At 73.8% G+C, this 110,122-nt stretch carries 105 protein-coding genes, 1 tRNA gene, 1 other RNA gene, 2 pseudogenes and 4 riboswitches (1 of these 113 cut by a window edge); of the genes and pseudogenes, 53 read left to right on the plus strand and 56 right to left on the minus strand.

Translation table 11 applies throughout. The features are described 5' to 3' along the window. Positions 1 to 40 precede the first annotated feature (40 nt). From ACWCOM_RS08475 to ACWCOM_RS08485, 3 genes are all read right to left on the minus strand, one after another. Entirely contained in the window at positions 41 to 781 is a 741-nt protein-coding gene (locus ACWCOM_RS08475; RefSeq protein ID WP_454548303.1) for a trimeric intracellular cation channel family protein, read from the minus strand. Between the two features lie 69 nt (positions 782 to 850). After that, a complete protein-coding gene (locus tag ACWCOM_RS08480; RefSeq protein ID WP_454548304.1) occupies positions 851 to 2,101 on the minus strand; it encodes a phospholipase D-like domain-containing protein in 1,251 nt (416 codons plus the stop codon). A gap of 122 nt (positions 2,102 to 2,223) precedes the next feature. Continuing rightward, positions 2,224 to 3,144, minus strand: a complete 921-nt coding sequence (locus ACWCOM_RS08485) for a methylenetetrahydrofolate reductase (protein ID WP_454548305.1) — start codon at positions 3,142 to 3,144, stop codon at positions 2,224 to 2,226. A 68-nt stretch (positions 3,145 to 3,212) separates the two neighbouring features. Then, positions 3,213 to 3,315: riboswitch (SAM riboswitch) on the minus strand. A 221-nt stretch (positions 3,316 to 3,536) separates the two neighbouring features. On the opposite strand from ACWCOM_RS08485, the gene ACWCOM_RS08490 reads away from it, so the two are divergent. The 5 genes and pseudogenes from ACWCOM_RS08490 (at position 3,537) to ACWCOM_RS08510 (ending at position 7,246) form a co-directional block, all read left to right on the plus strand. Beyond that, positions 3,537 to 4,529 carry a glycosyltransferase gene (locus ACWCOM_RS08490; RefSeq protein ID WP_454548306.1) on the plus strand — a complete coding sequence of 331 codons (993 nt, stop codon included), beginning with the start codon at positions 3,537 to 3,539 and terminating at the stop codon, positions 4,527 to 4,529. Then, a complete protein-coding gene (locus tag ACWCOM_RS08495) occupies positions 4,517 to 5,923 on the plus strand; it encodes a hypothetical protein (RefSeq protein WP_454548307.1) in 1,407 nt (468 codons plus the stop codon). Before ACWCOM_RS08490 ends, ACWCOM_RS08495 begins: the two co-directional genes overlap by 13 nt. 46 nt (positions 5,924 to 5,969) lie before the next feature. Further along, a pseudogene (locus tag ACWCOM_RS08500) lies at positions 5,970 to 6,323 on the plus strand (ArsR/SmtB family transcription factor); the annotation flags it as partial. A gap of 84 nt (positions 6,324 to 6,407) precedes the next feature. After that, positions 6,408 to 6,827 (plus strand): annotated as a pseudogene (locus tag ACWCOM_RS08505) (SRPBCC domain-containing protein); the annotation flags it as partial. A 2-nt stretch (positions 6,828 to 6,829) separates the two neighbouring features. Next, a complete protein-coding gene (locus ACWCOM_RS08510) occupies positions 6,830 to 7,246 on the plus strand; it encodes a VOC family protein (RefSeq protein ID WP_454548308.1) in 417 nt (138 codons plus the stop codon). A 66-nt stretch (positions 7,247 to 7,312) separates the two neighbouring features. Here ACWCOM_RS08510 and ACWCOM_RS08515 read toward each other — a convergent pair whose 3' ends face one another. Next, positions 7,313 to 8,734 (minus strand): amino acid permease, encoded by a 1,422-nt coding sequence (locus ACWCOM_RS08515; protein WP_454548309.1) that lies wholly within the window; start codon positions 8,732 to 8,734, stop codon positions 7,313 to 7,315. Between the two features lie 236 nt (positions 8,735 to 8,970). Between ACWCOM_RS08515 and ACWCOM_RS08520 the strand changes: the two genes are divergently transcribed. Continuing rightward, positions 8,971 to 10,257 carry an adenylosuccinate synthase gene (locus ACWCOM_RS08520; protein ID WP_454548310.1) on the plus strand — a complete coding sequence of 429 codons (1,287 nt, stop codon included), beginning with the start codon at positions 8,971 to 8,973 and terminating at the stop codon, positions 10,255 to 10,257. 30 nt (positions 10,258 to 10,287) lie between these two features. Here the strand turns inward: ACWCOM_RS08520 and ACWCOM_RS08525 are convergent, their stop codons facing one another. Then, positions 10,288 to 10,647: a DUF202 domain-containing protein gene (locus tag ACWCOM_RS08525; RefSeq protein ID WP_454548311.1), complete on the minus strand. Its 360-nt coding sequence runs from the start codon at positions 10,645 to 10,647 to the stop codon at positions 10,288 to 10,290. A 1-nt stretch (position 10,648) separates the two neighbouring features. Next, positions 10,649 to 11,035: a YidH family protein gene (locus tag ACWCOM_RS08530; RefSeq protein ID WP_454548312.1), complete on the minus strand. Its 387-nt coding sequence runs from the start codon at positions 11,033 to 11,035 to the stop codon at positions 10,649 to 10,651. Positions 11,036 to 11,283: 248 nt separating this feature from the next. On the opposite strand from ACWCOM_RS08530, the gene ACWCOM_RS08535 reads away from it, so the two are divergent. The 3 genes from ACWCOM_RS08535 to ACWCOM_RS08545 all read left to right on the plus strand — a co-directional run bounded on the left by ACWCOM_RS08535 (position 11,284) and on the right by ACWCOM_RS08545 (position 14,120). Continuing rightward, positions 11,284 to 12,090 (plus strand): carbon-nitrogen hydrolase family protein, encoded by an 807-nt coding sequence (locus ACWCOM_RS08535; protein WP_454548313.1) that lies wholly within the window; start codon positions 11,284 to 11,286, stop codon positions 12,088 to 12,090. After that, positions 12,083 to 13,630: a DUF2142 domain-containing protein gene (locus ACWCOM_RS08540; RefSeq protein WP_454548314.1), complete on the plus strand. Its 1,548-nt coding sequence runs from the start codon at positions 12,083 to 12,085 to the stop codon at positions 13,628 to 13,630. Before ACWCOM_RS08535 ends, ACWCOM_RS08540 begins: the two co-directional genes overlap by 8 nt. Positions 13,631 to 13,712: 82 nt before the next feature. Beyond that, positions 13,713 to 14,120: a DUF4190 domain-containing protein gene (locus tag ACWCOM_RS08545; protein ID WP_454548315.1), complete on the plus strand. Its 408-nt coding sequence runs from the start codon at positions 13,713 to 13,715 to the stop codon at positions 14,118 to 14,120. A gap of 12 nt (positions 14,121 to 14,132) precedes the next feature. On the opposite strand, the gene ACWCOM_RS08550 is transcribed toward ACWCOM_RS08545, so the two are convergent. From ACWCOM_RS08550 to paaA, 7 genes are all read right to left on the minus strand, one after another. Next, on the minus strand, positions 14,133 to 16,115 hold the full coding sequence (locus ACWCOM_RS08550) for a M13 family metallopeptidase (RefSeq protein WP_454548316.1): 1,983 nt from the start codon (positions 16,113 to 16,115) through the stop codon (positions 14,133 to 14,135). Between the two features lie 98 nt (positions 16,116 to 16,213). After that, positions 16,214 to 16,990: an enoyl-CoA hydratase/isomerase family protein gene (locus ACWCOM_RS08555; RefSeq protein WP_454548317.1), complete on the minus strand. Its 777-nt coding sequence runs from the start codon at positions 16,988 to 16,990 to the stop codon at positions 16,214 to 16,216. Positions 16,991 to 17,101: 111 nt separating this feature from the next. Then, entirely contained in the window at positions 17,102 to 18,262 is a 1,161-nt protein-coding gene (gene paaE / locus ACWCOM_RS08560; protein ID WP_454548318.1) for a 1,2-phenylacetyl-CoA epoxidase subunit PaaE, read from the minus strand. Next, positions 18,262 to 18,807, minus strand: a complete 546-nt coding sequence (gene paaD, locus ACWCOM_RS08565; protein WP_454548319.1) for a 1,2-phenylacetyl-CoA epoxidase subunit PaaD — start codon at positions 18,805 to 18,807, stop codon at positions 18,262 to 18,264. The genes paaE and paaD overlap by 1 nt, the downstream gene beginning before the upstream one ends. 7 nt (positions 18,808 to 18,814) lie before the next feature. Next, positions 18,815 to 19,642 (minus strand): 1,2-phenylacetyl-CoA epoxidase subunit PaaC, encoded by an 828-nt coding sequence (paaC, locus tag ACWCOM_RS08570; protein ID WP_454548320.1) that lies wholly within the window; start codon positions 19,640 to 19,642, stop codon positions 18,815 to 18,817. Continuing rightward, the gene (gene paaB / locus ACWCOM_RS08575) at positions 19,639 to 19,956 is read right to left on the minus strand and encodes a 1,2-phenylacetyl-CoA epoxidase subunit PaaB (protein ID WP_454548321.1); all 318 of its coding nucleotides are present in this window, start codon (positions 19,954 to 19,956) and stop codon (positions 19,639 to 19,641) included. Before paaB ends, paaC begins: the two co-directional genes overlap by 4 nt. A gap of 2 nt (positions 19,957 to 19,958) precedes the next feature. Beyond that, positions 19,959 to 20,975: a 1,2-phenylacetyl-CoA epoxidase subunit PaaA gene (gene paaA, locus ACWCOM_RS08580; RefSeq protein ID WP_454548322.1), complete on the minus strand. Its 1,017-nt coding sequence runs from the start codon at positions 20,973 to 20,975 to the stop codon at positions 19,959 to 19,961. Between the two features lie 189 nt (positions 20,976 to 21,164). On the opposite strand from paaA, the gene ACWCOM_RS08585 reads away from it, so the two are divergent. From ACWCOM_RS08585 to ACWCOM_RS08595, 3 genes are all read left to right on the plus strand, one after another. Continuing rightward, entirely contained in the window at positions 21,165 to 21,653 is a 489-nt protein-coding gene (locus ACWCOM_RS08585; protein WP_454548323.1) for a hotdog fold thioesterase, read from the plus strand. Between the two features lie 2 nt (positions 21,654 to 21,655). Further along, the gene (locus ACWCOM_RS08590) at positions 21,656 to 22,999 is read left to right on the plus strand and encodes a phenylacetate--CoA ligase family protein (RefSeq protein WP_454548324.1); all 1,344 of its coding nucleotides are present in this window, start codon (positions 21,656 to 21,658) and stop codon (positions 22,997 to 22,999) included. A 106-nt stretch (positions 23,000 to 23,105) separates the two neighbouring features. Then, positions 23,106 to 23,729, plus strand: a complete 624-nt coding sequence (locus tag ACWCOM_RS08595; protein WP_454548325.1) for a TetR/AcrR family transcriptional regulator — start codon at positions 23,106 to 23,108, stop codon at positions 23,727 to 23,729. 187 nt (positions 23,730 to 23,916) lie between these two features. Here ACWCOM_RS08595 and paaZ read toward each other — a convergent pair whose 3' ends face one another. Next, the gene (paaZ, locus tag ACWCOM_RS08600; RefSeq protein WP_454548326.1) at positions 23,917 to 26,007 is read right to left on the minus strand and encodes a phenylacetic acid degradation bifunctional protein PaaZ; all 2,091 of its coding nucleotides are present in this window, start codon (positions 26,005 to 26,007) and stop codon (positions 23,917 to 23,919) included. A gap of 157 nt (positions 26,008 to 26,164) precedes the next feature. Here paaZ and ACWCOM_RS08605 point away from each other — a divergent pair, with 157 nt between their 5' ends. After that, positions 26,165 to 26,569: a hotdog fold thioesterase gene (locus tag ACWCOM_RS08605; protein WP_454548327.1), complete on the plus strand. Its 405-nt coding sequence runs from the start codon at positions 26,165 to 26,167 to the stop codon at positions 26,567 to 26,569. 35 nt (positions 26,570 to 26,604) lie between these two features. Here the strand turns inward: ACWCOM_RS08605 and ACWCOM_RS08610 are convergent, their stop codons facing one another. From ACWCOM_RS08610 to ACWCOM_RS08625, 4 genes are all read right to left on the minus strand, one after another. Continuing rightward, on the minus strand, positions 26,605 to 27,324 hold the full coding sequence (locus tag ACWCOM_RS08610) for a tyrosine-protein phosphatase (RefSeq protein ID WP_454548328.1): 720 nt from the start codon (positions 27,322 to 27,324) through the stop codon (positions 26,605 to 26,607). Between the two features lie 68 nt (positions 27,325 to 27,392). Continuing rightward, the gene (locus ACWCOM_RS08615) at positions 27,393 to 28,262 is read right to left on the minus strand and encodes a 3-hydroxyacyl-CoA dehydrogenase family protein (protein WP_454548329.1); all 870 of its coding nucleotides are present in this window, start codon (positions 28,260 to 28,262) and stop codon (positions 27,393 to 27,395) included. A gap of 12 nt (positions 28,263 to 28,274) precedes the next feature. Beyond that, complete coding sequence (locus tag ACWCOM_RS08620; protein ID WP_454548330.1) at positions 28,275 to 29,054, minus strand: enoyl-CoA hydratase/isomerase family protein; 780 nt, start codon at positions 29,052 to 29,054, stop codon at positions 28,275 to 28,277. Further along, on the minus strand, positions 29,054 to 30,262 hold the full coding sequence (locus ACWCOM_RS08625; RefSeq protein ID WP_454548331.1) for a thiolase family protein: 1,209 nt from the start codon (positions 30,260 to 30,262) through the stop codon (positions 29,054 to 29,056). The genes ACWCOM_RS08620 and ACWCOM_RS08625 overlap by 1 nt, the downstream gene beginning before the upstream one ends. Before the next feature lie 315 nt (positions 30,263 to 30,577). Between ACWCOM_RS08625 and ACWCOM_RS08630 the strand changes: the two genes are divergently transcribed. The 6 genes from ACWCOM_RS08630 to ACWCOM_RS08655 all read left to right on the plus strand — a co-directional run bounded on the left by ACWCOM_RS08630 (position 30,578) and on the right by ACWCOM_RS08655 (position 37,346). Beyond that, positions 30,578 to 32,158, plus strand: a complete 1,581-nt coding sequence (locus ACWCOM_RS08630; RefSeq protein ID WP_454548332.1) for a fumarylacetoacetate hydrolase family protein — start codon at positions 30,578 to 30,580, stop codon at positions 32,156 to 32,158. After that, positions 32,158 to 32,868, plus strand: coding sequence for a GntR family transcriptional regulator (locus ACWCOM_RS08635; RefSeq protein ID WP_454548333.1), 711 nt, complete (start codon positions 32,158 to 32,160; stop codon positions 32,866 to 32,868). The genes ACWCOM_RS08630 and ACWCOM_RS08635 overlap by 1 nt, the downstream gene beginning before the upstream one ends. Positions 32,869 to 32,939: 71 nt before the next feature. Then, positions 32,940 to 34,502 (plus strand): 5-carboxymethyl-2-hydroxymuconate semialdehyde dehydrogenase, encoded by a 1,563-nt coding sequence (gene hpaE / locus ACWCOM_RS08640; RefSeq protein WP_454548334.1) that lies wholly within the window; start codon positions 32,940 to 32,942, stop codon positions 34,500 to 34,502. A 47-nt stretch (positions 34,503 to 34,549) separates the two neighbouring features. Continuing rightward, on the plus strand, positions 34,550 to 35,716 hold the full coding sequence (gene hpaD, locus ACWCOM_RS08645; protein WP_454548335.1) for a 3,4-dihydroxyphenylacetate 2,3-dioxygenase: 1,167 nt from the start codon (positions 34,550 to 34,552) through the stop codon (positions 35,714 to 35,716). 14 nt (positions 35,717 to 35,730) lie between these two features. Then, the gene (locus ACWCOM_RS08650; protein ID WP_454548336.1) at positions 35,731 to 36,516 is read left to right on the plus strand and encodes a 2-keto-4-pentenoate hydratase; all 786 of its coding nucleotides are present in this window, start codon (positions 35,731 to 35,733) and stop codon (positions 36,514 to 36,516) included. Further along, positions 36,501 to 37,346, plus strand: a complete 846-nt coding sequence (locus tag ACWCOM_RS08655) for an HpcH/HpaI aldolase family protein (RefSeq protein ID WP_454548337.1) — start codon at positions 36,501 to 36,503, stop codon at positions 37,344 to 37,346. The genes ACWCOM_RS08650 and ACWCOM_RS08655 overlap by 16 nt, the downstream gene beginning before the upstream one ends. On the opposite strand, the gene ACWCOM_RS08660 is transcribed toward ACWCOM_RS08655, so the two are convergent. Further along, on the minus strand, positions 37,340 to 38,098 hold the full coding sequence (locus ACWCOM_RS08660) for an IclR family transcriptional regulator (RefSeq protein ID WP_454548338.1): 759 nt from the start codon (positions 38,096 to 38,098) through the stop codon (positions 37,340 to 37,342). The two genes, ACWCOM_RS08655 and ACWCOM_RS08660, sit on opposite strands and share 7 nt — an antisense overlap. 245 nt (positions 38,099 to 38,343) lie before the next feature. On the opposite strand from ACWCOM_RS08660, the gene ACWCOM_RS08665 reads away from it, so the two are divergent. The 3 genes from ACWCOM_RS08665 to ACWCOM_RS08675 all read left to right on the plus strand — a co-directional run bounded on the left by ACWCOM_RS08665 (position 38,344) and on the right by ACWCOM_RS08675 (position 41,885). Next, positions 38,344 to 40,239, plus strand: a complete 1,896-nt coding sequence (locus ACWCOM_RS08665) for an FAD-dependent monooxygenase (RefSeq protein WP_454548420.1) — start codon at positions 38,344 to 38,346, stop codon at positions 40,237 to 40,239. An 85-nt stretch (positions 40,240 to 40,324) separates the two neighbouring features. After that, complete coding sequence (locus tag ACWCOM_RS08670) at positions 40,325 to 41,404, plus strand: MFS transporter (RefSeq protein ID WP_454548339.1); 1,080 nt, start codon at positions 40,325 to 40,327, stop codon at positions 41,402 to 41,404. A gap of 58 nt (positions 41,405 to 41,462) precedes the next feature. Continuing rightward, positions 41,463 to 41,885 (plus strand): DUF1622 domain-containing protein, encoded by a 423-nt coding sequence (locus ACWCOM_RS08675; protein ID WP_454548340.1) that lies wholly within the window; start codon positions 41,463 to 41,465, stop codon positions 41,883 to 41,885. Positions 41,886 to 41,963: 78 nt separating this feature from the next. On the opposite strand, the gene ACWCOM_RS08680 is transcribed toward ACWCOM_RS08675, so the two are convergent. Beyond that, positions 41,964 to 43,697 carry a thiamine pyrophosphate-binding protein gene (locus tag ACWCOM_RS08680; RefSeq protein WP_454548341.1) on the minus strand — a complete coding sequence of 578 codons (1,734 nt, stop codon included), beginning with the start codon at positions 43,695 to 43,697 and terminating at the stop codon, positions 41,964 to 41,966. Between the two features lie 35 nt (positions 43,698 to 43,732). After that, the gene (gene hisC / locus ACWCOM_RS08685; RefSeq protein WP_454548342.1) at positions 43,733 to 44,857 is read right to left on the minus strand and encodes a histidinol-phosphate transaminase; all 1,125 of its coding nucleotides are present in this window, start codon (positions 44,855 to 44,857) and stop codon (positions 43,733 to 43,735) included. A gap of 154 nt (positions 44,858 to 45,011) precedes the next feature. On the opposite strand from hisC, the gene ACWCOM_RS08690 reads away from it, so the two are divergent. Beyond that, a complete protein-coding gene (locus ACWCOM_RS08690; RefSeq protein WP_454548343.1) occupies positions 45,012 to 45,494 on the plus strand; it encodes an Lrp/AsnC family transcriptional regulator in 483 nt (160 codons plus the stop codon). A gap of 89 nt (positions 45,495 to 45,583) precedes the next feature. Here the strand turns inward: ACWCOM_RS08690 and ACWCOM_RS08695 are convergent, their stop codons facing one another. After that, positions 45,584 to 46,990: an MFS transporter gene (locus tag ACWCOM_RS08695; RefSeq protein ID WP_454548344.1), complete on the minus strand. Its 1,407-nt coding sequence runs from the start codon at positions 46,988 to 46,990 to the stop codon at positions 45,584 to 45,586. 235 nt (positions 46,991 to 47,225) lie between these two features. Further along, positions 47,226 to 48,428, minus strand: a complete 1,203-nt coding sequence (locus tag ACWCOM_RS08700; RefSeq protein WP_454548345.1) for a cobalamin-independent methionine synthase II family protein — start codon at positions 48,426 to 48,428, stop codon at positions 47,226 to 47,228. A gap of 290 nt (positions 48,429 to 48,718) precedes the next feature. Here ACWCOM_RS08700 and ACWCOM_RS08705 point away from each other — a divergent pair, with 290 nt between their 5' ends. Continuing rightward, positions 48,719 to 49,474, plus strand: coding sequence for a 3-hydroxybutyrate dehydrogenase (locus tag ACWCOM_RS08705; RefSeq protein ID WP_454548346.1), 756 nt, complete (start codon positions 48,719 to 48,721; stop codon positions 49,472 to 49,474). A 15-nt stretch (positions 49,475 to 49,489) separates the two neighbouring features. Here the strand turns inward: ACWCOM_RS08705 and ACWCOM_RS08710 are convergent, their stop codons facing one another. Then, positions 49,490 to 50,269: an IclR family transcriptional regulator gene (locus tag ACWCOM_RS08710; RefSeq protein WP_454548347.1), complete on the minus strand. Its 780-nt coding sequence runs from the start codon at positions 50,267 to 50,269 to the stop codon at positions 49,490 to 49,492. 143 nt (positions 50,270 to 50,412) lie between these two features. Between ACWCOM_RS08710 and ACWCOM_RS08715 the strand changes: the two genes are divergently transcribed. From ACWCOM_RS08715 to ACWCOM_RS08730, 4 genes are all read left to right on the plus strand, one after another. Continuing rightward, positions 50,413 to 51,156 (plus strand): CoA transferase subunit A, encoded by a 744-nt coding sequence (locus ACWCOM_RS08715; RefSeq protein WP_454548348.1) that lies wholly within the window; start codon positions 50,413 to 50,415, stop codon positions 51,154 to 51,156. Beyond that, positions 51,153 to 51,860, plus strand: coding sequence for a CoA transferase subunit B (locus tag ACWCOM_RS08720; RefSeq protein WP_454548349.1), 708 nt, complete (start codon positions 51,153 to 51,155; stop codon positions 51,858 to 51,860). The genes ACWCOM_RS08715 and ACWCOM_RS08720 overlap by 4 nt, the downstream gene beginning before the upstream one ends. Continuing rightward, positions 51,857 to 53,047: an acetyl-CoA C-acetyltransferase gene (locus ACWCOM_RS08725; protein WP_454548350.1), complete on the plus strand. Its 1,191-nt coding sequence runs from the start codon at positions 51,857 to 51,859 to the stop codon at positions 53,045 to 53,047. The genes ACWCOM_RS08720 and ACWCOM_RS08725 overlap by 4 nt, the downstream gene beginning before the upstream one ends. A gap of 140 nt (positions 53,048 to 53,187) precedes the next feature. Next, entirely contained in the window at positions 53,188 to 54,555 is a 1,368-nt protein-coding gene (locus ACWCOM_RS08730; RefSeq protein ID WP_454548351.1) for a short-chain fatty acid transporter, read from the plus strand. 7 nt (positions 54,556 to 54,562) lie between these two features. Here ACWCOM_RS08730 and ACWCOM_RS08735 read toward each other — a convergent pair whose 3' ends face one another. From ACWCOM_RS08735 to ACWCOM_RS08750, 4 genes are all read right to left on the minus strand, one after another. Beyond that, positions 54,563 to 55,144 (minus strand): hypothetical protein, encoded by a 582-nt coding sequence (locus ACWCOM_RS08735; protein WP_454548352.1) that lies wholly within the window; start codon positions 55,142 to 55,144, stop codon positions 54,563 to 54,565. Between the two features lie 17 nt (positions 55,145 to 55,161). Beyond that, positions 55,162 to 56,310 (minus strand): zinc-dependent alcohol dehydrogenase, encoded by a 1,149-nt coding sequence (locus ACWCOM_RS08740; RefSeq protein WP_454548353.1) that lies wholly within the window; start codon positions 56,308 to 56,310, stop codon positions 55,162 to 55,164. A gap of 98 nt (positions 56,311 to 56,408) precedes the next feature. Beyond that, entirely contained in the window at positions 56,409 to 56,720 is a 312-nt protein-coding gene (locus ACWCOM_RS08745; protein ID WP_454548354.1) for a hypothetical protein, read from the minus strand. Between the two features lie 179 nt (positions 56,721 to 56,899). Beyond that, positions 56,900 to 58,426, minus strand: coding sequence for a gluconokinase (locus tag ACWCOM_RS08750; protein ID WP_454548355.1), 1,527 nt, complete (start codon positions 58,424 to 58,426; stop codon positions 56,900 to 56,902). Positions 58,427 to 58,599: 173 nt separating this feature from the next. Between ACWCOM_RS08750 and ilvD the strand changes: the two genes are divergently transcribed. The 3 genes from ilvD to ACWCOM_RS08765 all read left to right on the plus strand — a co-directional run bounded on the left by ilvD (position 58,600) and on the right by ACWCOM_RS08765 (position 62,711). Continuing rightward, on the plus strand, positions 58,600 to 60,432 hold the full coding sequence (gene ilvD, locus ACWCOM_RS08755) for a dihydroxy-acid dehydratase (protein ID WP_454548356.1): 1,833 nt from the start codon (positions 58,600 to 58,602) through the stop codon (positions 60,430 to 60,432). A gap of 191 nt (positions 60,433 to 60,623) precedes the next feature. Next, positions 60,624 to 62,102: an alanine/glycine:cation symporter family protein gene (locus ACWCOM_RS08760; RefSeq protein WP_454548357.1), complete on the plus strand. Its 1,479-nt coding sequence runs from the start codon at positions 60,624 to 60,626 to the stop codon at positions 62,100 to 62,102. Positions 62,103 to 62,189: 87 nt separating this feature from the next. Beyond that, positions 62,190 to 62,711, plus strand: a complete 522-nt coding sequence (locus ACWCOM_RS08765; protein WP_454548358.1) for an OsmC family protein — start codon at positions 62,190 to 62,192, stop codon at positions 62,709 to 62,711. 91 nt (positions 62,712 to 62,802) lie between these two features. Here the strand turns inward: ACWCOM_RS08765 and ACWCOM_RS08770 are convergent, their stop codons facing one another. Together ACWCOM_RS08770 and ACWCOM_RS08775 are read right to left on the minus strand one after the other, a co-directional pair. After that, positions 62,803 to 63,297: a CoA-binding protein gene (locus ACWCOM_RS08770; RefSeq protein ID WP_454548359.1), complete on the minus strand. Its 495-nt coding sequence runs from the start codon at positions 63,295 to 63,297 to the stop codon at positions 62,803 to 62,805. Next, entirely contained in the window at positions 63,294 to 64,637 is a 1,344-nt protein-coding gene (locus ACWCOM_RS08775; RefSeq protein WP_454548360.1) for an O-acetylhomoserine aminocarboxypropyltransferase/cysteine synthase family protein, read from the minus strand. Before ACWCOM_RS08775 ends, ACWCOM_RS08770 begins: the two co-directional genes overlap by 4 nt. Before the next feature lie 79 nt (positions 64,638 to 64,716). Further along, positions 64,717 to 64,815, minus strand: a riboswitch (SAM riboswitch). 127 nt (positions 64,816 to 64,942) lie between these two features. On the opposite strand from ACWCOM_RS08775, the gene ACWCOM_RS08780 reads away from it, so the two are divergent. Next, entirely contained in the window at positions 64,943 to 66,010 is a 1,068-nt protein-coding gene (locus ACWCOM_RS08780; protein WP_454548361.1) for a tartrate dehydrogenase, read from the plus strand. A gap of 47 nt (positions 66,011 to 66,057) precedes the next feature. On the opposite strand, the gene ACWCOM_RS08785 is transcribed toward ACWCOM_RS08780, so the two are convergent. The 6 genes from ACWCOM_RS08785 to ACWCOM_RS08810 form a co-directional block, all read right to left on the minus strand. Continuing rightward, entirely contained in the window at positions 66,058 to 66,771 is a 714-nt protein-coding gene (locus ACWCOM_RS08785; protein WP_454548362.1) for a 2Fe-2S iron-sulfur cluster-binding protein, read from the minus strand. Positions 66,772 to 66,816: 45 nt separating this feature from the next. Then, positions 66,817 to 67,611, minus strand: a complete 795-nt coding sequence (locus ACWCOM_RS08790) for a succinate dehydrogenase cytochrome b subunit (protein WP_454548363.1) — start codon at positions 67,609 to 67,611, stop codon at positions 66,817 to 66,819. Between the two features lie 92 nt (positions 67,612 to 67,703). Next, on the minus strand, positions 67,704 to 69,830 hold the full coding sequence (locus ACWCOM_RS08795; protein ID WP_454548364.1) for an AMP-binding protein: 2,127 nt from the start codon (positions 69,828 to 69,830) through the stop codon (positions 67,704 to 67,706). Positions 69,831 to 69,897: 67 nt separating this feature from the next. Then, positions 69,898 to 70,767 (minus strand): ABC transporter permease, encoded by an 870-nt coding sequence (locus ACWCOM_RS08800; RefSeq protein ID WP_454548365.1) that lies wholly within the window; start codon positions 70,765 to 70,767, stop codon positions 69,898 to 69,900. Continuing rightward, entirely contained in the window at positions 70,764 to 71,804 is a 1,041-nt protein-coding gene (locus ACWCOM_RS08805) for an aliphatic sulfonate ABC transporter substrate-binding protein (RefSeq protein WP_454548366.1), read from the minus strand. The genes ACWCOM_RS08800 and ACWCOM_RS08805 overlap by 4 nt, the downstream gene beginning before the upstream one ends. Positions 71,805 to 71,890: 86 nt before the next feature. Continuing rightward, positions 71,891 to 72,727, minus strand: a complete 837-nt coding sequence (locus tag ACWCOM_RS08810; RefSeq protein WP_454548367.1) for an ABC transporter ATP-binding protein — start codon at positions 72,725 to 72,727, stop codon at positions 71,891 to 71,893. A 5-nt stretch (positions 72,728 to 72,732) separates the two neighbouring features. After that, a riboswitch (SAM riboswitch) is annotated at positions 72,733 to 72,836 on the minus strand. 104 nt (positions 72,837 to 72,940) lie between these two features. On the opposite strand from ACWCOM_RS08810, the gene ACWCOM_RS08815 reads away from it, so the two are divergent. The 4 genes from ACWCOM_RS08815 (at position 72,941) to ACWCOM_RS08830 (ending at position 76,576) form a co-directional block, all read left to right on the plus strand. Next, entirely contained in the window at positions 72,941 to 73,618 is a 678-nt protein-coding gene (locus ACWCOM_RS08815; RefSeq protein WP_454548368.1) for a maleylpyruvate isomerase N-terminal domain-containing protein, read from the plus strand. A gap of 167 nt (positions 73,619 to 73,785) precedes the next feature. After that, positions 73,786 to 74,250: a CoA-binding protein gene (locus ACWCOM_RS08820; protein WP_454548369.1), complete on the plus strand. Its 465-nt coding sequence runs from the start codon at positions 73,786 to 73,788 to the stop codon at positions 74,248 to 74,250. 83 nt (positions 74,251 to 74,333) lie between these two features. Beyond that, positions 74,334 to 74,448, plus strand: a riboswitch (SAM riboswitch). Between the two features lie 76 nt (positions 74,449 to 74,524). After that, positions 74,525 to 75,943, plus strand: coding sequence for an LLM class flavin-dependent oxidoreductase (locus ACWCOM_RS08825; RefSeq protein WP_454548370.1), 1,419 nt, complete (start codon positions 74,525 to 74,527; stop codon positions 75,941 to 75,943). A 147-nt stretch (positions 75,944 to 76,090) separates the two neighbouring features. Beyond that, complete coding sequence (locus tag ACWCOM_RS08830) at positions 76,091 to 76,576, plus strand: DUF4383 domain-containing protein (RefSeq protein ID WP_454548371.1); 486 nt, start codon at positions 76,091 to 76,093, stop codon at positions 76,574 to 76,576. Between the two features lie 88 nt (positions 76,577 to 76,664). Here ACWCOM_RS08830 and ACWCOM_RS08835 read toward each other — a convergent pair whose 3' ends face one another. Then, positions 76,665 to 77,795, minus strand: coding sequence for a baeRF2 domain-containing protein (locus ACWCOM_RS08835; protein ID WP_454548372.1), 1,131 nt, complete (start codon positions 77,793 to 77,795; stop codon positions 76,665 to 76,667). Positions 77,796 to 77,955: 160 nt separating this feature from the next. On the opposite strand from ACWCOM_RS08835, the gene ACWCOM_RS08840 reads away from it, so the two are divergent. Further along, positions 77,956 to 78,186, plus strand: coding sequence for a hypothetical protein (locus ACWCOM_RS08840; RefSeq protein WP_454548373.1), 231 nt, complete (start codon positions 77,956 to 77,958; stop codon positions 78,184 to 78,186). A 30-nt stretch (positions 78,187 to 78,216) separates the two neighbouring features. On the opposite strand, the gene ACWCOM_RS08845 is transcribed toward ACWCOM_RS08840, so the two are convergent. Next, positions 78,217 to 78,963: an SDR family NAD(P)-dependent oxidoreductase gene (locus ACWCOM_RS08845; protein WP_454548374.1), complete on the minus strand. Its 747-nt coding sequence runs from the start codon at positions 78,961 to 78,963 to the stop codon at positions 78,217 to 78,219. Positions 78,964 to 79,168: 205 nt separating this feature from the next. Here ACWCOM_RS08845 and ACWCOM_RS08850 point away from each other — a divergent pair, with 205 nt between their 5' ends. The 4 genes from ACWCOM_RS08850 to ACWCOM_RS08865 all read left to right on the plus strand — a co-directional run bounded on the left by ACWCOM_RS08850 (position 79,169) and on the right by ACWCOM_RS08865 (position 82,295). Next, positions 79,169 to 79,987: a DUF4397 domain-containing protein gene (locus ACWCOM_RS08850; RefSeq protein WP_454548375.1), complete on the plus strand. Its 819-nt coding sequence runs from the start codon at positions 79,169 to 79,171 to the stop codon at positions 79,985 to 79,987. A gap of 125 nt (positions 79,988 to 80,112) precedes the next feature. Then, positions 80,113 to 80,826, plus strand: coding sequence for a class F sortase (locus ACWCOM_RS08855; RefSeq protein WP_454548376.1), 714 nt, complete (start codon positions 80,113 to 80,115; stop codon positions 80,824 to 80,826). A gap of 127 nt (positions 80,827 to 80,953) precedes the next feature. Then, positions 80,954 to 81,517 (plus strand): RNA polymerase sigma factor, encoded by a 564-nt coding sequence (locus ACWCOM_RS08860; RefSeq protein ID WP_454548377.1) that lies wholly within the window; start codon positions 80,954 to 80,956, stop codon positions 81,515 to 81,517. Then, on the plus strand, positions 81,501 to 82,295 hold the full coding sequence (locus ACWCOM_RS08865) for an anti-sigma factor (protein WP_454548378.1): 795 nt from the start codon (positions 81,501 to 81,503) through the stop codon (positions 82,293 to 82,295). The genes ACWCOM_RS08860 and ACWCOM_RS08865 overlap by 17 nt, the downstream gene beginning before the upstream one ends. Positions 82,296 to 82,341: 46 nt before the next feature. Here ACWCOM_RS08865 and cls read toward each other — a convergent pair whose 3' ends face one another. From cls to purS, 5 genes are all read right to left on the minus strand, one after another. Continuing rightward, positions 82,342 to 83,835: a cardiolipin synthase gene (gene cls / locus ACWCOM_RS08870; protein ID WP_454548379.1), complete on the minus strand. Its 1,494-nt coding sequence runs from the start codon at positions 83,833 to 83,835 to the stop codon at positions 82,342 to 82,344. Between the two features lie 37 nt (positions 83,836 to 83,872). Then, positions 83,873 to 84,391, minus strand: a complete 519-nt coding sequence (locus ACWCOM_RS08875) for a GNAT family N-acetyltransferase (RefSeq protein ID WP_454548380.1) — start codon at positions 84,389 to 84,391, stop codon at positions 83,873 to 83,875. A 93-nt stretch (positions 84,392 to 84,484) separates the two neighbouring features. Continuing rightward, positions 84,485 to 86,782, minus strand: coding sequence for a phosphoribosylformylglycinamidine synthase subunit PurL (gene purL / locus ACWCOM_RS08880; protein ID WP_454548381.1), 2,298 nt, complete (start codon positions 86,780 to 86,782; stop codon positions 84,485 to 84,487). Positions 86,783 to 86,799: 17 nt separating this feature from the next. Further along, the gene (purQ, locus tag ACWCOM_RS08885; RefSeq protein WP_454548382.1) at positions 86,800 to 87,588 is read right to left on the minus strand and encodes a phosphoribosylformylglycinamidine synthase subunit PurQ; all 789 of its coding nucleotides are present in this window, start codon (positions 87,586 to 87,588) and stop codon (positions 86,800 to 86,802) included. Positions 87,589 to 87,590: 2 nt separating this feature from the next. Beyond that, positions 87,591 to 87,848: a phosphoribosylformylglycinamidine synthase subunit PurS gene (gene purS / locus ACWCOM_RS08890; protein WP_062735294.1), complete on the minus strand. Its 258-nt coding sequence runs from the start codon at positions 87,846 to 87,848 to the stop codon at positions 87,591 to 87,593. A 246-nt stretch (positions 87,849 to 88,094) separates the two neighbouring features. On the opposite strand from purS, the gene ACWCOM_RS08895 reads away from it, so the two are divergent. From ACWCOM_RS08895 to ACWCOM_RS08915, 5 genes are all read left to right on the plus strand, one after another. After that, entirely contained in the window at positions 88,095 to 88,250 is a 156-nt protein-coding gene (locus tag ACWCOM_RS08895) for a hypothetical protein (protein ID WP_454548383.1), read from the plus strand. A 51-nt stretch (positions 88,251 to 88,301) separates the two neighbouring features. Then, positions 88,302 to 88,472, plus strand: a complete 171-nt coding sequence (locus tag ACWCOM_RS08900) for a hypothetical protein (protein ID WP_454548384.1) — start codon at positions 88,302 to 88,304, stop codon at positions 88,470 to 88,472. A 145-nt stretch (positions 88,473 to 88,617) separates the two neighbouring features. After that, the gene (locus ACWCOM_RS08905) at positions 88,618 to 89,457 is read left to right on the plus strand and encodes an SDR family oxidoreductase (protein ID WP_454548385.1); all 840 of its coding nucleotides are present in this window, start codon (positions 88,618 to 88,620) and stop codon (positions 89,455 to 89,457) included. After that, complete coding sequence (locus ACWCOM_RS08910; RefSeq protein WP_454548386.1) at positions 89,454 to 91,271, plus strand: glycoside hydrolase family 15 protein; 1,818 nt, start codon at positions 89,454 to 89,456, stop codon at positions 91,269 to 91,271. Before ACWCOM_RS08905 ends, ACWCOM_RS08910 begins: the two co-directional genes overlap by 4 nt. A gap of 204 nt (positions 91,272 to 91,475) precedes the next feature. Then, positions 91,476 to 92,096 carry a helix-turn-helix domain-containing protein gene (locus ACWCOM_RS08915; RefSeq protein WP_454548387.1) on the plus strand — a complete coding sequence of 207 codons (621 nt, stop codon included), beginning with the start codon at positions 91,476 to 91,478 and terminating at the stop codon, positions 92,094 to 92,096. A gap of 7 nt (positions 92,097 to 92,103) precedes the next feature. On the opposite strand, the gene ACWCOM_RS08920 is transcribed toward ACWCOM_RS08915, so the two are convergent. The 6 genes from ACWCOM_RS08920 to ffs form a co-directional block, all read right to left on the minus strand. Beyond that, a complete protein-coding gene (locus ACWCOM_RS08920) occupies positions 92,104 to 92,466 on the minus strand; it encodes a Rieske 2Fe-2S domain-containing protein (RefSeq protein ID WP_454548388.1) in 363 nt (120 codons plus the stop codon). Further along, positions 92,463 to 93,395 (minus strand): 3-methyladenine DNA glycosylase, encoded by a 933-nt coding sequence (locus ACWCOM_RS08925; RefSeq protein ID WP_454548389.1) that lies wholly within the window; start codon positions 93,393 to 93,395, stop codon positions 92,463 to 92,465. The genes ACWCOM_RS08920 and ACWCOM_RS08925 overlap by 4 nt, the downstream gene beginning before the upstream one ends. 38 nt (positions 93,396 to 93,433) lie before the next feature. After that, positions 93,434 to 94,720 carry an aspartate kinase gene (locus ACWCOM_RS08930; RefSeq protein WP_454548390.1) on the minus strand — a complete coding sequence of 429 codons (1,287 nt, stop codon included), beginning with the start codon at positions 94,718 to 94,720 and terminating at the stop codon, positions 93,434 to 93,436. Positions 94,721 to 94,816: 96 nt separating this feature from the next. Continuing rightward, positions 94,817 to 95,413, minus strand: coding sequence for a recombination mediator RecR (recR, locus tag ACWCOM_RS08935; RefSeq protein ID WP_454548391.1), 597 nt, complete (start codon positions 95,411 to 95,413; stop codon positions 94,817 to 94,819). A 133-nt stretch (positions 95,414 to 95,546) separates the two neighbouring features. Beyond that, complete coding sequence (locus tag ACWCOM_RS08940; RefSeq protein ID WP_454548392.1) at positions 95,547 to 98,714, minus strand: DNA polymerase III subunit gamma and tau; 3,168 nt, start codon at positions 98,712 to 98,714, stop codon at positions 95,547 to 95,549. A 76-nt stretch (positions 98,715 to 98,790) separates the two neighbouring features. Continuing rightward, positions 98,791 to 98,887: signal recognition particle sRNA small type (ffs, locus tag ACWCOM_RS08945), an RNA gene on the minus strand. Between the two features lie 132 nt (positions 98,888 to 99,019). Here ffs and ACWCOM_RS08950 point away from each other — a divergent pair. Further along, positions 99,020 to 99,104, plus strand: a tRNA-Ser gene (locus tag ACWCOM_RS08950). Between the two features lie 171 nt (positions 99,105 to 99,275). On the opposite strand, the gene ACWCOM_RS08955 is transcribed toward ACWCOM_RS08950, so the two are convergent. Further along, positions 99,276 to 100,025, minus strand: coding sequence for a hypothetical protein (locus tag ACWCOM_RS08955; protein WP_454548393.1), 750 nt, complete (start codon positions 100,023 to 100,025; stop codon positions 99,276 to 99,278). A gap of 187 nt (positions 100,026 to 100,212) precedes the next feature. Here ACWCOM_RS08955 and ACWCOM_RS08960 point away from each other — a divergent pair, with 187 nt between their 5' ends. Further along, positions 100,213 to 101,574, plus strand: coding sequence for a hypothetical protein (locus ACWCOM_RS08960; protein WP_454548394.1), 1,362 nt, complete (start codon positions 100,213 to 100,215; stop codon positions 101,572 to 101,574). An 83-nt stretch (positions 101,575 to 101,657) separates the two neighbouring features. After that, positions 101,658 to 102,008: a type II toxin-antitoxin system VapB family antitoxin gene (locus ACWCOM_RS08965; protein WP_454548395.1), complete on the plus strand. Its 351-nt coding sequence runs from the start codon at positions 101,658 to 101,660 to the stop codon at positions 102,006 to 102,008. Here the strand turns inward: ACWCOM_RS08965 and ACWCOM_RS08970 are convergent. After that, positions 101,992 to 102,660 carry a TetR/AcrR family transcriptional regulator gene (locus ACWCOM_RS08970; RefSeq protein ID WP_075872542.1) on the minus strand — a complete coding sequence of 223 codons (669 nt, stop codon included), beginning with the start codon at positions 102,658 to 102,660 and terminating at the stop codon, positions 101,992 to 101,994. The genes ACWCOM_RS08965 and ACWCOM_RS08970 overlap by 17 nt on opposite strands. A 272-nt stretch (positions 102,661 to 102,932) precedes the next feature. After that, positions 102,933 to 103,787: a hydroxymethylpyrimidine/phosphomethylpyrimidine kinase gene (locus ACWCOM_RS08975; protein ID WP_454548396.1), complete on the minus strand. Its 855-nt coding sequence runs from the start codon at positions 103,785 to 103,787 to the stop codon at positions 102,933 to 102,935. Between the two features lie 240 nt (positions 103,788 to 104,027). Here ACWCOM_RS08975 and ACWCOM_RS08980 point away from each other — a divergent pair, with 240 nt between their 5' ends. After that, positions 104,028 to 104,741 (plus strand): queuosine precursor transporter, encoded by a 714-nt coding sequence (locus ACWCOM_RS08980; protein ID WP_454548397.1) that lies wholly within the window; start codon positions 104,028 to 104,030, stop codon positions 104,739 to 104,741. Positions 104,742 to 104,760: 19 nt separating this feature from the next. Here the strand turns inward: ACWCOM_RS08980 and ACWCOM_RS08985 are convergent, their stop codons facing one another. Continuing rightward, complete coding sequence (locus tag ACWCOM_RS08985) at positions 104,761 to 105,594, minus strand: MBL fold metallo-hydrolase (RefSeq protein WP_454548398.1); 834 nt, start codon at positions 105,592 to 105,594, stop codon at positions 104,761 to 104,763. A 122-nt stretch (positions 105,595 to 105,716) separates the two neighbouring features. Then, positions 105,717 to 106,190 carry an SRPBCC family protein gene (locus ACWCOM_RS08990; RefSeq protein WP_454548399.1) on the minus strand — a complete coding sequence of 158 codons (474 nt, stop codon included), beginning with the start codon at positions 106,188 to 106,190 and terminating at the stop codon, positions 105,717 to 105,719. Between the two features lie 60 nt (positions 106,191 to 106,250). On the opposite strand from ACWCOM_RS08990, the gene ACWCOM_RS08995 reads away from it, so the two are divergent. Further along, complete coding sequence (locus ACWCOM_RS08995; protein WP_454548400.1) at positions 106,251 to 106,979, plus strand: TVP38/TMEM64 family protein; 729 nt, start codon at positions 106,251 to 106,253, stop codon at positions 106,977 to 106,979. Positions 106,980 to 107,074: 95 nt separating this feature from the next. Here the strand turns inward: ACWCOM_RS08995 and ACWCOM_RS09000 are convergent, their stop codons facing one another. Together ACWCOM_RS09000 and ACWCOM_RS09005 are read right to left on the minus strand one after the other, a co-directional pair. After that, positions 107,075 to 108,646 (minus strand): alanine/glycine:cation symporter family protein, encoded by a 1,572-nt coding sequence (locus ACWCOM_RS09000; RefSeq protein ID WP_454548401.1) that lies wholly within the window; start codon positions 108,644 to 108,646, stop codon positions 107,075 to 107,077. Between the two features lie 145 nt (positions 108,647 to 108,791). Next, positions 108,792 to 108,980: a hypothetical protein gene (locus ACWCOM_RS09005; RefSeq protein ID WP_454548402.1), complete on the minus strand. Its 189-nt coding sequence runs from the start codon at positions 108,978 to 108,980 to the stop codon at positions 108,792 to 108,794. 128 nt (positions 108,981 to 109,108) lie between these two features. Between ACWCOM_RS09005 and ACWCOM_RS09010 the strand changes: the two genes are divergently transcribed. Next, positions 109,109 to 109,534 (plus strand): Lrp/AsnC family transcriptional regulator, encoded by a 426-nt coding sequence (locus tag ACWCOM_RS09010; protein ID WP_454548403.1) that lies wholly within the window; start codon positions 109,109 to 109,111, stop codon positions 109,532 to 109,534. A 173-nt stretch (positions 109,535 to 109,707) separates the two neighbouring features. Further along, positions 109,708 to 110,122, plus strand: partial view of a universal stress protein gene (locus ACWCOM_RS09015; protein ID WP_454548404.1) — the 5' portion only. 32 nt of this gene lie beyond the right edge of the window; 415 of the gene's 447 nt are visible here — the first part of the coding sequence; it begins with the start codon at positions 109,708 to 109,710; its stop codon lies beyond the right edge, outside the window.

The raw sequence follows: 110,122 nt of genomic DNA on the forward strand, positions 1-110,122 counted from the left end.
GGGGGGCGGGGGCGGGGGGCGGCCCGGGGCCTCGCGCGGGTCAGGGTGCCCCGGGACCCGGCCCGCGGCCGGGACCGGGGTCCTCGCCCCGGCCGCGGCGGGGTCGGCGCGGACGCCAGGGCGGGCGGGGCCGGTCCCACGTCGGCAGGCGCACGTTCCACTCGCCGGCCCCGGGCAGGCGCCACCCCCGGCGCCGGGCGAGGACGGTGACCGTCGCGGCGGTGAGGATCGCCGCGGCCATGCCCCAGGTAGGCCGGCCCAGGGCGTGCAGGACCGCCATCTCGGCGCTGCCGATCACCGCCCCCGTGGCGTAGAGGGTGTTGCCGCCGAAGATCATCGGCACCCGCCCCACGGCGACGTCGCGGATCATGCCGCCGCCCACGGCGGTGATCACCCCGATCATCACGGCCGGCAGCCAGCTCAGTCCGACGTCGAGGGCCTTGGCGGTGCCCGTGGCCGCCCAGCAGCCCACGGCCAGGGCGTCGGCCACGACCAGCACGCGGCGGGTCCACCGGCCGCGCAGCTGCAGGAAGTACGCGATGGCGGCCCCGGCGATGGCCGTGCCGAGGTAGGCGGGGTTGGTCAGCGCCACGGGGAAGCCCACCTGCAGCAGGGTGTCCCGCAGCAGCCCGCCGCCCAGCGCGGAGACGACGGCGAGGAACAGGAAGCCGACCGGGTCCATCCGCAGCTGGCGCGCCACCGCCCCGCCCAGCACGCCGTTGGTCAGCACGCCCAGCAGGTCGACGGCGTCGAACACGACGCTCGGATCCGTACTCCCCACGACCACCTCATCCACGGCACACCGACGCCCGAGGGTAGCACCCGGGCCGCTCCCGCCCGGAGGGCGTGCTCAGAGGAAGGGTCGCAGCGGCACCAGGACGGTCTCGGCGAACCACGCCGCGGGGGGCCGTCCGTCCCACTGCCCGGCGGTGAGCTCCCGGCAGTTCTCGCTGTCGGCGGCGAAGACCGCCTCCATGTCCGCGGCGAAGTCGTGGTCGTGGATCTCCAGGTTCGTCTCGTAGTTGAAGCCCAGGCTCAGCCGGTCGATGTTGGCGGTGCCCACGATCGACCACTGCCCGTCGATGGTGGCGGTCTTGGCGTGGATCATGGCGTTGCGGTAGAGCAGCACGGTGATGTCCTCGGCCAGCAGCGTGGAGTAGAAGCCCCGGGAGAGCCAGTCGGCGAGCACGTGGTTGGAGTTCTCGGGCAGGATCACGCGCACGTCCACCCCGCGCCGGGAGGCCCCGATCAGGGCGGCGAGGATCTGCTGGTCGGGGATGAAGTAGGCGGTGGTCAGGTAGATGTGGTCCGTGGCGCGGTGGATCGCGTCGAGGTAGACGCCGCGGATCGGGTACACGAGGCTGGCCGGGATGTTGTTGATCGCCCGCACCCGGGAGTCCCAGGAGCCCGGGTTCACGTGCGGCAGCTTGGGCCGCCGCGCGGAGGGGTGGTTCCAGACCGAGGCGAAGGAGTGGCCGAGCTCGAAGGCCGCGGGCCCGGTGAGCCGCACGTGGGTGTCCCGCCACTGCGTGGCGTAGAGCGAGCCGATGTTGTACCCGCCCACGAAGCCGACCTCCTGGTCGACGACCAGCAGCTTCCGGTGCGTCAGCCCGGTGGCCTGCAGCGGGCTGAGCAGCAGGCGGGGGCGCAGCACGGGGAACCGGTAGACCTGCACGTCGGGGTGGAAGCGGTAGAAGGAGTGCGGGACCACCAGGTTGCCGAAGCCGTCGTACATCACGTGCACCCGGACGCCGCGGGCGGCGGCGTCGTTGACGGCCTCCAGGAAGGCCCGGCCGACCTCGTCGTCCTTCCAGATGAAGGTCTCCAGCAGCACCTGCCGCTGCGCGCCGCGGATCGCGGCGAGCATGTCCCGGTAGAGGTCCTCCCCGTAGGTGTACACCGTGGTCCCGGTGTCCGCGACCGTGTGCTCGAAGGTGCCGGGGCGCGGGAAGCCGGAGCGCTGGGCCCGCTGCCGGCGCTTGATCGCGTCGGCGGCCACGAGGGTGGCCACCACCGCGGCCTGGACGGCGACCATGCCCACGACCGACCGGACGGCGAGGGAGCGGAGCATGCGGGGGCCCGTGGCGCGAGGGGACGTCATCCGCCCAGCGTACCGGGGCGCTCCCGCCCCGGTGCCGGCGGCGCCCCTCCCGGAGCGCCCGGCAGGCGGGCACCGCCGCCACGAGGTGCTCCAGGGAGGCCCCGGGCGTCGTCCCGCGCTGCTCAGGCGGGCAGCAGGTCCGGCAGGGACGCCGGCCGGTGCGGCACGCGCGGCAGGTCCACGCGCTCGAGCAGGTCCAGGGCGGCCCGGTGCTCGTTGACGGTGTAGAGGTGCAGCCCGGGCGCCCCGGCGTCCAGGGCCGCGCGGGCGAGGCGGGTCGCGAAGGCCACGCCCGCCCGGTGCCGCTCGGCGGGGCCGGCGGCGTCCTCCAGGGCCGCGGCCAGGCTCGGGTGGGTCCGGAGTCCGGCGCGCCGGCACAGCGCGGCCAGCCGTCGGGGGTCCGTGACCGGCATGATCCCCGGCACGATCGGGATCGTCACCCCGGCGGCGCGGGTCGAGGCCACGAGGCGCTCGTAGCGCTGCGGGCGGAAGTAGACCTGCGTGATCGCGAAGTCCGCCCCGGCGCGCTGCTTGGCCAGCAGCACCTCGACGTCGTGGCGGGAGGACGGCGACTCGGGGTGCCGGGTCGGGTAGGCGGCCACGCCCACGGCGAGCCGGTCGCCGGCGAGGGACGCGGTGTGGCGCTGCTCGACCTCGCGCACGAGCTCCACCAGGTCCCCGGCGTGGGCCGGCTCGCCGGGCGCGGCGCCGGGCTCCAGGTCCCCGCGCAGGGCCAGGACGCCCCGGACGCCGCGGTGGAGCAGGGCCGTGACGGTCTCCTCCAGCTCGGCCCGTGTGCTGCCCACGCACGTGAGGTGCGCCAGGGGCCGCAGGCCGGTGCGGGCCACGAGGTGGTCGAGCAGCGCGAGCGAGCCGGCCCGCCGCGGGGCGTCCCCGCTGTACGTGACAGCGACGTGGTCGGGGCGGGTGGGCTCGAGCTCCTCGATGGTCCGCAGCAGCGCCTCGGCGCTCGCCGCACAGCGCGGCGGACGGAGCTCGTAGGACAGCGACGGCGGCGCCGTCCGGTCGGGTGGTCGTCTCACAGAACCTCCTGGGGTCACCCCGAGGGAGGGCGCCGGCCGTCCCGGGACGGACCCGGGAGGCTGCGACAGCTCCATCGGTCCTGGCGGGAGCACCGTTCCGCGGCCCCGTGGGGCTGCGGATGGTTGCTGCGGCGTCGACGAGCCAGGTCTCTCAGCCGCTCTGGATAGATGCAGGACCCATTCCAGCGGGTGACCCGGGCGGGGGCCAAGCCCGGCGGCGCGGAAGACGCCGGTGCGCCGATCGTGACGGCGGGCGCGTCACGCGGCGCAACATCGACGCCGGGCGACGCGCGTCCCGGGCGGCCCGGCGCGGTGCGCACCGGTTCGCGCCCCGGCCGCTCCCGGCCATAATGAACGTGCCCCCGCCGCCCGGACCCCAGGAACGAGACCCCATGCCCAGTTCGCCCCGCATCGTCGCGGTCGTGCCGTGCCACAACGAGGAGGCCGCGATCGCGAAGGTCGTCACCGACCTGCACGCCACGGTCCCCGGCATCGAGGTCCACGTCTACGACAACTGCTCGACCGACGGCACCGCCGAGGCGGCCCGGCGGGCCGGCGCGCACGTGCGGCACGAGGAGGAGAAGGGCAAGGGCAACGTGGTGCGGCGGGCCTTCGCGGACCTCGACGCCGACGTCTACCTGCTCATCGACGGCGACGACACCTACGACGTCGCCGACGCGCCCAGGATGATCGCGACCCTGCTGGCGGGTCCCTACGACCACGTGCTCGGGGTGCGCCGCCAGGTCAGCGGCACCGCCTACCGGGCCGGCCACGAGTCCGGCAACCGGTTCTTCAACACCCTCGTCACCTTCGCCTTCCGCCGGCAGGTCACCGACATGCTCAGCGGCTACCGGGTCTTCTCGCGGCGCTTCGTGAAGTCCTTCCCGGCGCTGTCCCGCGAGTTCGAGATCGAGACCGAGCTGACCGTCCACGCGGTCAACGCCCGCGTGCCGCAGACCGAGGTGGAGGTGGGCTTCCGCGACCGGGCCGAGGGCAGCGAGAGCAAGCTGCGGACCTACCACGACGGCTTCCGGATCCTGGGCATCTTCGCCCAGCTGCTCTTCCAGGAGCGGCCCTTCCTGGTCACCGGCGCCGTCTCGTGCGCGCTGTTCCTGCTCGGCCTGGTCCTGGGCCTGCCCGTGGTGGTGGAGTTCGCGGCCACCGGGCTGGTGCCCCGCTTCCCGACGGCGTTCCTGGCCGCGACCCTCGTGGTCCTGGCCGGGGTGTTCCTGCTGATGGGCGTCCTGCTGCACGGGCAGGCGAGGATCCGCCGGGAGACCTCCCGGCTGTTCTACCTGCGCCAGCCCGCCCCGCCGTGGAGCGGGGCGGCCGGGGCGGACCGTCCCCTGCCGCCCGCCGCGCAGGAGCGCCGGTGGGCCCGGTGATCCCGGCGGGCACCGGCGACCGCCTGGCCCCGCTGCGCCCCTGGCTCCAGGGCCTGGGCATGCTGGTGGTCCTGCAGTTCGCCCTCTTCGGGCTGCTCGTGGTGGGCCAGGCCGTGCCGGACCGGCCCGTCGTCGAGCACCTCCTCGCCGCGGTCGAGGACGGCACCTACGGCCCGCACGGCACCGTCGACCGGATGGGCACCCCGGCGGACACCTTCACCGAGTGCGTGGTCGCGGGCACGGGCCTGGGCGCGTCCCCGGAGGAGTCCGCGTTCAGCCGGGCCGTCCGGATGCCCCGGATCGCCACCTGCGGCGGCGGGCCGGAGCAGCTCCGGGCCATCGCCGACGGGGCCGTGCTCGAGGACAACGACTACTTCAAGTACTGGGCCGGCTACACGGTGCTCACCCGCCCCGTGCTGGCCGTGGCGGGGCTGGAGGGGCTGCGGATCGTCTCGGGCACCCTCATGGTGGTCGCCCTGGCCGGGGCGTTCCTCGCCCTGCGCGCCCGGACCTCCACCGCCGTGGGGCTGGCCCTCGTGCTGCCCTACGTCGCGGGGACGAACCTGCTGTCCACCCCCTCGACCTCCTTCAGCCAGTCGATCTCCATCGCGTTCATCTTCCTGTCGGTGCTCCTCGCCACGCTCGGGGCCGGCCGTTCGGTCCGGCTGGGCTGCGCGGGCGCCGCCCTGGGCGCCGCGCTCTTCTGCTTCGTCGACCTCCTGACCACTCCCGCCGTCCCGTGGGCGATGTCCGCCTTCGCCGTGGGGGCGGTGACGTGGTCCCGCCGCCGTGAGCTGCGGGCCGTGGGCGCGGCGGTGCTGCTGGCCGGCGCGGTCTGGCCGGTGGCCTTCGCCGTCACCTGGGCGGCCCGGTGGGTGATCGCCGGCGCCTTCCTGGGCGTCCCGGCCACCGTGGAGGTGGTGCGCCGCAACGTGGGCAACCGGACCGGAGGGGACCACGCGGGGGTCTCGGAGGCCTTCGGCGCGGGGGTGCGCGCCAACATCGACTACTGGTGGACCAGGGTCCCCACCGCGGAGCTCGTGCTGGCCGGCTGCCTGCTGGCGGCGGTGGTGGGCCTGGTCCTGGCCCACCGGCGCGGCGGGCCGTCCCGCTGGGCGCTCGCGCTGGTCCTGGCCCTGCCCGCGGCCGCGGTGCCCGTCTGGTACGCCGTGCTCAGCAACCACTCCCAGATCCACGCGTTCTTCGTCAACCGCGGGGTGCCCGCCGCGCTCGCCGTCATCACGGCCGCGTGCCTGGCCGCCGCCGCCGGCCCCCGCCCGGCGCCGGCCGCCGCCCACGCCGGGCAGCGGCGCGAGCCGGCGGCCCCGCGGGAGGAGACGGAGGGGCGTCACGATCCGGTCTCGAAGGTGGCCGCACCGGCCCGGCGGGCGTAGCCTTGAACAACCAGAAGGTTGATCAAGGAATGCGTTGACAAACACCGTGGGCCCCGACGACGACGCCCTGCTCGACCGGGCCTTCCTGGCCCTCGCCGACCCGGTCCGCCGGCGGATCGTCGCCCGGCTCAGCCGGGGCCCGGCCACGGTCACCGAACTGGCGGAACCCTTCGAGATCTCCAAGCAGGCGGTCTCGAAGCACATCCAGGTCCTCGAGCAGGCGCAGCTCGTCACGCGCACCCGTGACGCCCAGCGGCGGCCCGTCCACCTGGACCCCGCACGGCTGGAGGCGCTCACCGCCTGGATCGACCGGTACCGGCTGGTCCGGGAGGAGCAGTTCCGCCGCCTCGACGCCGTGCTCGAGACCCGCGCCGCACCCCGCGGCGCGCACCGCGAGGAGAGCACCATGGGACACGCCCTGCACCTGACCGTCCCCGACGACGAGCCGTACATCGACTTCCAGCGGGACTTCGACGTCCCCGTGGCGGAGCTCTACCGCGCCCACGCCGACCCCGAGCTGTTCCGGCAGTGGATCGGCCCGCGGGGGCTGGTCACCCGGATCGACGGCTTCGACTTCCGCGCCGGCGGCGCCTACCGCTTCGTCCAGCGCGGCGAGGACAGCGCCGAGGAGTACGCCTTCCGCGGCGTCTTCCACACGGTGCGCGAGAACGAGCTGGTCGTCCAGACCTTCGAGTACGAGGGCTGGCCCGACGCGGTCGACCTCGAGTACCTGCACTTCGAGGACCTGGGCGGCGGACGGTGCCGGCTGCGCGGGCACACCGTCCACGCCTCCCGGGAGGCCCGCGACGGGATGGTCGGCTCCGGCATGGAGAAGGGCATGGCGGAGGGCTACGAGCGGCTCGAGGAGCTGCTGGCCGGGCTGCTCGGCGGACAGGGCGGCTGAGCGTGGACTGGACCCTCGAGGTGGTGCTGGTGCCGGTGCGCGACGTCGACCGGGCCGTGGAGTTCTACCGCGACCAGGTCGGCTTCCGCCTCGACCACCACACCACCACCGAGCAGATGGACATCGCCCAGCTCACCCCGCCCGGGTCCGGCTGTTCGATCGTGGTGGGCAACCTCCCCGCCCACCGGGAGATGGCCCCCGGGTCCCTGCGCGGGCTCCAGCTGGTGGTCGCGGACGCCCGGGCCGCCCGGGAGGAGCTGCTGTCCCGGGGGGTGGAGGCCGGCGGCATCACGGTGCTCGACGCACGGGACGGCGGCACGGTCTTCGGCTTCAGCGACCCCGACGGCAACTCGTGGACGGTCCAGGAGCTGCGGGTCCGCGCCGAGCGGCCGCTGATCCCGCCCGGGCACCGCCTCTGACCCGGTCCGCCCCGGCGGGCGCGCCGGGCCGGGCGCTCCGGGCGGGTCGGTGTCGGTCCGGGCGGGTCAGTCCGGGCGGGCGTGCTCGGCCCGGCGGCCGAGCAGCCTCGAGGCCAGCGCGATGAGCAGGACCAGCCCCGCGGTGAGCAGCAGCTGACCCCGCACGGCGTCGTCGAGCAGGCCGAGCAGCAGGATGCCGGCGAGGATCGCCAGGGCCAACCAGGACAGCCACGGGAACGCCCACATCTGCAGCGGCAGCTCGGTCCCGTCCCGGTCCGCGCGGCGGCGCAGCACGATCTGGGAGACCAGGGCGAGCCCCCACACCACCAGGCAGGTGGCGCCGACCGTGTTGAGCATCCACAGCAGCACGGTCTCCGGCCACAGATAGTTCAGCACCACGGCCCCGAAGCCGAAGGCCACGGAGACGAGCACCGCGGTCCGGGGCACCCCGCGGGCGGAGACGTCGGCGAAGGCCCGCGGGGCCGAGCCGCGGCGGGCCAGGGAGTACAGCATCCGGGACGAGCCGTAGACGTTGGCGTTGAGCGCCGAGAGCAGCGCCAGGATGATGATCACGGCCATCACCACGTCGGCGCCCGGCACCCCGGCGGTCTCCAGCACGGCCACGAAGGGACTCACCGAGAGCTGCTCGTCGTCCCACGGCAGCACCAGCACCATCACGGTCACCGCACCCACGTAGAAGACGAGGATCCGGACCAGGATGGTGCGCACGGCGCGCGCCACGTTGTGCTGCGGGTCCTCGGTCTCCGCGGCCGCGATCGTCACCAGCTCCGTGCCGCCGAACGCGAAGATCACCACGAGCAGCGCGGCGGCGACCCCGGTGAGCCCGTTGGGCAGGAAGCCGCCGTGCGCGGTGAGGTTGCCGAGCCCGGGCGAGGGCACGCCGGTCAGGCCCAGCAGCACGGCCAGGCCGACCCCCAGGAACGCCAGCACGGCGAGCACCTTCATCAGGGCGAACCAGAACTCGGTCTCCCCGAGGGTGCGCACCTTCACCAGGTTGACCGCCGTGAACACCACCATGAACAGCAGCGCCAGCACCCACTGCTCGGCCACCGGCCACAGCTCCGTCAGCAGCTGGGCCGCCGCCGTGGCCTCCGCAGCGACCACCACCACGATCTGCGCCCACCACAGCCAGCCGAGGGTCCGGCCCACGGTGCGGCCCATGGCGTTCTCGGCGTAGGTGGAGAACGCGCCCGGGGACGGGTCCGCGGCGGCCATCTCGCCCAGCGCCCGCATCACCAGCACGAGCAGCACGCAGGCCACCAGGAAGGACAGCAGCACCGCCGGCCCCGCCGTGCGGATCGCGGCGCCGGTGCCGATGAACAGGCCGGTGCCGATCGCGCTGCCCAGGGCCATCATCACCAGGTGGCGCGCCTTGAGGTGGGTGCCCGGAGCGCTCCCGGACGGTGCGGGCGGGCGCGGCGGGCCGGACTCGGCCCGGGTCCAGGAGGAAGGGGAACTCATGGGCATCCAGGGTATCGGACCGCGGCGCTGCCGGGCGGCGGGCCCGGATGCGTGCTCCCGGTCACGGACCGCTAGACTTGCACGGTACGAGCCCCTGGGCCTCCATCCTGCCGGCGCGGCGCCGCCTCGAGCGTGCGGACAGGACCGGGTCGACACAGGGGCGTTGTCGTGCCCGGCCGGGGCGAGCCTCCGCCGGGCCCCGCGGGAGAGCTCCCGCGTCATCCAGGCAGGAGAGTCCGTCAATGCCAGCAATCGTGATCGTCGGCGCCCAGTGGGGCGACGAGGGCAAGGGCAAGGCCACCGACCTGCTCGGCGGCCGCGTCGACTACGTGGTCAAGCCCAACGGCGGCAACAACGCCGGGCACACAGTGGTGGTGGGCGGGGACAAGTTCGAGCTCAAGCTCCTGCCGGCGGGGATCCTGAGCCCCAACGCCGTCCCCGTGATCGGCAACGGCGTCGTCGTCAACCCCCAGGCCCTCTTCGAGGAGATCGACGGCCTGGAGGCGCGCGGGGCGGACACCTCGCGGCTGCGGATCTCCGCGAACGCCCACCTCGTGGCCCCCTACCACCAGACCATGGACCAGGTCACCGAGCGCTTCCTCGGCAAGCGGGCGATCGGCACCACCGGCCGCGGCATCGGCCCGGCCTACATGGACAAGGTCGGCCGGCTCGGCATCCGCGTGCAGGACGTCCTGGACGAGTCGATCCTGCGGCAGAAGATCGAGGGGGCGCTGCGGCAGAAGAACGAGCTGCTCGTGAAGCTCTACAACCGCCGGGACATCGACGTCGAGGAGGTCGTGCAGTACTTCCTGGACTACGCCGAGCGGCTCGCCCCGATGATCGTGGACTCCACCTACCTCCTCAACCAGGCGCTCGACGAGGACAAGGTGGTCCTCATGGAGGGCGGCCAGGCCACCTTCCTCGACGTGGACCACGGCACCTACCCGTTCGTGACGTCCTCCAACCCCACCGCGGGCGGGGCGTCCGTGGGCTCGGGCATCGGCCCCACCCGCATCACCCGGGCGATCGGGATCATCAAGGCCTACACCACCCGGGTGGGCGCCGGGCCGTTCCCCACGGAGCTGTTCGACGAGATGGGCGAGCGGCTGCGCACCACCGGCGGCGAGTTCGGCGTGAACACCGGCCGCCCCCGCCGCACCGGCTGGTACGACGCCGTGATGGCCCGCCACGCCTCCCGGATCAACGGCTTCACCGACTACTTCCTCACCAAGCTCGACGTCCTCACCGGCATCGAGAAGATCCCGGTGTGCGTGGCCTACGACGTCGACGGCGTGCGGCACGACGAGATGCCGATGACCCAGACGGAGTTCCACCACGCCAAGCCGATCTTCGAGCACTTCGACGGCTGGACGGAGAACATCACCGGCTGCCGCTCCCTGGCGGACCTGCCGGCCAACGCCCGCGCCTACGTGGAGGCGCTCGAGTCGATGAGCGGCACCCGGATGTCCGCGATCGGCGTGGGCCCGGACCGCGACGACACCATCGTGGTCCGCGACCTCATCGACTGACCCCTTCCGCGCCGGGGCGGGGGCGAGGCGTCAGACGAGGACGAGCACCACCCAGACGCCGAGCGCGCCCAGCGCCACCACGGCGAGCGCGGTGGCCAGCACGGCCCCGGCCTCCGGGGCCGACTCCTCGCGGGCGATCCCGCGGGCGCTGCGCGCGTACCGCGGCCGCTGGGTCAGGTAGATGCTCCCGGCGGTGAGCACCGCCAGCCCGAGGAGCACCAGCACGAACGGCCCGTGCTGGGGGAGCCAGCGCAGGAAGAGCGCCGAGACCACCACGAAGGACAGCAGGGTCCGCCCCCAGGCCATGGTGGTCCGCTCCGGCTGCAGGCCCCGGTCCGCGTGCGGGCGCGCCGGCGGCGGGGCGGGCCGGCGGCTCCGTGGGCGCGGCACCTCAGCCCCGCAGGACGACGACGACGAGCACGCCCGCCGCGATCGCCCCGCCCACCGCGAGCACCGGCGCGATCAGCGGCAGGGGCAGCGGGGCCCGGCGCCGCATGCTCCGCTCGACGCCGATCCAGCGGAACGCGGCGCCCGCGCTGACCAGCATGCTCAGCACCAGCAGGACGACCGCGAGGAACGTGCGGACGCCCTCCTCGAACACGTCCGCGGTGAACGCCTCGATCGCGATGCCGCCGGCCAGGAACGCGAGCGCGGTCCGGATCCAGGCGAGGAACGTGCGCTCGTTGGCCAGGGTGAACCGGGGGTCGGGGTCCTCCCCGCCGCCGAGCACCCGCTCGGCCAGCCGGCGCCGTCCCGGGGGTCCCGGCTGCTCGCCCATTCGTCCGCCCTCCGCTCGCCCGGTCTCTGCACGGCCCATCCTGTCACGGGGTCCCGCCCGCGCCGGGAGCCCCCGGCGCCGGCCCCCCTGATCCACCCGCGCCACCGGGGAGCGCTGCCCGTGGCGGACGGGGAGCCCCTCCCCGGGCGGTCCCCGCCCGCGCGCGGCGGCGGATACAGTGGGCGCAGCGGCGCCGCCGGCGCACCGCGCCGGGCGCCCCGGACCCGCCGCCGCACCGAGGAGAGACCGTGAAGATCGCCGTCGGACAGTTCGCCCCCGCCGCGGACACGGCCGAGAACCTGCAGACCATGCGCCGGATGACCGAGCAGGCCGCCGCCGCCGGCGCGGAGCTCGTCGTGTTCCCCGAGGAGGCCATGTTCTCCGAGCGGCTCATCGGGGAGGAGTTCGAGGAGCTGGTGCTGCGCGGGTGGTCCGGCTTCGTCCAGCAGCTGTCCTTCCTCGCCGCGCGAACGGGCGTGGCCGTGATCGCCGGGGGCTACGAGACCTCCGCCGACGGCCGGCCCTACAACACGCTCGTTGCCGTGGACGGGCGGGGCGCGATCCTCGGGACGTACCGCAAGCTCCACCTCTACGACGCCTTCAGCCACCGGGAGTCCGACCGGATCCGGCCCGGGGACAAGGGCGTGACCGTGGTGCGGATCGGCGGGCTCGCGGTGGGCATGATCACCTGCTACGACCTGCGCTTCCCCGAGATCTGCCGCGCCGTGGTGGACGCCGGGGCGCAGCTGCTGACCGTGCCCGCCGCCTGGTTCGCCGGGGAGCACAAGGTGGACCACTGGCAGGCGCTGCTCAAGGCCCGCGCGATCGAGAACACCGTCTGGGTGGCGGCGGCGGACACCTGTGCCGCGCACACGGTCGGGCGCTCCGCGGTCCTGGACCCGCTCGGCGTGGTCGTGGCCGAGGCCGGGGAGGAGGAGACGGTGCTCCTCGCCGAGGTCACCGCGGAGCGCATCGACGCGGTGCGCGAGACCGTGCCCGTGCTCGCCAACCGCCGGTTCGGCCCGGCCCCGCTGCTGCCCGCCGACGATGCCTGAGGCAGCGGCCACCGCGGCCCCGGCCCCGGGGCGGGCTCCCGAGGACACGGTCCGCCCCGGACTGCGTCCCCGCACCGTGGTGGCGCTGTTCGCGGGGCTGTCCCTGCTCTTCGGCACGGTCTTCGCCCTGATGGTGCCCGCGGCCTGGGGCCCGGACGAGCACACCCACTTCAAGCGCGCCTACCAGGTCTCCCAGGGCGGGTTCGCCCCCCAGCGCCTCGCCGACGACGGCCCCTATCCCGTCTACGGCGGCGCCGTGCCCGCCACCGCCCAGCAGTTCATGGCCGAGCACGCCGGGGCGCCCCGGTCCAAGGAGCGCAACTCCGACCCGCTGTACGTCGCGACCGAGGAGCGCGCGCGGGCGCTCGCGGCACCGCTGGGCGGCGAGCACGTGCTGACGTCCTTCTCCAACACCGCGGCGTACTCGCCGGTGCCCTATCTGCCCGCGGCCCTGGGGGCGCGGATCGCCGCCGCCGCGGAGCTCGACGTCGGCACGGCCTGGACCCTGATGCGGATGCTGCAGGTGCTCGCCTACACGGCCGTGGCCGCCGTGGGGCTCTGGGCCCTGCGCGGCACCCGCTTCCTGTGGGTCGGCTTCTGCGTGGCGCTGCTGCCCACCGCCCTCTACCAGTCGGCGGTGATCTCGGCGGACTCGGTGACCAACGCCGTGGTGCTGACCTTCACCGCGCTCGTGCTGCGCGCGACCGTGCTGGACCGCTCCGGGGCGCCCCTCACCCGGGTGGAGCTGGGGACCGTGCTGGTGAGCGCGGTCGCCCTGCCGCTGATGAAGCCCACCTACGTCATCCTCTCCCTGCTGCTGCTGGCCGTCCCGCTGCGGAGGTACCCGCTGCCCCGCCGCCGGGACGGGCGGCCGGTGGCGGCCTCCCTCCTGCTCACCGGGTGCCTGCTGCTGACGCTGGCGGGCTTCGCGGGGTGGATGTCGCTGGCGGCCGGGACCACCGAGGCGATGGGGGCGCTGCGGGGCCCGGCGGAGCGGCACACGGTGCGGCCCGACGACCAGCTGGCCTTCGTGCTGAGCGAGCCGGTGGCCGTGCTGGGGATCGCCGCGCGGACGGTCCTCACCGCGGACTGGGACTACGCGGCCGGCTTCGTCGGTCAGATGGGCTACGGGCCCGGGCGGACCATCGACGGTCCCTTCGTCGGCGCGGTGTGCTGGCTCGTCGCCGTGGGCGCCGCGTTCTTCCACGGCCCCCGCGGGGTGGCCTCGCGCCGGGTCGCGGCGTGGTTCGCGGGGGTGCTGCTGCTCAACGTCGCGGCGATCTTCGGCACGCTCTACCTGAGCTTCGCCCCGGTGGAGTCCGGGATCGTCAACGGCGTGCAGGGCCGCTACTTCGTCCCGCTCGCCCTGCTGCTGCTCGGCACGCTGGTGCCGCTGGTGCCCGCCCGGTTCCCCGCCACCCCGGCGGGCCTGCGCCGGGTGGACACCGTGGTCCTCGTGCTCGTGCCGCTCTCGGCCGTGCTGGCCGTGGCCGGCTACGCCACCGTGGTGCACATCACCGGCCACTACGCCCTGCCCTGACCGGCCGCACCGAGAACCCGGCCGCACCGACGACCCGGCCGCACCGACGACCTCACCGCACCGACGACCTCCGGAGGACCTCGTGGACGACGACCGACCCGATTTCCCGCAGCACCCGGACCGCCCCGGCGGAGCGACCGGCCGCGGCGATGCGCCCGGACCCGGCGGCGCGCCGGTGCCCGGCGGGTCCGCGCCCGCCGGCGGCTACGGCCCGCCGCCCCCGTGGGGCCCGCCCCCGTCGTGGGAGCGCTTCGCCGCGGGCCGCAGTCACGCCGACACCGCGCTGATCCTGGGCATCCTCGGGGTGGTGGTGCTGCCGCTGCTGGGTCCCTTCGCGATCTGGCAGGCCGGCGAGGCCGAGAAGCTCGGCGTCCCGGCCACGCCCGGGCGCGTGCTCGGCTGGATCGGGACGGTGCTGCTCGCCGTCGCCGTGCTGGTGCTCGTCCTGTGGCTGATCGCGGTGGTGTTCCTGATCAGCTCCGGCGGCTGAGCCGGGCCCGGCTCACCAGATGCTGACGCGCTCGGCCTCCGGCAGCCACAGCCCGTCCGCCTCCTCGACGCCGAAGGCCTCGTAGAAGGCGGGCACGTTGCGCACCGTCTGGTTGGCCCGGAACTCGTTCGGGGAGTGCGGGTCGGTGGCGATGCGGTGGCGCAGCGCCTCGTCGCGGGACTTCTGCTGCCACACGTAGGCCCAGGACAGGAACAGCCGCTGCTCGGGGGTGTAGCCGTCGATCAGCTCGTCCGCCCCGGGGGCCCGGTGCTCCGCCCGGGACATCCGCCAGGCCTTGTGCGCGATCGTCAGCCCGCCGAGGTCCCCGATGTTCTCGCCCAGGGTCAGCTCCCCGTTGACGCTCGTGCCCTCCTCCTGCAGCTGCTCCGGGACCAGCCGGTCGTACTGGCGCACCAGCTCCGCGGTGCGCTCCTCGAACGCCTGCCGGTCGGCGTCGGTCCACCAGTTGCGCAGCCGGCCGTCGCCGTCGCAGGTGGAGCCCTTGTCGTCGAAGCCGTGGCCGATCTCGTGGCCGATCACGGAGCCGATCGCGCCGTAGTTGACGGCGTCGTCGGCGTTCTCGTCGAAGAACGGGGGCTGGAGGATCGCGGCCGGGAAGACGATCTCGTTGCGCAGCGGGTGGTAGTAGGCGTTGACCGTCTGCGGGGTCATCAGCCACTCGTGCTTCTCCACCGGCCGCCCGGCCTTCCGGACCAGCTCGGCGAGCCGGAAGTCCGTGGTGCGGACCCGGTTGCCCACGAGGTCCGCGGGGTCGATCCGCAGGGAGGTGTAGTCCTTCCACCGGTCCGGGTAGCCGATCTTCGGGGTGAACTGGGAGAGCTTCTTCAGCGCCTCCTGCCGGGTCTGCTCGGTCATCCAGTCCAGGCCGGTGATCGAGACCCGGTAGGCCTCCAGGAGGTTGGCCACGAGCTCGTCCATCCGCTCCTTGGCGGTGGGGGAGAAGTGGGCGGCCACGTAGAGCTCGCCCACGGCCTCGCCGAGGACCCCGTTGACCAGCTCCACCCCGCGCTTCCACCGGTCCTTCAGCCGAGGGGTCCCGGAGAGCACGGTGCCGTAGAACGCGAAGTCCTCCGCCACGAACGCCGAGGACAGGTAGGAGGCGCGCGCGGAGACCAGGTGCCAGCGGGCCCAGGCCCGCCACGCCGGGAGCAGCTCGTCGGTGAGCAGCTCCTCGACGCCGGTGAAGAAGGACGGCTGGGCGTTGACCACCGTGCGCAGGGCCGTCACGGGCAGCTCCGCGCCCTCGGCGAGCGCGGCCCAGTCCAGGACCGCGGTGGTCCCGGCGAGCTCCTCGAAGCCCATGGGGTTGTACATCCTGGTGAGGTCGCGCACCGTGACCTTGTCCCAGTGGTGGGAGGCGATCCGGGTCTCGAGCTCCACGACGGCGCGGGCCTGCTCCGCGGCGTCCTGCACGCCGGCCAGGGACAGCATGGCGCGCACGTGGTCGTGGTACTTCTCCCGGATCGCGGCGTGCTGGGCGTCCCGGTAGTACTCCTCGTCCGGCAGGCCGAGGCCCGACTGGCCGACGAAGACGAGGTTGCGCTCGGGGTCGCCCGGATCGGCGTCGACGTCGAGGCCCACGAGCCCGCCCACGCCCCGGCGGATCATCCGCCCGAAGTGGCGCACGAGGGCGGGGACGTCGGTCACCGCCTCGACCTCCGCGAGGTCCGGGGCCAGCGGGGAGGCTCCGAGCGCCTCGATCCGCTCCTCGTCCATGAAGGACGCGTAGAGGTTGGCGATCTTGGACTCGATCGCGTCCGGGTCCCCGGCCTCGGCCCGGGTGATGAGCTCGCGCACGGCGGCCTCGGCCTGGTCCCGCAGCTCGATGAACGCTCCCACCGAGGGCTTGTCGTCGGGGATCTCGGTGCGGCGCTGCCAGGTGCCGTTGACGTGCCGGTAGAGGTCGTCCTGGGGGCGGACGGAGCGGTCGAAGCCGGAGAGGTCGAACGCCGAGGAGGTCGCCGTAGAAGTCATGGCCCCCACGCTAACGCCCGTCCGGCGGCGCGGCAGGTCTTTTCCCCGACCGCTTAACCCGTGCCGCCGGGCCGGTGCCGTGCGTCCTGCGCCGCGGCTCAGGCCCGCCCGCCGGTGAAGCGCGGGCGGCGCTTCTGCTGGAACGCGGCGAAGCCCTCGGCGTAGTCGGCGCTGCGGCACAGCTCGCCCTGCACCCGGTTCTCGTGCTCCACGGACTCCCACAGGCCCAGCCGCTCGTCGCGGATCCGCGCCACGAGCTCCCGGGAGGCCAGGAACGCCCCGGTGGCGCCCTCGGCCACCGCGGCGGCCTTCGCCCGGGTGAGCTCCAGCAGCTCCTCGCGCGGCACCGCCCGGCTGAACAGCCCGGAGCGCACGGCCTCGGCACCGCTCATCAGCTCCGCGGTGTAGATCAGGTCCAGGGTCCGGTGGGACCCGAGCCGCTCGGTGAACAGGGCGTGCCCGCCGGAGTCGAGGGTCGCGCCGAGGGTGGCGAAGGGGGAGCCGATCCTGGCGTCCTCGGCCACGTAGACCACGTCGGTGGCGATCGCCAGGCCCAGCCCCACCCCCAGGCACGCCCCCTGCACGGCGGCGAAGGTCGGCGCCGGGAAGCGGCTCATCGTGCGCAGCAGCGGGGTGACCTTCCCGGCGAGGTACCCGTAGGCGTCGTCGGAGGCGGGGTCCACCGCGGAGATGTCCCGGCCGGCGCAGAAGCCGCGGCCCTCACCGCGCAGCACGAGCGCCCGGACGCCGGCCCGCTCGGCCTCGGCGTAGGCCTCGCCCAGCTCCGCGAGGGCGGCCTCGTCCAGGGCGTTCATCTTCCGGGGCGCGTCGAGCACCACCTCGGCCACGGTTCCGTCGATGGTCAGGTCGATCACTGCTGCTCCTCGGAAGGCTGGGGCACGGGGTCGGGCAGGACGCCGGGCCGGGGACAGGGGGACGCGGCGGCCCCGGGGGACGCGTCCCGGGCGCCGCCCGGGACGCGCGGCTCAGGCGTCGAAGTCGACGGCGAACTCCTTCGAGGTCGGCCGGGTCTGGCAGGTGAGGACGTAGCCCTTCTCGACCTCGTCCTTCTCCAGGGCGTAGTTCTCCTCCATCTCGAACTCCCCGGAGACCACCTTCGCGCGGCACGTGCCGCACACCCCGCCGGCGCACGCGAACGGCACGTCGGGCCGGACCCGCAGCGCCGCGTTGAGCACGGTCTCGTGGGCGCTCCTCGGGGACTCGATCGTGCTGGAGAGCCCGTCGAGGTTGAAGGTGATCGCGACGTTCTCGCCCGAGGGGTCGGCCGTCACCGCCCGGCCCTGCTGGCCCTGCGGGGCCTCGGGGCGGCCGGTGCTGAAGAGCTCGAAGCGGATCCGGTCCTCGGGCACGCCGCGCTCGGCGAGGTGGTCCCGGCACATCTGCACCAGCTCGAAGGGCCCGCACAGGAACCACTCGTCGGTGCGGTCCACCTGGATCACCTCGTCCAGGATGTCGCGGAGCTTGTCGGCGTCGATCCGCCCGGACATCAGGGGGCTGATCCGCTGCTCGCGGGAGAGCACGTGGTGGACCGCCAGGCGGGACGGGTGCTTGTCCTTGAGGTCGCCCAGCTCCTCGGCGAACATCACGTCCATGGCGGAGCGGTTGGCGTAGACGAGGTCGAAGGTGGAGGTCGGGGAGGCCCGCAGCACCGCCTTGGCGATGGCCATGATCGGGGTGATCCCGGAGCCGGCGGCGAAGGCCACGAGGTGCACCGACGCGTTCCGGGCGACCTCCTCGGCGGCGAGCCGCTCGGGGTCGTTGAGGCTGGTGAGCCCCAGCTTGGAGATGAACGCGCCCTGCGGGTTCATCACGTCCAGCCGGTCCCCGGCGCGCAGCGACTCGTTCGCCCAGGTGGAGAACACCCCGCCGAGGTCCTGCTTGATCGCCACCCGGATCTCGCCCGGCTCCGGCTCCGCGCAGATCGAGTAGGACCGGCGGACCTCCTGGCCGTCGATGCGGGCGCGCAGCGCCACGTACTGGCCCGGCACGTAGTCGTAGTCGTCCACGAGCTCCGGGGGGACCGCGAAGGCGACCTCGACCGAGTCCGCCGTGAGCCTGCGGACCTGGGAGACCTCCAGGGAGTTGAACGTGGCCCGGCGCCGGGCCGGGGCGGTGATCTCGGTCATCAGTGCACCTTGAAGTAGTCGAAGGGTTCCAGGCACTCGTTGCAGACGTGGAGCGCCTTGCAGGCGGTGGACCCGAAGCGGGTCAGCTCGCGGGTGTCCAGGGAGTGGCAGCGCGGGCACTTGACGGTGAGCCCGAGCCGGACGGGGCCGGCGGCGGCCCGGCCGCTGGGCGGGGCGATGCCGTACTCGTCGAGCTTGCGCCTGCCGTCCTCGCTCATCCAGTCCGTGGTCCACGCCGGCTGCAGCACGAGTTCGACCCGCACGTCGTCGTAGCCCTGCGCGTTGAGCGCCCGGGTGACGTCCGTGGTGATGGTCTCCATCGCGGGGCACCCGGAGTAGGTCGGGGTGATGACGACGACGGCGCGCCCGCCCTCGACCCGGGCGTCCCGCAGGATGCCGAGGTCGGCGATGGAGAGCACGGGGACCTCCGGGTCGTTCACCGTCGCGGCGACGTCCCAGACGCGGCCGGCGGCCTCGTCCCGGGGACGCAGCTCCCGGCCGGTCACCGTCGTGGTGCCCGTGGGCTCGTGCTCGGTCATCGTCATCTCCTCCTCACCAGGTGGCGCCGGGGTGCTGGCGCGCCAGCACCTGCATCTCGGCGAGGATGTGGCCCCGCTGCTCGCTGAACTGCCCCGAGCGGTCCCCGCCGTAGGCGCCCAGGACCTCGGGGACGGACAGCTCCGCCTCGTCCAGGATCGCCGCGACCCGCCGGTCGAAGTCGGCGCGCAGGGAGGACGGGCGCACGGCTGCGTCCCCGAGGGACTCGACGAGCTCGTCGTCGTGGAACAGCTCGTCCACGTAGGGCCACATGTAGTACAGGCCGGCCTGGACGCGGCGCTTGGACTCCTCGGTGCCGAGGCCCAGGCGCAGGATCCACTGGCTCGCGTGGTCCTGGTGGTACTCGACCTCCTTGAGCGCCTTGTCCGCGATGGCCGCGAGCGTGGGGTCGGAGGAGTGCACCAGGCGGCGGTACAGCTCGTACTGGTAGTAGGAGAAGATCAGCTGCCGGGCGATGGTCTGCCCGAAGTCGCCGTTCTCCTGCTCCACGAGGCGGCAGGAGCGGAACTGCTCCTCGTCGCGGAAGTAGGCGAGGTCGTCCTCGGTCTTCCCCCAGGCGGTGCCCGCGTAGGTGAGGAGGAAGCGGGCGTGCCCGAGCAGGTCCAGCGCGATGTTCGCCAGCGCGACGTCCTCCTCGAGCTCCGGGGCCCGGGCGATCCACCAGCCGAGGCGCTGGGCGAGCATCAGGGCGTCGTCGCCCAGGTACAGGGCGTAGCGGGCCACGTCCTCGGGCGCCTTCGCGCCGCCGGCCTGGATGTCCTCCGCGGTGATCGCGTCGCCCGCGCTGATCCTGGTGGCGGACTCGTGGGGTGCGTTGCTCACAGGTGCTTCACCCCTTCGCTCTTGGTGTAGTACGTGGCGTGGCGGTAGCTCTTGCCCTGGGCGGACTCGAAGTACCCGCCCTTGGAGTCGGGGTCCGAGGCGGTGATGGCCTCGGAGGGCACGACCCACACGGAGGTGCCCTCGTTGCGGCGGGTGTACAGGTCCCGGGCGTTGCGCACGGCCATCGTGGCGTCCGGGGCGTGCAGCGAGCCGGCGTGGACGTGGGAGAGCCCGCGCGAGGAGCGCACGAACACCTCCCACAGGGGCCACTCGTCCGAGGGTGCGCCGATCGGGCTCACGGTGTTCTCGCTCATGCTCAGGCTCCGATGAGTTCGGCGGAGGCGCGCTCCGCGGCGGTCCTGCGGGCGTAGGCGGCGGCGGCCTCGCGGACCCAGGCGCCGTCCTCGTGCGCCGTGCGGCGGCGCTGCATGCGCTGGAGGTTGCACGGGCCCCGGCCGCCGACGACGGCCTTGAACTCGTCCCAGTCCAGCGGTCCGTAGTCGTAGTGGCCGCGCTCCTCGTTCCACTTGAGGTCCGGGTCCGGCAGGGTCAGGTCCAGGGCCGCGGCCTGCTCCACGATCATGTCCACGAAGCGCTGGCGCAGCTCGTCGTTGGAGAAGCGCTTGATGTTCCACGCCATGGACTGCTTCGAGTTGGGCGAGTCGTCGTCCGGGGGGCCGAACATCTGCAGGGACGGGCCGTAGAAGCGGTTGACGGCGTCCTGGGCCATCTGCTTCTGGGCGGGCGTGCCGTGGGAGAGCTCGTAGAGGATCTCCCAGCCCTGGCGCTGGTGGAAGGACTCCTCCTTGCAGATGCGCACCATGGCCCGGCCGTAGGGGCCGTAGGAGGCCCGGCACAGCGGGACCTGGTTGGCGATCGCGGCGCCGTCCACGAGCCAGCCGATGGCGCCCATGTCGGCCCAGGTGCGCGCCGGGTAGTTGAAGATCGAGGAGTACTTGGCCCGGCCGTCCAGCAGCTGCTGGGTGAGCTCGGAGCGCGGGGTGCCCAGGGTCTCGGCGGCGGAGTAGAGGTACAGGCCGTGACCGGCCTCGTCCTGCACCTTGGCCATCAGGATGGCCTTGCGCTTGAGGGACGGGGCCCGGGAGATCCAGTTGCCCTCCGGCTGCATTCCGATGATCTCGGAGTGCGCGTGCTGGGAGATCTGGCGGACCAGGGTGCGGCGGTAGGCGGCGGGCATCCAGTCGCGCGGCTCGATGCGGGAGTCCTCGGCGATGATGTGGTCGAAGCGCTCCTGGCCGGCGCGGTCCAGCTCGGCCTGCTCGGCCGGGTCCGCCGCGGCCACGGCGTGGAGGCCGGTGTTCTGCGAAGTCATGGTGTCCCTCTTCCGACGAGATGGCGCCGCGGGGCGCGGGAGGCCGCACGCGACTAACTGACCGTTCGTTCAGGATATGGGACCTCGGGGAGCGCGTCAACAGTCAGGAGGGCGGCGGCGCGGGTTGACACGGGCTCCGGAGTGAGATTGTCTACTGACCATTCGGTCGTGAAATGTGAGGAGAGTTACATGTCCCAGGGCCACCCGATCCTCGCGGGGGACCACACCTCGCGCTGGATGGGCATCACCGTGGACCGTGCCGACTACGGCCACGCCCAGATCCGCATGACGCTGCGCGAGGAGATGCTCAACGGGTTCGGCATCGCCCACGGCGGCATGGTCTTCGCCTTCGCGGACACCTGCTTCGCCCTCGCGTGCAACGACCCCGCCGGTGACGGCAGCACCATCACGGTGGCCTCCGGGGTGGATATCAACTTCATCGCCTCCGCCCACCGGGGGCAGGAGCTCACCGCCGTGGGCACCCTGCGCGCGCAGGCCGGGCGCAGCGGCGTCTACGACATCCAGGTCACGACCGAGGGCCGGCTCGTCGCCGAGTTCCGCGGCCGCAGCCGCACCATCCCCAACCCGGCCCTCCGCGGGGCCCCGGCGGAGGCCCCGGCCGGGGAGCCCGTCCTGCAGTCCGCCCCGCCGTCCGCCCCGCAGCCCGAGGAGGTCTGAGCATGGCCGAGTGCTCCGTCCCGAATCCCTACACCCCCGCTCCCGCCCCCGCGGACCGGTCGCAGCCGGACCCCGAGGAGACGATGAGCCGGGACCAGGTGGAGTCCCTCCAGTTCGAGCGCCTGCGCTGGACCCTGCACCACGCCTACGAGAACGTCCCCGCCTACACCGAGCTCTTCGACGCCCACGGCGTGCACCCGCGGGACCTCGAGGAGCTGGAGGACCTGCGGCACTTCCCGTACACGGACAAGGAGTTTCTGCGGAGGGCGTACCCGTTCCGGTCCCTCGCGGTGCCGATGGGCGAGGTCCGCCGGATCCACGCCTCCTCCGGGACCACGGGCCAGCCCACCGTGGTGGCCTACACCGAGAACGACATCAGCACCTGGGCGAGCCTGGTGGCCCGCTGCTTCCGCCTCTCGGGCGTGCGGCCGGGGGACAAGGTGCACAACGCCTACGGCTACGGGCTGTTCACGGGCGGGCTCGGCGCCCACTACGGCGCCGAGCGCCTGGGCTGCGCGGTCATCCCGATGTCCGGCGGGCAGACCGAGAAGCAGGTCCAGATGATCCGGGACTTCGAGCCCCAGGCCATCCTCTCGACCCCCACCTATCTGCTGACCATCGCCGACGGCTTCCGGAAGCTGGGCCTGGACCCGCGGGAGACCTCGTTGCGCACCGCCGTGCTCGGCGCGGAGCCGTGGACCGAGCAGATGCGCCGGGAGATCGAGACCACGTTCGGGGTCGACGCGTGCGACATCTACGGCCTCTCGGAGGTCATGGGTCCCGGCGTGGCCGGGGAGTCGGCGCAGTCCAAGGACGGCTCGCACATCTGGGAGGACCACTTCCGCCCCGAGATCATCGACCCCTTCACGGACGAGGTCCTGGAGACCGGCCGGCCCGGCGAGCTCGTGTTCACGGCGCTCACCAAGGAGGCCCTGCCGATCATCCGCTACCGCACCCACGACCTCACCCGCCTGCTGCCCGGTACGGACCGGCCCGGGCACCGGCGGATGGGCCGGATCACGGGCCGCTCCGACGACATGATCATCCTGCGCGGGGTCAACCTGTTCCCGTCCCAGATCGAGGAGCTGGCCCTGCAGGTGCCGGAGCTGAGCCCGCACTTCACGCTCGAGATCACCCGCCCGCACCGGATGGACCAGATGACCATCAACATCGAGCGGCGCGAGCAGGTGAGCGTCGAGGCCGCGGAGGCGGGCGGGCAGCAGCTCCTGCACGCCATCAAGACGAAGATCGGCTCCTCGGCCTCGATCCGGATCGCCGAGCCGGGCACGCTCGCCCGCTCCTCCGGCAAGCTGCGCCGCGTCTACGACCACCGGGACAAGGCGTGAGGCGCCTCCCCTGAGATCGGCCGCGGCCGGACCCGGGACCCCGGGACCGGCCGCGGCATAAGATCGTTGCTCGACCCACCCCGTCACCGTCGAGATCGAGGTCCCCATGTCCCACGCACCGGCGTCCGCCCCACCGGACAGCGGGGCCCCGCGCCGCGGCCGGCCCGGCTACGACCGCGAGACGCTGCTCGGCGTCTGCGTCGAGGTGTTCAACGTCCACGGCTACGACGCCACCTCGATGGGCACCCTGTCCAAGCACCTGGGGATCTCCAAGTCCGCGATCTACCACCACGTGGAGTCCAAGGAGGAGATCCTCGAGCAGGCGCTGAGCCGTGCCCTCGACGCGCTCGAGGAGGTCCTGGCCGCCGCGGAGCGGACGGAGGCCCCGGCGGTCCGGCGGCTCGAACAGGTGATCCGCGGGACCGTGCACGTGCTCGTGGAGCAGATGCCGTACGTGACCCTGCTGCTGCGGCTGCGGGGCAACTCGGAGGTCGAGACACGGGCGCTCGAGCGCCGTCGCACGGTCACCCGCCGGGTGGGCGCGCTCATCGAGCAGGCGCAGGCCGAGGGCGACCTGCGCCGCGACCTCAGCGGCCGCTCCGCCTCCCGCCTGCTCCTGGGCATGATCAACTCGATCGTCGACTGGTACCGGCCGGATCCGGACAAACCCGACGACGGGCTGGCCGACACCGTGGTCGCACTCGCCTTCTCCGGTCTGCGCACCCCCTGACCCGCCGTCCCGCCCTCCGCCGAGCCCCCACCAACGGGGCCGGTCGCTCGCCGAGGCCCCGGAACACGCGCGATCCCCCACGCCGTGGCGTGGGGGACCGCGCCGTTGCCGGGGACTCGATGGGGCCTCGGGGACCCGGCGGGCCGGGGGACCGGCGCGCCGGGGGATCAGCGCGCCGGTCGGGCGGTCATGCCACCGGCCAGGTCTTGGCGACCAGGGTCAGCACGTCGTAGGTCGCCACGATCTCGTCGTGCTGGTTGTGCAGGATCGCGTCCCAGCGGACCTCGCCGTACTCGTCGGTCACGCGGGGGGTGATCTGCTTGGCGGTCAGGGTCACCCGGATGGCGTCGTCGTAGGTCACCGGGGTGATGAACCGGAGGTTCTCCAGCCCGTAGTTGGCCAGCACGGGCCCCGGGGCGGGCTCCACGAACAGCCCGGCTGCCCAGGAGACCAGCAGGTAGCCGTGGGCCACCCGCCGGGGGAAGAACGGGTTGGCCGTGGCCGCCTCCTCGTCGGTGTGCGCGTAGAAGGTGTCCCCGGTCCGCTCCGCGAACTCCGTGATGTCCTCCAGGGTCACCGTGCGCAGCTCGGAGGCGAACTGGTCGCCGATCCGCAGGGTCTCCAGCGACTTGCGGAACGGGTGCTCGCCGGTGCCGCTCTCGACCGCCTCCCGGGTCACCGTGTGCGCGGCGGCGCCCCGGTGCCACACGCCGGTGACGGCCGTGAGGACGTCCGGGGGGCCCTGGATCGCGGTGCGCTGCATGTAGTGCTTCACGCCGCGCACCCCGCCCAGCTCCTCGCCGCCGCCGGCGCGGCCCGGGCCGCCGTGGACCAGGTGCGGCATGGGGGAGCCGTGGCCGGTGGAGGTCCTGGCGTCCTGGCGGTTGAGGAAGTGCACGCGCCCGTGGTGGGAGCCGATGCCGGCGGCGAAGCGGGCGGCGGTCGGGCCGTCGTTGGTGCACACGGTGGCCACCAGCGAGCCGCCGCCGAGCGCGGCCAGCCGCACGGCGTCGTCGACGTCGGTGTAGCCGATCACGGAGGTCACCGGGCCGAAGGCCTCGACGAAGTGGACCTCCGGGGTCTCGGGGTCGTCGAAGGACAGCACTGTGACGGGGAAGAAGGCCCCGGTCTCGGCGTCGGCCCCGCCCACGGGGGCGTCGGGCCCGCCGAGCCGGACGGTGCCGCCGGCGGCCACGAGGCGCTCCACGGCCCGGCGGACCTCCGCCTGCTGCTCCTTGGACGCCAGGGCGCCCATGGTGACGCCCTCGGTGCGGGGGTCGCCGATCACCACGCGCTGCTGCACGCGCTCGGCGACCGCGGCCACGACGTCCTCCACGCGCTCCTGCGGGACGATGACGCGGCGGATCGCGGTGCACTTCTGTCCGGCCTTGGCGGTGATCTCGACGAACACGGCCTTGACGAACGCCTCGAACTCCGGGGTGTCCGGGGTGGCGTCGGGGCCGAGGATCGCGGCGTTGAGGGAGTCCGTCTCGGCGGTGAACCGCACGCCGCCGTTGACCACGTTGTCGTGGTTGCGCAGCGACCGCGCGGTGCCGGCGGAGCCGGTGAAGGCCACGTGGTCGCGGTAGTCCAAGTGGTCGAGCAGGTCCCGGGTGGATCCGGAGACCAGCTGCAGCGAGCCCTCGGGCAGGATCCCGGAGTCGACCATCAGCCGCACGCAGGCCTCGGTGACGTAGCCGGTGGGGGTCGCGGGCTTGACCACGGTGGGCATGCCGGCGAGGAACGCTGGCGCGAACTTCTCCAGGAAGCCCCACACCGGGAAGTTGAACGCGTTGATCTGCACGGCCACGCCGGGCATCCGGGTGTAGATGTGCTCGCCCAGGAAGGACCCGTCCTTCGAGAGCTGCTCCACGGCGCCGTCCACGATGACGTGGGCGTTGGGCAGCTCCCGCCGGCCCTTGGAGGAGAACGTGAAGAGGGTCCCGATGCCGCCGTCGACGTCGAAGAAGTGGTCCTTCAGGGTGGCCCCGGTGGCGTAGGACAGGTCGTAGAGCTCCTGCTTGCGCTCGGTGAGGTGCTGCGCGAGCTCCTTGAGCTTCAGCGCCCGCTCGTGGATGGTGAGCTCCCCGAGGGAGCGCTGGCCCACGGTGCGGCCGTAGGCCACGGCGGAGGCGACGTCGATGCCGTCGGTGGACACGCGCGCCACGACCTCGCCGGTCGAGGCGTCGGCGACCTCCGTGATCCGCTGCGGGTCCTCCGGGGTCCACCACCGGCCCTGCAGGTAGCTGGGGAGGACGGTATGGGTCGGTGCTGCCACGGTGGGTGGTCCTTTCGCTCGGGTGCGTGCCGGGCCGGGACGGGGTCCCGTTCCAGCCTCCTGACCGATCGTTCGGTATTATGACCACGATAACGTACGTCACACCCGGGGGCCACAGGCAGTGTGCCGTCCCCGTCCCCTGCCACCGAGGAGTGCCATGCGCGCGACCCCCGAGCCCTGGCGGATCGTCCTGGGCGAACTGGACGAGAAGATGGGCGTCACCGTCCTCGAGGAGTCGGCGGAGCGGGTGGTCGCCACGATGCCCGTGGCGGGCAACCGGCAGTCGCTGGGCCTGCTGCACGGCGGGGCCATGGTGGCGCTGGGGGAGGCCGTGGGCTCCTGGGCGGCGGTGATCCACGCGTCCACGATGGGCAAGGTGGCCGTGGGGGTCGACGTCAACGCCACCCACCACCGGTCCTCCCGCACCGGCACGGTGACGGCCACGGCCACGGCCCTGCAGCTGGGCCGCTCCCTCACCTGCCACGAGGTGGTGATCGCCCACGAGGACGGCACGAGGCTGTGCACGGTGCGGATCACGAACTTCCTCAAGGACCGCAGCTGAGGACCTGAGCTGAGGACCTGAGCCAGGGGCCCGGGTCAGGCGCCGGGCGCGGGGCGGCCGAGCCGACGGCGCAGGGCCACGAGCTCGCCGGCGGTCAGCCCCGCCCCGCGCAGATAGCGCTCGGCGTCGAGCCCGGCTACCAGCTCGGTGAGGGCGGCCCGGCGCCCGGCGAGCAGCCCGGCCAGCTCCTCGGCGGGATGGTGGCGCTCGACCGGGTGCGGCACGGGGGAGACCCGGTGCCACTCGTTGATCCCGCGCGCGGCCGCCTCGTCCTCGGCGAGCAGGCGCTGCGGGGAGGCCCCGGCGAGGCCCAGGAGCAGCAGGGCGAGCACCCCGGTCCGGTCCCGGCCGGCCGAGCAGTGCACCACCACCGCGCCCTCGGCGGTCGCCACCGCCCGCACCGCCTCGGCGATCGGGCCCGGGAAGAGCCGCAGGTAGTCGCGGTAGCCGCGCGGGTGGTTCAGGTACGGGGTGCCCACGAGGGGGAACTCGGGGTGGGCGGGGTCCTCCGTGGGGCGGTGCAGGACGGTGATGCCCGTCCGGGCGGCCGGTTCGTCCACCGGGTCGCTGGGCCGGCGGCGTCGCTCGTCGGCGTTGCGCAGGTCCACGACCGTGCGCACCCCGTCCGCGGCGGCGGCGCGCCAGCCCGCGGGCGTGAGCCGCTCCGGGCGGCCCATCCGCCACACGTCCCCGGCCAGGAGCCGGGCGTTGATCGCCCCCTCCCACGGTGCGGGGGCCCCGGGCTGCGCGTCCATGGCCCCCACGGTAGGCCACGCCCCCGACGACGCGCTCGCCCCGGCGCCGGTGCGTGCGGAGGAGGGCGCTACCCGTCGTAGTCGAAGAAGCCCTTGCCGGTCTTGCGGCCCAGCTCGCCGCGGGCGACCATGTCCCGCATCAGCTGCGGGGGCGCGAAGCGCTCGCCGAGCTCGGACTCGAGGTACTCCGCGATGCCCAGCCGCACGTCCAGGCCCACGATGTCCGTGAGCGCGAGCGGGCCCACCGGGAACCTGTAGCCCAGGACCATGGCGTTGTCGATGTCCGCGGGGGAGGCCACGCCCTCCTCGACCATGCGGATGGCCTCGAGGGCGATCGCCACGCCCAGCCGGGAGGAGGCGAAGCCGGGGGCGTCGTGGACGACCACCGCGGTCTTGCCGAGGCCCTCGACCCACTGCACGGACAGCGAGCGCAGCTCCTCGCCGGTGTGCTCCGAGAGCACGACCTCCACGAGCTTGGAGGCCGGCACGGGGTTGAAGAAGTGCAGGCCGCAGAACCGCTCCGGCCGGGCCAGCTGCCCGGCCAGGCCGTCCACGGACAGCGAGGACGTGTTGGTGGCCAGCCACGCCGTCGGGCCCAGGTGGCGCTCCACCTCCTGCAGCGCCGAGACCTTGAGGTCCCAGGACTCGGGCACGGCCTCGACGACGAGCTCGCACCCGGCGAGGTCTGCGGAGTCCAGGGACACGGTCAGGTGCTCGGACCACTCGTCGAGGTTGCCGTCCACGCTCCCGCGCTCCAGCGACGTCGCCAGGTCCCGCTCGATCCGCTCCCGGGCGGCCTCGGCGGCCGGGCCGTCGCGCTCCACGACGGTCACCCGCGCCCCGGCGAGCAGGAAGGCGTGGGCGATGCCCGCGCCCATGCGGCCTCCGCCCAGGACGCCGACGGTGGCGGGGACGGACAGTGCGTGCTTCTCGGTCATCGGTTGACGCTCCTACTTCTTTCTGCGGTCCAGGAAGGCCTGCATGCGGTCGAACTTCGCCTGCGACTCGAAGAGCACGGCCTGGGCCAGCTCGTCGATGTGCGGGTGGGCGGACGGCGGGGCCGCGAAGACCCGCTTGGAGATGCGCACGGCCAGGGGGTCCTGGGCGCCGATCCGGTCCGCGAGCGCGTGCGCGGCGCCCACCAGCTCGGCGGGCTCGTGGAGCTCGGTGACCAGGTGCAGCGCCAGGGCCTCCCGGGCGTCGAGGATCCGCCCGGCGAGCAGGATGTCCAGGGCGACCGGCTCGCCGACGAGCTCCTTGAGCCGCCACAGCCCGCCGGCCGCGGCGATGATGCCCAGGTTCGTCTCCGGCTGGCCGATCCGCAGGTGCGGGGTCGCGATCCGGAAGTCCGCCGCGTAGGCCAGTTCCGCGCCGCCGCCCAGCGCGTAGCCGTCGATGGCGGCGACCACGGGCATGGGCAGGTGGTGGATCCGGTCGAAGATCCGGGAGTTGATGCCCTGCAGCGCGTCGTCGCGGCGGCGCTCGCGCAGCTGGCCGATGTCCGCGCCGGAGGCGAAGACCCCCTTCCCGTCCACCTCGGTGCCGGAGAGGAGCAGGATCTTCGGGTGCCGCTCCAGGTGGGCGCACACGGTGTGCAGCTCCTCGACCATGGTCGCGTCGATGGCGTTGCGCACGGCGGGCCGGTCCAGGACCACGTGCAGGCGGTCCTCGCGCTCCTCGAGCCGCAGGGTGGTGAACTCCCCGCCCAGGATCTCGCCGGGACCGGGCATCAGAGCTTCTCCACGAGCATCGCGGTGCCCTGGCCCACGCCCACGCACATGGTCGCGAGGCCGCGGTCCGCGCCCTCGCGCTCCATGCGGCCCAGCAGGGTCACGACCAGCCGGGAGCCCGAGGAGCCCAGGGGGTGGCCCAGGGCGATGGCCCCGCCGTCGTTGTTGACGATCCCGGGGTCGAGGTCGAGGCGGCGGATGCACGCCAGGGACTGGGTGGCGAAGGCCTCGTTGAGCTCGACGGCGCCGAGGTCGCCGATCGACCAGCCGGTGCGCTCGAGCACCTTCCGGGTGGCCGGGACGGGGCCGATGCCCATGATCTCCGGGGCCACGCCGGCCGAGGCGCCGTCGACGACGCGCGCCCGGGCGGCCAGCCCGTACTTCTCGGCCGCCCGCTCGGAGACCACCAGGATCGCGGAGGCGCCGTCGTTGAGGGAGGAGGAGTTGCCCGCGGTGACGACCGAGCCGTGGGCCACCACGGGGCGCAGCTTGGCGAGCACCTCGGCGGTGGTGCCCGGGCGGGGCCCCTCGTCGGTGTCCACGACCGTCTCGGCGCCCTTGCGGCCCGTGACGGTCACGGGCACGATCTCGGGGGCGAACCGGCCGGCGTCGATCGCGGCAATCGCCTTCTCGTGGGAGGCCACGGCGAAGGCGTCGGCGTCCTCGCGGGTGATGCCGTCCACGGCGGCGACCTCCTCGGCCGTCTCCGGCATCGAGTAGGTCGTCTTGTCCTGCTTCTTGAAGTGCGGGTTGGTGAAGCGCCAGCCGATCGAGGTGTCGAAGACCTCGCCCGGCTTGGCGAACGCGGTGGCCGGCTTCTCCATGACCCACGGGGCCCGGGACATGGACTCCACGCCGCCGGCGACGACGATGTCCGCCGCCCCGGCCTTGACCATCTGCGCGGCCATGGTGATCGCGGACAGGCCCGAGGCGCACAGGCGGTTGACCGTCATGCCCGGGACGGTGTCCGGGAAGCCGGCCAGCAGCCAGGCCATGCGGGCCACGTTGCGGTTCTCCTCGCCGGCGCCGTTGGCGTTGCCCAGGATCACCTCGTCGACGTCGTGCGGGTCGATCCCGGCGTCGGTGACCGCGTGCTTGACCACGAGGGCCGCGAGGTCGTCCGGGCGCACGCCGGAGAGCGCGCCGCCGTACCGGCCCACGGGGGTGCGGGCGCCGCCGACGAGGAGGGCCTGAGGGGCTGGGGACATGGGAGAGCTCCTGTCGCGTCGGGAGAGGACGGCGCGGGCGACGGTGCCCAGCAATAACCGACCGAACGTTCGACTAACAATCCCACGACCGCGCGCGCGGGGTCAACAGGCAGTGTCGCCCGCGCCCGGGCCCCGTGCGCCCGGCTTGTCGCCCGAGCGCAGGGTTCCGGAGACGTTCCGTCGGCGCCGACAAGTTCCGGTCCAGGGGTGGCGTCGGACACTTCGTATAATATACGATCTAGAAAACGAGACCTGGGCCACACCGCCGGACACGGTGGGCCCGGCCCCCTCCGACGACCACGAAGGCAGGACGGCATGGCAGAGACGACACCGGCTCCTCCCGCGAGCACCGGGCCCGTTGACTTCACCGACCGGGCGCACCGCCCCGGGAAGGTCATCGCGCTGCACCTGAACTACCCCTCCCGGATCGCCCAGCGGGGCCGCTCCCCGAAGTTCCCCGGCTACTTCCTCAAGGCCGGGACCTCCGTGGCCCGGACCGGCGACACGATCGAGCGCCCGGCCGGCACCGAGCTGCTGGCCTACGAGGGGGAGATCGCCCTGGTCATCGGGCAGACGTGCCGCCGCGTGCGCCCGGAGGACGGCTGGTCCAAGGTGGCCGGCGTCACGGCCGCCAACGACTGGGGGCTGTACGACCTGCGGCACGCGGACAAGGGCTCCAACGTCAAGAACAAGTCCGGGGACGGCTACACGCCCCTGGGCCCGCACGTCGTCCCGGCCGACCGGGTGGACCCCGCCGGGCTGCGCGTGCGCACCTGGGTCAACGGCGAGCTCGTGCAGGAGGACACCACCGAGGACCTCGTCTTCCCGTTCGGCCGGCTGGTCGCCGACCTGTCCCAGCTGATGACCCTCGAGGAGGGGGACGTCATCCTGACCGGCACGCCGGCCGGGTCGTCCGTGGCCCGCCCCGGCGACGTCGTCGAGGTGGAGGTGGACGCGCCCGGCGCCCCGGGCGCGCCCTCCAGCGGCCGCCTGGTCACGCGGGTGGTGGCGGGCGAGCACGCCATGGCCCCGTACGGGGCCCAGCCGCAGGTGGACGACACCCAGCGGGAGGAGGCGTGGGGCTCGCGCGAGGCCGCCGGCCTGCCGCCGGCCGCGGCGCAGGACGCCGAGGGCGGCGCGGAGGAGTCCGACCACTACGTGCCCTCCGCGCCCCGGCCGGACCGCACCCTGCTCACCGACGAGCTGAAGGCCAAGATCGGCGCGACGGCGGTGGCCACCATCACCGCCCAGCTGCGGAAGAGGGGCATCAACAACGCCACGATCGACGGCGTGCGCCCCACCCACCCCGGCCGGCGCGTCCTCGGCTACGCCAAGACCCTGCGCTACGTGCCCAACCGCGAGGACCTCTTCACGGCGCACGGCGGCGGGTTCAACGCGCAGAAGCGCGCCATGGACTCCGTGCAGCCGGACGACGTGGTGGTCATGGAGGCCCGCGGCGAGAAGGGCACCGGCACCCTCGGCGACGTCCTGGCCCTGCGCGCCCGGGTGCGCGGCGCCAACGCCGTGATCACCGACGGCGGCGTCCGCGACTCCGCGGCCGTGGCCGAGGTCGGCATCCAGGTCTACTCCGGCGGCGCGCACCCGGCCGTGCTGGGCCGCCGCCACGTCCCCTGGGAGGTCGGCGGCACCATCGCCTGCGGCGGCACCACGGTGCAGCCGGGCGACATCGTCATCGGCGACGACGACGGCGTCGTGGTGGTGCCGCCGGCGCTGCTCGAGGAGGTCGTGGAGGCCGCCCACGAGCAGGAGCAGCAGGACGCGTGGGTGTACGACCGCGTGGCCGAGGGGCACCCGGTGGACGGGCTGTTCCCGCCCGACGCCGGGTGGCGGCAGAAGTACGCGCAGTTCCGGGCGTCCCAGCAGGGCCGGGCCTGATGAGCGCGGATCGCACCGGCGTCGCCGCCCGCGGGGCCCGGGTGGCGTCCACGGCGCCGGCCAAGTCTGACACGGCCTACCGGTCCATCCTCGAGGGCGTGCAGCAGGGCCGCTTCGCGCCGGGCAGCCGCCTGGTGCTGGCCCAGCTGGCCGCCGAGCTGGGGATGTCCGTGGTGCCCGTGCGCGAGGCCGTCCGCCGGCTGCAGCAGGACGGACTGGTCGCCTACGAGCGCAACGTGGGCGCCACCGTGGTGGGCATCGACCCGGTCGAGTACCGCTACACCATGGAGACGCTGGCCCTGGTGGAGGGCTTCTCCACCGCCCAGTGCGCCCCGCTGGTCACGGACGAGGAGCTGCAGCGGGCCCGGGAGACCAACCGGCGGATGCGCCGGGTGCTCGAGGACTTCGACCCGGTGGAGTTCACCGAGCTCAACAAGCAGTTCCACTCCACCCTCTACGAGCACCACCAGAACCCGCACATCCTGGACCTGGTGCACCGGGGCTGGAACCGGCTGGCCGCCCTGCGCTCGTCCACCTTCGCGTACGTGCCCGGGCGGGCGCAGGCCTCGGTGGAGGAGCACGACCGGCTGCTGGACCTCATCGCCGAGAAGGCGCCCTTCGAGGTCGTCGAGGCCGCCGCCCGTCGGCACCGGACCAACACGCTCGACGCCTACCTCGCCGCGCTGCCCGCCGGCACCGCGACGGGCTGAGGGCCCGCCCGGCCGCGGCCGCCCCGGCCCGTCCCCGACACGACGACGTTCCCCTTCCGAAAGGACTTCCTGTGACCACCGAGACCACCGCCACCCCGGCCGCCGACGCCCGGACCTGGGCCCCGGCCCACCTACCCGAGAAGATCCAGCACTACATCGCCGGCGAGCACGTCGACTCGATCGACGGCGACACCTTCGACGTGCTGAACCCGGTGACCAACGAGGCCTACATCACGGCCGCCTCGGGCAAGGTCGCCGACGTCGCCGCCGCCGTCGCCGCCGCCAAGGACGCCTTCGAGAACGGCCCCTGGCCGGGCATGCTCCCGCGGGAGCGCTCCCGGGTGCTGCACCGGATCGCCGACATCGTCGAGACCCGCGGCCAGGACCTGGCCGAGATGGAGTGCTACGACACCGGCCTGCCGATCCGCCAGGCCCTCGGGCAGGCCCGCCGCGCCGCGGAGAACTTCCGCTTCTTCGCGGACCTGATCGTCGCCCAGCACGACGACGCCTTCAAGGTCCCCGGACGCCAGGTCAACTACGTCAACCGCAAGCCCATCGGCGTGGCCGGGCTGATCACCCCGTGGAACACCCCGTTCATGCTCGAGTCCTGGAAGCTGGGCCCGGCGCTGGCCGCCGGCAACACCGTGGTCCTCAAGCCGGCCGAGTTCACCCCGCTCTCCGCCTCCCTGTGGCCGGGCATCTTCGAGGAGGCCGGCCTGCCGGCGGGCGTGTTCAACATCGTCCACGGCTTCGGCGAGGAGGGCTTCGCCGGCGACTCGCTGGTCAAGCACCCCGACGTGCCCCTGATCTCCTTCACCGGCGAGTCCCGCACCGGCCAGATCATCTTCGCCAACGCCGCGCCGCACCTGAAGGGACTGTCCATGGAGCTGGGCGGCAAGTCCCCGGCCGTCGTCTTCGCGGACGCCGACCTGGACGCCGCCATCGACGCGACCGTCTTCGGCGTCTTCTCCCTCAACGGCGAGCGCTGCACCGCCGGCTCGCGCATCCTGGTCCAGCGCGGCGTCTACGACGAGTTCGTGGAGCGCTACTCCGCCCAGGCCCGGCGCGTGCGGGTCGGCCTGCCGCACGACGAGACCACCGAGGTCGGCGCCCTCGTGCACCCGGAGCACTTCGAGAAGGTCATGTCCTACGTGGAGATCGGCAAGGGCGAGGCCCGCCTGACCGCCGGCGGCGGCCGTCCCGAGGAGTTCCCGGAGGGCAACTTCATCCGGCCGACCGTCTTCGCCGACGTGGCCCCGGACGCCCGGATCTTCCAGGAGGAGATCTTCGGCCCGGTCGTGGCCATCACCCCGTTCGACACGGACGAGGAGGCCCTGGCGCTGGCCAACAACACCAAGTACGGGCTGGCCGCCTACATCTGGACCAACGACCTCAAGCGGGCCCACAACTTCGCCCAGGGTGTCGAAGCCGGCATGGTCTGGCTCAACTCCAACAACGTCCGCGACCTGCGCACCCCGTTCGGCGGCGTCAAGGCCTCGGGCCTGGGCCACGAGGGCGGCTACCGCTCGATCGACTTCTACACCGACCAGCAGGCCGTGCACATCAACCTGGGCGAGGTCCACAACCCGGTCTTCGGCCGCCAGGAGCAGGCCGCCGAGCAGCTGCAGGCCTGACCTCCCGCGCCTGCCGACACCCATCCCTCAGCACAAAGGACACCACCATGACCCACCTCGACGACCGGACGATGACGTCCTCGGGCTTCTACGTCTCGCAGGAGGCCCCGATCGCCGCCGGCAACCCTGTCCCGACCCCCTCCGCCCCGGCCCCGGACATCCTGCGCTGCGCCTACATGGAGCTGGTGGTCACCGACCTGCAGCGCTCGCGCGACTTCTACGTGGACGTGCTCGGGCTGACCGTGACCGAGGAGGACGGGGACGCCGTCTACCTGCGCTCGCTGGAGGAGTTCATCCACCACAACCTGGTGCTGCGGAAGGGCCCGGTGGCCGCCGTCGCCGCGTTCTCCTACCGCGTCCGCACCCCGGAGGACCTGGACCGGGCGGTGGCCTTCTACGAGGAGCTCGGCTGCCGGGTCGAACGGCGCGCGGAGGGCTTCACCCGGGGCATCGGCGACTCGGTGCGCGTGGAGGACCCGCTGGGCTTCCCGTACGAGTTCTTCCACGACGTCGAGCACGTCGAGCGCCTGGCCTGGCGCTACGACCTCTACACCCCCGGCGCCCTGGTCCGGCTGGACCACTTCAACCAGGTCACCCCGGACGTGCCCCGCGCCGTGGCGTACATGCAGGACCTCGGCTTCCGGGTCACGGAGGACATCCAGGACGAGGCCGGCACCACCTACGCCGCGTGGATGCGCCGCAAGCCCACCGTGCACGACACCGCCATGACCGGCGGCGACGGCCCGCGCATGCACCACGTGGCCTTCGCCACCCACGAGAAGCACAACATCCTGGCGATCTGCGACAAGCTCGGCGCGCTGCGCATGTCCGACCGCATCGAGCGCGGACCGGGCCGCCACGGCGTCTCCAACGCGTTCTACCTGTACATCCTCGACCCGGACGGCCACCGGATCGAGATCTACACCCAGGACTACTACACCGGCGACCCGGACAACCCGGTGGTCACCTGGGACGTGCACGACAACCAGCGCCGCGACTGGTGGGGCAACCCCGTCGTGCCCTCCTGGTACACCGAGGCCTCCCTGGTCCTGGACCTGGACGGCAACCCGAAGGAGGTCGTGGCCCGCACCGACGACTCCGAGATGGAGGTCACCATCGGCGCCGACGGGTTCTCCTACACCCGCCCCGGCGACGACGCCGGCAGCTACCGGGGCGAGGCCGCCAAGGGCTTCAAGCTCGGGCACCAGCTCTGAGCGGGGCCGGGACGATGCTGGACCACGAGACCCATGTGAAGATCGCCGACGAGCTGCACCGGGCCGGACAGGACCGCACCCCGGTGCCGCTGCTGACCCAGCGCTACCCGCAGATGGAGATCGAGGACTCCTACGCGGTGCAGCGGATCTGGGCGCAGCGCCAGGAGGAGTCCGGCCGGCGCAAGGTCGGCCACAAGATCGGCCTGACCTCCAAGGCCATGCAGGACGCCACCGGCATCGACGAGCCCGACTACGGGGTCGTCTTCGACGACCAGGTGGTCGAGTCCGGCCACGTCTACGAGTGGGCGCACTACACCCACCCGCGCATCGAGATGGAGCTGGCCTTCGTGCTCAAGGAGGACCTGGCCGGCCCCGGGGTGGGCCTCTTCGACGTGCTGCGCGCGACCGAGTACGTGGTGCCGGCCCTGGAGGTGCTGGACTCCCGCATCGAGATGCAGGGCCGGACCATCACGGACACCATCTCGGACAACGCCGCCCTGGGCTCCATGGTGATCGGCGGGCGCCCCGTGGCCCCGGACGCCGTGGACCTGCGTTGGGTCGCCGGTGCGCTCTCCCGCAACGAGGAGATCATCGAGACCGGGGTGGCCTGTGGCGTGCTCAACCACCCCGCCAACGGGGTGCACTGGCTGGCCAACCGCATCGCCGGGCACGGCGACCGCCTGGAGGCCGGGGAGATCATCCTCGCCGGCTCCTTCACCCGGCCCATGTGGGTCCACGCCGGGGACACCGTCTACGCCGACTACGGGGAACTGGGGACCGTCACGTGCCGATTCGTCTAGGACTGCAGCCGAGCCTCAAGGAGCTGTTCACCGAGGACGCTCGCGCCCGGCGCCGCGGGCGTCCGGCGGCCGGCATGTTCGTCAGCTCCGGAGATCCCACCGCGACCGAGATCTGCGCCTCGGCCGGCCTGGACTACCTGCTGATCGACGCCGAGCACTCGCCGCTGGGCCCGGAGACCATCCAGGCGCAGCTGCGGGCCATGGCCGGCTACGGCTCGATCCCCGTGGTCCGGCTGCCCGGCCTGGACGAGGTCCTGGTCAAGCAGTACCTGGACCTGGGCGCGCAGTCCCTGGTGGTGCCCATGGTCGACAGCGCGGCCGACGCCGAGGCGGCCGTGCGCGCCGTGCACTACCCGCCCCGCGGGGTGCGCGGGGTGGGCTCGGCGCTCGCCCGTTCGGCCCGGTGGAACCGGGTCCCCGACTACCTCACCCGCGCCGCCGAGCTGGTCACCCTGGTAGTGCAGGTCGAGAGCGCGGCCGCCGTCGGGGCGGCCGCGCGGATCGCCGCGGTGGACGGGGTGGACGGGATCTTCGTCGGCCCCTCGGACCTCGCCGCCTCCATGGGCCTGCTCGGCCGGCAGGACCACCCGGACGTGGTCGCCGCCGTCAAGGAGGTCATCGCCGCCGTGCGGCGGACCGGGAAGTTCGTGGGCGTCAACGCCTTCGTGCCCTCCCAGGCCCAGGACTACCTCGGCGCCGGCGCCGACTTCGTCAACGTGGGCGCCGACGTCGCGCTGCTGGCCCGCGGCACGGAGGCGCTCGCCGACACCTGGTGCGCTCCGGGGGAGGAGGACCCGGGGGCGGGCACGGCGCCGCGCGGGTCCTACTGATCCGGCGGTCCCGGCCGCCCCAGGCGGGCGGCGACCAGCCCGGCGCTGTGCGCCAGCCGCCGGCCCAGCGCCTCGACGTCGAGCCCGCGGGTGGCGTAGACGACGGCCAGCGCCGCCGGCAGATGGCCGGGGACACGGAGGGGGACGGCCACGGAGGAGACGCCGTCCAGCACCTCGTTGCTGCTGACGGCGAACCCGCGCTCCCGCGTCTGCTCCACCTCCGAGCGGGGGCGGACGCCGCCCGCCAGCTCGGTGAGCTCGTCCGGGTCCATGCCCGCCTGCACGGCGAGCCCGGGGGCGCCGCGGTCCAGTGGGTGGCGCGTGCCCGGGCGCTGGGTGACGGCGTGGCCGCGGAAGGGCTCCACCGTCACCAGCGTGACGCACTCCTCCTGACCCCAGACCGCCACGAAGGCGCTCATCTGCAGCTCGTTGGCCAGTGCGGTCAGCTCCGGCAGGGCCGCGGACCGGAGGTCCTGCTGCACGCCCTGCGCGAGCACCGCCAGCCCGGGGGCGCCGATCAGCCGGCCGGTCGAGTCCCGGGTCAGCAAGCCGTGGCTCTCGAGGGTGCGCAGGATCCGGTAGGCGATCGACCGGTGGACGCCCAGCTGCGCGGCCACGTCGGCGATCGTGGGCGGCTCCTCCGCCGAGACCACCAGCTCGAGCATGCGCAGCCCCCGCGAGAGGGTCTGCGAGGGCGCGGCCGGCGTCCTGCTCTCCGGCACCTGGGCGGGAGGACGTCCCGGAGCGTTCATCGTGGCCCCTTTCGGCGGGCGGTCTGACGGAAGTCCCCGGGCCGGGTCGGCACCGAGGGGCCCGGACGGGGACGTCCGGGCGTGCGCGTGCTCCTCGCACCCCGCAGCGTGAGCGGCGTCGCAGGCTCTTGTGAGGGCGGTCACGCACCGTATATGATCACGAGCAAGAGTTCGATAAAAGAACGACGTGTTCGATTATAGAACACATGGCGCGTTCTTTCCTCTCATCCCGCCAGGAGGCCCCCTTGCTGTTCCACCACCACGGCTACGTGTCCACGGACCCGCGGGTCCAGCCCGCCGCCGGTGTGGGCGTCGACCGTTCCCCCGAGCTGCCCGAGGTCATGGACGTCCTGGTGGTCGGCTCCGGTCCCGCCGGCATGACCGCCACCGCCCAGCTGGCCGCCTTCCCGGACGTCATGACCTGCCTGGTCGACCGCCGCCCGCAGCGCCTCGAGATCGGCCAGGCGGACGGCATCCAGGCGCGCAGCGTCGAGACCTTCCAGGCGTTCGGCTTCGCCGCGGAGATCACCGCCGAGGCCTACGACCTCACCGAGATGAACTTCTGGAAGCCGGACCCGGCCGACCCGGACCACATCGTGCGCACCGCCCGGACCGTCGACGACCCGGCCGGCGTCAGCGAGTTCCCGCACCTGATCGTCAACCAGGCGCGCGTGCTGGACTACTTCGCCCGCTACGCGAGGAACGCCCCGTCCCGGACCGAGCCGTACTGGGGCTGGGAGTTCGTGCAGCTGGAGGTCGGCGAGGGGGAGCACCCCGTGACCGTCACCCTCCGGCGCACCGGCGAGCGCGCCGAGGCCGGGGTGCGCCCCGGCGAGGAGCGCGTCGTGCGCGCGAAGTACGTGCTGGGCGCCGACGGGGCCCGCTCCAAGGTCCGCCGGGACATCGGGGCCCAGCACGTCGGCGCCGTGTCCTACCACGCCTGGGGCGTCATGGACGTGCTGGTCGAGACCGACTTCCCGGACATCCGCACCAAGTGCGCCATCCAGTCCCGGCACGGCTCGATCCTGCTCATCCCGCGCGAGGGCGGCTTCCTGGTCCGCCTGTACGTGGACCTCGGCGAGGTGGGCCACGACGACGCCCACGCCGTCCGCAGCACCCCGCTGGAGGAGATCGTGCGCCAGGCCAACGCGATCGTCGCGCCCTACACCGTGGACGTGAAGGACGTCGCCTGGTGGAGCGTCTACGAGGTCGGCCACCGGGTGACCGACCGCTTCGACGACGTCCCCGTCGAGGAGGCCGGGCGGCGCAGCCCGCGCGTGTTCATCGCCGGCGACGCCTGCCACACCCACTCCGCCAAGGCGGGCCAGGGCATGAACGTGTCCATCCAGGACGCCTTCAATCTCGGCTGGAAGCTCGGCCAGGTGCTGAGCGGGGTGGCCCCGGAGAAGCTGCTGGCCACCTACACCGCCGAGCGCCAGCAGATCGCCCAGGACCTCATCGACTTCGACCGCGAGTGGTCCTCCCTGATGGCCGCCAAGCCGGAGGAGCTCGAGAGCGCGACCGCGCTGGAGGACTTCTACGTGCGGACCGCCGAGTTCCCGGCCGGCTTCATGACCGAGTACCCGGTGAGCCTGCTCCGGGGCGAGGCCGTGCACCAGGACCTGGCCACCGGCTTCCCCCTCGGCAAGCGGTTCAAGGCCCACCCGGTCAAGCGGGTCTGCGACACCAACCCGAAGTACCTGGGCCACCAGCACGTCGCCGACGGCCGCTGGCGGATCTACGCCTTCGCCGACGCCGCCGTGTCCTCCGCGGAGGACTCGGCGCTGCGGGCGTGGGCCGGGTGGATGGACTCCGCCGGGTCCCCGGTGCGCCGGTTCACCCCCGAGGGCGGGGACCTCGACGCGCTGTTCGACCTCCACGTCGTCTACCAGCAGCCGCACGAGGAGGTCGAGCTGATGCGGACGCCGTCGATCTTCCGCCCGCAGGTCGGCCCGTTCCGGATCTCGAACCTCAACAAGGTGTGGGGCGTGGACCCGGCCGACGACATCTTCGAGGCCCGCGGCCTCAGCCGCGACGGCGTCGTGGTGGTGGTCCGGCCGGACCAGTACGTGGCCCACGTGCTGCCGCTGACCGCGACCGCCGAGCTGGCGGACTTCCTGGAGAGGATCTACACCCCGTGAGCCCGCACCCGACCCCGGTCCCCACCGGCGACGACACCGGGGCGACCGTGACCGCATCCCGGCACTCCGACCGGGCCAAGCCGGGGTGGTCGCCCCGCTGCTGCTGATCCTCCTGCGCGTCGTGCAGGGCGTCTCCGCCGGCGGCGAGTGGGGCGGGGCGGCGCTGATGGCCGTGGAGCACGCGCCGGCCGGGCGCCGCGGCCTGGCCGGCTCCATGCCCCAGCTCGGCGTGCCCCTGGGCCTGCTGCTGGCCACCGCCGTCACCGCGCTGATGACCGGGGTGGTCTCCCCCGGGGAGCAGTTCCTCGCGTGGGGCTGGCGCGTCCCGTTCCTCGCCTCGGTGGTCCTCATCGCCGTCGGCTACTTCGTCCGCATCGCCGTGGACGAGTCCCCCGTCTTCCAGGAGATCGCCGCCCACCAGGAGCAGGCGAGCGTCCCGGTCGTGGAGCTGTTCCGCCGCCACTGGCACCTCGTGGTCCTCGCGGCCCTGGTCTTCGTGGGCAACAACGCCGTGGGCTACATGTCCACCGGCGGCTTCATCCCCGCCTACGCCACGTCCGAGGCCGTCGGGCTCTCCCGGACCGACGTGCTGGTGGCCATGACCTTCGCCGCCACCGTGTGGCTGCTCTCCACGCTGGCGGCCGGGATCGTCTCCGACCGGATCGGGCGCAGGCTCACCTACCAGATCGGCTACGTCTGGCTGATCCTCACCGTCTGGCCGCTGTTCCTGCTCATCGACTCGGGCTCGCTCGCCGGCCTGTACGCCGGCCTGGGCCTCGTCTGCATCGGCACGGGCCTGACCTACGGCCCCCAGGCGTCCCTCTACTCCGAGCTGTTCCCGGCGTCCATCCGGTTCTCCGGGGTGTCGATCTCCTACGCGATCGGCGCCATCCTCGGCGGCGCCTTCGCGCCGATGATCGCCCAGGCCCTGCTCGACGCCACCGGCGGCACGCCGGCCATCGCCGTCTACTTGATCGCGATGTGCACGGTGGCCCTGATCGCCGTCAGCCTGACCCGCGACCGCTCCGGGATCGACCTGTCCATCGGCAACCAGGCCGAGCAGGAGGTCGGGAGCACGGTGTTCGACCGGCGTCCGGTGCCGGCCCGGCCCCGCACGCCGGCCGGTGCCGCAGGGCAGGGGCCCCGGGTCCGCGGTGAGGCGTGACATCCTGGCCTCCTGACCCGGTCGGACCGGCGCGCGGCGCCGGGGGAGGAAGTGCGCGGTGGAGTTCTTCGAGACGATGGAGTTCGTCGGCAGGACGGTCGACGCCGCGGGCGTCGCGGCGATCGTCGTGGGCGCGCTGGTGGCGACGCTGCTGGCGGTGGTCGAACTGGTGCGCCCGCGCCGCGGCGGGGGCGCCGTCTACACGCGCTTCCGCCGGCGGCTCGGGCGCTCGATCCTGCTGGGGCTGGAGCTGCTCGTGGCCGCCGACATCATCCGCACGGTCGCCATCACCCCCACCTTCGACTCGGTGGGGGTGCTGGCGCTGATCGTGCTCATCCGGACCTTCCTCAGCTGGTCCCTCGAGCTGGAGATCAGCGGCCGGTGGCCCTGGCAGAAGGAGCCGTCGGAGGAGCCGGCGGAGGCCCCGGGCGGAGGGTCCGGCGCCCCCGCCCCGGCCCGCGACGACCGCACGGACCGCTGAGCCCGGGCCGGGGCCCGGGCGCCCGCGGTCCGGCCCGGGGCGGATCCGGCGCCCCTCCTCGCCCCGGGCCGCGGCGGCTCAGAGCCGGCGGCCCGCGGACATCGAGGCGCTCATGAACTCGGCGACGACCTTCTGCGAAGTGGCGACGTCGAGCACGAACACGCCCTCCTCGTGGCCGGCCAGCCACTGCTCGAGCTGCGCCAGCCCGGCCAGGTCCGTGATCTTCGCGCCGTCGGCGCCCATCGCCCGGCCCAGGGCGGCGAAGTCGACCTCGTCGATGAGCATCGCCTGCTCGTGCAGGCCCTTGGCGGCGTACTGGTGCAGCTCGGCGCCGTAGGCGGAGTCGTTGAGCACCACGACCACGCCGCGGCGGGTGGCGCGCAGGAACGTCTCGAGGTCGGCCAGGCCCATCAGCCCGCCGCCGTCGCCGGAGACGAAGACCGTGGTGCGGTCCGGGCGGGCGGCCGAGACCCCGGCGGCGGAGCCGAAGCCCAGCCCGATGGACTGGAAGGCCGTGCCGACGAGCACCATGGCCTGGGGGTCCGGCACGGAGAGGTACATCGGCGCCCAGCCGATGAAGTGCCCGCCGTCCATCACCACGGAGCGCTCCCGGGGCAGGATCCGCTCGAGCGCCGCGACGACCGCGCGCGGGTTGAGCCGGCCGTCCGGGCCGAACTCCGCGGGGTCCTCGACGGGGTCGGCGGAGCGGAACGCCTCCGTGGCGACCTCCGGCACGGCCGCACGCCAGGTGCGGGACTCCTCGGCGGCCGGGACCCGGCCCGTGAGGGCCTCGAGGAACGGGGCGAGGTCCGCGCGCACGTAGTCGGTGACCTGCGGGTGGGTCAGCTGCTCCGCGGGCTCGTTGTCGATCCGCACCACCCGGGTGCCCTCCGCGAAGAGGGTGCCGTAGCGGGACTGGAAGGCGTTCAACGACGCCCCGGCCACGAGCACCACGTCGGCCTGCCGCGCCAGGGCCAGGCGGTGGTCCCGGGTGAAGCCGCCGGCGATGCCGAGGTCCCACGGGCTGGCGAAGGCCCCGGCGGCCATCACGGAGGTCATGAACAGGCCCCCGATCCGGTCCCCGAGCTCGCGCAGCGGGGTCACGGCCCCGGCGAGCACCACGCCCCGGCCGGCGAGCAGCAGCGGCCGCCGCGCCTCGCGCAGGATCTCGGCGACCCGGTCCAGCTCCTCCGTCGTGGCGTGCCAGGCGGGCCTGGCCGGCAGGGCGTCCAGGGCGACCGGGTCGGTGAGCGGGGCGGTGCCGTGGTCGTAGGGGATCGCGAGCACGACCGGCTGCACGGTGCGCTCGGCGAGGTCGAAGGCCCGGTGGGCGATCGCCACGGCGTTGTCCGGCCGGGCGACCAGGGTGGTCACCCCCACGGCGGCGGCCGCGGCCGTCTGGTTGACGTCGAACGCGCGGCGTCCCGTGCTCGGGGCGTCGCCGACGACGAGCACGAGCGGGATCCGGGCCAGCCGCGCCTCGGCCAGGGCGGTGTAGGCGTTGGTGAAGCCGGCGCCGTACGTCGTCGTCGCCGCTCCGACCCGCCCGGTGGCCCGGTGCCAGGCGTCGGCCATCGCGACGGTCGCGGCCTCGTGCCGGCCGGACGTGAAGGGGAAGCCCCGGCGGGTGAGGGTGCTGATCAGGTGGGCGTTGCCGTTGCCCATCAGCCCGAACAGGTGGTCGGTGCGCTCGGCCAGCACGTCCGCCACGGCGGTCGAGACGGTCGGGGCCCCGGCGGCGGGGGACGGGCCGGCGGGGGACGGGCCGGTGGAGGTCTGCGCGGTGGAGGTCTGCGGGGCGGAGGGAGTCACGGGGTTCGGCCTCTCGGGTCGGCGGGACGGGGTGGTCAGCGGGCGGGGAACGCCGCGCGGTCGGCGAGCACGGCCAGCACGCGGTCGTTCGTGGCGGGGTCGGCGAGGGTGATCCGCACGCCGTCGCCGGGGTAGGCGCGCACGAGCACGTCGGCCCGGTCGAAGGCCTCGGTGAGGGCTGCGCGCAGGGTCTCGCCGGCGCGCAGCCACAGGAAGTTGGCCTGGCTCGGCGGCACCGCCCACCCGGCCGCGCGCAGGGCGCCGGTGACCCGGCCGCGCTCGGCGGCCACGGCGGCGGCGCGCTCGCGCAGCTCGTCGGCGGCGTCCAGGGAGCGGATCGCCGCCCGCTGCGCCACGGTGCTCACGCCGAAGGGCAGCGCGACCCGGCGCAGGCCCTCGGCGAGCCCCTCGTGGGCCACCGCGTAGCCCACCCGCAGGCCGGCCAGCCCGTAGGCCTTCGAGAACGTGCGCAGCACGCAGACGTTGGGGTGGGCCCGGAACAGCGCCAGGGCGTCGAGCGGGGCCTCCTCGTCGACGTACTCGACGTAGGCCTCGTCGACGACGACGAGCACGTGCGGCGGGACGGCGGCGAGGAACCGCTCCAGCGCCGCGTGCGGCACGGCCGTGCCCGTGGGGTTGTTGGGGGAGCACACCAGCACCGCGCGGGTGCGGTCGGTGACCGCCGCGGCCATGGCGTCCAGGTCGTGGCCCTCGTCCGCGGTCAGCGGCACGGGCACGGCCGTGGCGCCGGTAAGGCTCACCAGGATGGGGTAGGCCTCGAAGGAGCGCCACGCGAGGACGACCTCGTCGCCGGGGCCGCAGGTCGCCCCGAGGATCTGCTGGAGCACGCCCACGCTGCCGGGGCCCACGGCGACCTCCTCCGGGCGCACGCCCAGGAACGCCGCGATCCGCTCGCGCAGCTCCACCGCGCCCAGGTCCGGGTAGCGGTTCATCCGCCCGGCCGCCTCCCGGACGTCGGCGAGCACCGAGGGCAGGGGGTCGTAGTGGCTCTCGTTGGAGGCCAGCGCGGCGGTGAGCTCGCCGGAGGCCCGGCGCCCGGCCACGTAGCCGGGCAGCCGGGCCACGACCGGGCGCAGCGGCGGCTCCGCGGAGGGGCCGGGTGCGGTCCCGGCCGGGCGGATGGTGGGGCTGCTGGTCACGGTGGGCCTTCCTCGGGCGGGGCGCCCGGTCCGGGCGGGACGTCCCGGGTGCTTCCGGGGTTCCTCCGCCATGCTCGCGGGGGGCCGTGATCTGCGCAACACATCCGACCCGGAGTGCGACAGATGATCAACGGCAGAGGGTTCTGCTGACAGAATGCCCACTGTGCACACCCTCGACGCCCTGGACGCCCGGATCCTGCTCGCCCTCGACGACGACCCCGCGGCGACCGTGCTCGCCCTGGCCCGCACGCTCGGGGTCGCGCGCAACACCGTCCACGCCCGGCTGCGCCGCCTGACCGAGGGCGGGGTGCTGCGGTCGCCCAGCCGCCGGGTGGACCCGCGGGCGCTGGGCTACGACCTGACGGCGTTCGTGGAGCTGTCCATCCGCCAGGGGGCGGGGGAGGAGGCCCTGGCGGGACTGCGGGCGATCCCGGAGATCATCGAGATCCACGCGACCACCGGGGACGCCGACCTGCTGGCGCGCGTGGTGGCCCGCGGCACCGAGGACCTGCACCGGATCACGAACCTCGTGGTGGAGACCCCGGGGGTGCTGCGGACCAGCACGGCGATCTCGCTGCTCGAGGTGATGCCGCTGCGCGTCACCGAGCTGCTGCGCCGCACCGCCGGGGAGCGCTGAGCCGGGCCCCCGCCGCAGCCCCGACGACGGACGCCCGCCGCCGCCCCGGTCGGGGCGGCGGCGGGCGTGCGTCGTGAGCGGTGCCGGGCTCAGTCGCGCTTCTCGGCGGTCTCCGCGGCCGAGAGGATCCCGGCGGCCTCCGGGTGCTCGGCGAGGTAGTCCCGGTGCACGTCCTCGACGTGCAGGTCGGTGCCCTGGATGGTCTTGGGCACCAGGGACACGGCGATGAAGGAGACGATCGCGATGCCGGCGATGTAGACGCCGATCGTCCAGGACTGCCCGGTCTGGTTGAGCAGCAGCTGGGCGATCATCGGGGCGAAGGCGCCGCCGACGATCGAGCCGAACGCGTAGCCGATCGAGACCCCGGAGTAGCGCACGCGGGCCGGGAACATCTCGGCGTAGAGCGCGGACTGCGGTCCGTAGGAGGGGCCGAGGCCCACGGTGAGGATCACGATGGCCAGGGCGAACAGCGGCAGGGACGCGGTGTCGAGCAGGAACCACATCGGGACCGCCCAGAGGATGATGATGCCGTAGCCGATCTGGAAGGTGCGCACGCGCCCGATCCGGTCCGAGATCCAGCCGCCGAACATGGTGAACACGAGCCAGCCGACGCCGCCGACCAGGGAGGCGATCAGGGTCTGCGAGCGCGGCATGCCGAGGGCCTGCGCGCCGTAGGAGGCGAAGAACGCGATGACCAGGTAGCCGGCGGCGTTGTTCGCGGCGAAGATCAGCGCCGCGAGGACGACCTCCTTGGAGTTGTGCTTGAACAGCTGGCCCAGCGGGGCGGAGGACTCCTTCTTGCGCAGCTGCATCTCCTTGAACACCGGGGACTCGTCCACGGTCTTGCGGATCAGGTAGCCGACCACGATGAGCACCACGGAGGAGAGGAACGGGATCCGCCAGCCCCAGGCCTGGAAGTCCTCCGGGGACATCGTCGAGGTCAGGGCGAACATGAAGGTGGTGGCCAGCAGCATGCCCAGCGGCACGCCGATCTGCGGGTACGCCCCGAACAGCCCGCGCTTGTTCCGCGGGGCGTGCTCCACGGACATCAGGGCCGCACCACCCCACTCGCCGCCGGCGGAGAAGCCCTGCATGATGCGCAGGAGCACCAGCAGGATCGGGGCCCAGATGCCGATCGCGGCGTAGGTGGGCAGCAGGCCGATCAGCATGGTCGCCGCGCCCATCCCCACGAGGGTGAGGACCAGCACGAGCTTGCGGCCGTACTTGTCGCCGAGGTGGCCGGCCACCACCGCCCCCAGCGGGCGGAACAGGAAGCTGATGCCCAGGGAGGCCCACGCGACCACCTGGGCGAGGCCGGCGTTCTCCTGGCTCAGCGGCTCGAAGAACAGTGGCGCGAGGACGAAGGCGGCGGCCTGGGCGTAGATGAAGAAGTCGTACCACTCGATGGTGGTGCCCACGAGCGTGCCGGCGAGGACCTTGCGCTCCTCGCGGGACATCTCGTGCCGCCCTGCCGGGGCGGAATCAGCGTGCGCCATGGGATCTCCAGTGGGGTCGGGGACGGTGCCGTCCTCGGCGGAACCGAACGCCTAATAACCGAACGTTCGGTAGTTCAACAGGATCCTACGGAGAAAAGTGACGGCTGTCACTACACGGGCCGGGGGACGGGCCTCTGTGTCGGGGGAAAGACGGTGCCCGGGCGGCCGTGCCGGGCCGGCCCCGGACACCGTGACGCCGCCGGGTCCGGGGTGGGGCCGGACCCGGCGGCGCCGCTCAGCCGAACAGCCGCTGCGAGGCGAGGTCCGCGCCGGCCGTGAGGGCCTCGAGCTTGGCCCACGCGATCTGCGGGTGCACCCGCCCGCCCAGGCCGCAGTCGGTCGAGGCGATGACGTTCTCGCGCCCGACGTGGCGCGCGAACCGTTCGATCCGGTCCGCGACGAGCTCGGGGTGCTCCACCACGTTCGTGGCATGGGAGACGACCCCGGGCACGATGACCTTCCCCTCGGGCAGCCGGTGGTCCTCCCAGACCCGCCACTCGTGCTCGTGCCGGACGTTGGCGGCCTCGAAGCTGTAGCCGCCGGCCCGGATCGAGAGCATGAGCTCCACGAGGTGCTTGAACTCGAGGTCCGTGGTGTGCGGGCCGTGCCAGGACCCCCAGCACAGGTGGAAGCGCACCTGCTCCTCCGGGATGCCCTCGAGGGCGTAGTTGAGGGCCTCCACGCGCTTGCGGGTGAACGCGAGGTAGTCCTCCACACCGGGCTCCGGATTGACCTGGTCCCAGTTCTCCGCGATGGACGGGTCGTCGATCTGCACGATCAGCCCGGCGTCGGTGATGGCCCGGTACTCCTCCCGCATGACCTCGGCGCACGCGGTGAGGACCTCGTCCTCGTCGGCGTAGTACGAGTTTTCCAGCCGGGCGCAGGAGCCGGGGGAGAGGGAGGCGAGGTAGCCCTCGCTCGCACCCGTGGCCTGCAGCGCGGCCTTGAGGTTGCGGATGTCCGCCTCCAGCGCCGCGTGGCCGGTGTACTCGAGCTTCCCGGTGATCTGCGGGAACGGGGCCTGCTTGCCCGTGGTGATCCCGGACGTGGGGTCCGAGTAGGCGTCGGCGAAGATCCGGCGGTCGCGGCGGTCCCCGAAGCTCGTCAGCACCACGTGGCCGGGGGAGGAGCGCCGCGGCTCCAGCTCCCACAGGTCCACGGTGCCGGGGGTGAGGCCCGAGATCCGGGCGAAGACGTAGTGCCACCACGCGCCGTAGTCCACCTCCGAGGCCATGACGTGGCCGTACTCGCCGTCGTTGACGACGTCGACGCCCGCGTCGCGCTGCCGGCGCACGACGTCGACCACGGAGTCCTGGAGGAGCCGGTCGTACTCGGCCTCCGGCACGTTGCCCTTGGCGCGGTTGGCCTCCAGCAGCTCGGGCGTGCGCGGCAGGGACCCCACGTGGGACGTGAGGATGCGGTCGGTACTGTGCAGCATGAGGCGCTGTCCTTTCCATCGGTCCTGGCGGTAGCACCGGGGCGGCGGGCGCGGGGGCCGTCCGTGCGGGTTGCTGCGGCGTCGTCGAGCCAGGTCTCTCGGCCGCTCTGGATGGTGACGGTCCCATCCAATCCCACGGCCCGGACGTGGCGCCATTCGGGGTCCGCGTGACGGGCATGACGCCGTGTGACGCGCGGGTCCCTGCTCGCCGTCGTGCTCCGGATCACATACCGTGACGGTGACCGGCGCCCCGGACCCCGTGGGCGCGGCGGACGGACGGAAGGATCTCCATGTTCCAGGACAAGAGCCTCGAGGGCCGCACCGCGCTGGTGACCGGGGGGGCGAGCGGCATCGGGCTGGCCGCGGCCCGCGCGCTGGCGGGCGCCGGGGCGCGCGTGGTGGTGGCCGACGTCGACGAGGCCGGCGCGCAGCGGGTCGCCGGCGAGCTCGGCGGGCGGGCGTGGGCCGTGGACCTGCTCGACACCGCGGCGCTGGCCGGGCTGAGCCTGGAGGTGGACGTGCTCGTGAACAACGCCGGCATCCAGAAGGTCGCCCCGATCCAGGACTTCGACCCCGCGGACTTCCACCGGATCCTCGTGCTCATGCTCGAGAGCCCGTTCCTGCTGGTCCGGGCGGCCCTGCCGCACATGTACGACCGGGGCTGGGGGCGGGTCGTGAACATCTCGTCCGTGCACGGGCTGCGGGCCTCCCCGTACAAGAGCGCCTACGTCGCGGCCAAGCACGGCCTCGAGGGCCTGTCCAAGACCGTGGCCCTGGAGGGGGCGGCGCACGGGGTGACCAGCAACTGCGTCAACCCCGGCTACGTGCGCACCCCGCTGGTCGAGAAGCAGGTCGCCGACCAGGCCAGGGTGCACGGGATCCCCGAGTCCGAGGTCGTGGAGCGGATCATGCTCGGCGAGACGCCCGTGAAGAAGCTCGTGGACCCCGAGGACGTCGGCAGCCTCGTGGCGTGGCTGGCCGGGCCGCACGCCTCCATGGTCACCGGCGCGTCCTACACGATGGACGGCGGCTGGACGGCCCGCTGAGCGGGTCGGGGCCGCTCAGCGGTGGCCCAGCTCCCGGGAGAGCCGGTGGGCCTCCGTGAGCAGGGCCCGCCCCAGGAGCCCGCGGCGCTCCCCGGTGAAGCGGGGCTCGATCCCCGTGAGGCTCAGGGCGTAGACGGGCGCGCCGGTCGCGTCGAAGACCGCCGCGGCCATGCCCCAGCTGCCCTCCACGATCAGCCCCGGGTTCACCGCGAAGCCCTCCCGCCGCACGCCCTCCAGCAGCTCGCGGATCCGCTCGGGGGTGTGCAGCGGGCCCCACCCGGCCCGGGCCCCGGTGCCGGCGGCGAGGATCCGCTCCACCTCCGCGTCCGGCAGGTGGGCCAGGACCGCCAGGCCGGCCGAGGCCACCCCCAGCGGCAGCCGCAGGCCCTCGTAGAGCACGTGGGAGCGGATCGGGAACGCCCCCTCCACCCGCGCCAGGCACACCGTCTCGGGTCCCCGGCGGGCCGAGAGGAACGCGCTCTCCCCCGTGGCCTCGGCGAGCCGGCGCAGCGACGGCCCGGCCAGCTCCCGGATCGGGTAGCGGTGGGCCGCGACCGCGCCCAGCACGTAGAGCTCCGGGCCGAGCTGCCACGCCGTGCCGCCGGCCGGGCGGTCCACCAGTCCCTCCTCGGCCAGCCCCGCCAGGAGGCGGTGCACGGTGGGCCGCGTCAGCCCGGTCGCCGCCGCGAGCTCCGCCACGGTGCCGCCCTGCTCCCGCCCTGCGACGGCGCGCAGCAGCTGCGCCACGCGGTGGACCACCTGGGTGCCGGAGCCGGCCCCGACCTTTCCCGTCATGGACTCCACTATATGGACATTCGGGGGTCGGGTGGCCGGATGCTGAGGAACCTCCCCGGGATCCCGGTCTCCCGGTTGACCGGTATGTGGGGTGTTCCTAGATTGAGTCCTGGGTCACAGTTCACCGACAGGAGGGGACACGGGTGTCCAAGGTCATCGACAACGCCGCCGAGCTGCTGGCGGAGCACCTGCGGGACGGCATGACGCTCGCCGTCGGCGGGTTCGGGCTCAGCGGGATCCCGCGGGACCTCATCGAGGCGGTCCGCGCCTCCGGGGCCACCGGTCTCACGGTGGTCTCCAACAACATGGGCGTGGACGGCAAGGGCCTCGGGGTGCTGCTGGAGAACCACCAGGTGGCGAAGGTGCTCGCCTCCTACGTGGGCGAGAACAAGCTCTTCGCCCAGCAGTACCTGGACGGCGAGCTCGAGGTCGAGTTCAACCCGCAGGGCACGCTCGCCGAGCGGCTCCGGGCCGGCGGCGCGGGCATCCCCGCCTTCTACACGAGGACCGGGGTCGGCACCCTCGTGGCCGAGGGCAAGCCGCACGCCGAGTTCGACGGCGAGACCTACGTGCAGGAGCGCGGCATCGTCGCCGACATCGCCCTCGTGCACGCCCACACCGGGGACACCGACGGGAACCTCGTCTACCGCTACACCGCCCGCAACTTCAACCCGATCGTCGCGACCGCGGGGAAGCTCACCGTCGCGGAGGTCGAGCACCTCGTGCCGGTGGGCGAGATCCACCCGGACCACGTCGTGACCCCCGGCGTCTACGTCCAGCACGTCGTGCGGTACAGCGGCGCCCCCAAGGACATCGAGCAGCGCACCGTCCGCCCCCGCCCCGCCGCGGCCGGGCGGCCCTCCCCGCAGAACGGAGACCACGCATGAGCTGGACCCGCGACGAGATGGCGGCGATCGCCGCCCTGGAGCTCTCCGACGGCGACTACGTCAACCTCGGCATCGGCATCCCCACCCTGGTGGCCAACAACCTGCCCGAGGGCGTGAACGTGGTGCTGCAGTCCGAGAACGGCGTGCTCGGCATGGGCCCGTTCCCCTACGAGGGGGAGGAGGACCCGGACCTCATCAACGCCGGCAAGCAGACCGTCACGCTGCTGCCCGGGGCCTCGATCTTCGACTCCGCCACGTCCTTCGGGATGATCCGCGGCGGCCACGTCAAGACCGCGATCCTCGGGGCCATGCAGGTCTCCGGCTCGGGCGACCTCGCCAACTGGATGATCCCCGGCAAGATGGTCAAGGGCATGGGCGGGGCCATGGACCTCGTCGCGGGCACCCCGCGCGTCGTCGTGCTCACCGAGCACGTGACCAAGGACGGCTCCGCCAAGATCAGGACCGAGTGCGACCTCCCGCTCACCGGTGTGGGCGTGGTCGACCGCATCGTCACGGACCTGTGCGTCTTCGACGTCGAGGACGGCGGGCTCGTGCTGCGCAGCCTCGCCCCCGGCGTCACCGAGGACGAGGTCCGCGCGAGGACCGAGGCGTCCTTCCGCACCGAGCTGCAGGACGTCACCCCCGAGAGCGTCCCCACCGGGGCCGTTCCCACCGCACCAGGTGCTGCCGAGGAGAACCGATGAACACCCCGAACGACGTCGTCATCCTGTCCGGCGCCCGCACGCCCCAGGGCAAGATCCTGGGTCAGCTGGCGTCGCTCACCGCGGCCGAGCTGGGCGCCCACGCCATCACGTGCGCGCTCGAGCGCGCCGGGCTCGCCCCCGACCGGGTGGACTACGTGATCATGGGCCACGTCCTGCAGGCCGGGGCCGGTCAGAACCCCGCCCGCCAGGCGGCGGTCACCGCGGGCATCCCGCTCGGGGTGCCCGCCGAGACCGTCAACAAGGTCTGCCTCTCCGGGCTCGTGGCCATCACCAACGCCGCCCGGATGATCCGGGCCGGCGAGGCCGAGATCGTCGTGGCCGGCGGCCAGGAGTCCATGACCAACGCCCCGCACCTGGCCGCGGGCGTGCGGCAGGGCAAGAGCTACGGCGACCTGGCCCTCCAGGACGCCGTGGCCACGGACGGGCTCGTGGACGTCGCCGCCCGCGTCTCCATGGGCGCGCTCACCGAGTCCGGCAACGGCGAGCGGTCCATCTCCCGCGCGGAGCAGGACGAGGTCGCGGCGCTGAGCCACCGGCGCGCGGCCCGCGCCACCGCCGACGGCGTCCTCCGCGAGGAGATCGCCCCGGTGACGATCCCGCAGCGCAAGGGCGACCCGCTCGTGGTCGACGCCGACCAGGGCATCCGGCCGGACTCCACGGCCGAGTCCATGGGGAGGCTGCGACCGGCGTTCGCGCAGGACGGCACCATCACCGCCGGCAACTCCTCGCCGCTGTCCGACGGGGCGGCGGCCGTGGTGCTGACCAGCCGGGGATACGCCGAGCGCCACGGGCTGGAGCACCTCGCCGTCGTCGGGGCCCCCGGCCAGGTCGCCGGGCCCGACACCTCCCTGCACTCCCAGCCGTCCCGGGCCATCGAGGCCGCGGTCCGGAAGGCCGGCTGGTCCGTGCAGGACCTCGACTTCATCGAGATCAACGAGGCGTTCGCGTCCGTGCTGATCCAGTCCCTGCGGGACCTGGACTACCCGCTGGAGCGGGCCAACATCCACGGCGGCGCCGTGTCCCTCGGCCACCCGATCGGCGCCTCCGGGGCGCGCCTGGCCCTGCACGCGGCGCTCGAGCTCTCCCGCCGCGGCTCCGGCCGGGCCGCGGTCTCCCTCTGCGGCGGCGGCGGCCAGGGCGAGGCGCTGCTGCTCCACCGCGACTGACCCCGCCCGGTCCCCGCGACCCGCCCCCGCACCGCCCCCACCGCTGCGCGGAACCACGTCCGCCCCCGGTGACCACGAGCACCCGTGGTCACCGGGGTCCGGCGTGGTTCCCGCGCGCCCCCACCGCAGGAGATCCCGTCATGAGCACCGACATCCGTGAGCCCGCGATCGCCCGGGCCATGCGGCCCGTCAACTCGGTCGTCGAGAAGTACATCCCGTCCGCGCTGAACTTCGCGATCCTGCTGAGCGTCGCCGTGGGGGTCATGGCGCTGCTGCTCACCGACGCCGGGCCCGCCGACGTGCTGCGCGGCTGGGGCGAGGGGCTCGCCGGGCTGCTCGCCTTCATGACGCAGATGGCGCTGATCCTGCTGCTGGGCCACGCCCTCGCCAACACCCGGCCGGTGCGCCGGCTGCTCGGCGGCCTCGCCCGGGTGCCCCGCACGGCGCTGCAGGCCTACGTGTTCGTCTTCCTCGTGGCAGCGACCGCCTCCCTGATCACCTGGGGTCTCGGTCTCGTCGTCGGCGCCCTGCTCGCCCGCGACGTCGCCGCCGAGGGGGACCGCCGCGGCCTGGAGCTGAGCTTCCCCATGCTCGTGGCCTCCGGGTTCTCCGGCTTCGTGGTCTGGCACATGGGCTACTCCGGGTCCGGGCCGCTCACCGCGGCCACCCCCGGCTCCTTCATCGAGGAGCAGATCGGGCGCACCGTGCCCATCACCGAGACCACCTTCTCCGCCTGGAACATCACGGCCGCCGTGGTCACGGTCGTGCTGGTCGCCCTGGCCCTGTGGCTCGTCGCCCCGCGGGCCGTGGACCCCGCCCACCGGATGACCGCCGCCGCCCTCGCCGCGTCGGAGCAGACGGTCGGCGAGGACGAGGTCGCCACCCCCGCCGACCGGCTCGACGCCAGCAGGGTCCCCACCCTGGTCGTCGGGCTGGCCCTCGCCGGCTACCTGGTGCTGCACTTCGCCGAGGGCGGCACCGTGACGCTCGACATCGTGAACTGGATGTTCCTGGCCCTGATCTTCCTGATCGCCCGCAACGCCTTCGAGGTCATGGCCCTGATCAAGAACGCCGCCGCCAACGTCGGCGACATCCTTCTGCAGTTCCCGCTCTACGCCGGGATCATGGGGATGATGGCGGCGACCGGGCTGATCCAGGTGCTCTCCGACTCGATCGTGGCCGTCGCCTCGCCCCAGACGCTGGGGCTGCTCGCGTTCCTCTCCGCGGGCATCGTGAACTTCTTCGTCCCCTCGGGCGGCGGCCAGATCGCGATCCAGGCCCCGATCCTGCTCGACGCGGGGGCCCGGCTGGACGTGGACCCGGCCGTGATGATTATGGCCATCTCCTACGGCGACCAGTGGACCAACATGATCCAGCCGTTCTGGGCCCTGCCGCTGCTGGCCATCGCCGGGCTGAAGATCCGCGACATCCTGGGCTACACCACCGTGGTGCTCGTGGTCTCCGGCCTGGTCTTCGGGACGACCCTGCTGCTCGTCGGCGCGGGCTGAGCCCGCCTCACCGCACGCGCCGCAGCAGGGCCCGCCCGGCGGCGACGGCGGCGCCGCCGGCCAGCACCCAGGGCCCGGCGACGACGAGCGGGTCCAGCCACTGGTGGGAGAGGTCGGCGCGCCTCTGCCCGGTGCGGGAGGACAGCCCGTGCCGGGTGAGCTCGGAGCGCACCCCGGTCTCGGTGACCGGGTTGTCCGGGCGCAGGCTCGCGAAGGAGACGAGGTGGCTCTCCCAGGCGTCGATGCGGTCGGCGGCGAGCAGGATCAGCCAGTGCGCGGCCCGGGCCTCGCTGTACCTGCGGTAGGCGTGCCGGCGCAGCACCCCGGAGAGGCCCTTGGGCGGGCAGGAGGTGCCGAAGACGGGGGGAAGCTCCGCGTGCTCGATCGACCGCTCCCGCGGCCACCGCTCCTCCTGGCGCTCCGGGAACTCCCAGTGCGCCCCGGAGGCGCCGGGGTCGTAGCGCAGCTTCGGCACGGACGGGCGGTCGGCCGGGTCCAGGTCGGCGCCCCAGCCGGGAATGCGGGACCGCAGCTCCGCGCGGTCCACCGGGCGCCGGGCCTCGCCGGCGGTGTACGGGGTGGAGGTCATGGTCGCAGCGTCCTTCCTCAGGAGGTGCCCGGCACGATGAGCGGCTTGATGCAGCCGTCCAGCTTGGCGGAGAAGATGTGGTAGCCCTCGGCGATGTGCTCCAGGGGGATGCGGTGGGTCACGATGTCGCTGGGCTTCAAATAGCCGTGGCGGATGTGCTCGAACAGCCGCGGCCACTGCCGCTTCACGGGGCACTGGTTCATCCGCAGGGTCAGGCCCTTGTTCAGCGCGTCGCCGAACTTCACCGCGCTGAACATCGGCCCGTAGGCGCCCATCACCGACACCGTCCCGCCCTTGCGCACGGCGTCGATCGCCCAGTTCAGCGCGATCGGTGACCCGCCCTGCAGCTTGAGCTTGGCCGCGGTGACGTGCTGGGTGAAGTTCCCGTCCGCCTCGGCCCCCACGGCGTCGATCACCACGTCAGCCCCGAGGTGGTCGGTGGTGCGCTTGAGCTCCACCACGACGTCGTCGTGCTCGGCGAAGTTCACCGTCTCGGCGTGGGCGAACTGCCGGGCCTTCGCCAGCCGGTAGTCCAGGTGGTCGACCACGATCACCCGCCCCGCGCCCATCAGCCACGCCGACTTCGCCGCGTACAGCCCCACCGGCCCGGCGCCGAGCACCACCACGGTGTCGCCCTCGGCGATGTCGCCCAGCTGGGCTCCGAAGTAGCCGGTGGCCAGCGCGTCGGTGCACAGCACCGCGTCCTCCTCCTCCATCCAGTCCGGGATGACCGAGGGCCCCACGTCGGCGAAGGGCACCCGCACGAACTCGGCCTGACCGCCGTCGTAGCCCCCGCAGGTGTGGGAGTAGCCGTAGATCCCGCCCACCGCGGTGGCGTTGGGGTTCACGTTGTGGCAGTTGGAGTACAGGCCCCGGGCGCAGAACCAGCAGGAGCCGCAGTACACGTTGAACGGCACCATCACCCGGTCCCCAGGCTTCAACCGCTCCACCGACGGTCCGACCTCGTGGACCACCCCGACGAACTCGTGGCCGAAGGTCATCCCCACCCGGGTGTCGGGCATCATCCCGTGGTAGAGGTGCAGGTCGGATCCGCAGATCGCCGCCGTGGTCACCCGCACGATCGCGTCGTTGGGGTGCTCGATCCCCGGGACGTCCTTCTCCTCCACGCGCACCTTGTAGGGTCCGCGGTACACCATCGCCTTCATCAGGGCCGCCTCGATCGGTAAGCACACTGCTGATGGAGGCCAGCGTGGCACCGTCCCCCGGCGCGGTCAACCCCCGGTGCGGGACGGGGCCCGGGTGCTCAGTCCGCGCCGGCGGGGCCCGCCCGGCCGCCCCGGTCCGCCCCGGCGCCCACCGCACCGGCGAGATCGCCGCTCGCGGGCACTCGCGGGTGGAAGCGTCGGTCGAGCAGCGTGTTGGCCGCCCAGGCCAGCAGGTCGCGCTGGCGCACGGGCAGGTCCAGGCAGCCGTGCCGGTAGCCCTCGACCTCGAGCTCCCCGGCGGTCCCGCCGAGGGCGAGGTAGCGCACCCACAGCCGGCGCCCGCCGACGCCTGCGTCCTCGAGCGCCCGGTGCAGCCGGGCGGCCTGCTCCCGGCCCAGGATGTCCTCCATCGTCGTCCTCCCGTGCGGTGGGATGGGGCGGAGGAGGCGGTGCCGCGGCGGCGACCGGCTCCCGCTCCCACGGTAGGAAGACGCATCCCGGCGGGGCCACGGTTTTCGCAGAGGCACAGCATTGTGTCCGTGTGCGGTGCCGTCCCCGGCCGCGGATCCCGGTGGGATCCGCGGCCGGCTCAGGAGGTGACGGCCGCGCCGTAGAGCTCCTCGAAGCGGGCGCGGACCGCGCGGTAGTGCCCGGCCCGCTCCGGCACCGGCGCGCGCTCCGGGCCGTAGGGCGGACGGGCCCGCCCGACGCCCGGGGCGAGGGTCTCGAGGGCGAGCAGGGCCGTGCCGCGCAGCGTGGCGCGCTTGAACTCGGCCCGGGCCACGGGCTTGCCGAGGGTGTCGGCGAGGATCTGCATCAGCCCCGGCACGTCCTGGGACGCGCTGCCCGAGGCCACCACGCGCTGCACGCCGCCGGCGACGTCCTCGAGCTGGTCGGCCACGCGCGCGTAGGAGGCCGCCACGCCCTCCAGCACGCCGCGTGCCAGGTCCGCGCCGGTGGCCGCGGCGGTGACCTCGGCCAGCACCGCCCGGGCGCCGCCGGCCCAGCCGGTCGAGCGCTCGCCCGTGAAGAAGGGCAGCACCACCGGGGTGCCCTCGGCGACCTCCGCCTCGGCGACGTCCTGCAGCGTGGCGCCCTCCGGCAGCCGCACCGTGCTCCCGAGCCAGCCGATCGCCCGTCCGACGTCGTTGAGGGCCCCGCCCAGCAGGCAGCGCCGGGAGTCGACGCGGTAGCACCACAGCCCGCTGGGGACCCGCTCCGGGATCGCGTGCAGCAGCACGCGCGCGGCCCCCGAGGTGGCGGCGGAGACCACCAGGGTCGAGGCGTCGGCCCCGCCCGAGCCCAGGTTGGCGCTCAGCCCGTCGGCCACGGGTGCGAACCAGCGCGCGCCCTCGAGGGCGGGCCAGCGCCGGGCCGCGGAGCCGGCGACGTCCGGGACCGGCTCGTGCGGGTCGAGCACGGGGCTGAGCTGTCCGGGGGACAGGCCGCAGGACAGCAGCAGCTGCTCGTCCCACCGGCCCGTGCGCCGGTCCAGCAGGCCGGTCCAGGCCGCCGTGGCGGTCCCGGCGCACGCGGTGCCGAGCAGGCGCAGGTGCACGTACTCCCCGAGGGACATCCACCGCCGGGCCCGCTCCCACGTCCGCGGGTCCGTCTCGCGGATCCAGCGCAGCCGCGGGGCGAGGTAGGAGGTGTGCAGACGGGTGCCCGTGCGCTGGAGGACCGCGGACTCGTCGAGCTCCGCGCGCAGCGCCGCCAGATGCTCCGCGCACCGGGAGTCCGCGTAGGTGAAGCAGGGGGTCAGCGCCCGGCCGTCGGCGCCGACCCCCACGAGCGAGGACGCGAAGGTGTCCAGGGCCACCCCGGCCACCCGGCCGGCCAGTGCCGGGTCGGCCAGGACGAGGTCGAGGATCCTCGCCAGCTCCCCGGCGACCTGGTCGGGGTCGATCACGGAGGTGCCGTCGGCCCCGGTGGTGAACTCGTGCTCGATCTTGTGCCGGTAGCCGCGCACCGGGGTCCCCGTGGCGTCGTGCAGGCCGCCCCGGCTGCCCGTGGAGCCGACGTCGAGCGCCATCACGAGCGGGTCGACGGCCTCCGCCAGTCCCACGGAGAAGGAGGCGCCGTCGTCCGGCCGCGGGGGCGTGGCGTGCTGGCTCATGGGGGAGTCCTCCTTCGGGTCGGGTCGTGCCCCAGTGTAGGAGCGCACCCTGGCGACCACATGCTGAGACGGCAGTCCGGGAAGCGGGACGACGGCGCGGCGGCGCGTATTCTGGGCGGCGGCCCCACCGGCCCCCTCGTTTCAGGACCCGACCAAGGAGACGCAGCCGCGCCATGCCCCACCTCCGCTCCCGCACCTCGACCCACGGCCGGAACATGGCCGGCGCCCGCGCCCTGTGGCGGGCCACCGGCATGGGCGACGACGACTTCGGGAAGCCGATCGTCGCGATCGCCAACTCCTACACGCAGTTCGTGCCGGGCCACGTGCACCTCAAGGACATGGGCGACCTCGTGGCCTCCGCGATCCGGGAGGCGGGGGGCGTGGCCAAGGAGTTCAACACCATCGCGGTCGACGACGGCATCGCGATGGGCCACGACGGCATGCTCTACTCCCTGCCCTCCCGCGACATCATCGCGGACTCCGTGGAGTACATGGTCAACGCCCACCGGGCCGACGCCCTGGTGTGCATCTCCAACTGCGACAAGATCACCCCGGGCATGCTGCTGGCCGCGCTGCGGCTGAACATCCCGGTGGTCTTCGTCTCCGGCGGGCCCATGGAGTCCGGCGAGGCCGTCGAGGGCGTCGTGGAGCACCGCCTGGACCTGGTGGACGCCATGTCCATGGCCGTGGACGAGTCCGTCACCGACGAGCAGCTGGGCCAGATCGAGCGCAACGCCTGCCCCACCTGCGGGTCCTGCTCGGGCATGTTCACCGCCAACTCCATGAACTGCCTCACCGAGGCCCTGGGGCTGTCCCTGCCCGGCAACGGCACCACGCTGGCCACCCAGGTGGCCCGCAAGGAGCTGTTCCTCGAGGCCGGCCGCCGCGTGGTGGACCTGTGCTGCCGCTACTACGAGCAGGACGACGAGTCCGTGCTGCCGCGCAACATCGCCACGAAGGCCGCCTTCGAGAACGCCATGGCCCTGGACATCGCCATGGGCGGGTCCACCAACACCATCCTGCACATCCTCGCCGCCGCCCAGGAGGGCGAGGTCGACTTCACCCTCCCGGACATCGACGCCCTGTCCCGCCGGGTGCCGTGCCTGTGCAAGGTCGCCCCGAACTCCACGAGGTTCCACATCGAGCACGTCCACCGTGCCGGCGGGATCCCCGCGATCCTCGGCGAGCTGCGCCGCGCGGGGCTGCTCAACGAGGACGTGCACACCGTGCACGCCCCGGACCTGGCCACGTGGCTCGACGAGTGGGACATCCGCGGCGGCCGGTCCTCGGAGCGCGCCCGGAAGCTCTTCCACGCCGCCCCCGGCGGCGTGCGCACCACGCAGGCCTTCTCCACCGCCAACGAGTTCGAGTCCCTGGACACCGACGCCGCCGACGGCTGTATCCGCTCCGTGGAGCACGCCTACACGGCGGACGGCGGCCTGGCGATCCTCTACGGCAACATCGCCGAGGACGGGGCGGTGATCAAGACCGCCGGCATCGACGAGGAGCTCTTCCACTTCGTCGGCAGGGCGTTCGTGGTGGAGTCCCAGGACGAGGCCGTGTTCGAGATCCTCTCCAAGAACGTGCAGTCCGGCGACATCGTGGTCATCACCCACGAGGGGCCCAAGGGCGGGCCGGGGATGCAGGAGATGCTCTACCCCACCTCCTACCTCAAGGGCCTCGGCCTGGGCCGGGAGTGCGCGCTGATCACCGACGGCCGGTTCTCCGGAGGCACCTCCGGCCTCTCCATCGGGCACATCTCCCCGGAGGCCGCCGCCGGCGGCGCCGTGGGGCTCATCGAGAGCGGCGACGAGATCGAGATCGACGTCGCGCGGCGGGTGCTGCGGGTCAACGTCGACGACGCGACGCTCGCCGCCCGGCGCCAGGCCAGGGGGCCTGCGCCCTGGCACCCCACCAGGCCGCGGGAGCGGCAGGTCTCCAAGGCCCTGCGCGCCTACGCCTCCATGGTCACCTCCGCGGACAAGGGCGCAGTGCGCGTGATCTGACCCCGCCCACCGACTCCCCGAGGTCGCGGCCGGCCGTCGCCGGCCGCGACCTCGGCGTACGGGACGGGGACCGAGACGCCCGTCACTTCCACTAGAGTGTGCCGATGGCGTGCCCAACAGGGCGCTCCTGTCGTTCACGCGGCCCCGCAGACCCACGTCCGGGGCCGCGCCCGTCACAGTTCGGAGTTGGAATGGATCTCTTGACCGAGTTCGTGGGCACCCTGGGGACCTGGGTGTGGTACGTGGTGTTCGCCGTCCTCGTCGGGGTGGGCCTCTACCTGACCGTCCGCACCGGCGTGGTGCAGCTGCGGCTCATCCCGGAGATGTTCCGGGTGCTCGCCGACAAGCCCGGCATGGCCGAGGACGGCAAGAAGGGCATCTCCTCCTTCCGCGCGTTCACGGTCTCGGCCGCGGCCCGCGTCGGCACCGGGAACATCGCCGGCGTGGCCATCGCGATCAGCCTCGGCGGCCCCGGCGCCGTCTTCTGGATGTGGGTGATCGCCGGCATCGGCGCGGCCAGCGCCTTCGTGGAGTCCCTGCTCGGCCAGCTCTACAAGATCAAGGCCCCCGCCGGCTACGTGGGCGGACCGGCCTTCTACATGGAGCGCGGCATCGGCGCGCGGTGGATGGGGCTGCTCTTCGCGGTCGTCATCACCCTCACCTACGGCTTCGTGTTCAACTCCGTGCAGTCCAACTCCATCGTCGACGCCCTGGGCGGGTCCTTCGGCCTCGACATCACCGCCGTGGACACCCTCTGGTTCCGCATCCTGGTGGGCGCCGTGCTGGTCGGGCTCACCGCCGCGATCATCTTCGGCGGCATCCGGCGCATCTCCGCGGTCTCCGAGATCGTCGTCCCGGTCATGGCGGTGCTCTACATCGTCCTCGGCCTGCTCGTGGTGGTCCTGAACATCGGCGAGGTCCCGGCCGTGCTCGGCCAGATCCTGACGGGTGCCTTCGGCATCCGGGAGTTCGTCACCGGCGGCCTGATCGGCGTCATCATCCAGGGCATGAAGCGCGGGCTGTTCTCCAACGAGGCCGGCATGGGGTCGGCGCCCAACGCCGGGGCGACCGCCTCGATCTCCCACCCGGCCAAGCAGGGCTTCGTCCAGGCGCTGGGCGTGTACTTCGACACCTGGATCATCTGCTCGATCACCGCGTTCATCGTGCTGCTCTCGAACCCCGAGTTCGGCGGCCGGGAGGGCGCGTCCCTCACCCAGTCCGCGCTCGCCCTGCAGCTGGGCAACTGGGCGGTGCACTTCCTGACCGTGGCGATCTTCCTCTTCGCGTTCACCTCGGTGATCGGCAACTACTACTACGGCGAGTCCAACATCCGCTTCCTCAGCGGCTCGCGGGCCGTCATGGCCGGCTACCGCGTGCTGGTGCTGGTCTTCGTCTTCGCCGGTGCGGTGCTCGCGCTGGACCTCGTCTGGTCCCTCGCGGACCTGTTCATGGCCTTCATGGCCACGATCAACCTCGTGGCCCTGGTGCTGCTGGCCGGGGTGGCCGTGCGGGTGCTGAAGAACTACGAGGCCCAGCGCAAGCAGGGGCTGGAGCCGGTGTTCCACAGCGGCGACGTCCCCGGGCTGTCCGGGCTCGGGGCGTGGGACGGCACCGACGTGGTCACCACCCGCGCGTACTGGGACGAGCAGGCGGTCGAGCGGGCCCGCTGAGCCGGCGGGCCCGGCCGGTCCGCCGGGCCCGTCCGGCGCGGGCGCCCCGCGTGGTGCCGTCCGCGCCGGACGCTCTACAGTGACAGCATGGAATCTCGAACCCAGATGACCGCCGCGGAACTCCGACAGCTCCAGGCGCCGCTCAAGGACCGCTACCGGGCGGAGCCGGAGGCGGCCCGCACGCCCCTGCACTCCCACGGGGACTTCCGCGACCCCGGCCTGACCTGCACGGTGGACACCTGGGCGGGCCCCGTGCGCGGCGGCCCGCACGCCGCCACCGGCGGTGACGGCAGCGACGCCTGCTCCGGGGACATGCTCCTCGACGCGCTCGTGGCCTGCGCCGGGGTGACGCTGCGCAGCGTCGCCACCGCCATGGGCGTGGAGGTGCGCTCGGCCGAGCTGACCGCGGAGGGCATGTTCGACGCCCGCGGCACCCTGGGCGTCGACCGCTCCGTGCCCGTCGGCGTCCAGGACGTCGTGGTCACCGCCCGGGTGGACGCGGACCTCGACGACACCGCCCTGGAGCGCCTCGCGCGCGCCACGGAGCGGTACTGCGTGGTCAGCCAGAGCCTGAAGGCCGACGTGACGTTCGTGCTCGAGCGCGTGTAGCGACCGCCCCGCCGGACGTGCGACGGCCCCGGAAGCTCCAGGGTTCCGGGGCCGTCGCACGTGTCCCGGGGGCGTCCCGGGACGGGGTCCCTCAGGAGAGGACCTGCCGCTTCGCCGAGATGACCCCGGTGTTGAAGCCGGCCAGGTGGAGGCCGCCGTGGAAGCGGGCGTGCTCGATCTTCAGGCAGCGGTCCATGACCACGCGGAGGCCCCCCTCCTCGGCGATCCGGGCGGCTCCCTCGTGCCAGGAGCCCAGCTGCAGCCACAGCGTCCTCGCCCCGACGGCCACGGCGTCGCGCGCCACGTCCGGGAGGTCGTCGTGGCGCCGGAAGGCGTCGACGAGGTCGGGGGTCTCCGGCAGGTCCGCCAGGGACGGGTAGACCGGCCGGCCCATGATCTCCCGCAGCACCGGGTTGACGAAGTACACCCGGTACGGCGAGGAGGACAGCAGGTACGTGGAGACGAAGTAGGAGGCGCGGGAGGGCTTGTCGGACGCCCCCACGATGGCGATCGACTCCGTGCTGCGCAGCAGGTTCAGCCGCTCGGGGGCGCTCGGGCCCTGCCAGGTGCGGGTCTCGGCGGTCATCGGAGTGCTCCTTCGACGGTCGGGGCGGACGCCCGGGCGAGCCCGGTGGCCGCGGAGAGGGCCTGGTCGAGGTCCCAGAGGATGTCCTCGGCGTCCTCGATGCCCACGGAGATGCGGATGAGGTCCTCGGACACCCCGCCCACCTGCAGCTGCTCGGGGCTGAGCTGCTGGTGCGTGGTGGAGGCGGGGTGCAGCACGAGGGTGCGGGCGTCGCCGATGTTGGCGAGGTGGCTGGCCAGCTGCAGGTTCTCGATGAACCGCTCGCCGACCTGCCGCCCGGTGAGCTCAGAGGTGGCCGTCACGCCGAACGAGAACACGGAGCTCACGCCCAGCGGCAGGTACTTCCGGGCCCGCTCGTGGTGGGGGTGGCCGGGCAGCCCCGCGTAGTTGACGTAGGAGACCCGCGGGTCCTCCGCCAGCCACTGCGCCACCGCCGAGGCGTTGGCCAGGTGGGCGTCCATCCGCTGCGGCAGCGTCTCGACGCCCTGCAGGAGGTTCCACGCCGACTGCGGGGACAGGGCCGGGCCGATGTCCCGCAGCTGCTCGGAGCGCAGCCGGGTCAGGAAGCCGTACTCGCCGAAGTTCTCCCACCAGGAGACGTTGTTGTAGGAGGGCACGGGCTCGGTCATGGACGGGAAGTTGCCGTTGCCCCAGTCGAAGCGCCCGGACTCGACGACGACACCGCCCAGCGTGGTGCCGTGGCCGCCCAGGAACTTGGTGGCGGAGTGGATGACGATGTCCGCGCCGTGCTCGATGGGGCGGATCAGGTACGGCGGGGTCATCGTGGCGTCCACCACGAGCGGGATGCCGGCCGCGTGGGCCACGGCCGCCAGGCCCTCCAGGTCGGCGACCTCCCCGGAGGGGTTCGCGACGACCTCGGTGTAGACGGCCTTGGTGTTCGGCCGCAGCGCCGCCCGGTAGTCCTCCGGGTCCGTGCCGTGCACGAACGTGGTGTCCACGCCGAAGCGGCGCAGCGTGACGTCGAGCTGGGTCACGGTCCCGCCGTAGAGCTGCCCGGCGGCCACGAGGTGGTCGCCCGCCTGGGCGAGCGCGGCGAAGGTTAGGAACTCCGCGGCCATCCCGGAGGCGGTGGCCACGGCGCCGATGCCGCCCTCCAGGGACGCGATGCGCTCCTCGAACGCGGCGACGGTGGGGTTGCCGATCCGGGAGTAGATGTTGCCGTACTTCTGCAGGGCGAACAGGTTGGCGGCGTCGTCGGCGTCCTTGAAGACGAACGAGCTGGTCTGGTAGATCGGCACCGCGCGGGCGCCGTGCTCGGCGTCGGGGGTGCCCCCGGCGTGCAGGGCGCGGGTGCGGAACCCGAACTGGTGGTCGGCCATGGGAAGGACTCCTCGTGCGAGTGGTGCCGCTGGTCGGTCCCGGGCGGAGACGTCCCGGCGGGGGTGCCGGGAGTGCGCTGCTCCATCGGTCCTGGCGGTAGCACCGTGCGGTCTGCGACGTCGACCACGGTTGCTGCGGCGTCGTCGATCCAGGTCTCTCGGCCGCTCGGGATGGCTGTGCTCCATTCTGCGGGTCCGGGTGCCGGAGCGCCAGCCGGGCCCCGCGGGGTGCCGGCGGGCTATGCTCGGCACCAGTCGCGGAGCGCAGCCGCCTCCGCGGTCCGACGACGCTGCGGAGGAATCTCGTGACCGGCACACGGCAGTACACCATCGACGTCATCGCCGGCGACGGCATCGGCCAGGAGGTCATGCCGGCCGCGCTGCGCTGCGTCGACGCCCTCGCGGACGCGCACGGCTTCGCCGTGCGCTGGCGCGAGCGGGACTGGGGCTCGGACCACTACCGGGCGCACGGGAGGATGATGCCGGCCGACGGCATCGAGCAGCTGGCCTCCGGGGACGGCGTCCTGCTCGGCGCGGTCGGCGCCCCGGACATCCCCGACGACGTGACCCTGTGGGGGCTGCTGATCCCGATCCGCCGGGAGTTCCACCAGTACGTCAACCTCCGGCCGATCCGGATCCTGCCCGGCGTCACCTCGCCGCTGCGCGGGCTGGACGAGCTGGACCTCGTGGTCGTCCGGGAGAACATCGAGGGGGAGTACTCGGAGGTCGGCGGCCGGCTCTACCGGGGCCGGCCCGAGGAGATGGCCGTCCAGGAGTCCGTGTTCACCCGGGCGGGGGTGACCCGGATCGCCCGCTACGCGGCCGAGCTGTCCCGGCAGCGCTCCGGGCGGCTCGTCTCGGCCACGAAGTCCAACGGGATCATCCACACCATGCCGTTCTGGGACGAGGTCGTGGAGACCACGGTCGCGGAGTACCCGGGCGTGACGGTCGAGAAGGTGCTCATCGACGCACTGGCCGCCCGGATGGTGCTCAAGCCGCGCAGCCTCGACGTGATCGTGGCCTCCAACCTCTTCGGCGACATCCTCTCCGACCTCGCCGCCGGTGCCGCCGGGTCCATCGGGGTGGCGCCCAGCGCCAACCTGAACCCGGAGAAGACCTACCCGTCGATGTTCGAGCCGGTGCACGGCTCCGCCCCGGACATCGCCGGGCAGGGCATCGCGAACCCCGTGGGCACGATGTGGGCCGCCGCCATGATGCTGGACCACCTGGGCGAGGGCGAGGCGGCCCGGCACCTCGAGTCCGCCTTCGAGCAGGCCATGGCCGGCGGCACCCTGACCGGGGACCTGGGCGGCACGGCCGGCACCGAGGAGTTCACGCAGGCCGTGCTGGCGCGCTGCGGCACGACCCCGTAGCGGGGGCCCGGTCCGGCCGGGGCGGGCACGGCGGCGCGGGGGCGGGGTCAGCCCTCGTCCGCCGCCCGCCGGGGGAAGCGGTTGCGCAGGTTCTCCCGCGCCACCGCGGAGAGGTTCTCGACCGGCAGCCCGGCCGGGCAGACCTCCACGCAGTCGCCCAGCAGCGAGCAGGGGCCGAACTCGTCCTCGGCCGCGGCGAGCACCTTCGCGGAGCGCTCCCGGCGCTCGGCGTCGTGGGTGGCCAGCGGCGGCAGCTCCCGCAGCATGGTGCCCACGAACAGCTGCCCCGAGCCGTTGGGGCAGGAGGAGATGCAGGCCCCGCAGCTGATGCAGCCGCCGTTGGCCAGCGCCTTCATCGCCACGGGGAACTTGGCCGCCTTGGCCACCCGGCGCAGCGCCTTCTTGTCCACCGAGAGGTCCTGCTTCACGGGCAGGGACGCCGCCTGGAGCGGCTCGATCCGCACGCGGTCCCCGTCCCGGTAGGCGCCCAGGTGCTGCATGCAGCTGGCCGCGTTGCGCTCGGGGCCGTGCGCCACGCCGTCGACCGTCACCCCGCACTTGCCGCACACGCCCTCGCGGCAGCCGTCGTCGAAGGCGACGGGCTCCTCGCCGGCGGCCGCCCGCAGGGCGTTGATCCGGTCCAGGAGCTCGAGCACGGTCATGTCCGGGTCGGCGTCCGGGACCACGTGGGTGGCGAAGTGCCCGGGCTCGTCCGGTGCGGACTGGCGCCACACGTCCACGGTCAGGGAGAAGGTGCTCACTCGCGGGGTTCCTTTGTCGTCGTCGGGGGGTCGTCCGGGAAGGGGTCAGCGGACCGCGCGCGTGAGCACGGCCACCGGGATGGTGGTGTTGCCGAGGGCCACCGCCGCGCCGAAGGCGTTGGCGCCGATCCGCAGCCGCCGCTGGGTGCGCCGGTCGCTGCCGGCCCCGACGTCGTTGGCGATCTCCGGGATGCCGTGCACGAGGTGCGCGGCGAGCGCGGCCATCGACACGGCGTACGCGAGCGCCACGGGCGGGCGGGACAGGCTCGCCACGAGGTTGGCGTACGCGCTGCCGTGGGCGAAGTCCCGGGACGCGGCGGGACGGGTGCCCGTCGTCAGGTCCAGGACGTGGAAGGCGGTGAACAGCCCCAGCACGCCGCCGGTGCTGCGCATCGAGCGGCGGGCCACCTCCCACGGGGAGCGGCGCCGTCCGCGCGGCCGCCGGGGCCGCCGCGGCAGGAGCGTGCCGTTGGCCCGCCAGGCGCGGGCGGTGAGCATCCCCGCCGCCCCCACGTGCACCGCCAGGCTCGCCGTGAGGACCGCGCGCGCCCCCCAGAGCACGGTGCCGCGCGGCAGCACGGGAGCCCCGGCGGTGCGGAGGAACTCGGCGTAGGCGTTGAACTTCTCCTCGCCCTGGTAGATCTTCAGGTTGCCGAGCATGTGCACCAGCACGTAGCCGGAGAACACGGCGCCGGACCCGGCCATGCCCAGCTTGAGGTCGGTGCTGGACAGCTCGGGCAGCGCGGCCGGGAGGGGGACCCGGGGCAGCTGCGGCAGGGGGCGGCGCCGGCCCGGGGCGGGGGCGGCGGGGGCGGCGGGGGAGGGGCTCACGGTGTTCATCCTAGGAGTCCGGCGCGGGGCTGGTCACACGGCTCAACCTGGGGTCATCCGGCTTGACGGCGCGGGGCCGGGCGGTCCGGGCACCCCGGGGGTCAGCCGCGCGCCGCCAGCACCTCGGCGATGCGCTCGAGCGACTCCTCGTTCTGCAGGGACGAGCGGTCGCCGAGCGGCTCGCCCTCCCACAGCTGGGCGAGGAGCCGGCGGGTGATCTTCCCGGAGCGGGTCTTGGGCAGGTCCGGGACCGCCACGACGGCCCGCGGCTTGGCGATCGGGCCGATCTCGTGGGCCACGTGCTCCCGCAGGGCGGCGGTCAGCTCGTCCGGCGGCACCGACCCGGCCTCGGGCGTCAGCACGACGTACGCGAGCACCGCGTGCCCGGTCAGCTCGTCCCGCACGGGCGCGGCCCCGGCCTCCACGACCCACGGGTGGGTGACGAGGGCGGACTCGATCTCGATGGTCGACAGCCGGTGCCCGGAGACGTTGATGACGTCGTCGACCCGGCCCAGGATGTAGATGTCGCCCTCCTCGTCGTAGCGGGCGCCGTCCCCGGCGAGGAACCAGCCCTGCTCGGCGTAGGCCTGCCAGTAGGAGGTCAGGTAGCGCTGCGGGTCACCCCAGACGGTGCGCGCCATCGACGGCCCGGTCCGGTCGACGACGACGAAGCCCTGCACCCCGGGCGGGACCGTCGCCCCGGCCTCGTCGACCACGCGGGTGGAGAGCCCCGGGACGGCGCGCGTGGCGCAGCCGGGCTTGAGGGCGGTGTGCGGGGCGCCCTCGTCGAACGTCCCGGGGGGCGCGAACTGGGGGTCGTGCGGGCGCGGGGACATCACGGTCGCACCGGTCTCGGACTGCCACCACGTGTCCACGAACGGCACCTCGTCCCGGCCCAGCTGCGCGCGCAGCCAGCGCCAGGCCTCCGGGTTGACCGACTCGCCCACGGAGCCGAGCAGCCGGACGGAGTTGAGGTTGTACAGCGGGGGGACGCCCTTGGGGAACGCGCCCATCAGCGAGCGGATCAGGGTGGGCGCCGTGTAGTAGGTGGTGACCCCGTAGCGCTCGATCACCTCGAAGTGCCGGCCCCAGTGCGGGGTGTTCGGGGTGCCCTCGTAGATGACCTCGGACACGCCGTTGACCAGCGGGCCGTAGATCTCGTACGTGTGCGCGGTGACCCAGGCGAGGTCGGCGGTGCACCAGTGCACGGTCGAGTCGACCTTGGCGGGGTCGTTGCCGGTGGCCAGCTCGTCGGGGCGCAGCCGGCCCCGGTCGTCGCGCACGTCCGGCAGGAGGTCGAAGAGCAGGGCGTGGGTGTAGGCGGCCTGCACCAGGTAGCCGCCCATGGTGTGCACCAGGCCCTTGGGGCGGCCGGTGGTGCCGGAGGTGTAGATGATGAACAGCGGGCTCTCCGCGTCGAAGGCCTCGGCCTCGTGCACGTCGGACTGCTCGGCCACCAGCTCGTGCCACCACACGTCGCGCCCGCGCGTCCACGGGACCGCGTCCTCCTCCTTGGAGTGCGTCCCCCGGGTCCCGCGCGGCAGGTCGCTGCGGCCCGGGCGGGAGGTGCGGCGCACCACGACGACGTGCTCGATCGCGTTGTCCCCGCCGCACGCCTCGTCGGCGACGGCCTTGACGGGCACCACGGCCCCGCGCCGGTGCTGCCCGTCCGTGGTCACGAGCACCTTCGCCCCGGTGTCCTCGACGCGGAACCGCAGGGCCTCGGCGGAGAACCCGCCGAAGACCAGGGAGTGCACGGCGCCGATCCGGGCGCAGGCCAGCGTGATGATGACGGTCTCCGGGATCACCGGCAGGTAGATCACCACCCGGTCGCCCCGCTCCACGCCCAGGGCGAGGAGGGCGTTGGCGGCCCGGGACACCTCGCGCTGCAGGTCCGCGTAGGTGTAGACCAGCCGGTCGCCGGGCTCGCCCTCGAAGTACAGGGCCACGTGGGCGCCGCGGCCCGCCTCGACGTGGCGGTCCACGCAGTTGTGCGCCACGTTGAGCTTCCCGCCCTCGAACCACGCCAGCTCCGGGACCGACCAGGTGGGGTTGCCGTCCGCGTCCTGCCCGATCCGCCGCGGGCCCTCGAAGCGGTGCGCCGTGGTCCACGGCTGGGCCCAGTCCAGCCGGGAGGCCTGGGCCTCCCAGAAGGCGACGCGGGCGGTCTCGGAGACCAGGGCCGGGTTCGGGGTGGGGGAGAGCGGGTCGCTCCAGCTGGCGTTCACGGTGCTGCGGTCCTTTCCTGGCGGCACGGGCGTGCCCGGTGTGTGCCCACTGTGCCAGACGGGGATGTCAGGCCCATTTCTTCACGGCCCACTTCTCGAACACGCCGAGCAGGGCGTCGGAGAGCTTGCCGAGCACGGCCAGCAGGACGATCGCCAGCAGCAGTCGGTCGGTGCGGCCGTTGTTCTGCGAGTCGGTGAGGAGGAAGCCCAGTCCCATGGACGCGCCCAGCAGCTCCGCGGCCACCAGGAACAGCCACGCCTGGGCCAGCGCCAGGCGCAGCCCCGAGATGACCGAGGGCATGACCGCCGGCAGCTGCACCGTGGTGAGCAGCCGCAGCCCGTGCACCCCGAAGGCCCGGGCCGCCTCGAGCAGGTTGCGGTCCACGTGCTGCAGGGCGGCCGAGACGGTGGTGTGGACGGGGAAGAACGCCCCGATCGCCACCAGTGTCACCTTGGAGTCCTCGCCGAGGCCGATCCACAGCAGCAGCAGCGGCACCCACGCCAGTGAGGGCACCGCCCGGAAGGCCCCGATCGTGGGGCCCACCAGGGCGGAGCCCCAGCGGGAGAGCCCGATGAAGGAGCCCGCCACCAGGCCCAGCCCGGCGCCGATCAGGAAGCCGATGAGCACCCGCTGGGTGGAGATACCCACGTGCGTCCACAGCTCGCCCCGGGACAGCAGGTCGGCACCCGCGGCCAGGACCGCCGGCGGGGCGGGCAGCTGGACGGCGCTGAAGACCCCGGCGGTGGACAGGGCGTGCCACAGCACCAGCAGCGCCGCGGGCAGCAGCAGGCCGAGCCCCGCGCGCAGCAGGGGGCGGCGGCGGGGCGGCGTGACGGGGGCGGGCGCCGCGCCCGGCTCCTCGGCGCCGACGGGGTGCCCGATGCCGGCGGCGTCGTCGCGCACGGCGTCCCCGGACGGGCTCAGCGGCGTCGTCACCGCCCGGCCTCCGCGCCCTCGGCGGCCTCGGCCACGCGGGCGGCGTCGGCGGCCTCGGCGTAGGAGTCCTCCACGAGCCCGGACAAGGCCTCGTCGATCTTTCCCTGGCCGGTCACGTCACCGGAGTCCACGAAGATCGGGCCGACCTTCTCCAGCACGGCCAGCTGCTGCTCGCCGGGCACGTGGTCGATGTCCAGGTGGGTGCGTCCGAGCACCTGCTCGGCCACGGACAGCTCGATCCCGGCCGCGTCGGCGAGCAGCTGCGCGGTCTCCTCCGGGTGGGCCAGCGCCCAGTCCCGGGCGTAGGCGTAGACGTCCACCACGGTCTGCGCCGCCTCGGGCTGCTCCTCGAGGAAGTTCTCGTGCGCGTTGAGGAAGCCGTAGGTGTTGAAGTCGACGTTGCGGTAGAACAGCTCGGCGCCGTTCTGCTCCGCGGCGGCCATGATCGGGTCCAGGCCGGACCAGGCGTCCACCTGGCCGTTCTCCAGCGCGGCGCGGCCGTCGGCGTGCTGCAGGTTCTGGATCGTGACGTCGGCCGCGTCCACCCCGCCCTCCTCGAGGGCCTGGAGCAGGAAGAAGTAGGGGTCGGTGCCCTTGGTGGCGGCCACGGTGCGGCCCTCGAGGTCGGCCACCGAGTCCACCCCGGTGCCCGGGGTGGTGACGAGCGCGGACCACTCCGGCTGCGAGTACAGGTCGATCACCTTGATCGGGGTGCCGTTGCTGCGGGCCAGCAGCGCCGCGGATCCGGCGGTGGAGCCGATGTCGACCGCCTCGGCGCGCAGCGCCTCGTTCGCCTTGTTCGAGCCCGCGGACTGCACCCACTCGACCTCGGTGCCCTCCTCGGCGAAGGCGGCCTCGAGCCAGCCCTTCTCCTTGATCACCACGGAGAGCGGGTTGTAGGTGGCCCAGTCGACCGTGACCTTCTCGGCGGCCCGGGCCTCGCCGGAGCCCTCCCCGGCCATGCACCCGGTCAGGGACAGGGCCAGGACGGCGGCGAGGGCGGGGACCGTGCGGGCGGGGCGCGGGGACAGCGGCATGGTGGGGCCTTTCGTGGTGGGGTGGGCGTGCCGGGCGGACCCGGCGCGGCACGGCGCCGTGCCGCGCCCGGGGGAGCGGGGCGGGGTCAGCGGGTCGCGGGGTGGTGGGCGTCGACGCCCAGGTGGCCGAGCAGCTGCACCCGCAGCTCGGCGAGGACCTCGGAGGCCCGGTCCCGGGGACGGTCGCCGGGCACGGGGAGCACCGTGCCGATCGAGGCGGGGGCGGTCGGGCCGGAGCGGCCCAGGACCACGATCCGGTCGGCCAGCTGCAGCGCCTCGTCGACGTCGTGGGTGACCAGCAGCACGGTGGTCGGCTGCGCGGCGTGGACGGTGAGCAGGAGGTCCTGCATCCGCAGCCGGGTCAGGGCGTCGAGCGCGCCGAAGGGCTCGTCGAGCAGCAGCACGCCGGGGTTGCGGGCCAGCGCCCGGGCCAGCGACGCGCGCTGGGCCATGCCGCCCGAGATCTCCCGGGGCCGGTGGTGGGCGTGGGCGGTCAGCCCCACCAGGTGCAGCAGGTCGTCGATCACGGCGTCGGCCTCGGCCCGGCCCAACCCGGAGGGCACCCCCAGGCGGACGTTCTCGCGCACGGAGCGCCACGGCAGCAGCCGGGGCTCCTGGAACGCCACGGCGCAGCGCGGGTCGATCCCCGAGACCGGGGTGCCGTCGATGAGCACCCGGCCCGCCGAGGCGGTGTCGAGCCCGGCGGCGGCCCGCAGCAGCGTGGACTTGCCGCAGCCCGAGGGCCCCAGGATCGCCAGGACCTCTCCGGGGCGGGCGGTGACGTCGACGTCGTGCAGGACGTGGTGGCGGTGCCCGCCGGAGGCGAAGGTCTTGCCGACGTGCTCGAAGGCCACCGAGAACGCACGCTTCGCGGTGGCCGGTGCGGCGGCGGACGGTGCAGAGCCCAGCAGGGAGGTGCCCATGATCAACTCCATCGGTCCTGGCATTAGCACCTCGCACGGGGATCGGACGGATCCGTGCCGGTTGCTGCGACGTCGACGAGCCAGGTCTCTCAGCCGCTCCGGATGGTTACCGCCCCATTGAACGTGCTCGTCGGGCCGCCTGGCAAATCGCTGCGCGGGCCGTCATGGTCGGAAACGGTGGCACGCCGCGCCCCCGTGCCGCACCATGGACCCATGACGAGCCGGAACACCTCGACCCGGGCGGACCTGGTCCGCGACGCCTGCACGGCGTTCGCGGCGGTCCTCGACGGGCTCGGGGAGGACGACTCCTGGGCGCCCACCGGCTGCCGCGGGTGGGCGGTGCGCGACCTCGCCCACCACTGCGCCGCGGACGCGGTGCGCGGGCTCGTCGCCCTGCACACGCCCACCACGGCCCGCCCGGACCGGGACGCCGCCACCTACTGGGCGGACCGGGGCGCGGACCCCGCCGCCGCCGAGGACCGCCGCCGCACCCGGGCGGCGGCGAGCCTGTACCCGGACTGGGAGCAGCTGCGGGGGCACTACCGGGAGTCGGCGCGGGCGCTCGTGCACGCGGCGGAGCGCTGCCGGCCCGGCGGGACGGTCCGCACCCGGGGGCACGTGCTTCGGGTCGAGGACCTGCTGAGCACCCTGGCGGTGGAGGCCACGGTGCACCACCTGGACCTCATCGAGCACCTGGAGGGCTGCCCGGGGCCGGCGGCGGACGGGCTGGCCGAGGTCCGCCGCGTGCTCATCGACCTGTGGGAGCGGGAGCCGCCCGAGCACTGGAGCGACGAGCACTTCGCCCGGGTGGGCACCGGGCGCGCGGCCCTGCCCGCCCGGGACCGCGCGGAGCTGGGCCCCGGGGCCGACCTCCTCCCCCTCTTCTCCTGACCCCTCCTCTCCTGGCCCCTCCCGTCCCGCCGGGGCGGCGCGTGCCGGCGGGACGTGCCCGCCCCATGGCCGTCGGCCGCCACCCCGGGACACGGATGCGGACACGTTGCGGACACGGTGCAGGCCCGTGCGGGACGGGAGCGGCCCATCCGTGCCAGGGTGGGCGCATGAGCCGCAACGACCCCGCCGTGGTCGACCGCCTGATCACCCGGCCCGGCCGGTGGGCCGTGGTGGGGCTGACCGGGAACACGGCCCGGCCCGCGCACCCGGTCGCCCGGCGCATCCGGGACGACCTCGGCATGACGATCGTCCCGGTCAACCCGAAGGGCGAGGCGGTGCACGGGGAGCCCGGTTTCCGCACGCTCGCCGAGGTCCCGGGGCCGATCGACGTGGTGGACTGCTTCGTCAACTCCCGCCGCGTCGGAGCCGTCGTGGACCAGGCCATCGCCGCCGGCGCGAGCGCCGTGTGGCTGCAGCTGGGCGTGGTGGACCACGCGGCCGCGGCCCGCGCCGCCGCGGCCGGGCTCGCGGTGGTGATGGACACGTGCCCGCTGATCGAGCTCGGGGCGCGGCTGCGGCAGGGCTGGGTGCTGGACCCGCGGCGCACCCCGCCGCTCGTCCCGCCGGCCTGACGGCTTCCGCCACCCTGCCGTGCACCGGGGCCCGAGGGGTTGCCCCGCCTGCGGGGGGAGCCGCTAAGCTGGTCCGCGACGACGATGACGAGTCCCGGCGCGAAGCTCTGGCTGGCCGGGCGGCAACCCTCTCCCGTAGCGGGGTGCCCCAGATGAACATCGGGCCGCGGTGCACCCGCCCCGCGGCAAGTACGGCGCGCACGAGTGCGTCGGACCCGCGAGCAGGTCTCCACGACGCACGGGCGCGGGTCGCTGAGCGACCCTGGAGGTCCCCGTGAGCAAGCGCATCGCCCTGAACGCCTTCGACATGACCTGCGTGGGGCACCAGGCTCCGGGGCTGTGGAAGCACCCGCGCTCGCGCGCCGACGAGTACAACACCCTCGAGTACTGGACGGACGTCGCCCAGGTCCTGGAGAAGGGCCTCTTCGACGCGATGTTCCTCGCCGACGTGGTCGGCTACTACGACGTCTACCGGAACTCCGCGGCGCCGGTGATCAAGGACGCCACCCAGATCCCGGTCAACGACCCCTTCATGCAGATCTCCGCGATGGCGGCCGTGACGAAGCACCTCGGCTTCGGGGTGACCAGCGCGATCACCTACGAGCAGCCGTACCCGCTGGCCCGGAGGTTCGCGACCCTCGACCACCTCACCAAGGGGCGGATCGGCTTCAACGTGGTGACGTCCTACCTGAAGTCCGCGGCCGAGAACCACGGGCTGACGGAGCAGATCTCCCACGACGAGCGGTACGAGATCGCCGAGGAGTTCATGGACGTGTGCTACAAGCTCTGGGAGGGCTCCTGGGAGGACGGCGCGGTCAAGCGCGACCGCCGGAACGGGGTCTTCGCCGACCCGTCCCTCGTGCACCCCATCCAGCACCACGGCAAGTACTTCGACGTGCCGGGCATCGGGCTGACCGAGCCGTCCCCGCAGCGCACCCCGCTGATCTTCCAGGCCGGCGCCTCCTCGCGCGGGCGCGCGTTCGCCGGACGGCACGCCGAGGCGGTGTTCGTGGGCGGCATCCGCCCGGACCTCACGCGCGTGGTCACCGACAAGCTGCGCGACGAGGCCGAGGCCCAGGGCCGGGGGCGGGACGACCTCAAGATCTTCGCCATGCTGCACGTGATCGTCGACGAGACCGACGCCAAGGCCGAGCAGAAGCGCCGCGACTACGAGCAGTACGCGGACGCCGACGGCGCCCTGGGGCTCGTGGGCGGCTGGTCCGGGGTGGACCTCGGCCGCTACGACGAGAACGACGTGCTGGAGTACATCAAGACCGACTCCATCCAGTCCTTCCTCACCCCGTTCACCACCGCGGACCCGAACAAGAAGTGGACGGTCAAGGAGGTCGCCAAGCACATCTCCATGGGCGGGATGGGCGTGCCGATCGTCGGGTCCCCGCAGACGGTGGCCGACGAGCTGGAGCGGTGGATCGACGACGGCGGCCTCGACGGCATCAACCTCGCCTACCACGTCTCCCCGGGCTCGTTCGAGGACTTCGTGGAGTGGGTCGTGCCGGAGCTGCAGAAGCGCGGCCGCTACCGCACCGCCTACGAGGGCACCACGCTGCGCGAGAACGTCTACGGCACCGGGCAGACCAAGGTGCTCGACACCCACCCGGCCGCACGGTACCGGGGCGCCTACGCCGGCAAGCCGTCCGCCGCGGACACCCCCGCCCGCGACCTCGTGTCCTGACCCGTCCGTGACCGGTTTCCCCCGCGGCGTTTGACCTCGCGCCCCGGCGCAGTACGCTGGTGGTACCAAGCATGCTTTCCATGAACGTCCGCCCCTCCGGGATCCGCACCCGGATCACCGCAGACACGAAGGAAGCGAGGCACTACCATGACCATCCCCGCCGACCGGCCGGACCGCCGCACCACCCACCGCTCGCCCGTCCAGACCGCCGCTCTCCTCTACGGCGCGGTCTTCCTGCTCGTGGGCCTCGCCGGGTTCATCCCGGGCCTCACCTCCAACTACGACCAGCTCATGGCAGCCGGACACCACTCGGAGGCCATGCTCCTGGGGATCTTCCAGGTCTCCTGGCTGCACAACATCGTCCACCTGCTCTACGGCGTCGCCGGCCTCGCGCTGGCCCGCTCCGCCACCGGCGCGCGCAGTTTCCTGCTCTGGGGCGGCCTGGTCTACCTCGTCCTGTGGATCTACGGCCTGCTCGTGGGCCAGGAGTCGCAGGCGAACTTCGTGCCGCTGAACAGCGCCGACAACTGGCTGCACCTGTTCCTGGGCGTGACGATGGTGGGCCTGTCCTTCCTGCGCCGCGACACCCACGACCGGAACGCCACGCGCAACACCACCGGCCCGGCCTACTGACCGGCCGGCCGCACCGGCAGCGGTGCGGGACGGACAACGGCTCCCCCGCCTCGGCGGGGGAGCCGTCATCCGTCGCAGGGCCGGCCGGTCAGCCGGTCGGGGCGGCGCGCCAGCGCAGCAGGGCCGCCACGTCCGTGCTGTCCGGCAGGGCCCCGGGCGGCACGAAGACCGGGCGGCCGTCGGTCAGCACCGCGGCCCGGACCAGCGCGGCGTCGGCGGGGACCCGGCCGAGCACGCGGGCGCCCACGGCCTCCGACTCCGTCACGGCGACCCACGGCTCGGCGTCCAGCGCGAGCAGCTCCTGCTCGGCGTCCAGGTGGGTGTCGTCGATCAGCAGCGTCTCGGCCTGCGCCTGCTGCAGCGCCGAGACCACCGGCTCGAGCCCGGACACCGCCGTGGGGTCGGGGCGGCTCCGCTGCTCCGCCAGCCGTTCGAGCAGCTCGTGCTGCCGGTGGGCGATGACCTCCGCGACGCGCCCCTCGACCTGGTGGCCGAAGTCGGCGGACTTGCTGCCCTCGGCCCGGGTGTTCGCGTCCACGACGCTCACCAGGGCGCGGGTGGCCTTGGACAGCTGCTCCTCGACGAGGCCCCGGGCCCGCAGGTCCCCGGCCAGGACGACGAGCTGCGCCCCGCTCTCGGCCACGACCTTGTCGATCTGCTCGGCGACCTGCTCCGTGTTGCGCCGCCACACGTCCTCGGTGTGCCGCTGCCAGCGCCCCTGCGACCAGCCGCCGCCGGGGAACTTCTTCAGGTGCTCGGTCTCCCCCTCGATCTGCTGCTCGTCCAGGGCGCGGGCGCGGCTGGCGTACTCGAGGCAGATCTCGCCGCCGTCCCGGCCCACCTCGGCCACCACGTAGGGGAAGTCGTCCGGGCGGTGCCGGAACAGGGGCGTGAGGTCGGGCACCTCGCCCACCTCGAGCACGCCGCGCCCGGCCAGGGGGCCGGGGAGGACCTCGTCGATCTCCACGGTGCCGTCGCGCACCAGCAGGAAGCGGCACACCGGGTCCGGCACGCCCTCCGCCGGGCGCACGGCGGCCTCCACCGCGGAGAGGTCGGCCTTGGACGCACCCTGCTGCTCCAGCTCCCGGCAGACGTTCTCCGGCAGGACGTCGATGGCGTGCAGCGAGTCGACCGTGCCCGTGCTGATGTCCGTGTACACGGTGCACCAGGGGCCTGTGCTCTTGAACAGTTCGGCGTAGCGGTGGAATCGGCTCGTCATGATGGACAACTCCTGCTGTTGAGCGGTGCTTCCTGTGGTGCAGACCACGTTATCGGACGCCCTGGGGGCTGGGAACAGCGGCCGGGCCGAGTAGGGTCGGACGCACGCGACCGGTCGCCCGACCGGTGGCCCGAACGGTCCGATGACGCAGGAGGCAGCCATGAGCGACGCACCGGTTTCGAGCAGCGAGTACGACGAGGCAGACCGCCTCGAGCAGTCGATCGACGCCGAGCCCCCCGAGACGGACGACGAGGACGTCGAGGCGTCGGCGCACACGCCCGACCGCTCGGAGGCGTCCTCCCTCGAGGCGAATCCCGCCGACCTCGAGGAGCAGGACCGCGAGGTCGCGCTCGACGAGCCGGTCGAGGGCTCCACCCTCGAGGACAGCTGAGCCCGGTGCGGCGCGGGCCGGGGCGGCGGCTCAGACCGCCGACCAGCCGCCGTCCGAGGGCAGCACGACACCGTTGACGTTGGACGCGTCGTCGCTGGCGAGGAAGACGATGACGGCGGCCACCTGCTCGGCCGTGGCGGTGTAGGGGACGTTCTGCAGGAACGCCCCCATCCGCCCGGGGAACAGCTCCGAGTCCATGGGCGCCTCGATGCCGGTCTCGGTCGCGCCGGGGGCCACGGCGTTGGTGCGGATGCCGTCGGCCGCGTGCATGAGGGCCGTGTTGCGGGTCAGCCCCACCACCGCGTGCTTCGAGGCCGTGTAGGCGACGCCGGCGGCGGAGCCGCGCAGGGAGGCCTCGGAGGCCACGTTGACGATCACGCCGCGGCCGGAGGCCCGCAGCAGCGGGATCGCCGCCCGGGTCAGCCGCATGACCGCGACGACGTTGACGGCGAACACCCGGTCCCACGTCTCGTCGTCGACCTCGGCGACGGACTCGAACCGGTCCATGATCCCCGCGTTGTTGACGAGCACGTCCAGCCGGCCCTCCGCGGCGGCGAGCACCCGGCCCGCTGCGCCGACCTCGGTGAGGTCGGCCACCACGGGGAACAGCGGCAGGAGGGGCTCGTCCGCCACCAGGTCCTCCAGCCGGCGCGCCGAGGAGTCCACCACCACGACCGTGGCCCCCTCCCGGGCGAGCCGGACGGCGGTGGCGCGCCCGATTCCGGAGCCCGCCCCGGTGACGACGGCGGTGCGGGCGGTGAAGCGCTGGTCGTCCACGGTGGCTCCTGCTGCTCGGGGGCGGACGGGGAGCGCCCCCGGGGACGGGCCGCGGTGACGCCCTCCCATTCTGGGGCGCAGGCGGCCGGGAAGGACGTCCCGGAAAAAATGTGACCTGCTGCATCCGGCAGGGCCTCTCCGGCGGTAGTACGGGTGCAAGGTCGATCCCGCTCCCGCCAGGGAGCCCGTTGAAGGAGCACACGCCATGCGCAAGACCCTCTCCGCCGCCGCAGTCCTCGGCCTCGGTGCCGGCGCCCTGACCATGACCCCGGCGTTCGCCGCCGAGCACGCGGAGCTCTCCGTGCTGCACGGGGTCCCGGACACCGTCGTGGACGTGTACGTCAACGGCGAGCTGACCCTGGACGACTTCGAGCCCGGCACCCTGGCGGGCCCGCTGGAGCTGCCCGCCGGCAGCTACGACCTGGCGATCACCGCCCCGGACGCCGCGGACGCGTCGGCGCCGATCATCGGCCCCGTCACCGCGGACCTGCAGACCGGGATGAGCTACACGGCCGCGGCCCACCTGGACGCGGAGGGCAACCCCACGGCCGCCCTGTTCACCAACGACAGGTCCGAGATCGAGGCCGGCAAGTCCCGGCTGACGGTCCGGCACGTGGCCGCGGCCCCGGCCGTGGACGTGCTGGCCGGTGGCCAGCCGGTCATCAGCGGGCTCGAGAACCCGAACGAGGAGTCCCTGACGGTCGACGCGGGCACGGTCTCCGCGTCCGTGGCCGCCGCCGGCACCACCGAGCCGGTCATCGGCCCGGCCGACCTCGAGCTGGCCGAGGGCACCCACAACATCGTGTACGCGTGGGGCTCCCTCGAGGCCGGGAACCTGGCCCTCGCCGTCCAGACCCTCGAGGGCATGGAGCAGGCGCCCGGGGCCGTGCCGGGCGGCCGCTCCGGCCTGGCGGCCCAGGAGCAGGGCACCATGCTCACCGCCGGCCTCGCGGCCGCCGGTGCGCTGGGGCTCGTCGGCGCCGCCTACGGCGCCCGCCGGGTGCTCGCGGGGAACCGCCGGTAGTGCACCGTCCCGGCAGCCATGGCCCGGGCGCGCGACAGGCTGCGGCCCACCGCGCGCCCGGGCCCGCCACTCCCGGCGCCCGTCGTCGTCGCCTGGCGGCGGCGGGTGCCGGGGCCCTCGCCTCCGTGTCCCTGCTGGTCGCGGCCGGCGTCACGGCCCTCCCCGCGGAGGGCGGGCCCGCGCCGTCGGCGCCCCTGGCGGCGGGCCCCTGGGCCGCCCCGGCGCCCGTGCCGGTGCCCGCCGCCGGCTCGGCCGAGAGCGCGGCGAGGGCGCCGGACGCGGCCCCGGGCGCAGCGCGGGGCGCCGGGGCGGCCCGGGCGCAGGACCCGGCGCCGGACCGGATCCCCGACCGGGTCCCCGTCGCCCCCGCCACCCCGGCGCCCGCCCCGGACGTCCCCGCCCCCGTGCGGGTGGTGGTGGCCGGGACGCCGATCGACATGCCCGTGGTCCCGGTGGGGATCGAGGACAGCGGCGCCATGACCATCCCGGACAACCACGTGGAGCTGGGCTGGTACCGGCACGGACCGGCCCCCGGATCCGGCGAGGGCGCCGCGGTCGTCGCCGGGCACGTCGACACCCTCACCGAGGTCACGCCGATGGCGCGCCTGAAGGACGTGCCGGCCGGGACGGAGATCCGGGTGGAGCGCGCGGACGGCAGCGTCCAGCGCTACCGCACCGAGTCCGTCCGGCACGTCCACAAGGAGTCCCTCGCGGACGCGGACCTGTTCCGCCGCACGGGCGAGCCCGTGCTCCACCTCGTCACCTGCGGCGGGGAGTGGCTCGAGGACATCGGGGACTACGAGGACAACGTGGTGCTGAGAGCGGTCCCGGTGCCCTGAGGCGTGGGGAGATGCGATGTCCATGACCGGATGGCCGGCGTCCACTAGGCTGGGCGGGACGCACCCGCCCGGGTCCCGCCCGGTCGCCCGTCACCCCGACCTCCGGCCCACGAGGAGCTCTCCGACGATGCCGCCGCCGCCCCCGGAATGGGGTCCCGAGCTCGACGCCGCGTTCGCCGCGGGCGACGAGCAGGCGCTCAGCGCGGCCTACCGGCACTGCGCGGGCGTCGTCCGGGGCCTCGCCGTCCGGGCCCTGCGGGACGACACGGCGGCGGACGACGTCGTGCAGGAGGTCTTCGTCCGGGCGTGGAGGTACCGCTCCGGCTACCGCCCCGAGCACTCCTCGGTCCCCGCGTGGCTGATCGGCATCGCGCGCCGCTGCATCGCCGACGCCGCCCGGACCGCCGGCCGGGACGCGGAGCGCCGGCAGGCGGACGCCGTCCGGTCGGAGCGGGAGCCGCGGCACGAGGAGGCGGACCTGCTCGTGGACCGGCTCGTGGTGCGCGCGGAGGTCGAACGGCTGGGCCCGCCCCGGTCGACGATCATGGCGCTGGCGTTCTACGAGGAGCTCACGCACCAGCAGATCGCCCAGCACCTGGACCTGCCGCTCGGCACGGTCAAGAGTCATCTGAGGCGCGGCCTCATCCACCTGCGGACACGATTGGGAGACGCTCATGGCACACCTGAGTGAGGAGTCGCTGGCGCTCCTGGCTCTGGGTGAGGCCGGAGACCCCCAGACCCGGGAGCACCTGGCCGCGTGCCCGGAGTGCGCCACGGAGCTCGAGGCCCTCGGGCACGTGGTGCGGGCCGCCCGCGCGCAGCCGCCCGCCCCCGCCGCACCGGGACCGGGAGTCTGGGCCGCCGTCCACGCCGAGCTGGGCCTCTCCGACGCGGTCGCGGCGGACCCGCTCGCCGGCCCCGGGAACGGCGCCCGGCAGCCCGCCGAGGACGCCGCCGGCGGCGGGCACTCCGCGACCGCCGACGACGGGCGCCGCGGCGGCGCGACCGTCCTGGACCTCGCGTCCCGCCGCCGCCGCGGGGTGCCCTATCCGCTGGCGGCAGCCGCGGCCGCGGCGGCGCTGCTCGTGGGCGGCCTCTCGGTCTGGGGCGCGCAGCGGCTGGTCCCGGAGCCCGAGCCCACGGTGCTGGCCAGCGCCGAGCTGGAGCCCCTGGCCGGCTACACCGCCCGCGGCTCGGCCGAGGTGGACGAGGGGCCGGACGGGACCCGCCGGCTGGTGGTGCGCACCGACCCGGCGGACGTGGACGGCTTCAAGGAGGTCTGGCTGCTGGCGCCCGACGCCCGGCGGATGGTGAGCCTGGGCGTGATGGCCGGGGACGAGGCCGTGTTCGTGCTGCCGGCGAACCTGGACGTGGGGGAGTTCCCGGTCGTGGACGTCTCCAACGAGCCGATCGACGGCGACCCCACGCACTCGGGGGACTCCATCGTGCGCGGCGCCCTGGAGGCCTGAGCCGGGCCGTCCCGGCCCGCGGGGCCGCGCCGCGGCCGGGGTGCGCTCAGAGCAGCGCCGAGGTCAGCCGGGCCACGTTGTCCGCGTACTTCTGCCACAGCGGCCGCCGTTTCCACGCTTCGACGTCCAGCAGCGTGCTGGCCTCGTGGAACTCGGCGACCACCGCGTCCATCCGCCGCCGGAACTCGCGGTCCACGATGTACACGGACACCTCCAGGTCCAGGGCGAAGGAGCGTTCGTCCATGTTGGAGGAGCCGATCACCGAGACGTGGTCGTCCACGAGCACGAACTTGGCGTGCAGCACCGTGGGGGAGCGGTAGCGGTAGATCCGCACCCCCGCCTCGACCAGCTCCTGGTAGTAGGAGTTCTGGGCGTGGTGGGCGAGGACGTGGTCGGAGGTCTCGCCCACGAACAGCTGCACGTCCACCCCGGATTGCGCCTCGGTGGTCAGCGCGTGCATCAGCGACTCGTCCGGGACGAAGTAGGGGCTCGCGATGACGATCCGCTCGTTGGCGTTGTAGATCAGGTGGTTGAACAGGCGCAGGTTGTTCTCCGTCTCGAACCCGGGCCCGGAGGGCAGCACCTGGGCGAGGACGGGCCCCCCGACGTCGGGCACCTCGCGGGTGACCTCGTCCAGCAGGAGGTCACCGGTCTCGGAGTACCAGTCGCTCGTGAACAGCGCGTTGAGCTCGGCCACGACCGGGCCCGTGCAGCGGATCATGAGGTCCTTCCACACGAGGCCCTTCCGCAGGTTCTTGCGCTTGTTGTAGGAGCGGTGGATGACGTTCTGCGACCCGGTGAAGGCCAGGTCCCCGTCCACCACCAGGATCTTGCGGTGGTTGCGGAGGTCCGGCCGCTGCCACTCGCCCTTCCACGGCCGCACGGGGAGCATGCGCCGCCACGGGAGCCCGGAGCGGTCGAAGCGCCGGACGAGCTCCCGGTAGCCCGGGTAGCCGACCGAGCCGAGGTGGTCGACCAGCACGCGGACCCGCACCCCGCGCTCGTGCGCGCGCACCAGGGCGTCGAGGAGGACCCGGGACGTGTCGTCGACGGCCACGATGTAGAACTCGAAGTGGACGTAGTCCTCGGCCCGGTCCACCGCCTCCGCCATGACCCGCAGGCACTCGTGGCTGTCCGTGAGGATCTCGAAGGAGTTGCCGCCGACCATGGGCAGCGCCCCGAGGCGGTAGTTCAGCGCCGCGGTGGACTCGACCCAGTCCGGCAGGTGCCGGTGGCCGTCGCCGAGGATGTGCGCGTCCGGGGTGTTCTCCCGGATGACGTCGTTCATCTTGGCCTGCATCGCCATCCGCTTCCGGGGCAGCCGGGTCGAGCCGATCACCAGGAAGAGGAGCACGCCCACGATGGGCTGCAGGAAGATCGCCAGCAGCCACGCCAGCGCCACCGAGGGCCGGCGGTTGTGCGGGATCCAGCCCAGCGCCACGAGCCGCAGGATCCAGTCGAGCACCACCACGACGACGAGGATCGACTCCGGCACACCCTCCAGGGGCAGCAGGTCGTAGGGGAGCAGGCGCAGATCCACCCCGCCAGCCTATCGGCGCGGTCCGGGCGGCCGCCGTTCAGCCCGGGCGGGGTAGGACGTAGTCGACCTCCACGCCCGGGCTCTCCTCCCGGACGAAGCCCGCCGCCACCAGCACCTGCTCGGCCGGGGCGTTGTCCTCGGGCACGCTCGCCCGCACCGCGGCGACGGAGGGGTCCGCGAACGCGACCCGCAGCAGCGCCGCGATCGCCTCCTGCGCGTATCCCCGGTTCCGGCGGTCGGCCGTCAGGGAGCCCACGACCTCCAGCTCCGCGTCGATCGGCGGCCCCACGAAGCCGGCGCTGCCCACCACCTGCCCGCTCGCCTTCTCCAGGACGGCCAGCCGGGCGTAGACGGACTCCGTGAAGAAGTAGCCGCCGGCCAGCAGGGACTCGCGGGCGAAGTCCACGTCCTGCGGCCCGGGGAACCCCGCGGCGAAGTGCTCCTCCGCCTCGCCCGCGGCCACGGCGTCGAGCTCCTCGGCGGTGAACGGGCGGAGCAGGAGCCGGTCGGTCTCCAGGACGGGTGCGGGACGCAGGGCCTCGAGGTCCTCGGTCATGCTGGTGCTGCTTTCTGCGTGCGCGCGTCGCGCGGGGAACGGTGCCGAGCTTCCGAGGATACCCGCGCCGGGCGGCGCGGGTATCCCCCGGGTTCAGGCGAAGTACCTCGGCAGGGTGGCCTCGTGGGCCGCGCGGAGCTCGTCCAGGCCGATCCCGAACTCGCCCTGCACGTCCAGCGCGCCGTTCTCGGCGTCCACCACGCCGATCCGCTCGTGCGGATAGGCGCGCATGGTGCACATGTCCTTGAACCGGACCTCCTCGCTGCGCGGCACGGCCACCACGGCCCGGCCCTGCGTCTCGGAGAAGAGCATCGTGAACAGGTCCACGCCGTCGCGCTCGCACACCTCGCCCAGTCCGATGCGCGCGCCGACGCCGAAGCGCAGCGCCATCTCGGCCAGGGTCGCGGCGAGACCGCCCTCGGCGACGTCGTGGGCGGCGTCGACCATGCCGTCGCGGGACATGTTGATCAGCAGGTCGCCGAGCAGCTTCTCCCCGGCCAGGTCCACGGCCGGGGGGAGCCCACCCAGGTGCCCGCGCAGGTTCGCCCACTCGGAGCCGTCCAGCTCGTCGCGGGTGGTGCCGAGCAGGTAGATCGCCTGGCCGTCCTCGCGCCAGCCCGAGGGGGTGCGGCGGCGGACGTCGTCGAGCACGCCCAGCATCGCGACCACCGGGGTCGGGTGGATGGCCACGCCGCCGGTCTGGTTGTACAGGGAGACGTTGCCGCCGGTGACGGGCACACCGAGCTCCCGGCAGCCGTCGGCGAGCCCGCGCACGGCCTCCGCGAACTGCCACATGGTCTCCGGGTCCTCCGGGGAACCGAAGTTCAGGCAGTCGGAGACGGCCGCGGGACGGGCGCCGGAGGTGGCCACGTTGCGGTAGGCCTCGGCCAGGGCCAGCTGCGCGCCGGCGTAGGGGTCGAGGTAGGCGTAGCGGCCGTTGCAGTCCGTGGACAGGGCCACCCCGAGGCCGGTCTCCTCGTCGACGCGGACCACCCCGGCGTCGTCGGGCATGGCCATGGCGGTGTTGCCCTGCACGTAGCGGTCGTACTGGTCCGTCACCCAGTCCTTGGCGCACAGGTTGGGCGAGGCCATCAGCTCCAGGACCGCGTGCTTGAGCTCCGCGCCCGAGGGCCGGGAGGCGTCGGCGGGGGACCCGCTGAAGTGCTCGGCCTGGATCCGGTCCTGGCCGGCGGGGCGGTGGTAGGGGCGTTCGTAGACGGGGCCCTCGTGGGCGACGGTGCGCGGGTCGACGTCGACGATGACCTCGCCGTCCCACTCGATCACGAGCCGGCCCGTGCCGGTGACCTCGCCGATCCAGGAGTACTCGACGTCCCACTTGGCCATGACCGCCTCGAAGTCAGCGACCCGCTCCGGGGTCACGACCGCCATCATGCGCTCCTGCGACTCGGACATCAGGATCTCGCCCGGGGTGAGGGTGGGGTCGCGCAGCAGCACGGCGGTGAGGTCCACGTGCATGCCGCCCTCGCCGTTGGAGGCCAGCTCCGAGGTCGCACAGGAGATGCCCGCCGCGCCCAGGTCCTGGATGCCCTCGACCAGGGAGCCCTTGAACAGCTCGAGGCAGCACTCGATGAGCACCTTCTCCGCGAAGGGGTCGCCCACCTGCACGGCCGGCCGCTTGGACGGCTTGGCGTCGTCGAAGGACTCCGAGGCGAGCACCGAGGCCCCGCCGATGCCGTCGCCGCCGGTGCGGGCGCCGAAGAGGACCACCTTGTTGCCCACGCCGGAGGCGTTGGCCAGGCGGATGTCTTCGTGGCGCATCACCCCCACGGCCAGTGCGTTGACCAGCGGGTTGCCCTGGTAGACGGAGTCGAAGACGACCTCGCCGCCGATGTTGGGCAGTCCCAGCGAGTTGCCGTAGCCGCCGACGCCGGCGACGACGCCGTGCACCACGCGGGCGGTGTCCGGGTGGTCGATCGCCCCGAAGCGCAGCGGGTCCATCACGGCCACCGGGCGGGCGCCCATCGAGATGATGTCGCGCACGATCCCGCCCACGCCCGTGGCGGCGCCCTGGTAGGGCTCCACGTAGGAGGGGTGGTTGTGGGACTCGATCTTGAAGGTCACGGCCCAGCCGTCCCCGAGGTCCGTCACGCCGGCGTTCTCGCCGATGCCGACCAGGAGGTCCTTCTTCATCTCCTCGGTGACCTTCTCGCCGAACTGGCGCAGGTGCACCTTGGAGGACTTGTAGGAGCAGTGCTCGGACCACATGACCGAGTACATGGCCAGCTCCGCGGCGGTGGGGCGGCGGCCGAGGATCTTCTTGATCTCCTCGAACTCGTTGTCCTTGAGGCCCAGCTCGGCCCAGGGCAGCTCGGTGTCGGGGGTGCCCGCCGCGTGCTCGACGGTGTCCAGGTTGAAGTGCTTCTCGCTCATGGAGTGTTCGGTGTCCCTTACTTGACCAGTGCCTTGAGGGCGGAGACGAACAGGCCCAGCCCGTCCGTGCCGTCGCGCATGCCGACCTCGCCGGCGGCGGAGGAGTCCGCGCCGAAGCCGGGCTCCACCGCGTGCTCGGGGTGCGGCATGAGGCCCACCACGTTGCCGCGGTCGTTGCAGATCCCGGCGATGTCCCGGCGGGAGCCGTTGGGATTGGTCCCGACGTAGCGGAAGACCACGCGGCCCTCGGCCTCGAGGGCGTCGAGGGTGCGCTCGTCCGCGACGTACTGCCCGTCCTGGTTCTTGAGCGGGACCACGATCTCCTGGCCCTGCTCGAACTCGGTGGTCCACACGGTGGTGCTGTTCTCCACGCGCAGGCGCTGGTCCCGGCACAGGAACTTGAGGTGGTCGTTCTTGACCATGGAGCCCGGCAGCAGGTGGGACTCGGTGAGGACCTGGAAGCCGTTGCAGATGCCCAGGACCGGCAGCGGGGCGGAGCCGGAGGTGCCCGCGGCGTTCGCGCCGTCGACGATCCGCTCCATCAGCGGGGCGAACCGGGCGATCGCCCCGGCCCGTAGGTAGTCCCCGTAGGAGAAGCCCCCGGGCAGGATGACGGCGTCGACGCCCTGCAGGTCCTCGTCGGCGTACCAGAGCGGAACGGGGGTGCCGCCGGCGAGCAGCACGGCCCGCGCGGCGTCGCGGTCGTCGAGGGTGCCGGGGAAGGTGACGACACCGATCCGGGCGTCCGCGAGCGCGGCGTCCGGTGCGGGGCTGGAGAGGTCCGCGATCAGCGGGGTCTCGGCCATGCTCAGTGCTCCTCGTCCAGGACGGCCACCCGCACGACGTCCTCGATCACGGGGTTGGACAGCAGCTTCTCGGCGGCCTCGCGCGCCTGGGCCAGCACGTCCTCGGTGGCCTCGCCGTCGACGGTGAGCTCGAAGCGCTTGCCCTGGCGCACACCGGCGAACCGGTCCAGCCCGATCCGCGGCAGCTCGTTGGCGATCGCCTTCCCCTGCGGGTCGAGGATCTCGGGCTTGGGCATGACGTCGACAACAATGCGGGCCATCGGGGAACTCCTGAGGGTCGTGCAGCGGGCCGGGATCCGGCGAACGGTGACCATCCTATCGTTCCGCCGCGGGCCGACCGGCCGGGCCGGGGTCGATCGGGGGGAGTGTGGTGGGCGGCACGCCGCCGGGGCCGGCCGCCGGGCGGCGTGATAGCTGTGGAGGTGCACGTACCTGTGGAACTGCCGTGGTGCCGTTCCGGATCCGCCGCCCGGCCCGGCCGGCGGCCCTGTGGGAAGGAAGAAGACGTGGACTACCCCGGACTCCTCATCGGCGTCGCTCCGCTGTTCCTGGGGCTGGCGGTGCTCTCCGTCGTGGCCTCCCGGATCGGCCGCGGGACGGACCCGGAGCCGAACCGGTACTTCGGGATCCGGACGCGGCACACCCTGCGGTCCGCGGAGTAGTGGAGCGCGGGGCACCTCGCGGCCCGGCCCGCTCTGCTGGCGTGCGCCGTGGTGAGCGCGACGGGCTACCTCACGGCCGTCGCGCTGATCGTGGCGGCACCCGGTGCACGGCCCGCCGGGGTCGTCGTCCTGGCGGTGACCCTGGTCGGGGCCGTCCTCCTGCTGATCACCGCCGCCGTGACCGCCGATCGCCGCGCCGGGCGGCTCGGGGAATGCCCGTAGGGCCGTGCGCCCGGGACCGGTCCGCCGGTCCGGGGTCGACCGCCCGGCCCGGAGCGTCTAAAGTGGTCAGCGTGCTGATCATCGGGGTGTCCCGGTGGACGGCGCGCGCACCGACCGGAACCCCACACCTCGGAAGGACCACGTCATGAGCCAGCCAGAACAGCAGCAGGACGTCCCCGGCGAGCAGTCGGAGATGACCCCCGTCCCGGACTGCGGGGAGCACAGCTACCGCGGCTCCGGCAAGCTCGAGGGCAAGGCCGCGATCATCACCGGCGGCGACAGCGGCATCGGCCGCGCCGCGGCGATCGCCTACGCCCGGGAGGGCGCGGACGTCCTGGTGGCCTACCTCGAGGAGGACGACGACGCCCAGGACACCGCCCGCTGGATCGAGGAGGCCGGGCGCAGGGCCGTGCTGGTGCGCGGGGACCTCTCCGACCCGGCGCACTGCCGCAGCGTCGTGGACCGGGCCGTCCAGGAGTTCGGCAAGGTCGACGTGCTCGTCTCCAACGCCGCCTTCCAGATGAGCCACGAGAGCCTCGACGAGATCAGCGACGAGGAGTGGGACTACACCTTCCGGCTCAACGTCGGGGCGATGTTCCACCTGACCAAGGCCGCGGTGCCGCACATGGCCCCCGGCTCGGCGATCATCGGCAGCTCCTCGGTGCAGTCCGACCAGCCGTCCCCGCAGCTGGCGCCCTACGCCGCGACGAAGGCCGCGATCGCGAACTTCTCCGCCGGCCTGGCGCAGATGCTGGGCGAGAAGGGCATCCGGGTGAACAGCGTGGCCCCCGGCCCGATCTGGACGCCGCTCATCCCGGCGACCATGCCCCCGGAGAAGGTCGGCGCCTTCGGCGACGACGTGCCCCTGGGCCGCGCCGGGCAGCCCGCCGAGCTGGCGCCCGTCTACGTGCTGCTGGCCTCCGACGACGGCAGCTACATCTCCGGGTCCCGGGTCGCCGTGACCGGGGGCAAGCCGATCCTGTGACGGACCGTCCACGGCCCGTCGTGGCCCCGGGCGAGCTGTCCCCCCGCCGGGACGGCTACGTGGAGCTGCGCTCCTACGCGACCATCGGGGACGGCCGCACGGTCGCGATGGTGGCCCACGACGGGTCCGTGGACTGGTACCCGGTGCCCGATCTGGACTCCGCCCCCGTGTTCGCGCGCCTGCTGGACGCCGAGCACGGCGGGTGCGTGGAGCTGTCCCCGGCCGGTGCCTTCGAGACCCGCCGCGCCTACGTGCCCGGCACGAACGTGCTGCAGACCACCTACACGACCGGCACCGGGGTGGTGCGGGTGACGGACTCGCTCAACGTCGGCTCCACCGGGCGGCTGCCGTGGAACGAGCTGGCCCGCACGGTGGAGGGGGTCTCCGGAGAGGTGCCCATGACCTGGCGGGTAACCCCGGGAACCATGTTCGGCACGGTCTCCCCATGGATCCAGGACACCGAGCAGGGCCCCGTGCTGCGCGTGGACGCGGTGGCGCTGGGGGTGCGCTCGGAGGCGCTGGGGGAGTGCGTGGTGGGCGGGCAGGAGATCTCCGGGCGCTTCGGCACGACCCCGGGCTCCCGGCACCTGCTCGCGGTCGTCTCGACGCACAGCGAGCCGCTGCGACTGCCCTCCCCGGCGAGCATCCGCAAGAACGTGGACCTCACCCTGGACATGTGGCGGCGCTGGACCGACCTGCTGGAGTACGACGGGCCCTACCGTGCCGACGTGGAGCGCAGCGCCCTCACGCTGAAGATGCTCAGCCACGGGCCGTCCGGCTCGATCGCCGCCGCCGCCACCACCTTGCTGCCGGAGAACCGGGCGGGCACCAAGAACTACGACTACCGCTTCGCCTGGGTGCGCGACGCCGCCTACACGCTGCACGCGCTCCTGCGCCTGGGCGAGCAGGAGGACGTGCACGCCGCGGTGTCCTGGCTGCTGCGCCTGGCCCGGGCCCAGTCCCCGGAGCTGCACGTGCTCAACCGGCTCAACGGCGAGGTGCCCGGCGACGGGATGACCGTCTACGAGGCCCCGGGCTGGCAGGGCGTGGGCCCTGTGGTCTCGGGCAACGCCGCCGCCGAGCAGCTCCAGCTGGGCGTCTACGGGGACCTCTTCGACATGGTGGACCTCTACGTGGCCGGCGGCAACGTGCTCGACGCGGCCACCGGGCGGATGCTCGCCGACGTGGCCGACCGGATCTGTGACCTCTGGCGCCGTCCCGACGCCGGGATGTGGGAGCTGCCGGAGCACCGCCACTACACGAGCTCGAAGATGGGCTGCTGGCACGGCCTCGACCGCGCGGTGCACCTGGCCGACGCCGGCCAGATCCCCGGCAGCGCCGACCGCTGGCGGGCCGAGCGGGACCGGATCGCCACGTGGATCGACGAGAACTCCTGGAACGCCGCGCGCGGCGCCTACGTCTGGTACCCGGGCACCGACGAGCTCGACACCTCGGTGCTGCTGCACGCGATCAGCGGCCTGGACCGGGGGCCGCGGATGAGCTCCACCGTCGACGCGCTGTGGGAGGAGCTGGGCACCGGGCCCCTGCTGCACCGCTACAGCGGGATGCAGCACGAGGAGGGCGCCTTCGTGGCCTGCTCGTTCTGGGCCGTGGCGGCGCTCGCACACGTGGGCCGGCGGGACGAGGCGGTCGAGCTCATGGACGAGATGCTCGGACGGGGCAACGACCTGGGGCTCTACACCGAGATGATCGACCCCGCGGACGACGCGTTCCTCGGCAACTTCCCGCAGGCCCTGAGCCACCTCGCGCTGCTGACGGCGGCCCTCACCCTCGAGGACACGGGCCGGTCCTGACCGGCGCCGCCCCCGCGGCGCGGGCGGCGCCGGCCCGTCAGCACCGGTCGGCGGAGAGCAGGCGCACGAGCTCTCCGACCCGGTCCCCGGGCGGGGAACGGGCGACGTCCGCCCGGGCGCCTCCGCCCCCGGAGGGCGGAGGAGGGCCGGCGGCGTGGCGCGGCCGGCGGCGTGGCGCGGCCGGCGGGCTGGAAGAATGGGCCCATGACCCAGCACCCTCCGACGACCACCCCCGGGCTCGACGGCCGGGACGCCGAACGACTGGCGCAGGCCCTCGAGTCCCGGGACGTGACGGTCTTCGTGGACGGCACCTCCCTGCGCCTGCCGGAGGGGGCGCGCGACGCCGTCGTCGACCTCCTGTCCCGGCTCACGCGCGGGGAGTCCGTCACCGTGAGCTCCGCCCGGCAGCCGCCGACCGGGTCCGAGGAGCTGCTGACCACGTCCCAGGCGGCGGCGCTGGCCGGGATCTCCCACACCTACCTGCGCAACCTCACCAGCGAGGGCGTGATCCCGGTGCAGTACCGCGGCAGCCACCGCCGGATCCGCCGCGCGGACATCCGGGCCTGGCTCGACCGCCACGGCGAGGGCGCCGCCGACGCCGCCGACGCCGCCGACGCCGCCGACGCCGCGGCGGAGCTGCTGACCACCTCCCAGGCGGCGGCGCTGGCCGGGATCTCCCACACCCACCTGCGCAACCTCACCAGCGAGGGCGTGATCCCGGTGCAGTACCGCGGCAGCCACCGCCGGATCCGCCGCTCCGACGTCCAGGCCTGGCTGGCGGGGCGGCGGCGCGACGACGCCGGGGGCGCGCCCGCGGCGGACTGATCCCGGCTCAGCCGAAGCGGGCCACGACCCAGCCGTCGACCACGTCGACCGCGGCGGCGGTGAGGTCCTTGGCCGGGTCCGCCGGTGCGCGGCGGCCGGCCGCGAGCGCCAGGCGCGAGCCCAGGAACCGCCCGTCGGACGCGAAGACCCAGTAGTGGTTGGGGCACTCGAAGCGCTCGGCGCGTCCGGCGGCCTCCCGGCACACGACGGCCTGCTGGTGGGTGCAGGCGTTGCGCAGCACGTGCAGGACGCCCTCCGCGTCACGGGCGACGATCACCGGCCCGCCGCGGGCGGCGGCGGTCACGAAGTCGAGCGGCTCCGGCACGGCGGAGGCCTCCACGATCCGCTCCCAGGGCGCGGCGGAGCTCACGCGGCGGCCCCGCCGGTGGCGTGCTCCGGGTCGAGCAGGTCGACGGCCCCGGCCAGCCGGCGGCGCAGCGGCTCGGCCCGCCGGGCGAAGTCGCGCTGCCGGCGCACGTACTCGGCCTTGCCCTCCGGCGTCTCGATCCGCACGGGCTCGTAGCCCCAGCCGGAGAGGTCGTAGGGGGCGGCCTGCATGTCGGTCTCCCGCACGTCCCGGGCCAGCTCGAAGCAGTCCATGAGCAGCTCCGAGGGGATCGCCGGCACGAGCTTGTACGCCCACTTGTAGAGGTCCATGGTGGCGTGCAGGCAGCCCGGCTGCTCGAGCCGGCGCTGGGTCTCCCGGGTCGGCCGCAGCTCGTTGAGCGGGACCGCCTGCGGCTGGAAGAACCGGAAGGCGTCGAAGTGGGTGCAGCGGATGCGGGAGGACTCGACGACGGCGTCGGTGCCCTCGGCGCCCAGCCGCAGCTCGAGGTACTCGTGCCGGAGCTCGTTGTCCTCCGAGCGGTAGGCCATCGCCCACTCGTGCAACCCGAAGCAGCCGAAGAAGCCGGGGTTGCGGGCGTGCGCGCCCAGGACCGCGCGGGCGAAGTCGACCGCGGCGCCCCGCCGCTCCCGGAAGCCGGCGGCGTCGACCGTCACCGCCCCGCTGGAGGCGTCGAGCCCGAGCGCCGCCAGCTCGGGGCCGGTGAGCAGGCGGTAGAACTTCTCCTCGGCGCGCCCGGCCGCGTCCAGCAGGACCACGCCCGCCCCGGGGTGCCAGCGCTTGAGCTGCGCCGGCTTGAGCGTGTAGTAGGTGAACAGGAAGTCCTCGACCGGGTGCTTGGCCCCGCGGTGCCGGCGGGCCACGAACGGGTCCGCGTGGACGGCCGCGCGCCGCTCGTGGGCGAGCGCGCGCGGCTCCCAGTCCACCCGGGACAGGACGGCGGGGCGGGTCATCGGACCCGCCCCACCGCCGGGGGTGCGCAGCGGAGCGGTCAGCGGCCCGTCCCCGCGTACACCGTGGCCTCGTCCTCGGAGTCGAGGTCGAAGGCGCTGTGCACCACGCGCACCGCCTCGTCGAGGCGGTCGGCGGACGTGACCACCGAGATCCGCACCTCGGAGGTGGAGATCATGTCGATGTTGATGTTCGCGGCGGCGAGCGCCTCGAAGAACGTGAACGTCACGCCCGGGTTGGACTTCATGCCGGCGCCCACCAGGGAGAGCTTGCCGACCTCGTCGTCGTACTCCAGGCCCGCGTAGCCGATCTTCTCCTCGGCGGCGCGCAGCAGGCTCATGGCGAGCTCGCCCTGGGACTCGTCCACCGTGAAGGAGAGGTCCGTCAGGGGGTCGTCGCCGGTGGAGATGTTCTGGACGATCATGTCCACGTTGACCTTGGCCTCGGCGAGCAGGCGGAAGATGCGGGCGGCGATGCCGGGCCGGTCCGGGACGCCGACGACGGTGACCTTCGCCTGGGTCCGGTCATGGGCGATGCCGGAGATGAGCGGCTGTTCCAAGGGGATCTCCTTCGGGGAGGTGACGGCGTCTTCGGGGTCCGGGATCACCCAGGTGCCCTCGTTGTGGCTGAAGGACGAACGGACGTGCAGCTTCACGCCGAAGCGGCGCGCGTACTCGACGCAGCGCAGGTGCAGGATCTTCGCGCCGTTGGCGGCGAGCTCGAGCATCTCCTCGCTGCTGACCACGTCCAGTTTGCGCGCCTTGGGCGCGATGCGGGGATCGGCGGTGAAGACGCCGTCGACGTCGGAGTAGATCTCGCACACGTCGGCGTCCAGGGCGGCGGCCAGGGCCACGGCCGTGGTGTCCGAGCCGCCGCGGCCGAGCGTGGTGATGTCCTTGGTGTGGCGGTGCACGCCCTGGAACCCGGCGATGATCGCGATGTTGCCCTCGTCCAGGGACTCGCGCACGCGCTGGGGGTTGACCTCCACGAGCAGTGCGGCGCCGTGCGCGCCGTCGGTGACCATGCCCGCCTGGGACCCCGTGAAGGACTGCGCGGGAGCGCCCATCCCGGACACCGCCATGGCCAGCAGCGCCATGGAGATGCGCTCCCCGGCGGTGAGCAGCATGTCGAGCTCGCGGGCCGGGGGCTTGCGGGTGACCTCCCGGGCGAGGTCCAGGAGGTCGTCCGTGGTGTCGCCCATCGCGGAGACCACCACGACGACGTCGTGGCCCCGGTTGCGCGTCTCGACGATCCGCCGTGCGACCCGGCGGATGCCGTCGGCGTCCGCGACGGAGGATCCACCGAACTTCTGCACGATCAGGCTCATGGGTACAACTCCTGTGGTCGAGGGCGGCCGGCGGTCGGCACCGGGCCGTGCGCCCGCTCCCCACGGCAGGGCACCAGGACATCCTACGCGAGTCGGTCAGGCGACGACCGTGCGGCCCTCGAAGGCCCGGCCCAGGGTGACCTCGTCGGCGTACTCGAGGTCCCCGCCCACCGGCAGCCCGGAGGCCAGGCGGGTCACGCGCACCCCGAGGGTCTTGAGCATCCGGGAGAGGTACGTGGCGGTGGCCTCGCCCTCCAGGTTGGGGTCGGTGGCGAGCACGACCTCCTGCACGGTGTCGTCGGAGAGCCGGGTCATCAGCTCCCGGATCCGCAGCTGGTCCGGGCCGATGCCCTGGATGGGACTGATGGCCCCGCCGAGCACGTGGTACCGGCCGCGGAAGCTGCGTGTGCGCTCGATGGCCATAACGTCCTTGGACTCCTCGACCACGCAGATGACGCTGCCGTCCCGGCGGGCGTCGCGGCAGATGGCGCACTCGTCGAGCTCGGAGACGTTGCCGCAGATCCGGCAGAACTTCACCTTCTCCTTGACCGCCGTCATGGCCTCGGCCAGCCGGCGCACGTCGTCCTTGTCGGCGTCGAGGAGGTGGAACGCGATCCGCTGCGCGGACTTCGGCCCGACGCCGGGCAGCCGGCCCAGCTCGTCGATCAGGTCCTGCACAGCGCCTTCGTACACGTTCTCCTCGATTTCCGGGCCGGTCCGCGGCCCTCTCGCTCGTTCCCGGCCACGGTGCTCCCCGGGGTCCGTGCGGGGCGGTCAGCGCCCCGGTCGGCCCCCGTCCCGGCCCCGCGGACGCGGCGGGCCGGCCTCACTCCCCGGCGTGGAGGTCCCGCTCCTCGATCAGCATGCCGCCGAGGATCCGCTCGATCGCCGCACGGCCGTAGAGGGTGGAGTCCTCGAGCGCCTCGTCGTCGGAACTGGGGACGAAGGAATCGTCCCATTCTACGCCGCCGTCCCGGTCCGCCGCCGCACCCGGGTCCGGGGCCTGGCGCCCGGCCGCGATCGCCGCGGCGTGGCGCTCCCGGAAGCTCAGCCGTTCACGCCGGTCGGCCTCCCCGGGCAGGTCACGCGGGGCGGCGTTCCCGGGGGTGCTGCGGGGGGACGCCTGCCGGGGCGCGGCGCCGGCCGCGGACGCGGCGGGGCTCTCCGGCACCGCGGCCTCCCGGGCCGGGGCCGGCCGCCCGGTGCGGTGCGGCTGCGCGGGCCGCCACTGCTCGGGGGGCGCCTCGTCGAGATCGTCCGGGAACGGGGGCTCGTCGGGGTGGGGCGGTTCCTCGGGCGGCGGGACGTCGTCGAACGGCGCGCGGTCCCGGCCCCGGGGGGAGCCGCCGCCGTCCGGGCGGGCGCCGGTTCCACCGGACGGGCGCCCGGACGGCCGGTCCCGGCCGGCTCCGCCACCGGGTCCGGCCGGCGCGGGCGCCGGGTTCCGCGGGGGCGGGGCGGCAGGGTCCGTGGTGGGTGCGCCGCCGCCGGGGTCGCCGCTCCGTCCCGGTTCCCCGGCCGGCACGGCAGCATCCCCGGGCGCGGTCCGCCTCCGGGGTTCCCCCGGGTGCTCGGCGGGGGACCCGTCAGGGTGCTCCGCCGGGGACGCGGCCGGTGTCCCGGCCGTGGTCGCGGTATCCGTCCCGGTCGAGGTCCCGGTCCCTGCCGGGGTCCCGGTTCCGGTCGAGGACGCGGCCGGCGGTGCGGAGGATGCCCCGGACGCGCCGCTCTGCGGAATGGCGGCCACGGACCAGCTGTGCACGGGCTCCTCGGCCCACGCGGGGTCCGTCCACTCCGCTGGCGCGTCCGTGGCGGGCCGGCCGTGCGCGTGCCACGCGTCCTGCCCGCCCCGGGGCCCGTCCGACCGCGACGGCTCCTCGGGGGCGCCGATGCGGGACGTCGTGCCGGGCCCCTCGGTGCTGCTCCGCGGGGCGTCCGCGCTCCGGGACCCCGCGTTCCGGGAGTCCGCGGACGGGGTGGTGCGCTGCTCCACGGCCCCGTCCGGGCCCGCGGGCCCGGGGGGGCGCCGGTCCGCGCCGCCGCGGGCGGGCGGGTCGGCCGGTGCCGCGGGCGGTGCGGGACGCTGCGTGTCGGTCCGGGGCCCGCCCCGCTGCCCGGACGGCCGGGGCGCCGGCTCCGGGCCGCGCGGGGCGCCTCCGCCGCCCCGGCCGTGCCCGCCGCCCGGGGGAACGGCCTCCGCCCGGCAGTCGATGCCGAGGACCTGCTGCACGGCCTGGCGCAGGTCGTCCTCGAAGCGCGGGAAGTTCATGAGGTCGCCCTCGGCGTCGAACATGATGCGCAGCACCTTGCCGTCGAAGGACTGCGGCGTGCCGCGCTGGACGGTGAACCACGCGACCCGGCGGATGTCCGCGAGGGCGTTGACGATCTCCGGCCAGGAGGCGCGCAGCAGCTCGATCTCGCTGCCGCCCGGCGCCAGCGGGGTCCCCTCGCCGGCCGCGGGCTCCGGCGGTGCGGCCGCCGGGGTGTCCTCCTGGTGCGGCGCCGCCGGGGGCTGCCGGTCCTCGGGGCGACCGCCGTCCTCCGCGCCCCGGGGCGCGCCCGGACGGGTGCGCTCGCCCGTGTCCGGCCCGTCCGTGTCCGACCCGGTCGTGCTCGGCCCGTCCGCGGCCGGCCCGGTCGCGCTCGGTCCGGCCGCGACGGCCGTGCGCGCCGGGTCGGGCCGCTCCGGCGCGGACGGCGCGGCGCCGGACGGCGCCGCGGTGCTCCGGGCCTCCGCCCTTACGGCCACGGGCTCCGCGGTCCCGCGTCCCGCGGAGGGCGGGGCGGCGGCCGCCGGCTCCTCGTGCCCGGCGACGGGGGCGGTGCCGCGGCCGATGCTCAGCCGACGTTCCAGCCGGTCCACGCGCGCCGTGACGCCGCGGGTGGTGTCCTCCGAGGAGGGCAGCAGGATGCGAGCGCAGAGCAGCTCGAGGTGCAGCTGGGGCGAGGTGGCCCCGGTCATCTCCGTGAGCGCGGTGTTGGTGATGTCCGCCGCGCGGGAGAGCTCCGCGGCCCCGAGCTGCGACGCCTGGTTGCGCAGCCGGGCGATCTGGTCCTGGGGCATCCCGTGCAGGATGTTGCCCGCGGACTCCGGGACCGCGTTGACGATGATGAGGTCGCGGAAGCGCTCCAGCAGGTCCTCCACGAACCGGCGCGGGTCCTGGCCGGTCTGGACCACCCGGTCCACCGCGCGGAACACCGTGGCGGCGTCCCCGGACGCGAAGGCGTCCACCACGTCGTCGAGCAGGGCGCCGTGGGTGTAGCCCAGCAGGGCCACGGCGAGGTCGTAGCCGACGCCCCGCTCGTCGGAGCCGGCCATGAGCTGGTCCAGCACGGAGAGGGTGTCGCGGACCGATCCGCCGCCGGCCCGGACCACCAGGGAGAGCACCCCGGGGGCCACCTCCACGTGCTCCTCGGCGCACAGCCGCTCGAGGTAGTGCATCAGCGGCTCGGTGGGGACCAGGCGGAAGGGGTAGTGGTGGGTGCGGGACCGGATGGTCGTGAGCACCTTGCTGGGCTCGGTGGTCGCGAAGATGAACTTGATGTGCTCCGGGGGCTCCTCGACGATCTTGAGCAGCGCGTTGAAGCCCTCGCGCGTGACCATGTGCGCCTCGTCGATGATGAAGATCTTGAACCGGTCCCGCACGGGGGCGAACGTGGCGCGCTCGCGCAGGTCGCGGGCGTGGTCCACGCCGCCGTGGCTGGCCGCGTCCATCTCGATCACGTCGAGGGAGCCGGCTCCGTCACGGGCCAGGTCCCGGCAGCTCTCGCAGCGGCCGCAGGGCGTGGGCGTGGGGCCCTCGGCGCAGTTGAGGCAGCGGGCCAGGATGCGGGCGGAGGTGGTCTTGCCGCATCCGCGGGGCCCGGAGAAGAGGTAGGCGTGGCTGACCCTGTCCTTGCGCAGCGCCGTCATCAGCGGCTCGGTCACGTGCTCCTGGCCGATGACGTCCTCGAAGGTCTCCGGGCGGTAGCGGCGGTACAGGGCGGTAGTCACAGGAGCCACCTTAGCGACGGATTCCGACGGGCGGAGCGGGGCCCCGCGGCTGGGGAGCCGGGCCGCCCCGAGGGGACGAAAAGACCCCTCGCGCACCCGCCAGAGCCCGTCTACCCTTGCTGCCTTCCGGCCCTGGGGGAGTTCAACAGGATGACGCCACGCGAGGGGCTGCCACAGAGTCTAGCCGATGCCGCAGGCAGGTCGAAACCGGGCGGCGCCGGCGGCGATTCGGCATTGCCCGGGGGTTGGGCTATGCTGGACTCCGCATGTTCCGGCACCGACAGGTGGCCGGGATGTGCGTGCCTGGAGGATTCGCCTAGCGGCCTATGGCGCACGCCTGGAACGCGTGTTGGGTTCACGCCCTCGGGGGTTCAAATCCCCCATCCTCCGCACTGCAGAGCCCCTGACCGGGACATCCATCCGGTCAGGGGCTCTTCTGCGTGTGCCGGCGCGGGCGGCCGCGCGGAGCGGGTCCGAGAGCGGCGAGCGCCGCAGCGGCCGGGCTCCGTCGGGGGCCGGGTGCACAGGACCCCGGAGCACGGGCCCGGAACCGCTGGTCGCTCACGCCCTGCGGCGGGCCCGTGCGCGGCGGACGGCCACCGCTGCGGCACCGGCCGCCAGGACTCCCAGACCGCCCAGGGCCACCAGGACGCCCGGGGCGGTCTCCTCCTCCTGCGCCGGCACCCGGGTGAGGCTGCCCAAGGGCACCCGGGTGAGCGTGCCGGGGGCCACCTGCTGCGCTGCGGGCAGGCCCCGGGCCTCGACCGAGCGGGCGTCCGTGCCCGGCGCCGCAGGCTTGGACACCGTGGGCCCGGCGGAGCGGGCCGCCCCCGGCCGGGCGTCGGCCGGAGCGCGGCGCGCCGACCCGGTGTCCTCCCCGGTGCTCTGCGCGGCGTCCTCCTCGGCGCCCTCTTCGGGGTCCTCCTCGGCGCCGGCGCCCGTCCCGATGCCGGACGGCCGGTCCGCGGGCCGGTCGCCCACCGGGCCGGAGGGGGCGGGGCTCGCGGCCGGGGCGGCGTCGGGCACCGCGGACCCCTCCGGCGCGGGCTCCTCGTCCGGGCGCGGTGCCGCTCCGGAGTCCGGCGCGGCACCGGCCGGGGGCTCCGCGACCGGGGTCTCCGCAGGGGCGTCCGGGGCCGGTCCGATCGGCTCGACCGGCTCCGCCGGTGCGTCGGGGAAGCCGTCCTCGGCCGGCGCGCCGGTGGGCGAGCCGGTGGCCGGTGCGGGAGCCTGCGCGGCGTCGGGGGAGGCCACGGCGGGAACGGGGGCGAGCAGGAGCAGGGCGGCCAGGGCGAGGGTCCGGACGGGCATGGGGCGCGATCTCTCCGAGAGGGGTGCGGGCGTAGAACGGGCGCTCGTCATTTTACGTCGTTCCATCCCTCTGGCGTTCGCGAATGCAATAATCTGCTCGTGTGGCGGGACGGGCTGTTCCGCCGCACCCGCAGCTGTCCCCCCGGCTGCGCACGTCCCCCCACCCCTCTCCCCCCAAGAGGTTCCCGTGAAGCTGCCCTCGTTCCGCCTGCCCTCCTCCGCCCTGCCCGCCGCCGTCCTGGCCGGCGTGCTCATGACCGGGACGGTGGCCGCCACCGCGGCACCGGCCCATGCCTCGACGACCAACACCACCTACACCGCCGCCGGGATCAGCTCCCAGTACCACCTCTACGACGCCGGCGTCGACCGCTCCAAGGCCGTGGGCGCCGTCTTCTACTTCGACGGCGACGGCCAGTACTACGCGCAGCGTCCGACCGCAACCGTGCTCCGGAGCATGGCCGCCCGGGCCGCCGCGAAGAACATGGTCCTCGTCGTGCCCGTCGCCCCGGCCAACCGGTCGTGGACCGCCAACAGCGAAGCGGTCGGGGACTGGTTCCGTGCCCTGGCCGGCAAGATCGTCGCCGAGCAGCGCATCGACACGACCCGCATCCACCTGGCCGGCTACTCCGGCGGCGCGGAGTTCATCTCCACCGAGGTGCTCTCCGACCGCGCGGGCTGGATCCGCGGCGGCGGGGCCACGCTGATCGGCGGCGGCGGGGTGTACTACGGCGGCCTCGAGACCGCGCCCGACGCCGCGCTCAAGGCGACCGACCCGACGTGGTACGTCGGCTCCCTGGACAGCTACGGCGCCACCCAGCCCTCCACCTGGTCGGCCCTGGAGGCCGCCGGGAAGGGCGCGGCCGCGTACCGGTCGGCCGGCTTCGGCAAGGCCGACCGGGTGGTGCTGCCCGGGCTGCACCACACCAACTACAACCTGCCGGGCCTGGTCGGCGACGACGTCGACCGCCTCTACGCCACCGTCGGCACCGCCGCGCCCCCCACCGCGGGGGCGAGCGAGCTCAACGGCTTCGCGCTGAAGGGCGCCGTCGGGACCCGCTGGCGCTCCCTCGGCGGAACCTCCTGGGGCACCCCGGTCAGCGCCGAGCACGCCTCCGCGCACGCCTCCGTGTACCAGCGCTTCGTGGGCGCGGGCGGCCGGGAGAAGGCCATCTACTGGTCCGGCTCCACCGGCGCCCGGCCGGTCGACTACGGCGGGGCCATCGGCCGCAAGTTCGAGGCCGCGGGCTTCGCCGCCGGCTACGGGGTGCCGTCCTCGGACGAGGTGCGCACGGCCGACGGCGGCGCGTACCAGCTGTTCGACGCCGCCGGGAAGCGGACCAAGCTGGTGTGGTCCTCCGCGACGGGAGCGCGGGCGGTCAAGGAGCACGGGGCCATCGGCAAGCGGTGGGCGGCACTCGGCCACGAGCGGGGGCTCGGCTATCCGACCTCCGACGAGTACGGCACCCCGGCCGGGATGGCGCAGAACTTCACCGGCGGCCGGATCGAGTGGAACGCGTCCACCGGGGCCGTGCGCGTGGTCCGCGCCTGACCGGCAGGCCGTGCGGGCCGCCCCGTGGGGCGGCCCGCACGGCCTCCCGCACACCGGCCCGGGGGCGACCCTAGGATGAACGCATGATCTTCAAGGCCGTGGGCGACTCGCGCCCGTACCCGGACCACGGCCTCGTCTCCCCGGCGGACTGGTCCGGCATCGCACCTCGTCAGGTGCGCCTGGACCAGCTGATCACCACGAAGACGACCCTGGACCTGGCGACGCTGCTCGACGCGGACTCCACGTTCTACGGCGACCTCTTCCCGCACGTGGTCCGCTGGGACGGGCTGCTCTACCTCGAGGACGGGCTGCACCGGGCGCTGCGCACCGCCCTGCACCACCGCACCGTGCTGCACGCCCGCGTGCTGGAGCTCGGTCCCGCCGGCGGCCCGCGGGCGGGACGCGGGGCGCGGGAGGTCAGGACGCCGCGCTGAGCGGCGGCCGCTCGGGGGCCAGCCGCACGGGGCGGCCGTCGGCGTCGAACTGCGCGCCCAGGCCCTGCTGGATGAAGCGGACCGTCGACCGGATGTGCCGTTCCCGGGCCGCGCGGTCCTGGTCGGAGTTCTGGCCCCGGTCCGCGGCGGTGGTCAGCGAGCCGTGGACGAGCGAGGCGAGCTCCGGGATGTCGCCCTCGGGCAGGTAGGCCTGGTCGATCGCGTCCCGCAGGATCGCGGCCAGCAGCCCCTGCAGCTCGCCCACGTGCTCGCCCAGCTTCTGGTAGTCCTCCGGGGACAGGACCGTGCGCATGGTCGGGCCCGGGGGCAGGTGCCGGCGGGCGAGGTCCTCGATCTGCGCCCGGATGTAGACGGCGAGCCGGTCGACCGGGTTGGCGACGCCCTCCAGGTCCCGGCGGAGGTCGGTCATGAACCGCTCGGTCTCGTCCAGGGCGTAGGCCACGAGCAGCTCGCCCATGTCGGCGAAGTAGTTGTAGACGGCGGTGCGGCCGACCCCGGCGTTCTTGGCCACGTGGGTCATCGTCAGCCCGGTCAGGCCCTGCTGGTACAGCAGCTGGCCGAAGGAGTCGAGGATCGCTCGCTTGGTGTTCTCCCGCTGCGCGGCATTGGTGGCCGCTGAAATACGAGGCATGATGACACCTTATCTCTGCATGTCATCAAAGTATGCACACTCCGATGATCCTTGGTGACGGTATGTCTGACTATGACACCACCGTCGGGCCCGTTTCCGCTCCCCCCACCGCAACGTCTGAGGAAACGTCCAGGAAACCGTCGGCCCCGACCCGGACGACGTGCGGTCAGTCCCGTGCGAAGGCCCCGGGAGCGGCGCGGAGCCGTGGCCGGCGCCGGGAGTCCGTCGCCCGCCACCGCCGGGGGCGGTGGAACCCGCGCAGGCGGGGAGGGTCACCCCGCGGCGGCCGAACCCCCCTGCCAGAGGGAGTCGAAGGGCGCCCGCGAGCTCAGGCGCCGGCGGATGCCGGCGGAGACGAAGGCCTTGGCCGTGCGGGCGGCCTCGAGCGGGGCGGCGCCCTTGGCCAGCTCGGCGGCCACGGCGGCCGCAAGGGTGCAGCCGGCGCCGGCCACGGGGACCTCGCCGACCTTGGGCTCGGACAGGATCTCGAGCGTCGTCCCGTCGTAGAAGACGTCCACGGCGTCGGGGCCGGCCAGGCGGACCCCGCCCTTCGCGAGCACCACGGCCCCGGAGGTCTCGTGGATCCGCCGGGCGGCCTCCTCGAGGTGCTCGACGGTGCTGATCTCGTCCATCCCGGACAGGGAGAGCGCCTCGAAGTGATTGGGGGTCACGAACGTGGCCAGCGGCAGGATCCGCGCCCTGAGGGCCTCGTCGGTGTCCAGGGCGGCCCCGGGCTCCTGGCCCTTGCAGATCAGCACCGGGTCCAGGACCAGGTGCTGCGGCTGCAGGGCCGTGAGCGCCTCGGCGGTCGTCGCGATGGTCTCCGGGCTGCCGAGCATGCCGATCTTGACGGCGTCCAGGGCGTGGGCGGCCGTGATCGCCTCCAGCTGCTCGCGCAGCACGTCCTGCGGGACGGGGAACAGGCGGTGGCCCCAGTCCGCGTTCGGGTCGAAGGAGACGATGCAGGTCAGCGCGAGGGAGCCGAAGACGCCGAGCTCCTGGAAGGTCTTGAGGTCCGCCTGGGCGCCGGCGCCGCCGGTGGCCTCGGACCCGGCGATGGTCAGGGCCACGGGGGGCTGGTCGGTGCTCGCGGCGTCGGGGGCGGGTGCGGTGGTGGTGTCGGTCATGGGAGCCATTGTGCGCCCCGCGCCGCGTCCCGGGCCAACCGTGCGCCGAGGCTCCGGCGCTAGACTGTCGGACGGTCTCCGGCCGCCACGACGACCCCGCCCGGGGCCCCACGGCGGCGGGAGGAGGGCTCCCGGGTGGCAGGCGGGCGTCCCGCACCCGTTCTGCAGACCGCACAGACCGCGGCGCGGCCCCGGCTCTCCCCGGGCCGGTGCCGCGGTCCGACAGATTGGCGACCCACCGTGTCCTCCTCCGCAGGCCCTGCCCCCGCCGGCTTCGCCCACCGTCCGCGCACGTACTTCGACCTGATCGTGGCGGCCTACTGCGTGGTCCTCGTGCTCTCCAACGTGGCCGCGACCAAGGGCGTCGCCTTCGGTCCCGTCCTCACCGACGGGGGCTTCTTCCTGTTCCCGCTCGCGTACGTGCTGGGCGACGTCGTCGCGGAGGTCTACGGCTTCCGCGCCGCCCGGCGGGCCATCGTCACGTCCTTCGCGGCGGGCCTGTTCTCCTCGGTGGTGTTCTGGCTCGTCATCGCCCTGCCGCCGGCCGGGTTCTACGAGGGCCAGGAGGCCTTCGAGTCCGTCCTGGGACCCGTCCCGCTCATCGTGGCGGGCTCGCTGCTGGGCTACCTCGCGGGGCAGCTGCTCAACGCCTTCGTCATGGTGCGGATCAAGGCCCGCACCCGGGAGCGCCACCTGTGGGCCCGGCTCATCGGCTCCACCCTGGTCGGCGAGCTGGTGGACACGGTCGTCTTCTGCACGGTGGCGGCGCCGATCATCGGGATCAGCACGGTCCCGGACTTCCTGAACTACGTGGTCGTCGGCTATGCCTACAAGGTGCTGGTCGAGGTCCTCGTCATGCCCCTGACCTACGCGGCGATCGGCTGGCTCAAGCGGCGCGAGCCCACCTACGGGACGGCCGTGTCCCCGGCGGGGGAGGCCGTGCCCACCCGCTGAGCGCGGCCGCCCCGGCGGCTCAGAAGCCGAGGTAGGCCAGCTGCGCCCCCACCGAGCGCCGGGCGGCCGGCAGCACGTGCGCGGGGACGTCCGCGTAGATGCGCTCGGTGATCGCCTCCAGGGTGGCGCCGCGGCCCAGGTCCCGCAGCGCCTCGCGCACCTCGGCCAGGCGCTCCATCCGGTGCTCGAGCAGCTGCTCGCACACCGCCTCGACGTCCTCCCGCACGTCCCCGTGCGCGGGCAGCACCAGGGCGCCGCCCAGCACCGCCAGGCGCTGCAGGGAGCGCAGGTAGTCGCCGAGGCTCCCGTCCGGGTGGTCGAGCATCGTGGTCCCGCGTCCCAGGACCGTGTCCCCGGTGAGCACCGACCCGGGCCCGGCCGGCGCGGCGGACCGGCCGGGTCCGAGCGCGCCGGCCGGGGTGTCGCCGGCCGCCGGGGTGTCGTCGGGCAGGTGGAAGCTCACGGAGTCGGAGGTGTGCCCGGGGGTGTGCAGCACCCGGATCAGGCACCCGGCGGCCTCGATCGTCTCGCCGTCCGCCAGCGGGGGCGCGTCCCGGCAGAACTCGGGCCGGACGGCGCGCACGGGCGCCCCCGTGCGGGCGTGGAAGTCCGCGACGCCCTCCGTGTGGTCGGCGTGCCGGTGGGTGACGAGCGTGAGCACGGTGCGTCCGGCCGCGGCCAGCGCGGCGAGGTGCCCGCGGTCGGCCGGTCCGGGGTCCACGACGACGACGTCCTCCTGTCCCGGCGCCCCGATCAGCCAGGAGTTGGTGCCCTCCAGGGTCATCGGGCCCGGGTTCGGGGCGGTTCGCCGCCGGGTGAGGGCGGTGGTGCGGAGGCCGGTGTCCTCGGTCATGCGGTGCTCCTGTGTCGGTCGGCTGGCGGGGGCGAGCAGCGGGGGCGGGCGCGGGCGAGCGGTGCCGCGGGACGAGGGAGCCGTGCGGTCCCCGCGGGACCCGACGGGTCCCGCGGGACGGCTCAGCCCCGATCGAGCAGCGCCTCGAGCTTGGTGAAGGAGCTGCGCCACCCGGCCGCCGCACCCGCGTGCACCACGGCGGGCAGCGGCCCCTGCGTGAGCACGAGCAGCGTGCCGCCGTCCCCGGTGGCGAGGAACTCCGTGCGCACCAGCACGTGCTGGTCCAGCGGCCGGCCGTCCGGGCCGGGCAGCGCCTCGCGGCCCTCGATCAGGGCGTCCTGCTCGACCCGCAGATAGGTGGCGTGCACCGGGGCGACCTGGGCGGGATCGGCGTCGCTGACCATGCGGAAGCGCTGCCGCCCGCCGGGCCGGACCTCGAGCAGCACCGACTCCCGGGGGACGCTCCAGCCCTCCGGGCCGAACCAGGCGGCGAGCCGGTCCGGGTCGGTGAACGCCGCGAAGACCGCCGCCGGCGGGTGGGGCAGGTCGTGGGAGACGGAGAGGACCTCCGCGGGGTCCAGATCGGTGATGTCCATGCCGTCCATTGTCCCCGGGCGCCCTCGGTCCCGGGAACGGCGGTCGGTACAGTGGCGCTCGTGAGCACCGAACCTGCGCGGGACCCGGAGGCGGGGAAGGCCGGTGCCCGCCCGGTCTGGGTGACCGTGCTCAAGGCCGGCGTCCTGGTGCTGCTGCTCGCCGCGGCGGTGTGGTACCTCATCAGCCACGAACTGCCCACGGTGGAGCAGGTCCGCGGCTTCGTCGAGGGCTTCGGGGCGTGGGGTCCGCTCGTGTTCGCGGTGGTGTTCGTGCTCGTGGCGGCCACGCCCGTGCCGGTGACGATCATGGCCGTCTCCGGCGGGTTCCTCTTCGGGATGGCCCAGGGCGGCGCGGTGGGCGTGGTGGCCACCACGGCGGGGGCCTGGCTCGGGTACTGGCTCGCCCGCTTCCTCGGCCGCGACGCCCTGTACCGCCTCGCGGGTCCCCGGATGGGAGCCGTGGAGCGCAAGCTCGACGGCAAGGGCTTCCTCACGGTGCTGGTCCTGCGCCCGGTCCTGCCCAACTGGACCCTCAGCTACGGGGCGGGGCTCGTCCGCGTCCCGCAGCGGGAGTACCTGGCCGCGACCCTGCTCGGCGGGATGCCGGGGCAGATCAGCTTCGCCGCCCTGGGGGCCTTCACCTCCCGGCCGTCGTGGCCGGCGCTGGCCGCCGTGGCCGCCTCGTGGGCGCTCGTGGTGGTGGTCGGGGTGCTCACCTGGCGCCGGTCCCGGCACGAGGCGCCGCCCGGCGGCTCGGCGGACCGGGCGGAGGCCGACGGCCCGGCCTGATCCCGGGCCGGGCGCCGCGAACGACCTCGTCCGGCCCTCCTCGGAAGGGCCGGACGAGGTCGTTCGCGGAACCGCGCGACACGGCGCGGACGGGGTCAGGCCTGAGGCCTGGCGGCGGTGGAGCCGTTCGACTCCGCGCCGAGCAGGTGGAGCTTGCCGCTCCTGCGGTCGGCCAGGTACTCCTTCATCTCGCGCTTGATCACGGGCAGGAGCATGTAGACGCCCAGCAGGTTCACGAAGCCGCAGACGAACAGGGCCGCGTCCGCGAAGGAGATGACCTCGCTGAAGGTGAGCACGCACCCGGCGATCGTGAAGAACAGGTAGACGCCGCGGAAGACGTTGTCGCTGAGCCGACTGCGGCCGAAGAGGTACTCCCAGGCCTTGAGGCCGTAGTAGAACCAGGTGATCAGCGTGGAGAAGGCGAACAGGACGACCGCGACGGCCAGCACGATCGGGAACCAGGGGATGACCGTGGCGAAGGCGTCCGAGGTGAGGATGACGCCGTCGGGGGCGCCCCCGCCGGCCTGGACCTGATCGATGCCCGCCTGCAGGCTGGGGGCGCCGGCGATGACGATGGCCAGGGCCGTCATGGTGCAGATCAGCACCGTGTCCACGAGCGGCTCGAACAGGGCCACGAAGCCCTCGCTCACCGGGCGACGGGTCTTCACGGCCGAGTGCGCGATCGCGGCCGAGCCCAGGCCGGCCTCGTTCGAGAACGCGGCGCGCTGGAAGCCGACGACCATGACGCCCAGGACGCCGCCGGCGATGCCCTCCGGGGAGAACGCCCCGTCGATGATGGCGCCGAAGGCGGCCGGGACGTGGGTGAGGTTGGCCAGGATGACCACGAGGCACGCGGTCACGTAGATGGCGCCCATGGCCGGCACCAGCCGGCTGGTGGTGGCGCCGATGGACTTGATGCCGCCGACGATGACGAGACCCACCAGGACGGCCAGGACGATGCCGAAGACCAGGGCCGCCCCGGGGCTGCCGAGGAACCCGTCCGCGCCGCCGGTGACGTTCTGCACCTGCGCGAAGGTCTGGTTGGCCTGGAACATGTTGCCTCCGGCCGCGCCGAAGAACAGGATCGCCACGGCGAAGACGCCGGTGAGGATCTTGGCGGGGATGCGGCCGAACCGGCGGAACGCGATGGGCAGGTACCGGAAGGGACCACCGCTGACGGTGCCGTCCTCGTGGACCTCGCGGTACTTCACGCCCAGGGTGCACTCCGCGAACTTGGTGGCCATGCCGAGCAGGCCCGCGCAGATCATCCAGAAGGTGGCGCCGGGCCCGCCGAGGGCCATCGCCGCGCCGACACCGGCGATGTTGCCCAGTCCCACGGTGCCGGACAGGGCCGAGGTCAGGGCCTGGAAGTGGGGGACCTCTCCGGGGTCGTCCTTGGCGGAGAACTTCCCCCGGACCACGTCCGTGGAGACCCTGAGATGGCGCTGGACGACGCCGAAGTAGACGGTGAAGATGACGCCGGCCGCGATGAGCCACGCGACCACGAAGGGGAAACTGACCTCGCCGATGGTGATGGGGTAGAAGACGATGCTCGAGAAGACTTCGGTGATGGGAGCGAACGCCGCATTGATCGCGCGGTCGATCTCGACCAGCCAGCCGACTTCCTCCGCCACCGTGGACATGGGTACCGCCTGAAGAATCTCCATCCGCTAACTACAGCGCGTGCCCTGCCGCTTGGCAACAGATACACGTGTCCCCGGATGTAAATACTTGACGCACCGGTAGGTACGGCGTCACGGAACGGGGCGGAAGGGGGTGCTCGCGGTGGCACCCCTCACCGACGGTGCGGTCTCAGCGGCCGGTGCGAGCGCTCGTGAGGTGCTGCGGGGAGGTCATGGCGCACACCCGCAGGCCGCGGGCCAGGTCGCCGCCGGCGTGGCGGAGCAGCTCGCCGACCGAGGTGGCGCGGGTCGGGGCGGCGGCGCGGCCGATCGCGGTGAAGAGGACGGCGGGGAGGCCGAAGACGAGGAGGAGGGCCACGGGACATCCAGCTTTCTGCGTGCGGTGCGGAGGAGGCGTGCGACACGGGTGCCGCAGTTGACTTCTGAAGTCTAACCGGGACATATTGAGCCATCCAGTATGAAAACACTCGACAGAGGGGCACATCGTTGCGTGTTGACGAGATCGACCAGCAGATCATTGCGTCACTGATCCAGGACAGTCGCCGCAGCTACGCCGCCATCGGTCAGCGGGTGGGTCTGTCCGCTCCGGCGGTGAAGCGACGGGTCGACGCCCTCCAGCGGACGGGGACCGTCAAGCGCTTCACCGCGGAGATCGACCAGTCGGTCCTGGGCTGGAACATCGAGGCCTTCGTGGAGCTGCACTGCGACGGAGGGCTGTCCCCGTCGATGATGCGGACCATGGTCGCGGAGATCCCCGAGGTGACCGACGCCTACACGGTGACGGGGGAGGCCGACGGCATCTTCCTCGTCCGGGCGCAGAACACCTCGCACCTGGAGGACGTCATGGTCCGGATCCGGGAGTGGAAGGGCGTCAACCACACGCGCAGCTCCGTCATCCTGTCGCATCTCTGAGCGCGGCGGCCCGCGCCCGGGGACGCAGGGAGCGCCCTCCTGCCCGCACGGCGACCTCCGGGTCCGCCGACGGACTCGGCGGCCGTAGTCATCCTGCCGCATCTTCGCCCGGCCGGGGCTGTCCTCTGTGATACTGGGCGCACCATCGTGGGCGTGGGAGCGGGGGACTCGGCATGGAACAGGGAACAGCAGCCGTCGTCGTCGGGGTCGACGGATCCGGGCAGTCCGTGGAGGCGCTGCGCTGGGCGGCCCGGATCGCCCCGGCCCTCGGCGCGCCCCTCAGGGTGGTCGCCGCCTGGGACTACCCGCCCGAGTACGCCGGCTACGTGCCCCTCGGCAGCGACAACTTCGACGAGGTCACCCGGAAGCGGGTGGACACGGCGATCCAGCAGGCCTTCGGCGAGGACGTCCCCGAGGGGCTGACCACCACCGTGGAGTTCGGCCACCCGTCGAAGGTGCTGGTGCGGGAGAGCGAGGGCGCCTCGATGCTCGTGGTGGGCCGGCGGGGCCACGGCGGGTTCCGGGGCCTGCTGCTGGGCTCGGTCAGCGCCGCGTGCGTCGCCCACGCGTCCTGCCCAGTGCTCGTGA

The sequence above is a fragment of the Kocuria sp. KH4 genome (genome assembly GCF_053711175.1).

Bases quoted from the DNA above. Each gene is read 5' to 3' on its own strand.
- ACWCOM_RS08480 (WP_454548304.1), bottom strand. From the start codon at position 2,101: ATGACGTCCCCTCGCGCCACGGGCCCCCGCATGCTCCGCTCCCTCGCC.
- ACWCOM_RS08490 (WP_454548306.1), top strand. From the start codon at position 3,537: ATGCCCAGTTCGCCCCGCATCGTCGCGGTCGTGCCGTGCCACAACGAG.
- ACWCOM_RS08515 (WP_454548309.1), bottom strand. From the start codon at position 8,734: ATGCCCATGAGTTCCCCTTCCTCCTGGACCCGGGCCGAGTCCGGCCCG.
- ACWCOM_RS08520 (WP_454548310.1), top strand. From the start codon at position 8,971: ATGCCAGCAATCGTGATCGTCGGCGCCCAGTGGGGCGACGAGGGCAAG.
- ACWCOM_RS08530 (WP_454548312.1), bottom strand. From the start codon at position 11,035: ATGGGCGAGCAGCCGGGACCCCCGGGACGGCGCCGGCTGGCCGAGCGG.
- ACWCOM_RS08540 (WP_454548314.1), top strand. From the start codon at position 12,083: ATGCCTGAGGCAGCGGCCACCGCGGCCCCGGCCCCGGGGCGGGCTCCC.
- ACWCOM_RS08550 (WP_454548316.1), bottom strand. From the start codon at position 16,115: ATGACTTCTACGGCGACCTCCTCGGCGTTCGACCTCTCCGGCTTCGAC.
- paaE (WP_454548318.1), bottom strand. From the start codon at position 18,262: ATGACCGAGATCACCGCCCCGGCCCGGCGCCGGGCCACGTTCAACTCC.
- paaD (WP_454548319.1), bottom strand. From the start codon at position 18,807: ATGACGATGACCGAGCACGAGCCCACGGGCACCACGACGGTGACCGGC.
- paaB (WP_454548321.1), bottom strand. From the start codon at position 19,956: ATGAGCGAGAACACCGTGAGCCCGATCGGCGCACCCTCGGACGAGTGG.
- paaA (WP_454548322.1), bottom strand. From the start codon at position 20,975: ATGACTTCGCAGAACACCGGCCTCCACGCCGTGGCCGCGGCGGACCCG.
- ACWCOM_RS08585 (WP_454548323.1), top strand. From the start codon at position 21,165: ATGTCCCAGGGCCACCCGATCCTCGCGGGGGACCACACCTCGCGCTGG.
- ACWCOM_RS08590 (WP_454548324.1), top strand. From the start codon at position 21,656: ATGGCCGAGTGCTCCGTCCCGAATCCCTACACCCCCGCTCCCGCCCCC.
- ACWCOM_RS08595 (WP_454548325.1), top strand. From the start codon at position 23,106: ATGTCCCACGCACCGGCGTCCGCCCCACCGGACAGCGGGGCCCCGCGC.
- ACWCOM_RS08605 (WP_454548327.1), top strand. From the start codon at position 26,165: ATGCGCGCGACCCCCGAGCCCTGGCGGATCGTCCTGGGCGAACTGGAC.
- ACWCOM_RS08610 (WP_454548328.1), bottom strand. From the start codon at position 27,324: ATGGACGCGCAGCCCGGGGCCCCCGCACCGTGGGAGGGGGCGATCAAC.
- ACWCOM_RS08615 (WP_454548329.1), bottom strand. From the start codon at position 28,262: ATGACCGAGAAGCACGCACTGTCCGTCCCCGCCACCGTCGGCGTCCTG.
- ACWCOM_RS08620 (WP_454548330.1), bottom strand. From the start codon at position 29,054: ATGCCCGGTCCCGGCGAGATCCTGGGCGGGGAGTTCACCACCCTGCGG.
- ACWCOM_RS08625 (WP_454548331.1), bottom strand. From the start codon at position 30,262: ATGTCCCCAGCCCCTCAGGCCCTCCTCGTCGGCGGCGCCCGCACCCCC.
- ACWCOM_RS08630 (WP_454548332.1), top strand. From the start codon at position 30,578: ATGGCAGAGACGACACCGGCTCCTCCCGCGAGCACCGGGCCCGTTGAC.
- ACWCOM_RS08635 (WP_454548333.1), top strand. From the start codon at position 32,158: ATGAGCGCGGATCGCACCGGCGTCGCCGCCCGCGGGGCCCGGGTGGCG.
- hpaD (WP_454548335.1), top strand. From the start codon at position 34,550: ATGACCCACCTCGACGACCGGACGATGACGTCCTCGGGCTTCTACGTC.
- ACWCOM_RS08650 (WP_454548336.1), top strand. From the start codon at position 35,731: ATGCTGGACCACGAGACCCATGTGAAGATCGCCGACGAGCTGCACCGG.
- ACWCOM_RS08660 (WP_454548338.1), bottom strand. From the start codon at position 38,098: ATGAACGCTCCGGGACGTCCTCCCGCCCAGGTGCCGGAGAGCAGGACG.
- ACWCOM_RS08690 (WP_454548343.1), top strand. From the start codon at position 45,012: ATGCCCACTGTGCACACCCTCGACGCCCTGGACGCCCGGATCCTGCTC.
- ACWCOM_RS08695 (WP_454548344.1), bottom strand. From the start codon at position 46,990: ATGGCGCACGCTGATTCCGCCCCGGCAGGGCGGCACGAGATGTCCCGC.
- ACWCOM_RS08700 (WP_454548345.1), bottom strand. From the start codon at position 48,428: ATGCTGCACAGTACCGACCGCATCCTCACGTCCCACGTGGGGTCCCTG.
- ACWCOM_RS08705 (WP_454548346.1), top strand. From the start codon at position 48,719: ATGTTCCAGGACAAGAGCCTCGAGGGCCGCACCGCGCTGGTGACCGGG.
- ACWCOM_RS08710 (WP_454548347.1), bottom strand. From the start codon at position 50,269: ATGACGGGAAAGGTCGGGGCCGGCTCCGGCACCCAGGTGGTCCACCGC.
- ACWCOM_RS08720 (WP_454548349.1), top strand. From the start codon at position 51,153: ATGAGCTGGACCCGCGACGAGATGGCGGCGATCGCCGCCCTGGAGCTC.
- ACWCOM_RS08725 (WP_454548350.1), top strand. From the start codon at position 51,857: ATGAACACCCCGAACGACGTCGTCATCCTGTCCGGCGCCCGCACGCCC.
- ACWCOM_RS08730 (WP_454548351.1), top strand. From the start codon at position 53,188: ATGAGCACCGACATCCGTGAGCCCGCGATCGCCCGGGCCATGCGGCCC.
- ACWCOM_RS08735 (WP_454548352.1), bottom strand. From the start codon at position 55,144: ATGACCTCCACCCCGTACACCGCCGGCGAGGCCCGGCGCCCGGTGGAC.
- ACWCOM_RS08740 (WP_454548353.1), bottom strand. From the start codon at position 56,310: ATGAAGGCGATGGTGTACCGCGGACCCTACAAGGTGCGCGTGGAGGAG.
- ACWCOM_RS08745 (WP_454548354.1), bottom strand. From the start codon at position 56,720: ATGGAGGACATCCTGGGCCGGGAGCAGGCCGCCCGGCTGCACCGGGCG.
- ACWCOM_RS08750 (WP_454548355.1), bottom strand. From the start codon at position 58,426: ATGAGCCAGCACGCCACGCCCCCGCGGCCGGACGACGGCGCCTCCTTC.
- ilvD (WP_454548356.1), top strand. From the start codon at position 58,600: ATGCCCCACCTCCGCTCCCGCACCTCGACCCACGGCCGGAACATGGCC.
- ACWCOM_RS08760 (WP_454548357.1), top strand. From the start codon at position 60,624: ATGGATCTCTTGACCGAGTTCGTGGGCACCCTGGGGACCTGGGTGTGG.
- ACWCOM_RS08765 (WP_454548358.1), top strand. From the start codon at position 62,190: ATGGAATCTCGAACCCAGATGACCGCCGCGGAACTCCGACAGCTCCAG.
- ACWCOM_RS08770 (WP_454548359.1), bottom strand. From the start codon at position 63,297: ATGACCGCCGAGACCCGCACCTGGCAGGGCCCGAGCGCCCCCGAGCGG.
- ACWCOM_RS08775 (WP_454548360.1), bottom strand. From the start codon at position 64,637: ATGGCCGACCACCAGTTCGGGTTCCGCACCCGCGCCCTGCACGCCGGG.
- ACWCOM_RS08790 (WP_454548363.1), bottom strand. From the start codon at position 67,611: ATGAACACCGTGAGCCCCTCCCCCGCCGCCCCCGCCGCCCCCGCCCCG.
- ACWCOM_RS08805 (WP_454548366.1), bottom strand. From the start codon at position 71,804: ATGCCGCTGTCCCCGCGCCCCGCCCGCACGGTCCCCGCCCTCGCCGCC.
- ACWCOM_RS08810 (WP_454548367.1), bottom strand. From the start codon at position 72,727: ATGGGCACCTCCCTGCTGGGCTCTGCACCGTCCGCCGCCGCACCGGCC.
- ACWCOM_RS08815 (WP_454548368.1), top strand. From the start codon at position 72,941: ATGACGAGCCGGAACACCTCGACCCGGGCGGACCTGGTCCGCGACGCC.
- ACWCOM_RS08820 (WP_454548369.1), top strand. From the start codon at position 73,786: ATGAGCCGCAACGACCCCGCCGTGGTCGACCGCCTGATCACCCGGCCC.
- ACWCOM_RS08830 (WP_454548371.1), top strand. From the start codon at position 76,091: ATGACCATCCCCGCCGACCGGCCGGACCGCCGCACCACCCACCGCTCG.
- ACWCOM_RS08835 (WP_454548372.1), bottom strand. From the start codon at position 77,795: ATGACGAGCCGATTCCACCGCTACGCCGAACTGTTCAAGAGCACAGGC.
- ACWCOM_RS08840 (WP_454548373.1), top strand. From the start codon at position 77,956: ATGAGCGACGCACCGGTTTCGAGCAGCGAGTACGACGAGGCAGACCGC.
- ACWCOM_RS08850 (WP_454548375.1), top strand. From the start codon at position 79,169: ATGCGCAAGACCCTCTCCGCCGCCGCAGTCCTCGGCCTCGGTGCCGGC.
- ACWCOM_RS08860 (WP_454548377.1), top strand. From the start codon at position 80,954: ATGCCGCCGCCGCCCCCGGAATGGGGTCCCGAGCTCGACGCCGCGTTC.
- ACWCOM_RS08865 (WP_454548378.1), top strand. From the start codon at position 81,501: ATGGCACACCTGAGTGAGGAGTCGCTGGCGCTCCTGGCTCTGGGTGAG.
- ACWCOM_RS08875 (WP_454548380.1), bottom strand. From the start codon at position 84,391: ATGACCGAGGACCTCGAGGCCCTGCGTCCCGCACCCGTCCTGGAGACC.
- purL (WP_454548381.1), bottom strand. From the start codon at position 86,782: ATGAGCGAGAAGCACTTCAACCTGGACACCGTCGAGCACGCGGCGGGC.
- purQ (WP_454548382.1), bottom strand. From the start codon at position 87,588: ATGGCCGAGACCCCGCTGATCGCGGACCTCTCCAGCCCCGCACCGGAC.
- purS (WP_062735294.1), bottom strand. From the start codon at position 87,848: ATGGCCCGCATTGTTGTCGACGTCATGCCCAAGCCCGAGATCCTCGAC.
- ACWCOM_RS08905 (WP_454548385.1), top strand. From the start codon at position 88,618: ATGAGCCAGCCAGAACAGCAGCAGGACGTCCCCGGCGAGCAGTCGGAG.
- ACWCOM_RS08915 (WP_454548387.1), top strand. From the start codon at position 91,476: ATGACCCAGCACCCTCCGACGACCACCCCCGGGCTCGACGGCCGGGAC.
- ACWCOM_RS08925 (WP_454548389.1), bottom strand. From the start codon at position 93,395: ATGACCCGCCCCGCCGTCCTGTCCCGGGTGGACTGGGAGCCGCGCGCG.
- ACWCOM_RS08930 (WP_454548390.1), bottom strand. From the start codon at position 94,720: ATGAGCCTGATCGTGCAGAAGTTCGGTGGATCCTCCGTCGCGGACGCC.
- ACWCOM_RS08955 (WP_454548393.1), bottom strand. From the start codon at position 100,025: ATGCCCGTCCGGACCCTCGCCCTGGCCGCCCTGCTCCTGCTCGCCCCC.
- ACWCOM_RS08965 (WP_454548395.1), top strand. From the start codon at position 101,658: ATGATCTTCAAGGCCGTGGGCGACTCGCGCCCGTACCCGGACCACGGC.
- ACWCOM_RS08970 (WP_075872542.1), bottom strand. From the start codon at position 102,660: ATGCCTCGTATTTCAGCGGCCACCAATGCCGCGCAGCGGGAGAACACC.
- ACWCOM_RS08975 (WP_454548396.1), bottom strand. From the start codon at position 103,787: ATGACCGACACCACCACCGCACCCGCCCCCGACGCCGCGAGCACCGAC.
- ACWCOM_RS08985 (WP_454548398.1), bottom strand. From the start codon at position 105,594: ATGACCGAGGACACCGGCCTCCGCACCACCGCCCTCACCCGGCGGCGA.
- ACWCOM_RS08990 (WP_454548399.1), bottom strand. From the start codon at position 106,190: ATGGACATCACCGATCTGGACCCCGCGGAGGTCCTCTCCGTCTCCCAC.
- ACWCOM_RS09000 (WP_454548401.1), bottom strand. From the start codon at position 108,646: ATGGAGATTCTTCAGGCGGTACCCATGTCCACGGTGGCGGAGGAAGTC.